This window comes from Pseudomonas sp. Van50, assembly GCF_055390755.1.
On record NZ_AP024343.1, the window covers coordinates 5,840,012 to 5,952,094 of the forward strand.

Annotated in this window: 107 protein-coding genes and 4 pseudogenes (2 of these 111 only partly in view); 56 read left to right on the plus strand and 55 right to left on the minus strand. The window is 61.2% G+C overall.

The window, feature by feature from the left end:
- From zapE to ACZ5M5_RS25135, 3 genes are all read right to left on the minus strand, one after another.
- Nucleotides 1-972: the 5' portion of a cell division protein ZapE gene (zapE, locus tag ACZ5M5_RS25125; RefSeq protein ID WP_060740742.1), read on the minus strand. Its footprint begins 123 nt before the window's first position; the window shows 972 of its 1,095 coding nt (coding positions 1-972); its start codon is at nt 970-972; its stop codon lies off the left edge, out of view.
- Nucleotides 973-1,074: 102 nt separating this feature from the next.
- A complete protein-coding gene (locus ACZ5M5_RS25130) occupies nt 1,075-2,430 on the minus strand; it encodes a tryptophan--tRNA ligase (protein ID WP_060740741.1) in 1,356 nt (451 codons plus the stop codon).
- A 24-nt stretch (nt 2,431-2,454) separates the two neighbouring features.
- Complete coding sequence (locus tag ACZ5M5_RS25135) at nt 2,455-3,084, minus strand: alpha/beta hydrolase (protein ID WP_060740740.1); 630 nt, start codon at nt 3,082-3,084, stop codon at nt 2,455-2,457.
- Between the two features lie 147 nt (nt 3,085-3,231).
- Between ACZ5M5_RS25135 and ACZ5M5_RS25140 the strand changes: the two genes are divergently transcribed.
- Entirely contained in the window at nt 3,232-3,669 is a 438-nt protein-coding gene (locus ACZ5M5_RS25140; RefSeq protein WP_003205372.1) for a Z-ring associated ZapG family protein, read from the plus strand.
- 230 nt (nt 3,670-3,899) lie between these two features.
- Here the strand turns inward: ACZ5M5_RS25140 and ACZ5M5_RS25145 are convergent, their stop codons facing one another.
- Nucleotides 3,900-4,637, minus strand: a complete 738-nt coding sequence (locus ACZ5M5_RS25145) for a YiaD family glycine zipper/OmpA-like lipoprotein (protein WP_063324469.1) — start codon at nt 4,635-4,637, stop codon at nt 3,900-3,902.
- Between the two features lie 150 nt (nt 4,638-4,787).
- The gene (locus ACZ5M5_RS25150) at nt 4,788-5,963 is read right to left on the minus strand and encodes an aspartate aminotransferase family protein (RefSeq protein ID WP_103308317.1); all 1,176 of its coding nucleotides are present in this window, start codon (nt 5,961-5,963) and stop codon (nt 4,788-4,790) included.
- Nucleotides 5,964-6,061: 98 nt separating this feature from the next.
- On the opposite strand from ACZ5M5_RS25150, the gene ACZ5M5_RS25155 reads away from it, so the two are divergent.
- The 4 genes from ACZ5M5_RS25155 (at nt 6,062) to ACZ5M5_RS25170 (ending at nt 9,119) form a co-directional block, all read left to right on the plus strand.
- Nucleotides 6,062-6,979, plus strand: a complete 918-nt coding sequence (locus ACZ5M5_RS25155) for a LysR family transcriptional regulator (protein ID WP_464738127.1) — start codon at nt 6,062-6,064, stop codon at nt 6,977-6,979.
- 193 nt (nt 6,980-7,172) lie between these two features.
- On the plus strand, nt 7,173-8,186 hold the full coding sequence (locus tag ACZ5M5_RS25160; protein ID WP_060740736.1) for a sensor domain-containing diguanylate cyclase: 1,014 nt from the start codon (nt 7,173-7,175) through the stop codon (nt 8,184-8,186).
- On the plus strand, nt 8,183-8,326 hold the full coding sequence (locus ACZ5M5_RS25165; protein ID WP_146042603.1) for a DUF72 domain-containing protein: 144 nt from the start codon (nt 8,183-8,185) through the stop codon (nt 8,324-8,326). Before ACZ5M5_RS25160 ends, ACZ5M5_RS25165 begins: the two co-directional genes overlap by 4 nt.
- A gap of 91 nt (nt 8,327-8,417) precedes the next feature.
- Complete coding sequence (locus tag ACZ5M5_RS25170; protein ID WP_060740735.1) at nt 8,418-9,119, plus strand: hypothetical protein; 702 nt, start codon at nt 8,418-8,420, stop codon at nt 9,117-9,119.
- A 193-nt stretch (nt 9,120-9,312) separates the two neighbouring features.
- On the opposite strand, the gene ACZ5M5_RS25175 is transcribed toward ACZ5M5_RS25170, so the two are convergent.
- From ACZ5M5_RS25175 to hmpA, 8 genes are all read right to left on the minus strand, one after another.
- Nucleotides 9,313-9,627, minus strand: a complete 315-nt coding sequence (locus tag ACZ5M5_RS25175; protein ID WP_060740734.1) for a helix-turn-helix domain-containing protein — start codon at nt 9,625-9,627, stop codon at nt 9,313-9,315.
- Between the two features lie 330 nt (nt 9,628-9,957).
- The gene (cyoE, locus tag ACZ5M5_RS25180) at nt 9,958-10,845 is read right to left on the minus strand and encodes a heme o synthase (RefSeq protein ID WP_003178131.1); all 888 of its coding nucleotides are present in this window, start codon (nt 10,843-10,845) and stop codon (nt 9,958-9,960) included.
- A gap of 11 nt (nt 10,846-10,856) precedes the next feature.
- Nucleotides 10,857-11,192: a cytochrome o ubiquinol oxidase subunit IV gene (cyoD, locus tag ACZ5M5_RS25185; protein WP_014340102.1), complete on the minus strand. Its 336-nt coding sequence runs from the start codon at nt 11,190-11,192 to the stop codon at nt 10,857-10,859.
- Nucleotides 11,193-11,819: a cytochrome o ubiquinol oxidase subunit III gene (locus ACZ5M5_RS25190; protein WP_060740733.1), complete on the minus strand. Its 627-nt coding sequence runs from the start codon at nt 11,817-11,819 to the stop codon at nt 11,193-11,195. It lies immediately after the preceding gene.
- Between the two features lie 3 nt (nt 11,820-11,822).
- Nucleotides 11,823-13,853, minus strand: coding sequence for a cytochrome o ubiquinol oxidase subunit I (cyoB, locus tag ACZ5M5_RS25195; protein WP_060740732.1), 2,031 nt, complete (start codon nt 13,851-13,853; stop codon nt 11,823-11,825).
- A gap of 3 nt (nt 13,854-13,856) precedes the next feature.
- On the minus strand, nt 13,857-14,804 hold the full coding sequence (gene cyoA, locus ACZ5M5_RS25200) for a ubiquinol oxidase subunit II (protein ID WP_060740731.1): 948 nt from the start codon (nt 14,802-14,804) through the stop codon (nt 13,857-13,859).
- Nucleotides 14,805-15,578: 774 nt separating this feature from the next.
- On the minus strand, nt 15,579-16,088 hold the full coding sequence (locus tag ACZ5M5_RS25205; protein WP_060740730.1) for a disulfide bond formation protein B: 510 nt from the start codon (nt 16,086-16,088) through the stop codon (nt 15,579-15,581).
- Nucleotides 16,089-16,807: 719 nt separating this feature from the next.
- Complete coding sequence (hmpA, locus tag ACZ5M5_RS25210) at nt 16,808-17,989, minus strand: NO-inducible flavohemoprotein (RefSeq protein ID WP_464738128.1); 1,182 nt, start codon at nt 17,987-17,989, stop codon at nt 16,808-16,810.
- Nucleotides 17,990-18,142: 153 nt separating this feature from the next.
- Here hmpA and norR point away from each other — a divergent pair, with 153 nt between their 5' ends.
- The 5 genes from norR to ACZ5M5_RS25235 all read left to right on the plus strand — a co-directional run bounded on the left by norR (nt 18,143) and on the right by ACZ5M5_RS25235 (nt 23,347).
- On the plus strand, nt 18,143-19,699 hold the full coding sequence (gene norR, locus ACZ5M5_RS25215; protein ID WP_464738129.1) for a nitric oxide reductase transcriptional regulator NorR: 1,557 nt from the start codon (nt 18,143-18,145) through the stop codon (nt 19,697-19,699).
- Between the two features lie 280 nt (nt 19,700-19,979).
- Nucleotides 19,980-20,882 carry a chemotaxis protein CheV gene (locus tag ACZ5M5_RS25220; RefSeq protein WP_103308311.1) on the plus strand — a complete coding sequence of 301 codons (903 nt, stop codon included), beginning with the start codon at nt 19,980-19,982 and terminating at the stop codon, nt 20,880-20,882.
- 133 nt (nt 20,883-21,015) lie between these two features.
- Complete coding sequence (locus ACZ5M5_RS25225) at nt 21,016-21,345, plus strand: hypothetical protein (protein ID WP_464738130.1); 330 nt, start codon at nt 21,016-21,018, stop codon at nt 21,343-21,345.
- A 79-nt stretch (nt 21,346-21,424) separates the two neighbouring features.
- On the plus strand, nt 21,425-22,174 hold the full coding sequence (locus ACZ5M5_RS25230) for a YkgJ family cysteine cluster protein (RefSeq protein ID WP_464738131.1): 750 nt from the start codon (nt 21,425-21,427) through the stop codon (nt 22,172-22,174).
- A gap of 201 nt (nt 22,175-22,375) precedes the next feature.
- Nucleotides 22,376-23,347, plus strand: coding sequence for a 2-hydroxyacid dehydrogenase (locus ACZ5M5_RS25235; RefSeq protein WP_103308312.1), 972 nt, complete (start codon nt 22,376-22,378; stop codon nt 23,345-23,347).
- A 180-nt stretch (nt 23,348-23,527) separates the two neighbouring features.
- Here the strand turns inward: ACZ5M5_RS25235 and ACZ5M5_RS25240 are convergent, their stop codons facing one another.
- Nucleotides 23,528-24,430, minus strand: coding sequence for a DMT family transporter (locus ACZ5M5_RS25240; protein ID WP_464738132.1), 903 nt, complete (start codon nt 24,428-24,430; stop codon nt 23,528-23,530).
- A gap of 139 nt (nt 24,431-24,569) precedes the next feature.
- On the opposite strand from ACZ5M5_RS25240, the gene ACZ5M5_RS25245 reads away from it, so the two are divergent.
- From ACZ5M5_RS25245 to fecA, 4 genes are all read left to right on the plus strand, one after another.
- Nucleotides 24,570-25,445: a helix-turn-helix domain-containing protein gene (locus tag ACZ5M5_RS25245; protein ID WP_464738133.1), complete on the plus strand. Its 876-nt coding sequence runs from the start codon at nt 24,570-24,572 to the stop codon at nt 25,443-25,445.
- 129 nt (nt 25,446-25,574) lie between these two features.
- Complete coding sequence (locus ACZ5M5_RS25250; RefSeq protein ID WP_103308313.1) at nt 25,575-26,063, plus strand: sigma-70 family RNA polymerase sigma factor; 489 nt, start codon at nt 25,575-25,577, stop codon at nt 26,061-26,063.
- Nucleotides 26,060-27,019, plus strand: coding sequence for a FecR domain-containing protein (locus tag ACZ5M5_RS25255; protein ID WP_464738134.1), 960 nt, complete (start codon nt 26,060-26,062; stop codon nt 27,017-27,019). Before ACZ5M5_RS25250 ends, ACZ5M5_RS25255 begins: the two co-directional genes overlap by 4 nt.
- A gap of 110 nt (nt 27,020-27,129) precedes the next feature.
- Nucleotides 27,130-29,469, plus strand: coding sequence for a TonB-dependent Fe(3+) dicitrate receptor FecA (gene fecA / locus ACZ5M5_RS25260; RefSeq protein WP_464738135.1), 2,340 nt, complete (start codon nt 27,130-27,132; stop codon nt 29,467-29,469).
- A gap of 81 nt (nt 29,470-29,550) precedes the next feature.
- Here the strand turns inward: fecA and ACZ5M5_RS25265 are convergent, their stop codons facing one another.
- The gene (locus tag ACZ5M5_RS25265) at nt 29,551-29,961 is read right to left on the minus strand and encodes an HPF/RaiA family ribosome-associated protein (RefSeq protein WP_103308316.1); all 411 of its coding nucleotides are present in this window, start codon (nt 29,959-29,961) and stop codon (nt 29,551-29,553) included.
- A 496-nt stretch (nt 29,962-30,457) separates the two neighbouring features.
- Between ACZ5M5_RS25265 and ACZ5M5_RS25270 the strand changes: the two genes are divergently transcribed.
- Nucleotides 30,458-30,775, plus strand: a complete 318-nt coding sequence (locus tag ACZ5M5_RS25270) for a DUF3509 domain-containing protein (protein ID WP_103309553.1) — start codon at nt 30,458-30,460, stop codon at nt 30,773-30,775.
- Here ACZ5M5_RS25270 and ACZ5M5_RS25275 read toward each other — a convergent pair.
- Nucleotides 30,772-31,272 (minus strand): phosphate-starvation-inducible protein PsiE, encoded by a 501-nt coding sequence (locus ACZ5M5_RS25275; protein WP_053125067.1) that lies wholly within the window; start codon nt 31,270-31,272, stop codon nt 30,772-30,774. The genes ACZ5M5_RS25270 and ACZ5M5_RS25275 overlap by 4 nt on opposite strands.
- Before the next feature lie 322 nt (nt 31,273-31,594).
- Between ACZ5M5_RS25275 and ACZ5M5_RS25280 the strand changes: the two genes are divergently transcribed.
- The gene (locus ACZ5M5_RS25280) at nt 31,595-31,855 is read left to right on the plus strand and encodes a YebG family protein (protein ID WP_003205410.1); all 261 of its coding nucleotides are present in this window, start codon (nt 31,595-31,597) and stop codon (nt 31,853-31,855) included.
- A gap of 74 nt (nt 31,856-31,929) precedes the next feature.
- Here the strand turns inward: ACZ5M5_RS25280 and ACZ5M5_RS25285 are convergent, their stop codons facing one another.
- A complete protein-coding gene (locus ACZ5M5_RS25285) occupies nt 31,930-33,321 on the minus strand; it encodes an aminotransferase-like domain-containing protein (protein WP_060740717.1) in 1,392 nt (463 codons plus the stop codon).
- 342 nt (nt 33,322-33,663) lie between these two features.
- On the opposite strand from ACZ5M5_RS25285, the gene ACZ5M5_RS25290 reads away from it, so the two are divergent.
- The 5 genes from ACZ5M5_RS25290 (at nt 33,664) to glyA (ending at nt 39,096) form a co-directional block, all read left to right on the plus strand.
- Nucleotides 33,664-34,869 (plus strand): benzoate/H(+) symporter BenE family transporter, encoded by a 1,206-nt coding sequence (locus tag ACZ5M5_RS25290; RefSeq protein WP_060740716.1) that lies wholly within the window; start codon nt 33,664-33,666, stop codon nt 34,867-34,869.
- Complete coding sequence (locus tag ACZ5M5_RS25295; RefSeq protein ID WP_464738136.1) at nt 34,866-36,038, plus strand: NAD(P)/FAD-dependent oxidoreductase; 1,173 nt, start codon at nt 34,866-34,868, stop codon at nt 36,036-36,038. The genes ACZ5M5_RS25290 and ACZ5M5_RS25295 overlap by 4 nt, the downstream gene beginning before the upstream one ends.
- Before the next feature lie 27 nt (nt 36,039-36,065).
- Nucleotides 36,066-36,497, plus strand: a complete 432-nt coding sequence (locus tag ACZ5M5_RS25300) for a Rid family detoxifying hydrolase (RefSeq protein WP_060740714.1) — start codon at nt 36,066-36,068, stop codon at nt 36,495-36,497.
- Nucleotides 36,498-36,591: 94 nt separating this feature from the next.
- Nucleotides 36,592-37,845 carry a threonine synthase gene (thrC, locus tag ACZ5M5_RS25305; protein WP_060740713.1) on the plus strand — a complete coding sequence of 418 codons (1,254 nt, stop codon included), beginning with the start codon at nt 36,592-36,594 and terminating at the stop codon, nt 37,843-37,845.
- Nucleotides 37,846-37,857: 12 nt separating this feature from the next.
- Nucleotides 37,858-39,096 (plus strand): serine hydroxymethyltransferase, encoded by a 1,239-nt coding sequence (gene glyA / locus ACZ5M5_RS25310; protein ID WP_060740712.1) that lies wholly within the window; start codon nt 37,858-37,860, stop codon nt 39,094-39,096.
- A gap of 138 nt (nt 39,097-39,234) precedes the next feature.
- Here glyA and ACZ5M5_RS25315 read toward each other — a convergent pair whose 3' ends face one another.
- Nucleotides 39,235-40,254, minus strand: a complete 1,020-nt coding sequence (locus tag ACZ5M5_RS25315; RefSeq protein ID WP_060740711.1) for a Glu/Leu/Phe/Val dehydrogenase family protein — start codon at nt 40,252-40,254, stop codon at nt 39,235-39,237.
- Between the two features lie 187 nt (nt 40,255-40,441).
- Between ACZ5M5_RS25315 and ACZ5M5_RS25320 the strand changes: the two genes are divergently transcribed.
- The gene (locus ACZ5M5_RS25320) at nt 40,442-41,245 is read left to right on the plus strand and encodes a SirB1 family protein (RefSeq protein WP_060740710.1); all 804 of its coding nucleotides are present in this window, start codon (nt 40,442-40,444) and stop codon (nt 41,243-41,245) included.
- Nucleotides 41,246-41,407: 162 nt separating this feature from the next.
- On the opposite strand, the gene maiA is transcribed toward ACZ5M5_RS25320, so the two are convergent.
- The 3 genes from maiA to hmgA are packed head-to-tail and all read right to left on the minus strand — an operon-like array spanning nt 41,408 to nt 44,667.
- Nucleotides 41,408-42,043, minus strand: a complete 636-nt coding sequence (gene maiA, locus ACZ5M5_RS25325) for a maleylacetoacetate isomerase (RefSeq protein ID WP_103309548.1) — start codon at nt 42,041-42,043, stop codon at nt 41,408-41,410.
- A gap of 12 nt (nt 42,044-42,055) precedes the next feature.
- Nucleotides 42,056-43,360, minus strand: coding sequence for a fumarylacetoacetase (gene fahA / locus ACZ5M5_RS25330; RefSeq protein WP_103309547.1), 1,305 nt, complete (start codon nt 43,358-43,360; stop codon nt 42,056-42,058).
- A 2-nt stretch (nt 43,361-43,362) separates the two neighbouring features.
- Nucleotides 43,363-44,667: a homogentisate 1,2-dioxygenase gene (hmgA, locus tag ACZ5M5_RS25335; protein ID WP_060740707.1), complete on the minus strand. Its 1,305-nt coding sequence runs from the start codon at nt 44,665-44,667 to the stop codon at nt 43,363-43,365.
- Nucleotides 44,668-44,819: 152 nt separating this feature from the next.
- Here hmgA and ACZ5M5_RS25340 point away from each other — a divergent pair, with 152 nt between their 5' ends.
- Nucleotides 44,820-45,641 (plus strand): IclR family transcriptional regulator, encoded by an 822-nt coding sequence (locus ACZ5M5_RS25340; RefSeq protein ID WP_060740706.1) that lies wholly within the window; start codon nt 44,820-44,822, stop codon nt 45,639-45,641.
- Here the strand turns inward: ACZ5M5_RS25340 and ACZ5M5_RS25345 are convergent.
- Complete coding sequence (locus tag ACZ5M5_RS25345; RefSeq protein ID WP_464738137.1) at nt 45,606-46,307, minus strand: hypothetical protein; 702 nt, start codon at nt 46,305-46,307, stop codon at nt 45,606-45,608. The genes ACZ5M5_RS25340 and ACZ5M5_RS25345 overlap by 36 nt on opposite strands.
- 558 nt (nt 46,308-46,865) lie before the next feature.
- On the opposite strand from ACZ5M5_RS25345, the gene ACZ5M5_RS25350 reads away from it, so the two are divergent.
- Both ACZ5M5_RS25350 and ACZ5M5_RS25355 read left to right on the plus strand, forming a co-directional pair.
- Complete coding sequence (locus ACZ5M5_RS25350) at nt 46,866-47,618, plus strand: hypothetical protein (RefSeq protein WP_060740704.1); 753 nt, start codon at nt 46,866-46,868, stop codon at nt 47,616-47,618.
- 5 nt (nt 47,619-47,623) lie between these two features.
- Complete coding sequence (locus ACZ5M5_RS25355; RefSeq protein WP_060740703.1) at nt 47,624-48,628, plus strand: hypothetical protein; 1,005 nt, start codon at nt 47,624-47,626, stop codon at nt 48,626-48,628.
- 332 nt (nt 48,629-48,960) lie between these two features.
- Here the strand turns inward: ACZ5M5_RS25355 and ACZ5M5_RS25360 are convergent, their stop codons facing one another.
- The 7 genes from ACZ5M5_RS25360 to ACZ5M5_RS25390 all read right to left on the minus strand — a co-directional run bounded on the left by ACZ5M5_RS25360 (nt 48,961) and on the right by ACZ5M5_RS25390 (nt 59,112).
- Nucleotides 48,961-51,510: a helix-turn-helix transcriptional regulator gene (locus ACZ5M5_RS25360; RefSeq protein WP_464738138.1), complete on the minus strand. Its 2,550-nt coding sequence runs from the start codon at nt 51,508-51,510 to the stop codon at nt 48,961-48,963.
- Nucleotides 51,511-51,810: 300 nt separating this feature from the next.
- A complete protein-coding gene (locus ACZ5M5_RS25365; protein WP_464738139.1) occupies nt 51,811-53,178 on the minus strand; it encodes a DUF1329 domain-containing protein in 1,368 nt (455 codons plus the stop codon).
- Nucleotides 53,179-53,200: 22 nt separating this feature from the next.
- On the minus strand, nt 53,201-54,994 hold the full coding sequence (locus ACZ5M5_RS25370) for a DUF1302 domain-containing protein (protein WP_103309538.1): 1,794 nt from the start codon (nt 54,992-54,994) through the stop codon (nt 53,201-53,203).
- 639 nt (nt 54,995-55,633) lie between these two features.
- Nucleotides 55,634-56,545 (minus strand): SDR family oxidoreductase, encoded by a 912-nt coding sequence (locus ACZ5M5_RS25375; RefSeq protein WP_103309536.1) that lies wholly within the window; start codon nt 56,543-56,545, stop codon nt 55,634-55,636.
- 286 nt (nt 56,546-56,831) lie between these two features.
- Nucleotides 56,832-57,734, minus strand: coding sequence for an alpha/beta fold hydrolase (locus ACZ5M5_RS25380; RefSeq protein WP_464738140.1), 903 nt, complete (start codon nt 57,732-57,734; stop codon nt 56,832-56,834).
- Nucleotides 57,734-58,516, minus strand: coding sequence for a class II aldolase/adducin family protein (locus tag ACZ5M5_RS25385; protein ID WP_103309532.1), 783 nt, complete (start codon nt 58,514-58,516; stop codon nt 57,734-57,736). The genes ACZ5M5_RS25380 and ACZ5M5_RS25385 overlap by 1 nt, the downstream gene beginning before the upstream one ends.
- A gap of 140 nt (nt 58,517-58,656) precedes the next feature.
- On the minus strand, nt 58,657-59,112 hold the full coding sequence (locus ACZ5M5_RS25390; protein ID WP_060740696.1) for a flavodoxin: 456 nt from the start codon (nt 59,110-59,112) through the stop codon (nt 58,657-58,659).
- Between the two features lie 155 nt (nt 59,113-59,267).
- Here ACZ5M5_RS25390 and ACZ5M5_RS25395 point away from each other — a divergent pair, with 155 nt between their 5' ends.
- Both ACZ5M5_RS25395 and ACZ5M5_RS25400 read left to right on the plus strand, forming a co-directional pair.
- Complete coding sequence (locus tag ACZ5M5_RS25395) at nt 59,268-59,741, plus strand: PAS domain-containing protein (RefSeq protein ID WP_060740695.1); 474 nt, start codon at nt 59,268-59,270, stop codon at nt 59,739-59,741.
- A 54-nt stretch (nt 59,742-59,795) separates the two neighbouring features.
- Nucleotides 59,796-60,401, plus strand: a complete 606-nt coding sequence (locus tag ACZ5M5_RS25400; protein WP_060740694.1) for a hypothetical protein — start codon at nt 59,796-59,798, stop codon at nt 60,399-60,401.
- On the opposite strand, the gene ACZ5M5_RS25405 is transcribed toward ACZ5M5_RS25400, so the two are convergent.
- Nucleotides 60,398-61,354: a MerR family transcriptional regulator gene (locus tag ACZ5M5_RS25405; RefSeq protein ID WP_464738141.1), complete on the minus strand. Its 957-nt coding sequence runs from the start codon at nt 61,352-61,354 to the stop codon at nt 60,398-60,400. The two genes, ACZ5M5_RS25400 and ACZ5M5_RS25405, sit on opposite strands and share 4 nt — an antisense overlap.
- A gap of 219 nt (nt 61,355-61,573) precedes the next feature.
- Between ACZ5M5_RS25405 and ACZ5M5_RS25410 the strand changes: the two genes are divergently transcribed.
- The 7 genes and pseudogenes from ACZ5M5_RS25410 (at nt 61,574) to ACZ5M5_RS25440 (ending at nt 66,289) form a co-directional block, all read left to right on the plus strand.
- Nucleotides 61,574-62,134 carry an antibiotic biosynthesis monooxygenase gene (locus tag ACZ5M5_RS25410; RefSeq protein WP_060740692.1) on the plus strand — a complete coding sequence of 187 codons (561 nt, stop codon included), beginning with the start codon at nt 61,574-61,576 and terminating at the stop codon, nt 62,132-62,134.
- Nucleotides 62,135-62,343: 209 nt separating this feature from the next.
- Nucleotides 62,344-63,054: a dihydromonapterin reductase gene (gene folM / locus ACZ5M5_RS25415; RefSeq protein WP_060740691.1), complete on the plus strand. Its 711-nt coding sequence runs from the start codon at nt 62,344-62,346 to the stop codon at nt 63,052-63,054.
- Between the two features lie 20 nt (nt 63,055-63,074).
- On the plus strand, nt 63,075-63,635 hold the full coding sequence (folE, locus tag ACZ5M5_RS25420; protein WP_060740690.1) for a GTP cyclohydrolase I FolE: 561 nt from the start codon (nt 63,075-63,077) through the stop codon (nt 63,633-63,635).
- A complete protein-coding gene (folX, locus tag ACZ5M5_RS25425; protein WP_014340149.1) occupies nt 63,636-64,016 on the plus strand; it encodes a dihydroneopterin triphosphate 2'-epimerase in 381 nt (126 codons plus the stop codon).
- A 98-nt stretch (nt 64,017-64,114) separates the two neighbouring features.
- Nucleotides 64,115-64,411, plus strand: a complete 297-nt coding sequence (locus ACZ5M5_RS25430) for a DUF1244 domain-containing protein (protein ID WP_003205454.1) — start codon at nt 64,115-64,117, stop codon at nt 64,409-64,411.
- Nucleotides 64,404-64,742: a HopJ type III effector protein gene (locus ACZ5M5_RS25435; RefSeq protein WP_060740689.1), complete on the plus strand. Its 339-nt coding sequence runs from the start codon at nt 64,404-64,406 to the stop codon at nt 64,740-64,742. Before ACZ5M5_RS25430 ends, ACZ5M5_RS25435 begins: the two co-directional genes overlap by 8 nt.
- Nucleotides 64,743-65,039: 297 nt before the next feature.
- Nucleotides 65,040-66,289 (plus strand): annotated as a pseudogene (locus tag ACZ5M5_RS25440) (2-aminoadipate transaminase).
- A gap of 186 nt (nt 66,290-66,475) precedes the next feature.
- Here ACZ5M5_RS25440 and trxB read toward each other — a convergent pair.
- A complete protein-coding gene (gene trxB / locus ACZ5M5_RS25445) occupies nt 66,476-67,438 on the minus strand; it encodes a thioredoxin-disulfide reductase (RefSeq protein ID WP_003205459.1) in 963 nt (320 codons plus the stop codon).
- Nucleotides 67,439-67,749: 311 nt separating this feature from the next.
- On the opposite strand from trxB, the gene cysZ reads away from it, so the two are divergent.
- Together cysZ and ACZ5M5_RS25455 are read left to right on the plus strand one after the other, a co-directional pair.
- On the plus strand, nt 67,750-68,505 hold the full coding sequence (cysZ, locus tag ACZ5M5_RS25450; RefSeq protein ID WP_464738142.1) for a sulfate transporter CysZ: 756 nt from the start codon (nt 67,750-67,752) through the stop codon (nt 68,503-68,505).
- A 39-nt stretch (nt 68,506-68,544) separates the two neighbouring features.
- Nucleotides 68,545-69,744 (plus strand): glycosyltransferase family 4 protein, encoded by a 1,200-nt coding sequence (locus ACZ5M5_RS25455; RefSeq protein WP_060740687.1) that lies wholly within the window; start codon nt 68,545-68,547, stop codon nt 69,742-69,744.
- An 88-nt stretch (nt 69,745-69,832) separates the two neighbouring features.
- Here the strand turns inward: ACZ5M5_RS25455 and ACZ5M5_RS25460 are convergent, their stop codons facing one another.
- The 3 genes from ACZ5M5_RS25460 to ACZ5M5_RS25470 form a co-directional block, all read right to left on the minus strand.
- Entirely contained in the window at nt 69,833-70,936 is a 1,104-nt protein-coding gene (locus ACZ5M5_RS25460; RefSeq protein ID WP_060740686.1) for an NADH:flavin oxidoreductase, read from the minus strand.
- A gap of 331 nt (nt 70,937-71,267) precedes the next feature.
- Nucleotides 71,268-71,750 (minus strand): glutathione peroxidase, encoded by a 483-nt coding sequence (locus ACZ5M5_RS25465; protein WP_060740685.1) that lies wholly within the window; start codon nt 71,748-71,750, stop codon nt 71,268-71,270.
- 115 nt (nt 71,751-71,865) lie between these two features.
- A complete protein-coding gene (locus ACZ5M5_RS25470) occupies nt 71,866-72,351 on the minus strand; it encodes an FKBP-type peptidyl-prolyl cis-trans isomerase (RefSeq protein WP_060740684.1) in 486 nt (161 codons plus the stop codon).
- Between ACZ5M5_RS25470 and ACZ5M5_RS25475 the strand changes: the two genes are divergently transcribed.
- Genes ACZ5M5_RS25475 through ACZ5M5_RS25485 form a run of 3 tightly spaced genes read left to right on the plus strand, consistent with a single transcriptional unit; the run spans nt 72,320 to nt 75,727 of the window.
- On the plus strand, nt 72,320-72,658 hold the full coding sequence (locus tag ACZ5M5_RS25475) for a DUF3565 domain-containing protein (protein ID WP_060740683.1): 339 nt from the start codon (nt 72,320-72,322) through the stop codon (nt 72,656-72,658). The genes ACZ5M5_RS25470 and ACZ5M5_RS25475 overlap by 32 nt on opposite strands.
- A 60-nt stretch (nt 72,659-72,718) precedes the next feature.
- A complete protein-coding gene (gene pta / locus ACZ5M5_RS25480; protein WP_060740682.1) occupies nt 72,719-74,818 on the plus strand; it encodes a phosphate acetyltransferase in 2,100 nt (699 codons plus the stop codon).
- A complete protein-coding gene (locus ACZ5M5_RS25485) occupies nt 74,819-75,727 on the plus strand; it encodes an acyltransferase (RefSeq protein ID WP_060740681.1) in 909 nt (302 codons plus the stop codon).
- A gap of 168 nt (nt 75,728-75,895) precedes the next feature.
- On the opposite strand, the gene cysN is transcribed toward ACZ5M5_RS25485, so the two are convergent.
- The 3 genes from cysN to ACZ5M5_RS25500 form a co-directional block, all read right to left on the minus strand.
- Nucleotides 75,896-77,794 carry a sulfate adenylyltransferase subunit CysN gene (cysN, locus tag ACZ5M5_RS25490; protein ID WP_060740680.1) on the minus strand — a complete coding sequence of 633 codons (1,899 nt, stop codon included), beginning with the start codon at nt 77,792-77,794 and terminating at the stop codon, nt 75,896-75,898.
- 9 nt (nt 77,795-77,803) lie between these two features.
- The gene (gene cysD / locus ACZ5M5_RS25495; RefSeq protein WP_003178041.1) at nt 77,804-78,721 is read right to left on the minus strand and encodes a sulfate adenylyltransferase subunit CysD; all 918 of its coding nucleotides are present in this window, start codon (nt 78,719-78,721) and stop codon (nt 77,804-77,806) included.
- Nucleotides 78,722-78,973: 252 nt separating this feature from the next.
- Nucleotides 78,974-79,732, minus strand: coding sequence for a Nif3-like dinuclear metal center hexameric protein (locus ACZ5M5_RS25500; protein ID WP_060740679.1), 759 nt, complete (start codon nt 79,730-79,732; stop codon nt 78,974-78,976).
- Between the two features lie 103 nt (nt 79,733-79,835).
- Here ACZ5M5_RS25500 and algW point away from each other — a divergent pair, with 103 nt between their 5' ends.
- The 3 genes from algW to ACZ5M5_RS25515 all read left to right on the plus strand — a co-directional run bounded on the left by algW (nt 79,836) and on the right by ACZ5M5_RS25515 (nt 83,977).
- Nucleotides 79,836-80,996: a Do family serine endopeptidase AlgW gene (gene algW / locus ACZ5M5_RS25505; RefSeq protein ID WP_060740678.1), complete on the plus strand. Its 1,161-nt coding sequence runs from the start codon at nt 79,836-79,838 to the stop codon at nt 80,994-80,996.
- Nucleotides 80,997-81,141: 145 nt separating this feature from the next.
- Nucleotides 81,142-83,244 (plus strand): TonB-dependent siderophore receptor, encoded by a 2,103-nt coding sequence (locus ACZ5M5_RS25510; protein WP_464738143.1) that lies wholly within the window; start codon nt 81,142-81,144, stop codon nt 83,242-83,244.
- Between the two features lie 13 nt (nt 83,245-83,257).
- Nucleotides 83,258-83,977 carry a DUF4198 domain-containing protein gene (locus tag ACZ5M5_RS25515; RefSeq protein ID WP_464738144.1) on the plus strand — a complete coding sequence of 240 codons (720 nt, stop codon included), beginning with the start codon at nt 83,258-83,260 and terminating at the stop codon, nt 83,975-83,977.
- Nucleotides 83,978-84,107: 130 nt separating this feature from the next.
- On the opposite strand, the pseudogene ACZ5M5_RS25520 reads toward ACZ5M5_RS25515, so the two are convergent.
- The 3 genes and pseudogenes from ACZ5M5_RS25520 to ACZ5M5_RS25530 all read right to left on the minus strand — a co-directional run bounded on the left by ACZ5M5_RS25520 (nt 84,108) and on the right by ACZ5M5_RS25530 (nt 85,227).
- Nucleotides 84,108-84,730: pseudogene (locus ACZ5M5_RS25520) on the minus strand (SOS response-associated peptidase).
- Nucleotides 84,731-84,773: 43 nt separating this feature from the next.
- The gene (locus ACZ5M5_RS25525) at nt 84,774-85,034 is read right to left on the minus strand and encodes a putative signal transducing protein (protein ID WP_024619861.1); all 261 of its coding nucleotides are present in this window, start codon (nt 85,032-85,034) and stop codon (nt 84,774-84,776) included.
- Between the two features lie 10 nt (nt 85,035-85,044).
- Nucleotides 85,045-85,227, minus strand: a complete 183-nt coding sequence (locus ACZ5M5_RS25530; RefSeq protein WP_060740674.1) for a CPXCG motif-containing cysteine-rich protein — start codon at nt 85,225-85,227, stop codon at nt 85,045-85,047.
- Nucleotides 85,228-85,366: 139 nt separating this feature from the next.
- Between ACZ5M5_RS25530 and ACZ5M5_RS25535 the strand changes: the two genes are divergently transcribed.
- Nucleotides 85,367-86,533 carry a 1-acyl-sn-glycerol-3-phosphate acyltransferase gene (locus tag ACZ5M5_RS25535; protein ID WP_464738145.1) on the plus strand — a complete coding sequence of 389 codons (1,167 nt, stop codon included), beginning with the start codon at nt 85,367-85,369 and terminating at the stop codon, nt 86,531-86,533.
- 222 nt (nt 86,534-86,755) lie between these two features.
- Here the strand turns inward: ACZ5M5_RS25535 and ACZ5M5_RS25540 are convergent, their stop codons facing one another.
- Nucleotides 86,756-87,037 carry a hypothetical protein gene (locus ACZ5M5_RS25540; RefSeq protein WP_060740672.1) on the minus strand — a complete coding sequence of 94 codons (282 nt, stop codon included), beginning with the start codon at nt 87,035-87,037 and terminating at the stop codon, nt 86,756-86,758.
- Nucleotides 87,038-87,404: 367 nt separating this feature from the next.
- Between ACZ5M5_RS25540 and ACZ5M5_RS25545 the strand changes: the two genes are divergently transcribed.
- On the plus strand, nt 87,405-87,611 hold the full coding sequence (locus ACZ5M5_RS25545; protein ID WP_003185312.1) for a hypothetical protein: 207 nt from the start codon (nt 87,405-87,407) through the stop codon (nt 87,609-87,611).
- A 115-nt stretch (nt 87,612-87,726) separates the two neighbouring features.
- On the opposite strand, the gene ACZ5M5_RS25550 is transcribed toward ACZ5M5_RS25545, so the two are convergent.
- A complete protein-coding gene (locus tag ACZ5M5_RS25550; RefSeq protein ID WP_003205489.1) occupies nt 87,727-88,311 on the minus strand; it encodes a YajG family lipoprotein in 585 nt (194 codons plus the stop codon).
- A gap of 205 nt (nt 88,312-88,516) precedes the next feature.
- On the opposite strand from ACZ5M5_RS25550, the gene ACZ5M5_RS25555 reads away from it, so the two are divergent.
- Nucleotides 88,517-88,750 carry a hypothetical protein gene (locus tag ACZ5M5_RS25555; protein ID WP_014340171.1) on the plus strand — a complete coding sequence of 78 codons (234 nt, stop codon included), beginning with the start codon at nt 88,517-88,519 and terminating at the stop codon, nt 88,748-88,750.
- 736 nt (nt 88,751-89,486) lie between these two features.
- Nucleotides 89,487-90,992, plus strand: coding sequence for a malate dehydrogenase (quinone) (gene mqo / locus ACZ5M5_RS25560; protein WP_060740671.1), 1,506 nt, complete (start codon nt 89,487-89,489; stop codon nt 90,990-90,992).
- 63 nt (nt 90,993-91,055) lie between these two features.
- Here mqo and ACZ5M5_RS25565 read toward each other — a convergent pair whose 3' ends face one another.
- From ACZ5M5_RS25565 to ACZ5M5_RS25575, 3 genes are all read right to left on the minus strand, one after another.
- A complete protein-coding gene (locus tag ACZ5M5_RS25565) occupies nt 91,056-91,517 on the minus strand; it encodes a hypothetical protein (RefSeq protein ID WP_464738146.1) in 462 nt (153 codons plus the stop codon).
- Nucleotides 91,518-91,707: 190 nt separating this feature from the next.
- Complete coding sequence (locus tag ACZ5M5_RS25570; protein WP_060740669.1) at nt 91,708-91,995, minus strand: PA4642 family protein; 288 nt, start codon at nt 91,993-91,995, stop codon at nt 91,708-91,710.
- Nucleotides 91,996-92,057: 62 nt separating this feature from the next.
- Nucleotides 92,058-92,543, minus strand: a complete 486-nt coding sequence (locus tag ACZ5M5_RS25575; RefSeq protein WP_060740668.1) for a hypothetical protein — start codon at nt 92,541-92,543, stop codon at nt 92,058-92,060.
- Between the two features lie 337 nt (nt 92,544-92,880).
- Here ACZ5M5_RS25575 and dauA point away from each other — a divergent pair.
- A pseudogene (gene dauA, locus ACZ5M5_RS25580) lies at nt 92,881-94,622 on the plus strand (C4-dicarboxylic acid transporter DauA).
- A gap of 126 nt (nt 94,623-94,748) precedes the next feature.
- Here the strand turns inward: dauA and ACZ5M5_RS25585 are convergent.
- Together ACZ5M5_RS25585 and ACZ5M5_RS25590 are read right to left on the minus strand one after the other, a co-directional pair.
- On the minus strand, nt 94,749-95,222 hold the full coding sequence (locus tag ACZ5M5_RS25585; RefSeq protein WP_060740666.1) for a WbuC family cupin fold metalloprotein: 474 nt from the start codon (nt 95,220-95,222) through the stop codon (nt 94,749-94,751).
- Nucleotides 95,223-95,225: 3 nt separating this feature from the next.
- On the minus strand, nt 95,226-95,783 hold the full coding sequence (locus ACZ5M5_RS25590) for a hypoxanthine-guanine phosphoribosyltransferase (protein WP_057451825.1): 558 nt from the start codon (nt 95,781-95,783) through the stop codon (nt 95,226-95,228).
- Between the two features lie 163 nt (nt 95,784-95,946).
- Between ACZ5M5_RS25590 and upp the strand changes: the two genes are divergently transcribed.
- Together upp and ACZ5M5_RS25600 are read left to right on the plus strand one after the other, a co-directional pair.
- Complete coding sequence (upp, locus tag ACZ5M5_RS25595) at nt 95,947-96,585, plus strand: uracil phosphoribosyltransferase (RefSeq protein ID WP_060740665.1); 639 nt, start codon at nt 95,947-95,949, stop codon at nt 96,583-96,585.
- Between the two features lie 2 nt (nt 96,586-96,587).
- Nucleotides 96,588-97,862 carry a uracil-xanthine permease family protein gene (locus ACZ5M5_RS25600; RefSeq protein WP_464738147.1) on the plus strand — a complete coding sequence of 425 codons (1,275 nt, stop codon included), beginning with the start codon at nt 96,588-96,590 and terminating at the stop codon, nt 97,860-97,862.
- Nucleotides 97,863-98,005: 143 nt separating this feature from the next.
- Here ACZ5M5_RS25600 and hemH read toward each other — a convergent pair.
- A pseudogene (hemH, locus tag ACZ5M5_RS25605) lies at nt 98,006-99,030 on the minus strand (ferrochelatase).
- 13 nt (nt 99,031-99,043) lie between these two features.
- Complete coding sequence (locus tag ACZ5M5_RS25610; protein ID WP_060740662.1) at nt 99,044-99,943, minus strand: TIGR01777 family oxidoreductase; 900 nt, start codon at nt 99,941-99,943, stop codon at nt 99,044-99,046.
- 196 nt (nt 99,944-100,139) lie between these two features.
- Here ACZ5M5_RS25610 and ACZ5M5_RS25615 point away from each other — a divergent pair, with 196 nt between their 5' ends.
- The 6 genes from ACZ5M5_RS25615 (at nt 100,140) to ACZ5M5_RS25640 (ending at nt 105,904) form a co-directional block, all read left to right on the plus strand.
- A complete protein-coding gene (locus ACZ5M5_RS25615) occupies nt 100,140-101,126 on the plus strand; it encodes an NAD(P)/FAD-dependent oxidoreductase (RefSeq protein WP_060740661.1) in 987 nt (328 codons plus the stop codon).
- A gap of 177 nt (nt 101,127-101,303) precedes the next feature.
- Nucleotides 101,304-102,266: a YbgA family protein gene (locus ACZ5M5_RS25620; RefSeq protein WP_060740660.1), complete on the plus strand. Its 963-nt coding sequence runs from the start codon at nt 101,304-101,306 to the stop codon at nt 102,264-102,266.
- Entirely contained in the window at nt 102,266-103,213 is a 948-nt protein-coding gene (locus ACZ5M5_RS25625) for a MerR family transcriptional regulator (RefSeq protein WP_060740659.1), read from the plus strand. The genes ACZ5M5_RS25620 and ACZ5M5_RS25625 overlap by 1 nt, the downstream gene beginning before the upstream one ends.
- Before the next feature lie 12 nt (nt 103,214-103,225).
- Nucleotides 103,226-104,677: a deoxyribodipyrimidine photo-lyase gene (gene phrB / locus ACZ5M5_RS25630; protein ID WP_464738148.1), complete on the plus strand. Its 1,452-nt coding sequence runs from the start codon at nt 103,226-103,228 to the stop codon at nt 104,675-104,677.
- A gap of 120 nt (nt 104,678-104,797) precedes the next feature.
- Nucleotides 104,798-105,571: an SDR family NAD(P)-dependent oxidoreductase gene (locus tag ACZ5M5_RS25635; protein WP_464738149.1), complete on the plus strand. Its 774-nt coding sequence runs from the start codon at nt 104,798-104,800 to the stop codon at nt 105,569-105,571.
- 27 nt (nt 105,572-105,598) lie between these two features.
- Nucleotides 105,599-105,904, plus strand: a complete 306-nt coding sequence (locus ACZ5M5_RS25640; RefSeq protein ID WP_060740657.1) for a YkgJ family cysteine cluster protein — start codon at nt 105,599-105,601, stop codon at nt 105,902-105,904.
- Between the two features lie 111 nt (nt 105,905-106,015).
- On the opposite strand, the gene ACZ5M5_RS25645 is transcribed toward ACZ5M5_RS25640, so the two are convergent.
- The 6 genes from ACZ5M5_RS25645 to hemA form a co-directional block, all read right to left on the minus strand.
- Nucleotides 106,016-106,534 (minus strand): acyloxyacyl hydrolase, encoded by a 519-nt coding sequence (locus ACZ5M5_RS25645; protein WP_060740656.1) that lies wholly within the window; start codon nt 106,532-106,534, stop codon nt 106,016-106,018.
- 112 nt (nt 106,535-106,646) lie between these two features.
- Nucleotides 106,647-107,438: a glutamate racemase gene (gene murI, locus ACZ5M5_RS25650; RefSeq protein WP_103309093.1), complete on the minus strand. Its 792-nt coding sequence runs from the start codon at nt 107,436-107,438 to the stop codon at nt 106,647-106,649.
- The gene (locus ACZ5M5_RS25655; RefSeq protein WP_060743134.1) at nt 107,431-108,186 is read right to left on the minus strand and encodes a molybdopterin-synthase adenylyltransferase MoeB; all 756 of its coding nucleotides are present in this window, start codon (nt 108,184-108,186) and stop codon (nt 107,431-107,433) included. The genes murI and ACZ5M5_RS25655 overlap by 8 nt, the downstream gene beginning before the upstream one ends.
- Complete coding sequence (prmC, locus tag ACZ5M5_RS25660; RefSeq protein WP_103309091.1) at nt 108,180-109,010, minus strand: peptide chain release factor N(5)-glutamine methyltransferase; 831 nt, start codon at nt 109,008-109,010, stop codon at nt 108,180-108,182. The genes ACZ5M5_RS25655 and prmC overlap by 7 nt, the downstream gene beginning before the upstream one ends.
- Before the next feature lie 14 nt (nt 109,011-109,024).
- The gene (gene prfA / locus ACZ5M5_RS25665; protein ID WP_060740653.1) at nt 109,025-110,107 is read right to left on the minus strand and encodes a peptide chain release factor 1; all 1,083 of its coding nucleotides are present in this window, start codon (nt 110,105-110,107) and stop codon (nt 109,025-109,027) included.
- Entirely contained in the window at nt 110,104-111,393 is a 1,290-nt protein-coding gene (gene hemA / locus ACZ5M5_RS25670; protein ID WP_060740652.1) for a glutamyl-tRNA reductase, read from the minus strand. Before hemA ends, prfA begins: the two co-directional genes overlap by 4 nt.
- A gap of 172 nt (nt 111,394-111,565) precedes the next feature.
- On the opposite strand from hemA, the gene ACZ5M5_RS25675 reads away from it, so the two are divergent.
- On the plus strand, nt 111,566-112,083 hold the beginning of the coding sequence (locus tag ACZ5M5_RS25675) for a tetratricopeptide repeat protein (RefSeq protein WP_060740651.1). 1,207 nt of this gene lie beyond the right edge of the window; the window shows 518 of its 1,725 coding nt (coding positions 1-518); its start codon is at nt 111,566-111,568; the stop codon falls past the right edge of the window.

A 112,083-nucleotide genomic window follows, 5' to 3' on the forward strand; every position in this document is an offset into this window, starting at 1 on the left:
CGAAATGATCAGCTTCACGTTACGGTCGTAGAACTCGTCGACCATATTGATGAAGCGACGGGCGATGTCGTCGGTGGTGACGCTCATCTGCTCGACGCCGCTGAGCAACACGGCGTGGAAGATCTTGCCCAGCTCGATGTAGTCGTTCTGGCTGCGCGGGCCGTCGCACAGTTCGCGGAAGTCGAACCAGGCCACGTCGTCACAGGTGCGGATGGCGCGGATCTCGCGGTTTTCGATGATCAGCACATCGTTTTCCACCGCCTGGGTGCATTCCGGCGTCAGGGCGCGGAAGCTCTTGCGCAGGCTTTCTTCGGCGGCGGCATCCAACGGAAAGTGGAACAACTCCGCTTGTTCGAGGTGACGCAGGCGGTAGTCGACGCCGCTGTCGACGTTGACGATTTCGGTGTGTTCCTTGATCAGCGCGATGGCCGGCAGGAACCGCGCCCGCTGCAGGCCGTCCTTGTACAGGCCGTCCGGCACGATGTTCGAGGTGGCGACCAGGGTCACGCCATTCTTGAACAGCTCTTCCATCAAGGTGCCCAGGATCATGGCGTCGGTGATGTCGGAAACGAAGAACTCATCGAAGCAGATCACCCGGGTCTCGTCGGCAAAACGCTTGGCGATGATGGTCAGCGGGTTCTTCTCGCCCCCCAGGGTCTTCATTTCCTCGTGCACGCGCTTCATGAAGCGGTGGAAGTGCGTGCGTGTCTTTTCCTTGAACGGCAGCGCTTCGAAGAAGGTGTCCACCAGGTAGGTCTTGCCACGGCCAACGCCGCCCCAGAAATACAGGCCCTTGACCGGTGCCTGGTCTTTTTTGCCGAACAGTTTGCCCAACAGGCCCGGCTTGTTGTTCGAGGCCGCGACCAGGTCGTCGTACAGGCGCTGCAAATGCCGCACCGCCGTTTCCTGGGCTGCGTCGTGGAAGAACTCCGGGCGTTTCAGATCAGCTTGATATCGTTCTAGGGGCGTCATATTCGTTAGCAAGGCAACAAAAACGGGCCGTCACTGTAGCGATGGCCCAGAGGAATGGCAATCGGCCCTTATTCGGGCCGATGGTCGGGTGACGCGCAGCGATCAGTCCTGGGCAGGTGTCAGGGCAACGCGCAGCGCATCGATGGCCGCATCCCGGGCGGCGCTGTCGGCGAAGGCCGGGCTGTTCGCCACGCACTCACCGTCGAGCCAGACGCTGAAACCCAGGTCGTCGCTGCGCACGTCCAAGGGTTGGCCGGATTGCAATTGCTTGGTCACCTGCCCTGCAGTCTTGCCATCGGCAAAATTGTTCGAGAGCAACAGTTGCTCGCCATCGGCAGAAAGCAGGCGGAAACGGAAACTGCCGTCATCCTCGCGGAAGCTGACGAAACGAGCCGCCTTGGCCGCTTTCTTTTTGACCTGGGTTGCCACCTGGACCTGGCTGACGAACGAACGCAGGCCAACGGCCTCGCGCAGTTCGTTGAGGAACGGCGTTGCCACGGCCCGGGCCTTGCTCGCGCCCAGTTGCAGGATGTCTTCAAGGTCCGACGGACGTTCGATGAACTGGTGATAACGCTCGCGCGCTTCACCCAGCTCGTTGTCGAGCAACTGGAACAGGCGGTTCTTGGCTTCGCCCCAACCCAGGCCTTGCAGCAGTTCGCTGCGGAACTCGGCGGACTGTTCGGCAGTGGCGAAGGCCTGGAACAGGGTGAACAGGTGCGAATTGTCCGGATCCTTGGCTTCGCCCGGGGCACGGGAGTCGGTGACGATCCGCGAGATCGCGTCCTTCATGTCCTTGGCGCTGCTGAACAACGGGATGGTGTTGTCGTAGCTCTTGGACATCTTGCGGCCATCGAGGCCCGGCAGCGTGGCCACGCTTTCTTCGATCAGCGCCTCGGGCATGGTGAAGAACTCCTTGCCCTGGCCGAACAGGTGATTGAAGCGCTGGCCGATGTCGCGGGCCATTTCCACGTGCTGGATCTGGTCGCGACCGACCGGGACCTTGTGGGCGTTGAACATCAGAATGTCGGCGGCCATGAGGATCGGGTAGCTGTAGAGGCCCATGGTGACACCGGCGTCCGGGTCTTCGCCGGCCTCGACATTCTTGTCCACCGAGGCCTTGTAGGCGTGGGCACGGTTGAGCAGGCCCTTGGCCGCGACGCAGGTCAGCAGCCAGGTCAGTTCCGGGATCTCGGGAATATCGGACTGGCGATAGAACGTCACGCGGTCCACATCCAGGCCGCCGGCCAGCCAAGTGGCGGCGATCTCCAGGCGCGAACGCTGGATACGCAGCGGGTCATCGCACTTGATCAGGGCGTGGTAGTCGGCCAGGAAGTAGAACGAATCGGCGTTGCTGTCGCGGCTGGCGAGGATCGCCGGACGGATGGCGCCGGCATAGTTGCCCAGGTGCGGGGTGCCGGTGGTGGTGATGCCGGTCAGGATACGGGTACGCGTCGTCATGGGTTATCGCTTGTCAGACTGCTATCAATTCGAGAGGCGCGGCAGAATCAGATCCTTGAGATCGGTCAGCTTGCCATGAAAAAAGTGTCCGCATTCTGCCACTTTCAGCAGCTCATGGGGGCGTTGGAGCGTGTCGGACCATTCGTAAACCAGCTGCGGATCGACCACTTCGTCGGTTTCCGGCTGGATCACGGTCAATTCGCCACCGGTCGGCAAGGGCGATCGCTCGTCCAGGCGCATCACCGCCGGGGCCACCATGAACAGGTGCTTGACCGGTTGCCCCTGGGCTTCCAGGCGCCCGCCAAGGCTGGCGGCGACAAAGCCGCCAAAGGAAAAACCGAACAGGGTCAGGGGCAATTGCGGGTATTTTTCACGCAACCATTGGGCAACAGCCTGGGCGTCATCCACTTCGCCAGTGCCCATGTCATGGGTGCCGGCGCTGGCACCCACGCCACGATAATTGAAACGCAACGTAACCAGCCCAGCATCGCGGGCAGTGCGTTGCAGGGTCGAGACCACTTTGTTGAGCATGGTCCCGCCCTGCACCGGGTTCGGGTGGCAGATCAGCGCCAGGCCACGGGGGGCCTCGCTGTCCAGGTACAAGGCTTCCAGTTGGCCCACGGGGCCATCGATGACGACAGGGGTTTCGCGCATAAGCAAGGTAAAGAACTCCGTGACCCCGAATTGGGTCGACTCGTCTAGCTAAAGTCTGTGCCTGGCATGATTGCGATGTTCTTCGCGGTATACAGCGCAGGTCCGAGCCGTTAACGTAAAGCAAAGCCGTTTATAGAGGAAGGACTCGTGGAACACTCGCTCTTAGTTTGGTTGTTGCCGACTCTTGCCCTGGTTGCCGGTGTCGCCATTGGATTCCTGCTTGCCCGACTGCTGCCCAATGCGGTGCCCAACAGCACGCAACGTCAGCTGGACGACATTCAGGAACGTTTCGACAGTTATCAGAATGAAGTGGTCACCCACTTCAACAGCACCGCTTCTCTGGTGAAAAAACTCACCCAGAGCTACCAGGATGTCCAGGATCATTTGTCCGAGGGTGCCAATCGCCTGGCCCTGGACGAGCAGACTCGCCAGCGCCTGCTGGCCGCCCTGCAAGCCGATGCGGCACAGACTCCACGGGAACGCCTGACCCCACCAAAAGGGATCCAGGAACCGCCGCGGGACTACGCCCCCAAGGCCCCGAATTCGCCCGGCATGCTCGATGAGCATTACGGTTTGAAGAAGTAATTTGCGAGCGACACCAAAAGCCCGCCCGATCACATGATCGGGCGGGCTTTTTTTTAGTCCAGGAAAATCCCCTGTGGGAGCGAGCTTGCTCGCGATGATGGCGGCACATCCCACATCACCGGCTCAGGCAGACCGCTATCGCGAGCAAGCTCGCTCCCACAGGGGTGGCGCCAGCCACAAAAAACGGGGGCCCTGTTTCCAGAGCCCCCGTTTCATTTACCGCCCAGCGATCATGGGTACTGCTGGTAAGTCTGCCCCTGCTGCTGCGGCGCCTCCTGATATTGCTGGCCAGGAATGGCCTTGAGGTTGACCTCGACACGACGGTTTTGCGCGCGGCCATTGACGTCGGCGTTGCTGGCCACCGGATTGTCCGGGCCGGCGCCACGGGCCGAGAGGTTGGCACCGCTCACGCCCTGGGACGTCAGGTAGGTCGCCACGCTCTGGGCACGGCGCTGGGACAGGTCCATGTTGTGCTGGCGGCTGCCGGTGCTGTCGGTGTAACCGACGATCTCGATCTGGTTCTGGTTGAACTCCTTGAGGGAATTGGCCAGGTTGTTCAGCGGCTGGTAGAAGCTGGACGCGATGTTCGCCGAGTCGGTGGCGAAGGTGATGTTGCCCGGCATGATCAACTTGATCTGGTCGCCCTGGCGCTGCACTTCAACGCCGGTATTGGCCATGCTGGCGCGCAGTTTCTTTTCCTGCTGGTCGGCGTAGTAACCGTAGCCGGCCGCGGAAGCCCCCACCACCGCCGCACCGATCAACGCACCCTTGCCCCGGTTATCGTGACCGATGGCCGCACCGGCCAACGCCCCCGCCAGCGCACCGAGGCCGCCGTACTTGGCGGTTTTGCTCATGCCCGACGATTCGGTAGAGGCCTGGCCCTGGTTGTCATAGGGGTTAGGCGACGCACAGCCGGACAACAAGGCCACAGCAGTAGCGACAACGATCAAGCGACGCGAGGTGAACATGGAATGCTCCTGGTTTTCAGTCTGAAGTGCCAGGGCGTAGGCAATCGACTCTGGCAGGCGTTGGAACGCGGCAATCGTTAAAAATTCCGTCCCGCTGCGTTGCGCTTCGCCCGGCTGCTTCAGAAAAAACCGTCGTCTGGGCGGGTTGCCTCAGCCTTGCGCCAGACAGCGGCTCACACCCCTGACAATCATCTCCACTTCCCGCCCATCGATCGTCAGCGGCGGCAGCAGGCGGATGGTCTGGCCCCGGGTGACATTGATCAGCAGGCCGTGGTCCCGGGCGGCGCGAAGGGTCAGGTCGCGGACCGGTTGCTTGAGTTCGATGCCGATCATCAAGCCCTGCCCGCGAATCGCCAAGACATTCGGGTTGTCCGCCAGCTCGGTCCGCAGCCGGCTCAGCAATTGTTCGCCCTGGTGCCTGGCGTTACCCACCAGCGCTTGCTCCTCGATGATGTCCAACACTGTGCAACCGACCCGACAGGCCAGCGGATTGCCGCCGAACGTACTGCCATGGCTGCCAGGGGTAAACAGCTCGGCAGCCTTGCCCCGTGCCAGGCAGGCACCGATAGGCACACCGTTGCCCAGGCCCTTGGCCAGGGTCATGACATCCGGCACGATGCCCTCGTGCTGGAACGCGAACCATTGGCCGGTGCGCCCGATGCCGGTCTGGATCTCGTCGAGCATCAACAGCCAGGCGCGCCGACTGCATAACTGCCGCAAGGCCTTGAGGTACCCTGGTGGTGCGAGTTGCACACCGCTCTCACCCTGGATCGGCTCCACCAGCACCGCGACGATGCGTTCGGCGTGAGCCTGTTGAATCTGTTCCAGCGCCGCGAGATCGCCGAACGGCACCTTGATGAAATCCCCCGGCAACCGGTTGTAACCCAGCCGCACGGACGGACCGTCACTGGCGGACATGGTGCCCAAGGTGCGTCCATGGAATGCGTTGTCCATGACCACCACCAAGGGCTGCTCGATACCCTTGTGCCAGCCGTAGAGGCGCGCCAGCTTCAGCGCGGTTTCGTTGGCCTCGGCGCCGGAGTTATTGAAAAACGCCCGCTCCATCCCCGACAGCTGGGTGAGCTTTTGCGCCAGGCGTTGCTGCCAATCGATGCTGTACAGGTTGGAGGTGTGCAACAGCAGGCCGGCCTGCTCGCTGATGGCGGCCACCAGCCGCGGGTGGGAATGGCCGACATTGGTCACCGCCACGCCCGCCACCGCATCGAGGTATTCACGACCGTCCTGATCCCACAGGCGCGTCCCCAAACCATGGGTGAAATTCAGCGCCAGGGGTTGGTAAGTGGTCATCAGGCAGGCAGCGGTCATGGCATCAAGCTCCATCGGGTGGTTTTTTCCAGTATGGTTAGCCACCAAGGCTGGATAAACGCTGCTTTACTTCAATCATTTATAAGCTGAGCTTTATAATGGACCTGTTCCAGGCGATGACCGTTTACGTGAAGGTGGTAGAAACCGGGAGCCTGACGGCGGCGGCCCAGGCGTGCGAAATGTCCACCACCATGGTGGGCAATCATCTTCGTGCCCTGGAGCAACGCCTCGGCGTGCGCCTGATCAACCGTACGACGCGGCGCCAGCGCCTGACCGAATTCGGCTCGGCCTACTACCAGCGCTGTCTGGAAGTACTGGGGCTGGTGGCCGACTCCGAACGCCTGGCCGAACAGACCCAAGGCGAGCCCACCGGCACCCTGCGCATCACCGCACCACTGACCTTCGGTACCGAACGCCTTTCACCGGCGCTGGCCGAATTCAGCCAGCGCTTCGCCCAGGTCAAGCTCGACGTGGTGCTGACCAACCAGCGCCTGGACCTGCTCGACCATGGCTTCGACGTCGCCATCCGCCTCGGCCATCCCGACCCGAAGCTGATTGCCCGTCCGTTGCTGGACTACACCCTGACCATCTGCGCCTCCCCCGCTTACCTGGCCCGGCGCGGCACGCCGGAACAACCGGCGGACCTGCAACGACACGACTGCCTGTCGTTTGCCTATTCGGCAGCAGACGAATGGCGCTTCGCCCAGGATCACTGGCCCATCAACGGGCCGGACGGCGAGATCAAAGTCCCGGTGAACGGACCGATGCTGATCAACAGTTCCTCGGGCCTGCATCGCGCCGCCCTGGCCGGGATGGGCGTGGTGATGCTGCCCGATGCCCTGGTGGCCCAGGACCTGAAGGAGGGGCACTTGGTGGCGTTGCTGCAGGGCTACCAATTGCCCCATCGGCCGATGAGCCTGATGTACGCGCAGGATCGCTACCGCTTGCCGAAACTGCGCAGTTTTGTCGAGTTCGCGCTGGAGAAATGGGGTAAACCCCCAGCCCAACCCGAATGACGACGCAGGAGCTGACGAGTGCAACGAGGCTGCGATCTTTCCCCAGACGCTTGAGTCCCGAGCGAAAGCCCGAAAGATCGCAGCCTTCGGCAGCTCCTACAGGACATCGCCCCCGCTAGTGACCCCGCGCCCCATCAGCTACTCTTCCTCCTTGGACGAGCATTTTGATATCAAGGGTGATGAGGAAACGACGATGGGAGATGCCTCGAACATCGACATGCTGCGGTTCGACCTGTCCGATCTGGACGAAGGCGTACTGCACACCATCCTGGAACTGGTCAGCGATGGCATCTGGGACTGGAATGCCAACACCGGCTTCGTCTACCGCAACCCCGGCTGGTACACGATGCTTGGCTACCTGCCTCATTCACTGGACAACACCGTGCTGACCTGGGAAAGCGTGATCCACCCGGAGGATTACCCACGGGTCATGGCGTTGTTCGACGACTACCTGGAACAACGATCCCACCGCTACCAAGCCGAGTACCGTTGCCGCACGTGCGACGGGTCCTACATCTGGATCGAGGATCGCGGCTACGTGATCGCCCGCAACCCGGACGGCACGGTGGCCCGCATGATCGGCGCCCATCGCAGTATCGACGACAAGAAGCGCCTGTTCGAACAATTGGAACGGCGTAACAAATCCTTGGAAGCCATCATTGAAGAACGCACCCGCGAACTGTCCCGGGTCAACCATCAGTTGCAGCTCCAACTCGACGAAAACCGCAGGCTTGCCGAAACCGATGCCCTGACGCGGGTCGCCAACCGTTATCGCCTGGACCAGGCACTGCCGCTGGCCTGTGAGCGCGCACAGCGTTTCCGCGAGCCGTTGTCGCTGATCGCCATGGACGTCGATGACTTCAAGGACATCAACGATCGCTACGGCCACGCCTTCGGTGACGCAGCGCTGGTGCAAGTGGTACAGAGCGTCAAGCGCTGCGAGCGCGGCAGTGACCTGCTGGTGCGCTGGGGCGGCGACGAATTCATCATGATCTTGCCCAACACCACCCTGGCCGACGCCCGCCTGCTGGCGGAAAGCATTCGTCGTGGCCTGTCCGACCTGCTGCCGGTGGGCGACTTCCAGATCACCATGAGTTTTGGCGTGGTGCAGCGCTTGGAGGATGAACAGCACTCGGCGTTGCTGCACCGGGCAGACCAGGCGCTGTATCGCTCCAAGATGGCGGGCAAGAATGTGATTTGCGAATGAACGGTACCCCGACATGGTGCATCTTCGACAACACCGCCAGTGGCGCTGCGACCGCCGACGCGTTGCGCTTGATGGGCCTGATGCAAGACGCAAAGCCGTCACCGGCAACAAATGGTCAGTTGCTGCCGGTCCGACCGTGACAACACCGCTCGGGTCCAATAGATTAGGCGACCGGAAAAAAGCTCAATGCCTTTCTCGCCTCATCCCGCTAACAGAAGTAGTGAAATTTCAATGTCCGATTCCAACACCGCTGAATCCGTAGTCACCCTGTCGTCCAAAGCGGAATACGAAAACTCCATCAATCTTTCACAGCATCTGCCCCAGGCCAAAACCATCAGCGAAATGGTCCTCGATGCGTTCCAGTCGAACCGCGAAAGCGACCAGATCCGCGAACTGCGCAACGCCATCCGTCAGGCCCACGATGCCTTCGACGACGACAAGGCCTACGAACTGATGGGCCAGCTCAAACAGCTCAAGGACGCCGAAGCCGCCGACTTCGCGGCCCTGGAAGACCTGAGCAGCCGCTTCCCGATCAGCCGCATCCTCTCCAGCTACAAGGACGACCCATCGTTCCAGGAACTGGTCTACGGCCTGGCCCTGAAAGTACTGAACCAGACCCATCAGGCCATCAGCAACCCAAGCGGCAGCAAGGGCAAGGCCTCGCGCAAGAAGGAAGCCGAAGTGTTTGTCATCAGCAAGGACGGCATCAGCGTCACCCTGCCCCTGCGCACACCACGCTCCAAGCCGAACGTCGACCGCGAAGCCTTCGAGTTCCTGGGCTTCAACTTCGTAGGCGAAGGCGACGAAGCCGAGTTGGAAAGCGAAACCTTCCTGGACAACGACGGCACCGAACAACCGGCCACCCGCAAAGGCATCGTCACTGCGTTGCAACAGCAGAAAGCCTTCGACGGCTACAGCATCGCCCAGCAATAAGCCTCACCCGAGGCCACTGTGGGAGCGAGCTTGTTCGCGATGAAGCCGGCACATTCAGCACTCATGCAGGCTGAACCACCGCCATCGCGAGCAAGCTCGCTCCCACAGGAACATCGGCAGCCCGCAACCCCCATGAAAAAGCCCCGCGCTTCTCTCGAAGGCGGGGCTTTTTCATGGGAGAGATATGAGTTCCTCAAACAGCGCCGAGCCGCTCGACCATGTCTGGAAACTTCTCGACCAACCTGATCAGAAGAGCCGCCTGGGCGTTGGGTTTGGACTTCTCCTGCTCCCAGTTCCTAAGGGTGCCAGGACTGGTCCTGATGCTCTTGGCGAAAACGGCCTGAGACATATGGAGCTTGTCGCGCAACGCCACGATTTCCCGAGCCGACACCTCGGGAACCGGTTTATCCTCGATCGACAGCTGACGAAGGGTGATCTTGCCCTCCCGGTGAGCGGCCATCTCCTCGACGCCTTGTATCATCTCGGCAAACAGATCACGTTTTTTCATAAGGTACCTCGCACTTTCAACTCAGCTTCTATGGCGCGCTTGAGCATCTTCTCTTGCTCGGAGGTCAGGTTTTCCAACTCGTCCTTGCTTATCAGAGATAGCGAACATCCAAAACCGACCAGCATTCATAAGGCAATAACAGATACTCCGCAACCCTTGTGGGAGCGAGCTTGCTCGCGATGAGGCCGTCATATTCAACACTCATGCAGGCTGAACCACCGCTATCGCGAGCAAGCTCGCTCCCACAGGAACATCGGCAGCCAGGGCAACGTCCATGAAAAAGCCCCGCGCTTCTCTCGAAGGCGGGGCTTTTTTTGCAGCATCTGAAGCTTAAGGCGCGTACGTCAGCAGCAGCTCACTCGGCACTTTGAAGTCCAGGGACATCATGACGCTCAGGGCGGTGATGGTGAAGATCGAGAACACGAACAGCTTGCGTGCCCAGACCGTGTCATCCACCGCCTTGTAGCCGGTCCAGGCCATGTACAGCCAGTACATGCCCATGGCGGCGGCGACGGCGAGGTAGCTCATGCCGGCGTAGCCGCTGAAGGTCAGCATCAAGGTCGCCACCAGGAAGGCCAGGATGTAGAGCAGGATGTGCTTCTTGGCCACGCGGATACCGCGCTTGACCGGCAGCACCGGAATCGAGGCCGCCAGGTAGTCGTTGAAGCGGAAGATCGCGATGGCGTAGGAATGCGGCATCTGCCACAGGCTGAACATCACCAGCAGCGTCAGCGCTGCCATGTCGAAGCTGTTGCTTACCGCGACGTAACCGATCACCGGCGGCATCGCCCCCGACAGGCTGCCCACCAGCGTGCCGTGGACCGACTTGCGCTTGAGGTACAGGCTGTAGAGGCCGACGTAGATGACAAAACCGATCACCGCGAACAACGCCGCCAACGGGTTGGCGACCCAGTACAGCAGCGCCACCCCGGCAACGCCCAGCACCGTGGCGAATGCCAGGGCCAGTTGCACCGGAATCAGGCCTTGGACCAGCGCCCGATTCTTGGTGCGTTCCATCTTGATGTCGATGTCGCGGTCGATGCAGTTGTTGAACACGCAACCGGACGCCACCACCAGGGAAGTGCCGATCATCGCCGCCAGGAAGATGGCCAGATCGACATGCCCTTTCGAGGCCAGGAAAAACCCGCCTGCCACAGAAAGCACGTTACCGAAAATGATCCCCGGCTTGGTGATTTGGATAAAGTGCTTCAGGGACATCCGGACTTTCCTCAGTGCGCCATCATGTTGGTGTGGATGCTGAACATGATCCACAACGACAGGCCAACCAGCAGGACAATCACGATCGCGGCAAAGACAAACGCGACCACGTTGTTACGTTGGGCGGCGGAGCGGTCCAGGTGCAGGAAGTACACCAGGTGCACCAATACCTGGACCACGGCGAAGATCAGGATGATCCACAGGGTCAGGCTCTTGGGCAGCGACGGGTACATCACCAGGCCGAACGGGATGACGGTCAGGATCACCGACAGGATGAAACCGATGGCGTAGGACTTGACGCTGCCGTGGCCGGCGTCATGGCCATCATGGGAATGTGCGTTAGCCATTTACAGGGTCCCCATCAGATAAACAACGGTGAATACGCAGATCCACACCACGTCCAGGAAGTGCCAGAACAGGCTCAGGCAGCTCAGGCGCGTCTTGTTGGTGGCAGTCAGGCCGTTTTTCTGGACCTGATACATCATGATCGCCATCCAGATCAGGCCGCTGGTCACGTGCAGGCCGTGGGTGCCGACCAGGGTGAAGAACCCGGACAGGAAGCCACTGCGGCTAGGACCGTAGCCTTCGGAGATCAATACGTGGAACTCATTGATCTCCATGCCGATGAAGCCGGCACCGAACAGGAAGGTCATGGCCAACCAGCCCAGGACCTGGTTTTTCTTGCCCTTGAACAACGCCAGCATGGCGAAGCCGTAGGTGATCGAGCTGAACAGCAGCAGCGCGGTTTCGCCCAGCACGTACGGCAGTTCGAAAATGTCGTGGCCCGACGGGCCACCGGCGACGTTGTTAACCAGCACCGCGTACGCCGCGAAAATCGACGCAAACAGAATGCAGTCGGTCATCAGGTAGAGCCAGAAACCGAATACGGTCATCTCGCCCGAGTCGTGGTGATGGTCATCGTGCCCATGGTCATGACCATGGGCGTGTCCAACATTGGTCACTAAGTTCGACATGGTTTAAGCCTGTTCCAACGAGGTTTCAACACGGGTGGCGGTGGCGGGGACTTTCCCGGCCGCTACCAGGCGCTTGTGCTGCTCGGCTTCGATGCGTTCGATGACATCCACCGGCACCATGTAGCCCTGATCGTCACGGGCGGCATGGATCACGAAATACACCACGGTGCCGACCAGGCTGGCGATGGCCAGCCACCAGATGTGCCAGATCATCGCGAAACCGAACACGGTCAACAGCGCGCCCATGACCACACCGGTGGCGGTGTTGTTAGGCATGTGGATCGGCTCGTACTTGGTCGGAGCCTGGTACGCGGTGCCGGCTTCCTTGGCTTCGGTGAACGGGTCGATGACGTCTGCTTTTGGCAGCACGGCAAAGTTGTAGAACGGCGGTGGCGAAGAGGTCGACCATTCCAGGGTATGGGCATTCCACGGGTCGCCGTGTTCGCACATGTTCTCTGGCTTGTTGCGGTCGCGCACGCTGACATACAACTGGATCAACTGGCAGGCGATGCCGACAGCGATCATCACCGCACCGAACATGGCGACGTACAGGTACGGCACCCACTCAGGGTTGGTGGTGGTGTTCAGGCGACGGGTCATGCCCATGAAGCCCAGTACATAGAGCGGCATGAACGCGACGAAGAAGCCGGTAATCCAGAACCAGAACGCTGCCTTGCCCCAGCCTTCGTGCAGCTTGAAGCCGAACGCTTTCGGGAAGTAGAAGGCAAAGCCGGCGATGTAGCCGAACACGGCGCCGCCGATGATCACGTTGTGGAAGTGCGCGATCACGAACAGGCTGTTGTGCAACACGAAGTCAGCACCCGGGATGGCCAGCAGTACGCCGGTCATGCCGCCGATGGCGAAGGTCACCATGAAGCCCAGGGTCCACATCACGTGGCTGGTGAAACGCAGGCGGCCCTGATAAATGGTGAACAGCCAGTTGAACAGCTTCACCCCCGTCGGGATCGAAATCAGCATCGTCGCCAGGCCGAAGAAGGCGTTGACGCTGGCACCCGAGCCCATGGTGAAGAAGTGGTGCAGCCAGACCATGAAGCCCAGTACCGAGATCGCGCCGGAAGCGTAGATCATCGAGTGGTGGCCGAACAGTTTCTTGCCGGAGAAGGTCGAGATGACTTCGGAGAAAATCCCGAACGCCGGCAGGATCAGGATGTACACCTCGGGGTGACCCCAGGCCCAGAACAGGTTGACGTACATCATCGGATTTCCACCCAGTTCATTGGTGAAAATGTGGAAATCCATGTAGCGGTCAAGCGTCAGCAAAGCCAGGGTAGCGGTCAGGATCGGGAAGGACGCGACGATCAGGACGTTGGCCCAGGTGCAGGTCCAGGTGAAGATCGGCATGTCCATCAGCTTCATGCCCGGGGTACGCATCTTCAGCACGGTGGCCAGGAAGTTGACCCCCGTCAGCGTTGTCCCCAACCCGGATAGCTGTAGCGCCCAGATGTAGTAATCCATCCCCACGCCCGGACTGTATTGCAAGCCCGACAGCGGCGGATAGGCCACCCAGCCGGTCTTGGCGAATTCGCCAACGCCCAGGGACAGGTTGATCAGCACCACGCCGGACACCAGCAGCCAGAAGCTCAGGGAGTTCAGGAACGGGAAGGCCACGTCACGGGCACCGATCTGCAGCGGCACTGCAAGGTTCATCAGGCCAGTGAAGAAAGGCATCGCCATGAAGATGATCATGATCACACCGTGGGCGGTGAAGATCTGGTCATAGTGTTCAGGCGGCAGGTAGCCGGGCGAACCCTCGGTGGCCATGGCCAGTTGGGTACGCATCATGATGGCGTCGGCAAAGCCGCGCAGCAGCATGACCATGGCGACGATGATGTACATCACGCCGATTTTCTTGTGGTCGACCGAGGTCAGCCATTCGGTCCACAGGTAGGTCCACTTCTTGAAATAAGTGATGCCTGCAAACAATGCCAGACCACCGAGCGCGATGATGGCGAGGGTCACCATGACAATCGGCTCGTGGAACGGGATCGCTTCCCAACTTAATTTACCAAACATCGTTTACTCCTCTGCCCCGGCAGCTGAATGCGAGCTCATGTCCATCCCTTCCATGTTGTGAGCCACTTCCTTCTCGTTCTTCTCGTGGTGCATCGGCTTGCCCGGATTCATCCCTTCATACTTGTCGATGATGGTCTGGAACAGGTTCGGCGTAACCGACGAGTAGAGTTCGACTGGGTTGTTCTGGCTCGGCTTGGAAAGGGCTTCGTATTCAGCTTTTTCAAGCTGTTTAGGTGCCTTCTTCACATCGTTGACCCAGGCGTCGAAATCTTCCTGGGTCGTGGCGATTGCTTTGAACTTCATGCCGGTGAAACCCGCGCCACTGTAGTTGGCGGAGATACCGTCGAGTTCGGCGTTCTGGTTGGCGATCAGGTGCAGCTTGGTCTGCATGCCCGCCATCGCGTAGATCTGGCCGCCCAGGCCCGGGATGAAGAACGAGTTCATCACGGTGTCGGAGGTGACCTTGAAGTTGATCGGCGTGTGGGCCGGGAACACGATCTTGTTGACGGTGGCGATGCCTTGTTCCGGATAGATGAACAGCCATTTCCAGTCCATCGAAACCACTTCAATGGTGATCGGCTTGACGTCCGAATCCAGTGGACGATACGGGTCCAGGGCGTGGGTCGACTTGTAGGTGATGTAACCCAGGGCAATGATGATCAGCACTGGAATCGTCCACACCGCCACTTCGATCTTGGTCGAATGCGACCATTTCGGCGTGTACGTGGCCTTGGTGTTGGTTGCGCGGTACTTCCAGGCGAACAGGAAGGTCATGACGATGACCGGCACGACGACCAGCAACATCAGCAGTGTGGCGGTGATGATCAGGTTTCGTTCATCCAGGCCGACCTGGCCCTTGGGATCGAGCAAGGTCATGTTGCAGCCTCCCAGCAGCAACGTGCCAAGCAGCGGCAACAAGCCTAGTAATCGGGGGTACCTGTTTTTACTCATCTCACGACCTCTAAAGCAGCTTGCGCAATGCAGTTGGGTTTTGATCGCCAACACTTCACCCTGCCAAGGGTTGGCATTTCTTGGATTGAATAAGGGCTGCCCATCGAACGTCAGCGGCTGTTCGACACATCCCGGGCCAGCAGTGAGTTCTTATTCGTTGGTCAAAAGGCCTAGTTCAAGCCCAATTCCATTTGGTGCGGGTAGTTGGAGGCACCGACACCTGGGGTCGCATGGGGCGCTGGCGCCCTTCGACCACTCTCATGCTCAAGCCTGAGCCGGGTCGGAAAATCGGTGCGGGCGATTGTAGTGAGGTGACGCGCTGTAGACCATGTCTCATCCCGAAATAATTTTTATCCGATCCGGCAACAATCTCTTGCCGATATTGCAACGGGCCAGCATGTTATCGAAATTCATTCTCAACAAGAACCCCAAAAAACATAGGTCTACTACGCCCGATTTAGACAGCTCGAGAGGATCATCACGAGGTTTTTTGCCCGACAAGCGCCCAGTTTTCGGGGCCTTCGGCGTCTGACGCGTCGCTGTTAAAAATGCCTGCTACAAGCGATACGCCGATTGCGAAACCAGACATTTTTTTGTTACAGGAAAGCGTGCTTTATCGCCCTCGCCAAGGCTGAGCACCGCAAGATATGTGACAACGTGTCGCACATTGCCGCAGGTCATTCTTGCCTCGGATCAAGGACGCTCCGTCTTGAGCGTGAAACGTAAAACGCCCCGGCTCTCCTGGAGAGAACCGGGGCGTTTCATCGAGGCGTTTCAGCGAAGCGGTTTGCGGTTACGCGACACCAGCAACGGCACCAGCACCACCGTCAACACGAAGGCCACCAGCGCCCATTGCGCCAGGGACAGGCCCAGGATCGGTGGGTAGGGCGTGGAGCAAAAGCCATCGACCTGGAAACCCAGCGGGAAGATCTTCGCCAGCGGCAGGTCATCGACAATCGGTTGCAATACGTCGATGCCGCAACTGACCGCGGGGAAGAACTGGGTGTACACGTGATGCCCTGCCACACCGGCACCGGCCAGGGCACAGAGCACCACCAGGCCTTCGAAGATCGTCAGGCTGCGGCGGGTGCGCATGGCGGCGCCGATGAAGGCGAAGATCGCGATCAGCAACAGCGCATAGCGTTGCAAGATACACAGCGGGCACGGTGCCTCGCCGAGGGCCACCTGCATGTACAGCGCACCGCCGATCAGCGCCAGGCAGATCAGCCCCAGCAGCACCAGATAGCGCCGCTCACGGCCTAGCCGCATCATTTCCTCACTCATTGCGTTTCCCTTTGTCTGCATGGATCGACGCGCAGCCTCGCGACACCCGGCGCGCGATCGGATGTACCGAAGTCTACACGCTGACCATGACAGTGAACGAGCAGCGAGCGTCGACATTGGAGGGAATAGACCGCAAGAAGGTTAAGCGGGGATTAATTCTGGCGGTTGGACAGGGATGGGGCTGCTGCCGCTATCGCGAGCAAGCTCGCTCCCACAGTTTTTTGCGGTGTCCACAGGCGTCGTGTCCGCCGCTAATCCCTTGTGGGAGCGAGCTTGCTCGCGATAGCGGTGGGTCAGCTTGCATTGCTGTTGAATGTGCCAATGCCATCGCGAGCAAGCTCGCTCCCACAGTTTTTTGCGGTGCTCACAGGCGTCGTGTCCGCCGCTAATCCCTTGTGGGAGCGAGCTTGCTCGCGATAGCGGTGGGTCAGCTTGCATTGCTGTTGAATGTGACAATGCCATCGCGAGCAAGCTCGCTCCCACAGTTTTTTGCGGTGCTCACAGGCGTCGTGTCCGCCGCTAATCCCTTGTGGGAGCGAGCTTGCTCGCGATAGCGGTGGGTCAGCTTGCATTGCTGTTGAATGTGACAATGCCATCGCGAGCAGGCTCGCTCCCACAGTTTTTTGCGGTGTCCACAGGAATTGTGTCCAGCGCTAATCCCTTGTGGGAGCGAGCCTGCTCGCGATGAAGGCAACCCGGTCTCCCGGTTCGCCGCGACCTTACTCCAGCGCCGCCGCCGGACCGAAGAATTCGTAGCGGCTCTGCCGGTCCGGCACGCCCAGGGCCTTGAGGTGGCGTTTGACGGCGCCCATGAAACCCTTCGGCCCAAGGAAATAGGCGTCCAGGTCACGCTGCTCCGGCAGCCATTGCGCCAATTGCTCCTGGCTCAGCAGCCCCACCTTATCCGCCGCTGGGCTCAAGCCATCGTCTTCGTCGTAGCAGTAGAAGCGCTTGAGTTGCGGATGCCGCCTGGCCAAGTCGTCGATCCAGTCGCGAAAGGCATGGGCGCGGCCGTTGCGTGCACAGTGAATGAAATGCACCGGCCGCTCGGTTTGCAGTGCCGCCTGCAACATGGCCAGGGTCGGCGTGATGCCGACGCCGCCGCTGATCAGCACCAGCGGCTTGTCACTGGCGGTCAGGTAGAAATCCCCGGACGGCGGGAACAACTGGATACGGTTGCCGACTTCGAAATGATGATGCAGGTGGTTCGACACCCGCCCGCCCGGCTCGCGCTTGACGCTGATCCGATACCGACCATTGTCCGCCAGGGCCGACAGCGAATAGTTACGGCGCACTTCCTCGCCATCGAGGATGAGCTTCATGCCGATGTACTGGCCCGGCTCGGCCACCAGGATCGGGCCCTTGTCCGCCGGTTCGAAGTAGAACGAGGTGATCTCCGAGCTTTCCTGGACCTTGGCCGCCAGGATGAACTCACGCTCGCCACGCCAGCCGCCCGGCGCCTCGGCCTTCTTGTCGTACATGCCGGCTTCGGCACCGATCAGGATATCGGCCAACTGGTTGTAGGCAACGCCCCACGCCGCGATCACCTCGGGCGTGGCGATCTCTGCGCCCAACACCTCGGCAATGGCTCGCAGCAGGCACGCACCGACAATCGGGTAATGTTCCGGCAGGATCTGCAAGGCAACGTGCTTGTTGACGATTTTCGCCACCAGGTCGCCCAGCTGGTCGAGCTGGTCAATGTGCCGCGCATACATCAACACGCCGTTGGCCAGCGCACGGGGTTGATCGCCACTGGCTTGGTGAGCCTGGTTGAACAGGGGGCGCACTTGCGGGTATTCGGACAGCATCATGCGATAGAAGTGAGTAATGAGCGCTTCACCACCGCTTTCCAACAAGGGAACAGTGGAACGAATGATGGCGCGTTCTTCTTGGCTGAGCATAAGGTGACTCCATGCAAGGACTTGAATAACAACTACGGCTCTACTATCAGTTTCCGTGCCATAATTTATTTATTTATTTTTCAATCAGTTAAATAAAAAGTAGTCATAAAGACACGGAACGATTTAGAGTCTTTTGGACTACATGGAGTCCTTATGACTGCAACCTCTCTACTCACAGCCTTACTGCCCCTGGTAGCAGACCTGTCCCGCGAACTGCCTGAAGGCGAGCGCTATCGCCGCTTGCTGGGCGCCCTGCGCGCGCTGCTGCCCTGTGACGCAGCCGCGCTGCTACGCCTGGACGGGGACTGCCTCGTGCCCCTGGCGGTGGACGGTTTGAGCACCGATACACTGGGCCGGCGATTCCGGGTCAGCGAACACCCACGCTTCGAAGCGCTGCTGGCGAACCCGCAGCCCACCCGCTTCGCCGCCGACAGCGGCCTGCCCGATCCGTACGACGGGTTGGTCGACGGGCTGGCCGAGCACTTGGAAGTCCATGACTGCATGGGGTGTCCGCTGTTTGTCGACGAGCGGCCCTGGGGCCTGCTAACCCTGGATTCCCTGGACCCGGAACGCTTCGAACCCATCGACCTGAGCGCTTTGCAAGCCTTCGCCAGCCTCGCCGCCGCCACGGTCAGCGCCGCCGAACGCATCGAGCGCCTGGCCTTGAAGGCCGAGGATGAGCACCGTCGCGCCGAGGTCTATCGCCAGGCCAGCGGCCAGCAACATCGCGACATGGTCGGCCAGAGCAAGGCCCACAAGCGCCTGGTGGAAGAGATCACGCTGGTGGGCGGCAGCGACCTGACCGTATTGATCACGGGCGAAACCGGTGTGGGCAAGGAGCTGGTCGCCCAGGCCATCCATGCCGCGTCGAAACGCGCCGGGCAGCCGCTCATCAGCCTCAACTGCGCCGCCCTGCCGGATACGCTGGTGGAAAGTGAACTCTTCGGCCACGTACAGGGCGCCTTCACCGGGGCGACGAACGACCGGCGCGGCAAATTCGAACTGGCCGACGGCGGCACCCTGTTCCTCGATGAGGTGGGTGAGTTGTCCCTGACTGTCCAGGCCAAGTTGCTGCGGGTGTTGCAAAGCGGCCAACTGCAGCGCCTGGGTTCGGACAAGGAGCACCGGGTCGATGTGCGCCTGATCGCGGCCACCAATCGCGACCTCGCCGAAGAAGTGCGCAACGGCCGTTATCGGGCCGATTTCTACCATCGCTTGAGCGTGTATCCATTGCAGGTACCGGCGCTGCGTGAGCGCGGACGGGACGTATTGCTGCTCAGCGGCTTCTTCCTGGAACAGAATCGTTCACGCATGGGCCTGGGCAGCCTGCGCCTGACCAACGACGCCCAGGCCGCACTGGTGGCCTACGACTGGCCGGGCAACGTACGCGAACTGGAACACCTGATTGGCCGCAGTGCCCTGAAGGCCTTGGGCCGCTGCCCGACACGCCCGAAGATCCTCAGCCTCAGCGCCCAGGACCTGGGTTTGCCCCAAGCCCCTGTGGATAACCCTGCCCCATCGTCCACCGGCCCGGCACCGACCCTGTTGGGCGTGACGGGAGACATGCGCGAAGCGGTGGACGAATTCCAACGCAATCTGATCGCCGCCAGCCTGGAGCGGCACCAGCACAACTGGGCCAGCGCCGCCCGGGAGCTGGGGCTGGATCGGGCGAACCTGGGGCGGATGGCCCGGCGGTTGGGGCTGAAGTGATCGACCGTGCGCTTCCCGTGGCGAGGGAGCTTGCTCCCGCTGGAGTGCGACGCACTCCCTATCGGCTGCGGCGCGATGTTGATCGGGCGACCGCTGCGCGCTCGAGCGGGAGCAAGCTCCCTCGCCACAAAAACGCCCCACCACAGGGATCTTGTTACAACGATCCCTGTTGTCGACCGCTTTCGTCCTAAAGCCTGCCCCCGACAAGTCGATAACCCAATATCAAAAGCTGTTTTGGCGACCTTCAGGCTCGCCCCACCTTTTTCCACAGAAGGTTTTTATGTCTTCCAACAAAGCCCGCGCAGATTCACTTTCGCTTCTGCTGTTTACCTTGCGCAGCGGCAAGCTGATGGCGATCAACCTGCTCAAGGTCAGTGAAATCATTCCCTGCCCACCGTTGACCAAACTGCCGGAGTCCCATCCGCACGTCAAAGGCATCGCCACCCTGCGCGGGACGTCGTTGTCGGTGATCGACCTGAGCCGCGCCATTGGCGAGCGGCCGCTGGAAGATCCGGACGGCGGCTGCCTGATCGTCACCGACGTGAGCCGCTCCAAACAGGGCCTGCATGTGCAGGCGGTGAGCAAGATCGTGCATTGCCTGACCACCGACATCAAACCGCCGCCCTACGGCTCCGGCGGCGTACGTGCGTTCATCACCGGCGTGACCTCGGTGGACGGCACGCTGGTGCAAGTGCTGGACATCGAAAAGGTGATCCACGGCATCGCACCCGCGCAGATCGAAACCGCGCCGACCGAACTGAGCATGGAAGACGCCGAGGTCCTGGGCAACGCCCGGATCCTGGTGGTCGATGACAGCCAGGTGGCGTTGCAGCAATCGGTGCATACCCTGCGCAACCTGGGCCTGCAATGCCACACCGCCCGCAGCGCCAAGGAGGCCATCGACTGCCTGCTGGAACTGCAGGGCACTGCGCAGGAGATCAACCTGATCGTTTCCGATATCGAAATGTCGGAAATGGACGGCTACGCCCTCACCCGGACCCTGCGCGAAACGCCGGACTTCGCGCACCTCTACGTGTTGCTGCACACGTCGCTCGACAGCGCCATGAACAGTGAGAAGGCGCGACTGGCCGGCGCAAACGGGGTGCTCACCAAGTTCTCGTCGCCGGAATTGACCAAGTGCCTGATCACCGCGGCCAAGGCCGTCACCGAACAAGGGCGCTGACACTCACCCGCGGCAAGGCAGGCCGAATGCCAGGAGGCTGCGATCCTCGCGGCCTCTGAACACTGCTCCAACTTCAGACAGCTCCGACCTCAGGCATACTCCTGTCCTGGTTCCCTGAACAAGGACATTGTTGATGAAAACCCCTGCGCTGATGCTCCTCGGCCTCACTGCCGCCATGGCCTTTCAGGCTCAGGCTTCCAGCCCCGACGCCTGGGCCGCCTACGACAAAAAAGTGCTCGCCAGTTGCCTGAAGGCCAGCGGCCTTAAAGACCCCGAACCCGTCGGCACCGCCGCGCAATTCGACGATCGGGTGGGCTACACCGCTGTGTTGCTGCAAGGCCAATACCCACAGAAACACATGAAAGGCACAACCGGCACCGAGTTGTGCCTCTACCGCAAGAAAACCAGGACCGCCTTCGTCACCGAATGGGACTCGATCCGCTCGACCGGTGCCCCTCGATGAATGGCGCATAACTTGCTTCGCAGGGCTTATCGCGGCGTTTTTCCGGCGCTGCTTTCAGCCTATTGCCTTCGGTCGATCAATGAACACCACGTTTTCCTGTGTAGGGTGCGGTAAATGCTGTACCGGCCATCACGTTCCCCTGACCCTCGACGAAGCCAGGATGTGGGCCAATGACGGCGGCCAGGTGATTGTCCTGGTCGAGGCCTTCCTGCCCAATGGCCTCGGCCTTCCGGTGGCGCAACGTGAACATGCCGAACGACGCTCGGCAGTGGTCCGTAGCGGCACGAGCGACGCGCTGGTGGCGATCACGTTCGCCGCTTATAACGTGGGTCGTTGCCATAATCTGGACGACGAAAACCTGTGCCGCATCTATGAGCGCAGACCCTTGGTGTGCCGCATTTATCCCATGGAAATCAATCCACACATCCCGCTCAATCCCGCCGCCAAGGATTGCCCACCGGAGTCGTGGGAAACGGGGCCGCAGTTGATACTGGGCGGTGAATTGGTGGACCAGGAACTGGCCCGCTTGATCGAGCGTTCACGCCAGGCCGATCGTGAGGAAATCGCGCTCAAGGAACGCATCTGCATGTCGCTGGGCATCCACACGACGGCGTTGAAGGGCGACGGATTCACGGCCTACCTGCCGAACATGGCTGCGTTTGCCGCCGCTATCGATCAAGCCCGCTCGCAGCCGTTGGACCAGGCGGCTGGCGAATGGCAGTTCCACCTGTCCGGCGAGGACGTGGCCAACCAGGTCTCGGCCAGCGGCGCGCGGGTGGTCACTGAAACACCGGTCACCTACGCCTTCATTTCCCTGCGAGCCGCCTGAGTTTGTAAAGATCCCCTGTGGGAGCGAGCTTGCTCGCGATGGCGCCAGCCCAGGCCCTCGCAATGGACTGACAGACCGCTATCGCGAGCAAGCTCGCTCCCACAGAGGACTGGCGGCGCTGCGATTACACCCTCCCCTCTCGCCTAACCCGCGCCAGGAATGTTAGCGTGCTTGGTATTCCCTGCAGATGAGCCTTGCACGATGAAAAAAACCGTACTTGCCTTCAGCCGTATCACGCCCCCGATGATCGAACGCCTGCGCCAGGACTTCGAAGTGATCGTCCCCAACCCGTCGAACGGCGACATCAACGCGCAGTTCAACGAAGCCTTGCCTCACGTCCACGGGCTGATCGGTGTCGGTCGCAAGCTCGGCCGCGAGCAACTGCAGAGCGCCACGAACCTGCAAGTGGTCTCCAGCGTGTCGGTGGGCTACGACAACTATGACCTGGCCTACTTCAATGAACGTGGGATCATGCTCACCAACACCCCCGACGTGCTCACCGAAAGCACCGCCGACCTGGCCTTCGCCCTGCTGATGAGCAGCGCCCGGCGCGTGGCCGAACTGGACGCCTGGACCAAGGCCGGGCAATGGCAAGCGACGGTCGGCCCGCAGTTGTTCGGCAGCGACGTACATGGCAAGACCCTGGGCATCGTCGGCATGGGCAACATCGGCGCAGCCATTGCCCGGCGTGGCCGACTGGGGTTCAACATGCCGATTATCTACAGCGGCAACAGTCGCAAGACCGAGCTGGAAAACCAGTTGGGCGCACAATTTCGCGAACTGGACCAATTGCTGGCCGAAGCCGATTTCGTTTGCCTCGTGGTGCCGTTGAGCGAGAAAACCCGCCATCTGATCGGCCAGCGTGAACTGGGCCTGATGAAGCCGAGTGCCATCCTGGTCAACATTTCCCGCGGCCCTGTGGTAGACGAACCCGCGCTGATCGAAGCGTTGCAGAACAACCGCATCCGCGGTGCCGGGCTGGATGTCTACGAGAAAGAGCCATTGGCCGAATCGCCGCTGTTCCAGCTGAAAAACGCCGTGACCCTGCCCCACATTGGCTCGGCGACTCACGAAACCCGTGAGGCCATGGCCAATCTGGCTGTGGATAACTTGCGCAGTGCCTTGTTGGGTGAGCGACCGCAGAACCTGGTCAACCCGCAAGTCTGGAAATAAATCCTCCGCAAAAGCCCCCGGGGGAACACACCGTGGCGAGGGAGCTTGCTCCCGCTGGGCTGCGCAGCAGCCCCCTACGGTTTATCTGACACATTGCGGTGGCAGATAGACCTTGGGGTTGCTTCGCAACCCAGCGGGAGCAAGCTCCCTCGCCACAGGTTTATCTCTGGACGTTATATGTCAGCGTGCGCCCAAGGCGACATTCGTCGCCACCGGCCGTGGCTTGCGGAACACCAGCACGTTCCCCAGCATCACCAGCACCAACCCCACCAATGCCGGCACTGTCCACTGGTAGCCCTCGACAAACGCCGAGACATTCAACGCCACCACCGGGAACAGCACGGTGCAATACGCCGCCCGTTCCGGCCCCATGCGCCCGACCAGTGTCAGGTAGGCGGTAAAGCCGATCACCGACCCCGGGATGACCAGGTACAACAACGAGCCGATGTAGCGCGTGTTCCATTCCATATCGAACGGAATGCCTTTGAACCCACACCACACCGCCAGCATCGCTGCGCCATAGGCCATGCCCCAGGCATTGGTGGTCAATGGCTTGAGGCCAGCCTTCTGTTGCAGGCTCGACAACATGTTGCCCGCCGAGAAACACAACGTCCCCAGCAGCGCCAGTGCCAATCCGAGCAACGTTTGCGGGCTTGCGCTGTGGCCGGCCAGTTCCGGCCAGAACAACAAGGCCAGCCCCGAAAGCCCCAGGGCGCCCCCCAACAGCACGTTACGGGCAATCCGCTGACCGAAGAAAACCCGGGCATTGAGGGCGTTCCAGAGGGTGGCCGTGGAAAACACCACGGCGACCAAGCCACTGGGGATCCACTGGCTGGCAGTCAGGAAGCACATGAAGTTGATGCAGAACAGGCACAGGCCCTGGGCAACGCAAATCAAATGGCCGCGCCGGTTCATCACCTGCAAGCGGCGGCTGAGCAGGAGCATGGCAAACAGGATCAGCGCCGCGAGACCGAAGCGATAGACAATCGACACCGGGATGGCGACCACGCCCAACTGCAGTTTCAGGGCGATCCAGGTCGTGCCCCAGATGAGCACGGTAAGCAGGTACAACGAGAGGTTCATGGTGACGACTCCTGACAATGACCTTCAGTGTCACGCCGCCGCAGCTGCGGCACTTGCATAAACTTGCGGTTTTGTCGGCTGGCGGGCTGGCAGGAACGGGGCGAGGGAGTAGGATGCAAGGCGTTGGAGAGAACCGATCATGCCCACATTGCAAAGCCTGCAAGTCTTCCAAGCCCTCAACAGCTCGCCCAATGCTCGCCTGGAGCACAGCGCCGAGCTCGGAGACGGCATGGCGGCCGCTTTGTGGAGCAACCATCACGATGCCCAGGACTACGAGGCGCCGACCCACCATACGTTGTCCTGCTACATCGCCGGTGGCACCGGTACGTTTCGCCGCGAACGACCCGATACCACAGGGGCGCCGGGCAAACTCTGCGTACTGCCCGCCGGCCATGAATCGGCCTGGGTCATCAACGGCGACATTCGCCTCGCCCATCTGTATTTCAGCGCTGAACAATTCGCCCTTGGGTGCATCACGCTACTGGACCGCGAACCGCGGCAGGTGCAGTTGCACGAGGAGACATTCCTCGACGACCCGCAGCAGGCGCGTCGCTTCCGCCAGTTGATCGCGCTGAACTGGGACGAACCCGGGGAACGCCTGTTGACCACCAGCCTGGCCCATGACCTGCTCAACCACCTGCTGCTCAGCCAGGTCGGCCAGCGCCAGGGGCTTCGCCTCAAGGGCGGCCTGGCGGCTCACCAGCGGCGGTTGCTGGTGGATTACGTCGACAGCCACCTGGCCGACCCCATCAGCCTCGGGCAATTGGCGACGTTGTGCGCGTTATCCGAATACCACTTCGCGCGGATGTTCCGCGAAAGCTTCGGACTGCCGCCCCATCAGTATGTACTGGCCCGGCGCCTGGCTTGCGCGCAACACTTGCTGCGCACCACCTCACAACCGTTGGGCGAGGTGGCACTGGCCTGCGGATTCGCCAGCGCCAGCCACTTCACCAACCGTTTTCGCCAGACCTTGGGGGCGAGCCCCGGGGAATATCGACAGGCATTCTTGCGCTAGGCGCCACCGCGCTCCGGCCAAATGAAACAACCCGGCACTGATCCCGATTGCCGTAGCCACTGCCGCGCCCCTACAATGCGAACAATTCTTGTTCTCTAGCACAGCTCAGCGCTGTCGGGATGTTCCTCGTTGCCGCCTGCACACACCGTCGAAGTGCTCTACAACGCCCATCACAGTTGGCTCAACAGCTGGTTGCGAAGAAAACTCGGGTGCCCCGACAGCGCCGCCGACCTGGCGCAGGACACCTTCATGCGCGTACTGACGACGCGCAATCCGCAGCCTGTCCTGGAACCCCGCGCGTTCCTTACGACCATTGCCAAGCGCGTACTGTTCAACCATTACCGCCGCCAGGACCTCGAGCGCGCCTACCTCGACACCCTCGCCCAACTGCCGGAGCAGGTGGCGCCGTCGGAGGAAGAACGGGCAATCATCCTGCAAACCCTGACGGAACTGGACCAACTGCTCGATGGGTTGCCGCGAGCGGTCAAGCAGGCGTTTCTGCTGGCCCAGGTCGATGGCCTGACCTACAACGAAATCGCCCGTGAACTGGGGATTTCCCTGGCAACGGTCAAGCGCCATCTGAACAAGGCAGCGATGCGCTGCTACTTCGCCTTATGACCCCGTCGATCAACGGCGCACCTGACGTCAGCGCCCAAGTCGCCGAGCAGGCCGTGCACTGGCTCCTGGAAATGCAGCAAGGCCCACTCGACACCCGCCAACAGCAAGCCTGGGAGCAATGGCTCGATGCTCATAGCGAGCATCGCCGTGCCTGGGAACATATCCAACGGGTCAATCAACGGCTGCGCAGCGTATCCCCTGCGTTAGCCCATGCGACCCTCAATGCACCGAAGTCCGCCATGCGGCGGCGGGCGCTCAAAACGTTACTGGTACTGGGGGCCGGCTCAACGTTGACCTGGGGCCTGCGTGAACGCCAGTGGCTGCCACCCTTGATGGCCGATTTCCGCAGCCCGGTGGGCGAACGGCGTCGCCTGATGCTGGATGACGGCAGCCAGTTGCAACTCAACAGCGGCAGCGCGGTCGACGTTCGCTTCGACGCTCAACGCCGCTTGATCCGCCTGCTGGAGGGTGAACTGTTGTTGACGGCGGCCCGGGACCCCAGGCCCCTGCACGTACTGACCGCCCATGGCCGGCTGGAAAGCCGCAACGCCCGGTTCAACGTACGCGAATATCCGGAACACACCCAGGTGGCGGTGTTTGAAGGCGAGGTGGACATTCACAGCCGACACGGCCCGTCTTCGTTGCTGGGTGCATCACGGCAACTGAGCCTTGGCATCAACGGCGCCGGGCCCGCCACGGCGCTGGATGCCAACAGCGGCGCCTGGACGGAAGGCATGCTGATAGCCGCGCACATGCGCCTGGCGGACTTTCTCGACGAGCTCGGCCGGTACCGCCGCGGCCAATTGCACTGCGACGAGGCGGTCGCCAACCTTCTGATCTCCGGAACTTATCCACTGGACAACAGCGAACGAATCCTCGATCTGCTGGAGGTCAGCCTGCCGGTCAAAGTACGCCGCTTTACCCGCTATTGGGTCTCGGTCGAGGCTCGTGCTTGAACCATGACCGTCCTGCTGGAAAAAAAACACGCAACCGTGAGCCGTTTTCCCCGCCTCGGGTGACAGAGAAGGAAAGCCACTTCGATACAACCTTCTCGGGATCCTCATCCATGCCGCAGCAACCTACCCGTCTCACCCCACTGGCCCGTACCATGCGTCAATGGCTCCTGGGGGCCAGCTTGAGTTTCGTCGCACTGCCTTGCGTACAGGCTGCCGATGCCAAGGCCTATCACATCGCGCCGTCGTCACTGGAAAATGCCCTCAATCAGTTCGGACGCGAGGCCGGGGTGTTGATTTCCTTCGGCTCGCAGACAACCGCTGGCCTGCAGAGTCGCGGCCTGGAAGGCAGCTACAGCCCGGAGCAAGGGCTGAGCGCGCTGCTCGAAGGCACAGGCCTGCAAGCCCGGCCCGAGGGAGATAACGCCTTCAGCCTGCAACCGGCCACCACCACCGCGCTGGACATCGGCACCACCACCGTGGTCGGCGACTGGCTCGGCGACGCCGCGCAAGCCAATGTCTTCGAACACCCCGGCGCCCGTGACGTCATCCGCCGTGAAGCGTTCGAACGCCAAGGTGCGACGCAGGCGCGGGATGTGCTCAATCGCATTCCCGGCGTCAATGCACCGGAAAACAACGGCACCGGTAGCCATGACATGGCGCTGAACTTTGGTATTCGCGGGCTCAACCCACGCCTGGCCTCACGCTCCACGGTGCTGATGGACGGCATCCCGGTGCCTTTCGCACCTTACGGCCAACCGCAGCTATCGTTCGCGCCGGTCAGCATGGGCAACATGGACGCGGTGGATGTCGTGCGCGGCGGCGGCGCAGTGCGCTACGGCCCGCAAAACGTCGGCGGCGTGGTCAACTTCGTGACGCGGGCGATTCCCGATGCTCCCACGGTAAAGGGGGGCTTCCAGACCGAGACGAGCCCATCCTCCAGCCATGACGGTTTCAAAACGTCCTCCAATCTGCTGGCGGGCGGCACCGCCGACAACGGCTTGGGCGGTGCCCTGCTGTATTCCGGCACCCGCGGCGGCGACTGGCGCGAACACAGCGACACACAAATCGATGACCTGATCCTCAAGGGTAACTACCAGTTGGACGAGGCCAACAGTTTCAATGCCATGGCCCAATATTACGAAGGCGAGGCCGATATGCCCGGCGGCCTGAATGTGGCCGACTACGATGCCAACCCGTATCAATCCACACGCCCGAACGACCGTTTCTGGGGCCGTCGCACCCTGGTCAATTTCGGCTACCGCTACCAACAGGACCGCCGGGAATTCACCGCCAGCACGTTCTTCACCAAGACTTTGCGCAGCGGCTACCTGGACCAGGGCACCTTCCTGTCCCTGTCGCCTCGCGAATATTGGGTCCGCGGCCTGGAAACCCGTTTCGCCCAAGGCTTCGACCTCGGCCCCACCAGCCATGAGGTCGGCGTCGGCTATCGCTACATCAACGAGGCGGGCCATGAGCTGCGTTATCGCACGCCCATCGCCAGCAACGAATTGCCGACCACCTCCAGTCGCAACGACCGTGATACGCGTGGGGGCACCGAGGCCAATGCGTTTTTCATCGATGACCGGATCGACATCGGGAAATGGACCATCACGCCGGGTGTTCGCTACGAAATGATCGAATCCCAGCAGACCAACAACCTGACGAATGTGAAGTACAAGGGCGACTACAACACGGCCTTGCCGGCATTGAACGTGCTGTATCACCTGACCGATGAGTGGAATCTGTATGCCAATACCGAAGGCTCGTTCGGCAGTGTGCAGTACAGCCAGATGCCCAACCGTGTCAGCAGCGGTGAAGTGAAACCGGAAAAGGCCCGCACCTGGGAGCTTGGTACCCGCTATGACGATGGCAACCTGCGGGCGGAGATCGGCGCATTCCTGATCAACTTCGACAACCAGTATGAAAGCAACCAGACCAACGATTCAGTGATTGCCCGCGGCGAGACTCGCCACCAAGGCATCGAAACCAGCATCAATTACGCCCTTGATGGCCTGAGCCCCGCGCTGACCGGTTTCGACGTGTACGCCACGTATGCCTTCGTCGATGCCACCATTCGTGAAGACGGGCCGAACAAAGGCAACCGCGTGCCATTCTCTTCGAAGCACAAAGGCACCCTGGGCGTGGGTTATACGGACGGGCCGTGGAAGCTGAACCTGGACAGCACCTATCAGAGCGCGCAGTTTGCCGACAACGCCAACACCCGGGCTGAAAGCGCCGACGGCAGTACCGGCAATATCCCCGGCTACATGCTGTTCAGCAGCCGCGCTGCCTATGATTTCGGCCCGCAACTGTCGGACCTGAACGTGGCGGTGGGTGTGAAGAACATCTTCAATACCCAATACTTCACCCGCTCGTTCGACGACAACAACCGAGGCAAGTATGTGGGGGAGCCGCGCACGCTGTATGTTCAAACCTCCGTGGCGTTTTGATTCGGGGCTACGGTGAACCGCTGAAACAAGACGGGCCTGCGATTGCAGGCCCGTTCGGTGAGTGACTTTAAGCGATCGGGCTCAGCCGTTGAGTGCGGCCCGTTCGTTCTCCAGGAATTCTTCTTCCAATAGCGCATCGGCCAAGGCAACGGATTCGGTCGGCGTCGCAATGGTTGCGCGCTTGCCGCGCAGTTTGCCGAACAAGTGCTCCAAGGCGTTTTCAAGCTTGGTGGCCGCCCCCTCGATCGCCAGTTCCAGCGTATCGGCCTTGTGCGTCACGGAAATCGGCTGGTGGCCTTTAGGCCGCGCTTCAAGCTGGCAACGCAGGTCATGGGGACCGGGCTTGTCGCCGTTCTCGTCCCGCAAATGAACCTCGACCCGTGTCAGGTCTTCTTCATAACGTTCGAGCGTGCTTTCGATGGTAGTACGTACCCACTCCTCCAGTCGGATGCTGCTTTGAATATGGTTATCGCTGTTGACTTGGATTTGCATAGTTCATCCCTTATTTCAGCTAGCTCGCCGGGGGCCATCGACGTGAATGCAACGGCCCCTTGAATACAGAGTCGGGCTGGCGGAAGAACAATTCAACCCCTGGGAAAATATAAATATCCATTTGCAAATAAAGCCGGACAACGGGCAAAGGCACTGTTAAGGTCGGGAGTTGCCCCGCCCTGCCCACCCGCCGCAAATCGCCTCCCCTGCTGCACCGTCAACGAACATCCGCACGTTATTGCCCCGAAACGGGCAGCCCCATTCCAGACCGTTCGGCGCTTGGGCGCCGGGATCATTGTCCGACGGTTTTTCCGGCATGCCACTTGCTAACTCCCTGTAGGCGCTGCCGCAGACTGCGACTTTCGGTTTGAAGCCTGCCCAGCCCTGGAAAATTCGAGATGAACACGATCATGGAATGGCCGATGGTCCAGTGTTGCGAACTAATCCCGATCACGGCCGGTCAACAACTGCACGTTCAATCAGGCGGTGACGCATCATGGACAACCCTTTTCAGATCATTACCGACGCTTTTGCGCCGCACTATCAAATCAACCTGAGTATCCAGGGCCTGGATGGCAGCATCATGCTGACCCTGTCCAAGAGCGGGCGCATCGTCGCCAAACGCATGATCAGCGCCCAGCAACGCAACGACCCGGAGCGGCTCAAGCGCCTGGTGCAAAGCATTCAGTTCGGCATTGCCATCGAGCAGGGCCACAGCGCCGTGGCCATCCTCGAAGCCATGACCGGCGGCGACAACATCAAGCTGCCACCACCGCATGCACAGGGTCCGGCACCTTCTGCCGCCGGCCTTTAAATCTCACCCTTCTCCACTTCGGCATGTTCGCTGGAACCCGCGCCGACCTTGCGGTGCGGGTGCTCGATCTTCACCGAAGGGAACTGCGACGACGCGTAGCGCACCACCAGGATCGAAAACGCCAGCAGCAGGATGCCACCGCACAGGTAGATGATCCCCAGGTCGGGCGGGCTGTGGTGGGAAACGTTGGAAATCAGCAACCGCGTCAGCGCGGTGATCGCCACGTAGATCAGAAACCGTACCGGCATATGGTTGGTCTTGAAGTAGATCCCGACCATCGCCCCCAATTCCAGGTAGATGAACAGCAGCAGGATGTCGTCGATCTTGATGTGCCCCGCCTCGAGCATCTGCAAGAACTCCATCACCGCCGCCCACGCGGTGACCGCACCGATGGCGAACAGCGCCAGGTAGTGGAAGGTCTCGACGAACAGGTTTCCCAGGGACTCGGCCAGTTGATGGACGTTCTGGCGCAGGTTCTCGGCCCAGTTTATTTTCACGATGTAGTTTCCTTAGGTCGGTTCGACCGGATGATGCGGATTGGACGTGACGGTTGTTCTGCATGCAGAAAAAAGGCCAGCGACTGAGGGTGAGATGGCGATAGGCTGGTATCCGGCACTTTTGGGCGCTTCATTCGGCCTTGTCGCGAGCAAGCTTTGCTCCCACACAAGCTTTGCTCACATACGCTTCGCTCTCACATGCCGAAATCGGTCTACATTAAAAAGCCACTATCCAAAGCAACAGGATTCGCTTATTCTTTTGCCTGTATATAAATACAGTAGTCGCAAAGACAAACCAATGTGAAGGCATGTGAGGTGGTGAATGGCCGTCGAAGTGGTATACCGCAGCAGCCGAGATCTGGAGCGCTTGTTCATGGATAAAGCCGAAGCTGACCGTCATGACAAAATGCTGGAGCTCGCCGAATTGCTGGCCGAAGTGTTGCAGAAAGCCGTTCCATCACTGAGCGAGCAACAGGTCGAAGAAGCCGGGATCTACATGGCGAAGAATCGGGATGTGTTCGCCAAGGCTTTCAAGAGCCAGCCGGACGCCTTGTCCGAACTGCTCAACCCGTCGGACGAGTAACCCAAAAAGATCGCAGCCTTCGGCAGCTCCCACATGGAACAACCGTGTAGGAGCTGCCGAAGGCTGCGATCTTTTTAGTAATAACGACGCGGATCCGAATCGATCAGGCTCGCCAGCTTCGTCAAGGCGAAGCGCAGTTCGTCCTGACTGGTGGGCGACATCAACACCAACCGCACGCACCGGGTGGTACCTGAACGCTCAGCCTGGAACTGGGTGCCGCTGAGCACCAATACACCGTTGGCCCGGGCAAGCATGGTGAACTCGTCGCTGGTCCATGGCTCGGGCAGTGTCAACCAGACGTGATAGGAGTACGGCTGGGTCTTGAGCTCGAAATTGGCAAAGATTTCCCGGGCGATCGCTTGCCGCCCCGCCGCCTCGTTGCGTTGGATGCGGATCAGTTTCTTGTCCAGGCCTTCGGTAATCACATTGCTGGCCAACTGCGCCGTCAACGGCGACGGCATCCAGACACTGCTGCGGACCATCGAAGTCAGGCGCGACAGCAATTTCGGCGGGCTGTAGATGTAACCGATGCGAAGCGCCGGCATGACCGATTTCGACAGGCTGGTCAGGTACACCGAACGATCCGGCGCAAAGGCCGACAACGGCTTGATCGACGGATCGGTAGCCAGGAAGCCATAGATGTCATCGTCCAGGATGATGAAATCGAATTCCTCGGCCAGCGCGGCAATCTGGGCCCGACGTTTCTGCGACATGATCGCCGCCGTCGGGTTCTGGCAGGTCGCCACGCACACCAGCATCGCCGGCTTCTCTCGCAGGCACAGTTCGCGCAAGGCTTCGGGGATGATGCCTTCGTCATCCATCGGCACGCCACGCAGGCGACGCTCGAGGCCGTGGGCCAGGGAAATGATGCCGGGATAGCACAGCGCCTCGCAGAGCACCAGGTCACCGGCGTTGGTCAGGGCGCTCATCGCAACCATCAAGCCATGCTGGGCCCCGGCGGTAATCACCACTTGTTGCCATTGCGCGTCGGGCAATGAATGACGCAACCATTGAGCCCCCGCCTCACGATGCGCCGGGTGACCGCCGTCCGGCGCGTAATCCAGCGCGCGCGCGAAATCGGTACTTTTGGCCATGCCCACCAGCGCGCCGCGCAACCAGTACTCCAGGGTCTCGCTGTAGGGCTTGATGATCGAAAGATCAAGCAGTTCGGATTGCCCCAGGTTCAACGGCGCGGCAGCGCTGTTGCTGGCCGGCAGTTCCAGCTGCTTCTGGTTGAGCACATAAGTGCCACGCCCCACTTCCCCCTGCACCAGCCGACGCCGATGGGCTTCGCTATAGGCCCGGCTGATGGTGCCCGGCGTGACATTCAAGGTAGTCGCCAGCTCCCGCAAGGTCGGCAAGCGATCACCCTCGTTCAGCACGCCGTTGTTGATATCGCGCGCCAACGCATCGGCAATCGACAAATACATCGGCTGGCTGAACTCGCTTAGCTGGGGAACCCACATGAATGATCACTGCCCATCGTAGAAATGATGAATATCCGAGCATATCACATGGAGGTTAGGCAACTAATAATTCGACACATCCGGCGAATTGAGTCGATTGATACGATTATTGAATCGTTAATCAATGGAATACTAATAAATTTTTAAAGAGAATAATATTCATACAAATCAAATAATTAACCACAAAAACCACTAAAAAAACCCCGTCATGACAGAAAAATATCTCGTAACAATCCCGCCACCTATTGAATCAACTCAATTCATTCAAATACACTGATCTCGAATCGAAGCAATCGACTCAATCATCCACTGCGGGCTCCTGCCGCGCCAAGTCGAGACATCATGGACACATTCAGAAAGGATCTATCCCTGTCAGCGATCATCGCGGGTTTCATCGCCGTGATCATTTCCTACGCCGGCCCGCTCATCATCGTGTTCCAGGCAGCCAAGGAAGCCCACCTGCCCGATGACGTGGTGTCTTCCTGGATCTGGGCCATTTCCATCGGCAGCGGAATTACCGGCCTGCTCCTGAGCTGGCGCCTGCGTGTCCCCGTCATCACCGCGTGGTCGACACCGGGGGCGGCATTGCTGGTATCGATGCTGCCCACCGTGACCCTGCCCCAGGCCATCGGTGCCTATGTGGTGGCGTCGGTGATCATTGCCGTGGTCGGTTTGTCCGGGGCATTCGACAAACTGATGAGCCGCCTGCCCAAGGCCATTGCCGCCGCCATGCTCGCCGGCATCCTGTTCCGCTTCGGTGCCGAGCTGTTCACGTCGATCAAGCTGCAACCGGCGATGGTGCTGGCGATGATCGCGGCCTACCTGGTCTTCAAGCGTTTTTCACCACGCTACGCCATTCTGTCGGTGCTGATCATCGGCTGCGCGGTGGCTGCCTCGTTCGGTGAACTCAACAGCAACTCGATCACCATCGCCGTGGCCCATCCGGTCTTCATCGCACCGCAATGGAACTGGCACGCGATCATCAACATCGGCCTGCCACTGGCGCTGGTGACCTTGACCGGCCAGTACGTGCCCGGCATGGCTGTATTGCGCACCTCGGGCTACAACACGCCAGCTCGCTCGATCATTTCGGTCACCGCGATCGGCTCTGCCCTGATGGCCCCGTTCGGGTCCCACGGCCTTAACCTGGCGGCCATTACCGCAGCGATCTGCACCGGTCGAGAAGCCCACGAGGACCGCGACAAACGCTACATCGCCGGGATTGCCTGCGGAGTGTTCTACATCCTGATGGGCACCTTCGGCGCGACCCTGGCCTCGGTGTTTTCCGCACTGCCAAAGGAATTGATCGCCTCCCTCGCCGGCCTCGCCTTGTTTGGCGCGATCAGTGCCGGGCTGACCGGGGCCATGGCCGATGAGAAGCAGCGGGAAGCTGCGCTGATCACCTTCCTGGTGACGGCCTCGGGCATGAGCTTCCTCGGCCTGGCCGCCGCGTTCTGGGGGCTGATCTTTGGTCTCGTGGCGCACTTCGTGCTGACCTACACCCGGGAAAGCAAAGCCGCCGCTATCGCCGAGGGCAGCCGACCATGATCGCTCGTTACGACTTCATCGTGGTCGGTGGCGGCATCGCCGGCGTCTCAGCCGCTTATGAACTGGCGGGCCATGGCAGCGTCTGCCTGCTCGAACAGGAACAGCAACTGGCTTATCACACCACGGGGCGGTCGGCCGCGATCTCGATGGAAAGCTACGGCAACCAGCAGATCCGTTCGCTGACCTGTGCGTCCCGACGCTTTTTCGAGAACCCGCCCGAGGGTTTGGCCGAGCATCCGCTATGGGCGCCGCGGGGCGCACTGATCGTGGCCCAGGCGGCACGGGTGGACAAACTCAAAGCGCGTTTCAACGCCGTGCTGGAGCAAGTGCCCACGGCCGAGCTGCTCGACAACAAGCACGTGCAAGAGCTGGTCCCCTACCTCGCCGAAGGTGCCTGGAGCGCAGGGATCTACGAGCCCAGCGCCTTCGACCTGGATGTGCATGGCATTCATGGGGCTTACCTGAGTGGCCTGCGTGCCCGTGGTGGCGTGGTCAAGCGCGAGACCGAAGTGCTGCGTGGCGAATATCGTGACGGGCACTGGCGCTTGCACACCCGGGACGGCCAGTCCCTGCAAGCCGCCATCGTGGTCAACGCCGCGGGGGCCTGGGCCGATGAAATCGCTGAGCGCTGCGGCGTGCCCAAGGTCGGTGTCCGGCCGTTGCGGCGCACCGTGCTGGCGGTCGACCCGCAGTGCGACGTGCACCACACGCCCTACCTGGGCACGGTGGACGAGGACATTTTCATCAAGCCTGAAGCCGGGCGCCTGATCGTCTCCCCCTGCGATGAAAGCCCGTCGTTGCCCTGCGATGCATTGCCGGAAGAGCTTGACCTTGCCATCACCATGGATCGCCTGCAGAACACCACGCGCCTGCGCCCCCGCTCGATCATCAATAAATGGGCGGGCCTGCGCACCTTCGTCGCCGACCGCTCGCCGGTGCTTGGCCAGGACCCGCAGCAAGAGCGCTTTATCTGGCTCGCCGCCCTTGGTGGCTACGGCATCCAGGCCGCGCCCGCCATTGCACGCCTGTGCAGTCATGCGGCGCTGGGCATCGCCATGCCGGCCGACCTGGCGGCACTGCAACTCAACTACCAGCACTTTTCCCCGGCCCGCTGCCGCGACGAGGAATTTTCCAGCCTGGCCGTCAAGCAGGTTGCCGATTTGCACTAACCCATCCACTTAACAAGGAACGTCACCATGCAAACCACCGCTCAAATCCAGTCCGCCACCAAACCTTTCCTGGGCGAAGAGAACGTCATTTTCACCGACAAGGCGCCACTGCCACTGGGCACCTACTCCCAGGGCATCAAGGTCAGCCACGGGCAGACCATCTACCTGTCGGCACAGACCCCGGTCTCGGCGCTGAACAACGAAGTACTGGCCAAGGATTTCGAAGGCCAACTGCGCCAGACCCTCGACAACCTGGTGCAAATGGCCGAAGCGGCGGGCGGCACCCTGGCGAACGTGGTCAAGGTCACGGCGTTCATCACTGACTTGAGTGAGTTCCCGACCCTCAACCGCGTCATGGAAGAGTACTTCACCAAGCCCTATCCGGCCCGCACCACCGCCGGCGCCAGCGCGCTGGCCCGCAATACCCTGGTTGCCATCGACGCCATCATGGTGATCTGAAACACCTTCTGTCAGCAGAGTGCCCGTCGGTCCGGTGAGCCGGATCGACGCTGGCAAGGAAAGCACCAGCACAGCGTACTTTCAGAGGGTGACCATGAAAAATTCGTACAGAGAGTATGTATTGCAGTGCCTGGTTTGCGATCGAAGCTACCAGCCCCATGAGGTCAGCTACTACTGCCCTCATTGCAACATCGACGGTGCCCTGGACGCGCTTTACGATTACCCGACGCTCAAGCGCGAATGGTCCCGGGACAGCCTGGCCCATGACCACGCCCGTGGCATGTGGCGCTATGACCGCTTGATGCCGTTGAGCTCGACGCAGTTCATTCCACCGTTACTGGTGGGCAATACGCCGCTGTACTCGCGCCCGGAACTGCTCGGCAAAGGTGCCCGGATCAAAGTCTTCGTAAAAGACGAATCGCGGCAACCGACCGGGTCATTGAAGGATCGCGCCAGCGCCCTGGCCGTGGCCCACGCCATGCAGTCCGGTGCACGCACCGTGGCGGTGGCCAGCACCGGCAATGCCGCTTCGGCATTGGCCGGAATGAGCGCCAGCCTGGGCTTGCACAACGTCATTTACCTGCCCAAGAGCGCACCCCGCGAAAAGCTCGCGCAGATGCAAGGCTACGGCGCGGAGATCGTGCTGGTCGACGGGCAATACGACGAAGCCTTCGAACAATGCCTCAACGCTTGCGAAAAACATGGTTGGTACAACCGCACCACCGGGATCAACTCGTACATGAGCGAAGGCAAGAAGACCGTCGCCTTCGAGATGTGCGAACAACTCAACTGGCAGGTGCCGGACCTGGTGTTCGTGCCCGTCGGCAACGGCTGCATCCTGGGCTCGGTCTACAAAGGCTTTTTCGACTTGCTGCAATTGGGCTGGATCGAACGTATCCCACGCCTGATCGGCGTGCAGGCCGAGCACAGCAACTTCATGTACCGCGCCTGGCGCCACGACCGCTCGATGCAGCAAACCGAACGCCTGCCGCCCACCAGCCTGGCCAGCAGCATCAACGTGGCGCTGCCGCGTGATCGTCTCAAGGCCATGCGCGCGGTGACCGCCAGCGACGGCGAGTTCATTTGCGTCAGCGACCCGAGCATTGTCGCCGCCGCTTCCCGATTGGCCGCCAGCACCGGTGTGTTTCCGGAAGCCGGCGCCGCCAGCGCCTTCGCCGGCCTGCTCAAGTACGCAGAAACGCACCCCGACACACCGCAAACCGCCGTGATCCTGATCACCGGCAGCGGTTTGAAAGACACCTCCATTTTTCTATCCGATTCGTCCAAAAGCCAGCCACGGGTGTTGCCACATCACGTGACTGCGCCACCGGCCGAAGCGCTTATCTAAGGAATCCACACCATGAGCCTGCAAAATTTCGATCCCGCCATTGCCCGCCTGATCGACCGCGAGCGCAATCGCCAGGAAACCCACCTGGAGCTGATCGCTTCGGAAAACTACGTCAGCGAAGAAGTGCTCCAGGCCCAAGGCTCCGTGCTCACCAACAAGTACGCCGAAGGCTATCCCGGCAAGCGTTACTACGGCGGCTGCAAGGTCGTCGATGAGATCGAGAACCTGGCCATCGAACGCGCTCGCAAGTTGTTCAACTGCGAATACGTCAATGTGCAGCCGCACTCCGGCTCCCAGGCCAACCAGGCGGTTTTCCTGGCGGTACTTGAACCCGGCGACACGATCCTGGGCATGTCCCTGGCCCACGGCGGCCACCTGACCCACGGCGCCTCGGTCAATTTTTCCGGCAAGCTCTACCGAGCCTTTTCCTATGGCCTGGACACGGAAACCGAAACCCTCGACTACGAAGAAATGGAAGCCCTGGCCCGGGAACACCGGCCGAAAATGATCATCGCCGGGGCCTCGGCCTATTCGCGGACCCTCGACTTCCAGCGCTTTCGCAAGATCTGCGATGAAGTCGGCGCCTACCTGATGGTGGACATGGCGCACTACGCCGGGTTGATCGCTGCCGGCGTGTACCCCTCGCCGGTGGGCATCGCCGACTTCATCACCTCCACCACCCACAAAACCCTGCGCGGCCCCCGCGGCGGCTTGATCCTGGCCAAGGCGCAATACGCCGCCCTGCTCGACAAGACGATTTTCCCGGTGTACCAGGGCGGCCCGCTGATGCATGTCATTGCCGCCAAGGCCGTGGCCTTCAACGAAGCCCTGGGCGACGGGTTCAAGCATTACCAGCAGCGGGTGATCGACAACGCCCGGGTCATGGCCGATGTGCTGACCCGGCGCGGGTTGCGGGTGGTGTCCGGCGGTACCGACTGCCATATGTTCCTGCTCGATCTGCGCTCGATGAACATCACCGGCAAAGACGCCGAGGCGTTGCTGGAAAGCGCCCACATCACCTTGAACAAAAACGCGATCCCCAATGATCCGCAAAAACCGGCGGTCACCAGTGGCATTCGCATCGGCACCCCAGCGCTGACCACTCGTGGCTTTGGTGAAGCGGAATGTGCCGAAGTGGCGAATCTGATCGCCGACCTGCTGGAACAACCGGACAACGCCGCACGCCTGGATAACACCCGACGCCGGGTGATGCATTTGTGTGAATGCTTTCCGGTGTACCTGCTGAGGTAATTGTAGCTGTGGGAGCAAAGCTTGCTCGCGATGAACGATGACTCGATTAGCCTGAACAATCGCGGCGTCTGCATCGCGGGCAAGCCTTGCTCCCACAGCTAGGCTGCTTCACTGCTACCCATTGCTTCCTTTTGATTTTCAGCGGTACAGCAGGCGCTCTGCCAACTCATCGGCCACCCGCGCCGGTGAGCGCTTCTCCGCCTGGGCGTGGGCGAAGACTTCCGTGAGCCGGGCGCCGATCTTCGACAAATGTGCGGTGATCGTCGACAGTTCTTCGCCGCGATGCTTCAGCGCGACATAGATCAACCCGCCGGAGTTGATCACGTAGTCCGGCGCATAAAGAATCCCGCGCCTTTCCAACTGGTCGGCCACCTGCAGGCTGCTCAACTGATTGTGGGCCGAGCCGGCAACGGCCGAGCAGCGCAGTTGCGCCACGCTGTGGCTGTTGAGCACCCCACCCAGGCCGCAGGGGGCGAGGATGTCGCAGGGGGTGCTGAGCAGGGCGTCGTTGGCGATCGGATGGGCGCCCAGTTGCTCCATGGCCAGTTGCACCTTGCCAGGGTCAATGTCGCTGACCAGCAGTTCGGCACCCGCCGCGTGCAGTTGTTCGGCCAGGGCATAACCGACATTGCCCAGGCCCTGGATCGCCACCCGCAGGCTTTCGAGGTTATCGCTCCCCAGGCGGGCCATGGCGGTGGCACGAATGCCGGCAAAAACGCCCATTGCCGCGTGGGGCGCGGGGTCTCCCGAGGCCGTGGTGCTGGTGACATGGCGGGTCTGCTGGGCGATGCAATCCATGTCGGCCACCGATGTGCCGCTGTCGATGGCCGTGATGTAGCGTCCGTCCAATTGCTCGATGCAACGACCAAAGGCTTCGAACAGCGCCGCCCGACTCTCGACATGGGCCGGACGCATGATCACCGCAACCCCGCCGCCCACGGGCAAGCCGGCCAGCGCCGCCTTGTAGCTCATGCCTTGAGCCAGGCGCACGGCGTCTGCCACGGCACTTTCGTCGTCGGGGTAGGCAAGATAACGACAGCCCCCCAGGGCTGGCCCGGGACGGCTGCAATGAATAGCAATCACCGCCTTCAACCCGGTCGTCGGGTCTACGCTTAGGTGCAGCGATTCAAGGCGGGAGCTTTGCATGAGAGCAAACATCGTAAGGCTCCCGAATCACTTTTGTTTGTTTCGCCAGTATAGGCGTGCAGTCGAAAATTGCTGGAGCACGCCGGAATAAGTCGCCAGGGCGGTCAGTCTTTTTCGGCATAACCTGTGACAGCGGCTGTTCGAGACTGGACGAAAATCCATGGCAGGGCTAAAACGGGAGCATAGCCCGGAGAGTTCGATGAAACCGCGCCAAGCCTTTTTTGACTGTCTGCACCGCTCACCACCGGCGCTGTTCGAAGCGGCGTTGTGGATCGCTGCCGAACATGATCGCGACGTCGACGTCCCGGCCTTGCTGAAGGATTTCAAGGAGCTGCAACAGCGGGTCAGCCATGGCCTGCCGATGCTGCCTGTCAGCGAGCTGGGCCAGCCCTTGTTGCGACGGCTCAATGACCTGGGTTTCGCCCAAGACGACTTCACTCCCCTGCGACCACGCGCGGCGTTGCTGGACCAAGTCCTGGCACGCAAGCGCGGGCAGCCCCTGGCCCTCGGGTTGATTGCCCTGGAACTGGCCCGTGGCCTGGAAATTCCGATGGTCGGTGTCAATTTCCCCGGGCATTTCCTGTTGAAGGTGCCCGGCGCCGATCACCTGCTCGATCCGTGCGGTGGGCGCCGGTTGTACCCCAATGACTGCCGGGAACTGCTACAGCGCCAATACGGAGCGAACATGCTGCTCAAGGCGGAACACCTGGTCAACGCCGAGCCGATGCAGATGCTGCAGCGCCTGTCGCGCAACCTGCGCCAACTGCATCTGGCGAACGACGATTACATCGCGGCCCTGATCGACGCCGAACGGGTGCTGGAACTGGGCAACGCCAGCGCCGCCGATTACCTGGCCCGCGCCAGCCTGTATCAGCGACTCGATTGCCCCAACGCCGAACGCTTCGACCTGGAGCATGCCCTGATGCTCAGCGACGATCCGATCCAGCGAATCCGACTGACTGAGCGGCTGGGGCATTTGCCGCCGAATTCGGTGGTGCATTGAGCCGGTGGACTTTGTTCCGGAGCGATGACAGCCCTGTGGCGAGGGAGCTTGCTCCCGCTCGGTTGCGCAGCAACCGCCAAAAAGCTTGGGGCCGCTTCGCGTCCCAGCGGGAGCAAGCTCCCTCGCCACAAGATCACTTGGTCGTCAGACCCGTGTGAGCCCTCAGGGGGTATCCGGCTGCTTCGCCGGATGCGCCTGTTGGAACGCTGGATGCCCAGCCGCCAACGCCGAGACCCGACGAATTCGTGGATACGCTTGCAAAGACACATTGAACCGCTCGGCCGCGTACAACTGCGGGATCAAGAACACATCCGCCAACCCCGGCAGCGCGCCGAAGCAGTAGCCGTCGTCGCCAATCAACTGCTCCACCGCCGCCAGGCCCTGGCTGATCCAATGCCCGATCCACTCTGTCACCTGCGCTTCATCGTGGCCCCACTGCCGCAGCTGGTTGAGCACGCTGACGTTGTGCAGGGGATGAATGTCGCAACCGATCAATGCGGCGACCCCACGCTCGTGGGCGCGCACCGCCAGGTCGGCGCTGAGCAGCGGCACCTGGGGATAACGCTCCTCCAGGTATTCGATGATGGCCGGCGATTGCACCAGCAACGCGCCCTCATCGGTACGCAGCGCCGGCACCCGGCCCTGGGGGTTGATCGCCAGGTAGGCCGGCTGGCGATGCTCGCCCCCAGGCGCAGCGATCAGGTTGACGGGCAAGGCCTGGTAATCCAGGCCCTTGAGCGCCAACGCAATGCGCACCCGATAGGACGAGGTGGAGCGGTAGTAGGTATAGAGTTCCATGCACTCCCCCCCTCAACGCGCCGGCAGGATCTTGCCCCGGCACTCGCCAAAACCGATAGAGGCGAAACCCTCGCGGCGGCAACGGGCCCGCAAGATGATTTCGTCACCGTCCTCGAGGAATCGGCGCACTTCGCCAGACGCCAGTTCGATCGGTTTCTTACCGCCCTCGGTGATTTCCAGCAGGCTGCCGAATTGATGGTTTTCAGGCCCCGACAAGGTGCCCGAGCCAAACAGGTCGCCGGCCTGCAACTGGCAGCCGTTGACGCTGTGGTGCGCGACCATTTGCGCCACGGTCCAGTACATGTACCGGGTGTTGCTCAGGGTCAGGCGCTGGGCCGGCAGGTTCTGCTCGACCATGGCCTCGGTCAGCAACAGGACCTCCAGCTCGATGTCGAAGGCACCGCCGGCCTGGTCCCGCGTGTCCAGCAGATACGGCAGCGGTTGCGGATCGCCTTCCGGACGGGCCGGTTGCGGGCGGCGGAACGGCTCCAGGGCCTCAGCCGTGACCACCCATGGCGAAATGCTGGTCAGGAAACTCTTCGACAGAAACGGCCCCAGGGGCTGGTATTCCCAGGCCTGGATATCCCGGGCCGACCAGTCGTTGAGCAGGCAGAACCCGCCAATGTGCTCGGCGGCATCGCCAATGGGGATCGGTTCGCCCAGCGCATTGCCCTTGCCGATCCAGATGCCCAGCTCCAGCTCATAGTCCAGCCGCGCACACGGGCCGAAGGTCGGCTCGGTCTGGCCGGCCGGCAGGGTCTGGCCCTTGGGACGGCGCACGTCGGTGCCGGACGGGCGAATGGTCGAAGCGCGACCGTGGTAACCGATGGGCACGTATTTGTAGTTGGGCAGCAATGGATTGTCGGGGCGAAACAGCTTGCCGACATTCTGCGCGTGTTCGATACCCACGTAGAAATCGGTGTAATCGTTGATCCTGGCCGGCAGGTGCATCTGGCAGTCGGCGGCGAGGAGCAGCAACTTCGCCTCCAGCGCTTCGACCTTGCCGCGCAACGGACTGTCTTCGCGCAACAGTTCCAGCAGTCGTTCACGCAGGGCAACCCGGGCGCTGCGGCCCAGGTCGAAAAAACCATTCAACTGGCCGCCGGCCATGGCTTCGACGGCTTGTTGCGCCGCGCCATCAAACAAGCCCGCTTGCAGCGCCACCTGCAGATCGAAAATCCGCTCGCCAATCGCCACGCCGCAGCGCAAGGCACCGCCATCGACGCTGAAGACACCCAATGGCAGGTTCTGCAACGGGAAGTCGGCGTGGCCGTTGGCACTGGCGACCCAGCTACGGGCAGGGGAACTTTGAGTCATGGTTATCTCCGGGTCGGGTCGAACGTGACAGGCAGCGAGGCCCAACAAGCATCGTAGTCGGTTTGCAGTTGCGGACAGTCCAGGGCGAAACGGCTTGGGCGCAAGACCTGGCTGGTCTCGAACATGAAGGCCATGGTGTTGTCGATTTTCGCCGGCTGAAGATCAGCGTTGATCGCCTTGGTGCAGGTCTCGCCGTCCGGGCCATGGGCGCTCATGCAACTGTGCAAGGACGTACCGCCCGGCAGGAAACCTTCGGCCTTGGCATCGTAGGCGCCCTGGATCAGGCCCATGAATTCGTTCATCAGGTTGCGGTGGAACCACGGCGGACGGAAGGTGTTTTCCGCCACCATCCAACGGGGCGGGAAAATCACGAAATCGAGGTTGGCCAAGCCGTGGACGCTGGTGGGCGAGGTCAGCACGGTGAAAATCGACGGATCCGGGTGATCGAAGCTGACCGTGCCAATCGTGTTGAAACGGCGCAGGTCATACTTGTACGGCACGTTGTTGCCGTGCCAGGCCACCACGTCAAGAGGCGAATGATCCAGCTCGCAACCCCACAGCTCACCGAGGAATTTCTGCACCAGGGTGGTCGGTTGCGCGAGGTTTTCGTAACGGGCGACCGGCGTCAGGAAGTCCCGCGGGTTCGCCAAACCGTTGCTGCCGATGGGCCCCAGGTCCGGCAGGCGCAGCGGCGCGCCATGGTTTTCGGCGAGGTAACCCCGGGCCTGCGGGTCGAGCAGTTCAACGCGAAATTTCAGGCCCCGGGGCAGCACGGCGATTTCCAGCGGGGCCAGTTCCAGTACGCCCAGTTCGGTGGCGATCCGCAGCCGTCCCAGTTGCGGCACGATCAACCACTCACCGTCGGCATTGAAAAACACCCGCTCCATGGAGCGGTTGGCCCGGTAGTGATAAAGGCTGACGCCGGCTGGCTTGTCCGCGCCGGCATTGGCCGCCATGCACACCAGCCCGTCGAGGAAATCGGTGGGCTCGGCGGGAATGTCCAGCGGGTTCCAGCGCAGGCGATTGGGCGTGACCTCACCCAGCGGGCCACCCGCCAATTGCCGTTCGAGCCTGGTGAAGGCCGGGTGATTGGCCGACGGCCGGATGCGATACATCCAGGTACGCCGCGCTTCGCTGCGGGCCATGGTGAACGCCGTGCCAGAAAACAACTCGGCGTAGAGACCGTACGGGGCTTTCTGCGGGGAGTTCTGGCCGATGGGCAAGGCGCCGGGCAAGGCTTCGCTGGCAAATTCGTTGCCCAAGCCTGACTGGTAAGCCAGGTCCGACATGGTGGAATCGAGGTTCATGGAGCCTCCTGGGACTGCGGCCTGTCACTCAATGGAGTGGTTGAGGCGCACCGGGTTATTTTTATCGTAATTCAATTACGCATAACGTAATTTGCTCGACAGCGACCGTCAAGCTATAAAGACGCCCATTCGCCTCTGGACCCTGCGCCTCCATGGAAACCCCGCTCAGCAACGGTAAACAGAAAGTCCGCTCGGCCGAAGTCGGCACCGACATTCTCAAGGCCCTGGCCGAACTCTCCCCCTCCACGTCCCTGTCGCGCCTGGCCGAGCACGTGCAGATGCCGGCGAGCAAGGTCCATCGCTACTTGCAGGCCTTGATCGCCAGCGGGTTCGCCGAGCAGAACACCGCCACCAACCACTACGGCCTGGGCCGCGAGGCCCTGCGCGTGGGCCTGGCCGCGTTGAACGGCATGGACGTGCTGCAAGTGGCCGCCCTGCCCCTGGCCGAGTTGCGCGATGACTTGAACGAAACCTGCTTCCTGGCGGTGTGGGGCAACCATGGCGCGACCGTGGTGCGTATCGAACCCGCCGTGCGGGCCGTGACCGTGGTGACGCAACTGGGCTCGGTGTTGCCGCTGCTCAGCTCGTCCACGGGGCTGGTGTTCAGCGCCTATCTGCCAGCGCGCGAGACGATCGGCCTGCGCGAGCAGGAAGTGCGAGACACCGAGCACCACGCCCTGGCCGATGATCGCGCCTATGCCACCCTGTGCGAGCAGATTCGCCGCCGTGGCCTGCACCATGTGCACGGTTTGCTGATGCCGGGCGTGGACGCCTTGTCCGCCCCGGTCTTCAATGCGGTCGGCGAAGTAAAGGCTGTGATGACCGTCGTCGGCCCGACCTCGCTGTTCCACGCCGACGAAAACGGCCCGGCGGCGCAACGACTGTTGGCGGCGACCCGGGCCGTGAGTTGGCGGATGGGGTATGAGGCGGGTCCAGGATCAGCCCAGGAAATCCGGGACAATCCTGATCACTAGATCATTGAGATGCGGGATGATCAGTTGCGGATGGAGGTGGCGCTCTTCGCCGCTGAAGCCGACGGTATAAATGCCTTGCTGGCTGCCCTTCGAATGGAAGGGAATCACATCGTTCTTGAAATGACCCAGTAGATACTCAACCAGCCTCTCGGAAGACAACACCATGCGCCTGCCGAGGCCATGGTCAATAAAACTGGTCACATACACGCCCTCTGGATAGATGTTGGGTGCATGAACTTTCAAAGCCCCATGAACATCCTCGGCGGTCAATGGCCTGAGGGGGTGCGGGGATAAATCGATTGCAGGTTTTTCCGTCAAACTTGCAACGATGTCTATGACGATTTTTTCAAAGGCGATCAAGTCCAGGGTCTTTAGCCGATCTTCGGCAGCAAAGGAATAACGCCTGCTGAACACATTACTGATTCCTTGTGTATAGGTTGGCAGACTTTGCTTTTCAACCCAGGCCAGCGTTTCCTCGAATAACGTTCGAGAAATTCCTGTTTCGAGTTTGGGGAAGTCCATCAACGTGTTCACATAGGCCGTGAATGGGTTGACGTCCAATGGCTCCAGGTAATGATCCAATAGCACCTGCACGGCAAAATCCACGCGCGTGTTTTTCAGTGCTAGCAGTCTTTCGGAGTGAGAAGAAAACAACGGGGTATTCATAAGACATCCTTGTCATTTCATGGGCTCGAACTTCCTGTTCAAGCCGTTATGGGGGGTGCGCGATGCAACAACATGGCATCCGGTCAACTGAAGCGGCAACTTGAGAGTTGAACTTCAGTCAGGCCGTTATACACAGACCAGCGCCCGACTGTAAAAAAGGCAAGTGTAAGCGTGCGTTAGGGATGGTCTGAAGTAGCCATGTATTCTGGCTGCCTTCAGCCTCCGCCGATTTAAAAAATGGTGAGTCGATCAAAAACTACTGTTGGTCGAGTTGTGCGCATTGATCAGCCTAGCGAACTGACGCAGAATCGTGGTCTCGTACAGCGCCTCTTCCATCGCTGGGTCTGGCTCATCGGAAAACTCGGCGGGTGGCGTCAGGCTATTCTGCCAAATGCAGGACGCCTTCTTCAGAGTTTTCTAAAGGATTTTTTGTTCCACTTAAAAATTGGCGTAACTATGAAGAGCGGAGTAGGATTCACCCATACAGCGTCAACTGCACAAAATCAATAAATCAAACAACACTAATAGCAAAGATTAAAACATAGCCAAAAGGAACCCATGAATAAAATATTTCTGACATCAACGCTACTATTTTCACTAAGCGCACTTGGCCAAGAGCTCCCTCTAGACACGTCAATCAAAGACCTCCCCCCCTCCTTGGCAATTAAAGTCAACAAGGAAATACAGCTAGAAGTTTTTCGCGATAAATATAATGTGTATCGCCACACAATAGAAAGCTCATCCACAGACCCCAGAGGCTTTATTATTAGCTGCGACCACCTGCAGCGCCTCAAAGAAAATACAACCTTACTGCACATCTCAAACGTACAACAATCAGTACTACCCATGCTAAATAATGCCAACGAAAGATGGAATGAATACTACCTTGATTTTTACTTCTCTTCTGACGAAATCCCCAAGAGTGATAATTGCGTTTTACAAATCTCTTCCAAAAGGGAACTACCGCCCTCTACCGTAGGCGAGGCGCTGAATTATACCGATGGTTATTTTTCTTTTATCGACAGCGATCCATATGCCGACCTTGATGATGAAACCGCACAACAAATCATCTTGAAGAAAATTGCCAATCTAATCGAAAACAACTCATACAAAGAGTCACTCCTGTATTTTTCCATGCTTGAGCGCCGTCAACAGGATCTGCCCGAGGACTTTTACTATTACTATGCCAAATCACTGAAAATGTCTGGCGAGTCAAAAAAAGCAATGATCTACCTTAAGAAATACCTCGCAAAATACGGCAAGACAGGAAAGTATTATGAACGGACCACTCAACTAATATCCGAGATGTAGCAACTATGTTGATGCATAAATATTCCACTTCACTTTTAGCGGCTATCGTGCTGACCACACACGTTCAGATAGCCAGCGCCGCAACCCCTGTGTATGGAGAGGCTCAGATAGTTGGAGAAAAAGATCTCAACTTAGCGAGAAGGAATGCCGCATACCCTAGCCAAAGCGCCATCGAGAACGCCATAAGCTCATACGGATGTGTGAAAATCGCCACTGAAAAACAGGCCCCAGACTGCAAACAGAACCGCAGAGGCTATTGGTTCTGTAAAGGTGTCACATACGCTTGGTGCGCAACAAATGAATCAACAAAAGAACTAAAGCAACCCGCCACTAAAGTTTCTTTAGCAGATCAAATCAAGGAAGCAGATGAAAACTCCGAAGAGACCACTGCGAAATCCGCACAGAAAAAAAGCTTAGCCGAACATTTCAAAGAAGTGGAACAGAGCGATGCTGACCGCTCAGCAGCTTTAGAACGTAAGTTTGAAAAGCTAGACGCCGCAACCTCTGAAGAGACACCTCAACCGAGCTTCACCAAACTCAATAAACTTAACCCTAGCGAGATCGGCACGAAACCAGAGTCCAGAGAATGGAACAGCATAGGGGAAGCAATTGTTCAGGGAGAGATTCAAAAAAAAGAGAACGAACAATTGGCCAAAGATAAACAAACAAAATCCGAACATGACAAAGCCAAAACAACCGAAGCCCGAAACGACTGCATTAACTTAAAATCTCAACAAGATCAATGCATTATCAACTTGTGCGGCCAAGAAATCACAACAAAAAAAATATGCACTGAATTCAGCAAAAAATACAACCCATCCAACAACACTCCAAAAAAAGGAGAGGCGAGCATAATCATCCCACAAATAAGCACCTGTATAAAATATGAAGAAAACCCAAATTTTCAAGAGCGCGAAAAGTGCCTATCAACAATAAAAAACACTTCAAGCTGTGGCATTGACAAAATCACCGACATTGACAGTTGCATCTCCAAACGCATCAAAAACTAACTTAGACCTATAACAACCTCCTATACAAAAAAGAGCAAGGCGAGAGCAGCTATTATCCTAGCCAACGCTTACAACCCAACCCTAAACAATGTTTTGCACACCAACTTCAACCCAAAATCCTTCAAGTTAGCTTTAGGCAATCCTTCTATTATAGAACCAAATAAAAAGCCCATAGTCCAACTTGAAACATGAATTACGCCTTCACTAAGGATGGCCGAAAAAAGCTCCCCTCCAAAAGATAAAGCCCAGTAACCTAGCAGGTTACAGACCTTTCACTTCTTAACATGCGGTTTTTTTCAGAGCTTCCTTAGGTTTCAAATCACTCATTGCCGCTACCCCATCACCCCCATGCCCTTGGCTTTTGCCACCGCCTGGGTACGTCGTTGCACACCCAACTTGCTGTGGATGCGACGCGCATGGGTTTTCACCGTGTGCAACGAGATGAACAACTGTTCGGCAATCTGCTGGTTTGAATGCCCTTGGGCAATCAGCTCCAGGACCTCCAGCTCGCGATGACTGAGCAAGGTGTCCTCGGCGGTGACAGGCGACTCGGCCTGTTCTGCCGATTGGCCCCAGCGCAACAGTTCGGGCTGGCGCAAGCGCAGTTCGCACAACGCTTGCTGGGCCCGCCAGCACGTGACTCGCTTGAGCCCCTCTTGCAGCAGTGCGCGGGCCTGGGCACGATCGCCGGACAACCAGACGACCTCCGTCAGCACCAGGTGCAGTTCGGCTTCCAGGCTGTGCATTTCACCGTGCTGCGCCTGGGCGATCATGGCCTGCAGGCGCGCCTGTGGCGCCTGCGCCCGCTGCAAGTAGACTTCGGCCAGCACCAGCAGGTATTCAAGTCGCGCAATCAGTTCCAGGGTCGCGGGAGGCGCGTGCTTGGCCTGGGGTCCGCGAAAATGCCGCAAGACGCGGGTCAAGGCTTCATGGGCCAGTTCCGCCCGCCCCTGTTGCAACCAGAACTGGCAGCTGGTTTGCAACAACACGCCACGGTAAACGGTGTCGGGAATGTGGCGCTGCTGCATGACCCGCTCGGCATCGCGCAGGTGCATGAAGGCCTCGCCGTAGTCGCCCTGGTTGGCAGCCAGGCAGGCCTTGCCGAGAAAGCCATAGAGCACCTGTTTGTCCTGGCTGTGCAGGCCCGTTTCCAAGCCTGTTTGAAAGTGCTCGGCGGCCCGTTCCTCAAACCCCATGCGCAACGCCAGGCGCCCGCGCCGCAAGGCAATCCGTCCCAACAGCGCAGAAAAGTCCTGGCCCGGTTTATCCAGCAGTGCCTGGACAGCGGCCAGCAAATGATCGGCCCGATGCGGCGCGCCGCGTTGCTCCAGGACCTGGGCGTGGTCCAGTTCCAGCAATCCTTCAAAGACCAGCGAACCCTGCGCACGCGCCAGGCATAACGCCTGGCGGTTGATCCATTGGGCCGAGGCCAGTTCGCCGGCCAGCAGCGCCTGCTGCGTCAGCCCACCCAGGCACAGCACCCGTTGGGACCAGGCCTCGGGGTCCAGGCTGGCCTGGGCCTGGAGGAAATGTTCACGCGCCGGTTCGCCATCGCCCGAGAGGTGCAGCAACCAGCCGCGCAAAACCAGCCACCTGGCCAGCACCTGTCGCTGCCGACAGGCCGAAGGCTGCGGCAGAAACCTGGCCAGTTGCTCGATGCATGTCGACGCCTCATCGAAGCGTCCGGCGAACAACAGCGCGGCGGTGACCAGCCCCACCGACTGCGGCGTATCAAGGGTCAGCGCTTCGCCTTGTTGATCGTGCAAGCTCAGCAACAGCACCACGTTACGGCGCTGCAAGACGTGCTCGAAACTCAAATGCTGCAAGAAACTGACCGCGGTCTCGAACTCCTCGGCCAACATGGCTTGCTCGAACGCCATTTGCCAGTCCTGCTCGGCGGCAAACCACTGGCAGGCCCGGCGATGCCAGGAGCGCCCCTGGGACCAGGGCTCTTCGCGCACCAACCGGGCCAGGGCCGGGAAGATTTGCAACCAATCCGAGGTCTGCTCCCACGGCTCGATGAAACACCCCAACTCCAGCAACAACGGCAGGCATTGGGCGCCCACCGTGTCGCCGAACAAGTGCTCGCACAGCCGGGCATTGAACCGCGGCAGATGCGCCAGCACGCGCCAGGCCTGTGCCAGGTCTGGGGTCAGCGTGCTGAACAGTTCGTACTCCAGGTAGTCGAGCAAGGTCCCCGGCCGCCCCGGTGTCGCATGACTGCGCGCCCATTCGCAGCGCTCGAGCAGGGTGATGCGCACACCGGCACACCAGCCACCATTGCGCTGAATCACCTCGCGAGCCGTGCGGGCAGCCTGGGGGCCGGGCAGATGACGAAGCAGTGGCTGGACATCATCAGGGGTGAAGAACAACGCCTGCGGATCAAACTCGTGCAGTTCGTCATCGAGCAACAGTCGCGGCCAGTTGCAGTGGGGGCGGCGGCGGCCATTCAACCACAGGTGCAATGCCGGGCTGCTGGTGTTCAACAAACGGTCGAGCAGTTGGTCCAGCTCGGGATTCGGCACCCGGCAATAGTCGTCCAGGAATAACCAGGTGGGGGTTTGCAAACGCGCCAGGTGGGCCAACAAACCCGCTTCGTCCAGCATCGGCAGCCCGAGGGTCTGCGCCAGGTGCTCGCACATTTGCACCGCGCTTAACGCCACGCCCCCCAAAGGCAACCAATGCAGCCGACAGTCGCTGGGCGCTTGCAGGAAGCACTCGGCGAACAACGCACTCTTGCCGCTGCCCGCCGGCGCACAGAGCAGTTTGACCCGCGCCTCGGAAGCCAGCAGCGGCTCGCTCAGGGACCGCCGCGGCAGATGTGTCGAGGACAGGCGAGGCAGCAATCCTGGACGGTCCGGACACGGAGTCATGGCGGTCATGTGGGTGATCCTGTTTATTGTTATCTCACCACCCTAGTCCTGTGTCGCCGACCTTTGGAGAAGTATTCAGCGCGCTGATTGTCGCCCATAAAAAAACGACCGGCAGAGGGGCTGCCGGTCGATCACGATTATCAAGTCAGGCACAACCTTGTGGGGAAAGGATTCACCGTGGGAGCAAGGCTTGCCCGCGATGAACGATAACGCGGTTCAGCTTTCAGACTGCGGTGCGGCCATCGCGGGCAAGCCTTGCTCCCACAGATAAATCCCCTCGCCACCGTTCTCTTTCCAACAGTCGGCCCCTTACCGAACCCCGGTTGAACGCAGCGCCGCCGGCGTGTAGTCGGCTGCCCGGGCTTCGAAGCCGTATTCGTAGCTGTGTTTCTCTTCGTTCTTCATCCCCAGCGCGATGTAGCGGCCGGCGATGATGTCGTAGAGCGCCTCCAGGGTGTAGCCCGGGTTCTGATGGTCGTAGTAGTACTGGGCATGACCTTCGGCCACCCGCCACAGTTGACCGCGACCGTCGTAGTGGTCCACCAGCGCCGCCTGCCAGCTGTCTTCGTCGAAGTACATGTGGCGTTTGGCGTAGATATGCCGCTCGCTGGGCTTGACCGTCCCGACCACTTCCCAGACCCGGTGCAGTTCATAGCGGGTCAGGTCCTGGTTGATATGACCGGCCTTGATCACGTCATCGTACTTGAGGCTGGGCGAATCAAGCTTGTAGCTGTTGTACGGGATGTACATTTCCTTCTTGCCGATCAGCTTCCAGTCGTAGCGGTCCGGCGCGCCGGAAAACAGGTCGAAGTTGTCGGAGGTGCGCAACCCGTCGGCGGCGGTGCCCGGGCCGTCGTAGGCCACTTGCGGGGCACGACGCACACGGCGTTGGCCGGCGTTGTAGATCCAGGCCAGGCGAGGTTCCTTCACTTGGTCGAGGGTTTCATGCACCAGCAGCACGTTACCGGCCAGGCGTGCCGGGGCGGTGACCTCCTGCTTGAAATAGGTCAGTACGTTACTGGCCTTTTCCGGGTCGGCATCCTTGATCAGGAACGGCACGGCGATTTCTTCTTCGAAGCGGATCGGCGTGAAGCCGCCATTGGTCTGTGGCGTAGCCTGGGTAATGATGCGTCGCAGGTTGCCGCCGTGATAACGGGTGATGTGGTTCCATATGACTTCCACGCCGTTCTTGGGAATCGGGAAGGCGTAGTAACGGTTGCCGGTGAAGTTGGACAAGCCGTTACCGTCGTTGATGGACGTCACGTTGAGGGCGCTGCGCTTGGCCGACTCGTAGATTTCCGGCGGCAACGCGACACTTCGATGGGTCGGGTAGACCGGGATCTTGTAGGTCTCCGGGTAGCGTTTGAACATCGCCACCTGCCCTTCGGAGAGCTTGTCCTTGTACTTGTCCACGGTCGCGGCGGTGATGGTGAACAACGGTTTTTCATTGGCGAACGGGTCGGCCAAAAAGCCCTTGCTGTCCACCGCCCCGGCGTTTTTCGCGATGCCACCGGTCCAGGCCGGGATCGAGCCATCGGCATTGCCGGCTTTTTCCGCGCCCAACGGCGTGAGGCTGGTGCCCAGTTTGTTCGCTTCCTCCGGCGAAACCGCCGCCATCACGTTCGCGGCCAGCAGGCTCAAGGCCAGGGCACCGCATTGCAGGATCATCTTGCGCATTGGGTTTTCCTTGTCAGCCAGATCAGAAGTTCACGCCGAAGCTCAGCGCGAGGAAATCGCGGTCTTCGAGAACGTTGTAATCGCCGCCAAAAAAGTCGGTGTAGCTCAAGCTGGCGGTGTAGGTGTTGCGGTAATCGGCATCGACACCAACGCTGATGGCCTTGGCGCCTTCATTGAACAAACCGTTGGGGCCATAGCCGGCCACGTCGTGGGACCAGGACACGTTGGGCTTGAAGTTCACTCCGCCGATCACGTTGGAGTAATCGAGAATCGCCCGGGCGCGGTAGCCCCAGGACGTCGAGGTGACGAAACCATCGGTGTCGCCCTGAAAGCCGTATTGGCCATAGACCGAGTCACGGCCATAACGCAGCTTGTCCTTGGACTCCAGGCCACCGACATGCACCACCGCCGCTTCGCCAACCAGCGTCAGGCGATCAGCCCCCAGCACCTGATCGAAGAAGTGCGTCAGGGTGCTCTGGACCTGGGTCACTTCCTTGCGCCGGTAACCGGTGTTGTCGGCACCCGGTGCGGTTGCGATAGGCGATGCCGCGCCACCGGCAATCGGGTTGACCAGGGCCAGGGTCAGGTCGTTGGTATTGACCTGCACCGGCGCGTTGGGACGGTAGCTGATTTCCCCGGTCCAGGCGGTGCCGGTGGGCAACGTCGTGGAGAAACTGGCGCCGTACAGACGGATGTCTTCCGGGTATTCAAGGTAGTACCCACCACGGCCCAGCATCACGCTTTGCGCCAGGCCCGCACCGCTGCCCGGGGCCAGGCCGTTGGCGATCGCGACCATTCCCGGCAACGCCGCCAGCGTCGACAGCCCCGCCGTGGTGGTCCCGACGGTAGGCGTACGGCTGTGGTAATTCATGAAGTACAGGCCGTACTCGGTGTCATCGCCGAGCCAGCGCAACGCCGTGCCCCATTGGCCGGAATCGCGGGCGTCGCGGTCGCCGCCACGGGGAATGATCACCCCCTCCCTGGACACCTGGATCTCCTGGCCGAATGCCTGGGTCAAGGGCACGAACGGCGCAATCGCCGGACTGCCCACGGTGTAGCCACTGGTGCAACCATCGGCCACCACGTCGTTGCCGAAGAACGTGCCGCAGTTATCCACCACGGTCTGATCCCACTCCAACTGGTAGAAACCTTCGATGGTGAGCTTGTCGGTCAGGCCCTGGGAGGCGAACAGCATGTTCACCGGGATCAGGCCTTCCTTGATCTCCGCACCGGGGCGACGGAACGCGGACACGTCCACCGGGTTGATGCTGTTGATGGAGTTGCCGATGAAGGTGCTTTCCCCCCAGCTGACCACCTGCTTGCCGGCGCGCACGGTGCCTGGCAAATCGGCGATGGAATAGTTGTGATAGACGAAGGCATCGAGAATCTGTGCCCCCGAGGACTTGGCGCCTTCCTTGCGATTGCTGTCGCTGATGTCCTTGAACTCGCGGCCCTCATCCTTGAGCTCGAAGTCATACCAGTACTTGCCACGCACGAACACACCGGTATCGCCGTACTTGAGCTCGAGGTCGTGCAGGCCCTTGAAGATTTTGGAAAAGGTCTCGCCTTTCTTGAAATTCAGCCGTCCGTCATCACCGGTGGAGGATTGGCCTCGCCCGCCGTTGACCGTGCCGACCAGGTCTTTGTCGGCATCGCGCATGCCCCAGCTCGCGCCCACGGACAGCGACGAATCGAACTGACCCTCGATCTCGCCAATGTTGAATGAAACGGCCTGCGCCTGGGCAGAGCAACCCAAGGCCACCGCGACGGCCAGCGCCTGCGGCTTGAAGATGGCGCGCATTGTTATTGTTGTCATGCGTCTTCCCCGGTGAGTGACAGAGGCTTCACTCTACTGCCGCACGCCATGGGCGATAAGCGCACCAAGGAGGTATTCGCGCTGTACCTCAAAAGGATTACAGCCCCTGCGGGACGGGCGTTTGCGCGCCCCATGGACGGACTGGATGATGGGCCATCAGCGCCACGCATATTCCTGCCCCGCCTGCGACTGTTACGCGCCCTGCAACGGTGCATGTCCGGATCCGGGCTGTTTCCCGCCGGGCTCGTTCCCTATGCTGGCCGGGCTTGCAGGGCAACGGGCCTGCAAGCGCAAGTCGCCATGGCTTTCCCTCCAGCCTGGCGCACCGTCATTCGGATGGATTGGTGTATCGGTCCATCATCCCGTGTTTATCGACGTTGGTTTGTAGCTCCTTTGCAACGTCACGCTTAGGCCGCTGCTTTTTGCAGCGGCCTTTTTTATGTGCGGTGATTTCCGAGTTAAAACTTCTTGTTTCCTACGTTGCTGTAGGAAATCCCCGGCGCGCGCTTTGCCTGGATGTTGAGCCGTGTGGGATAGGGCCCTATCGAGACCACCGCGAACCTGGCGGCCCGGGTGAACAAAGAATTGTCCATCAGCACGCTTGCCGCGCCTGGCGGCAAGCGGCACGGGCGGTGAGGTTTAGATAGCGTGGCGTTGCAGATTCGCCATCATTTCTTTCAAGGCTTCCAGGTTGTCGTTCGGGTGTACCGCATCCTCGAAGTCGCAGATCTGCTGCCAATGGGCGGCGACGTCTTCGGGCGAAAAGCCTTTGCGCGGGTCGAAGCCCGCACCCAGGCTGCGCTCCCAGCGCACCTTGCCCATCCAGCCGCCGCCCACTTCGAACAAGCCGGAGGTTTCCTGGCAGGTCTCACTGGCCAGGTACACCACCAGCGGGCTGACGAGTTCGGGCTTGAGTTGTTCGAACACCTGCGGCGGGATCAGGCCTTCGGTCATGCGGGTGCCGCCAGTGGGGGCGATGGCATTGACCAGGATGTTGTTCTTGCGGCCTTCGATGGCCAGGGTCCGCGTCAGGCCATAAAGGCCGAGCTTGGCCATGCCGTAGTTGGATTGGCCGAAGTTGCCGTAGATGCCCGAGGTGGACGCGGTGAAGATCACCCGCCCGTAGTTTTGCTCACGCAGGTGCGGCCATGCGGCCCGGGTCACCTTGTAGGCACCCTCGACGTGGACGCGGTAGACCAGGTCCCAATCGGCGTCGTCCATTTTGTGGAACGTCTTGTCCCGCAGGATCCCGGCATTGTTGACCACCACGTCGACGCGACCGAACGCATCGAGCGCGTTTTGTACCAGCTTGTCGCCATCGGTGACCGAGTCGTGGTTGGCCTCGGCGATGCCGCCCGCCTCGCGGATTTCGGCGACCACCCGATCCGCTGCCGAGGCATTGGCCCCTTCCCCCTGCGCCGAGCCGCCAAGATCGTTGACCAGCACTCTCGCGCCTTGTCTGGCGAACAGCAACGCATGGGCGCGTCCCAGGCCTCCGCCGGCTCCCGTGACGATCACGACTTTATCTTCGAAGCGCACAGACTCACTCATGGCAGAACTCCAGCAGGCGGACAGGACAATGACCACGAGTGTCCGGCACCTCTCGGCCGGTCACAATCAACACGACTGCCAGTGAATGGTGGCCGATAAGGCGGGGGGATGATGCAGGCCCAAACGACGGCAGCGCATTCGATTTTCCTGCTGGCCGGGGGACCGCTATCGCGAGCAAGCTCGCTCCCACAAGGGGTTTTGTTGTTCACAAATTCCGTATTTACAATCGACCCACTGTGGGAGCGAGCTTGCTCGCGATAGCGGTCTTTCAGTCAGAAGAGATGCGTCAGGAACAGGCCATTTGTCTGTGCGGCGCGGCGATGGTTTCGCGAAACGCCAGGTAATGCTTGAGCACCTGCACCGGTGCCTCGGTGTGCGGGTAATGCCCGATGTCGGGCAGCAACACCGTGTCCGGGTTTGGGATCAGGGCCTCGTAGCGCGCCACCATGTGTTCACCGGAAATCGGATCGACCGCACCGTCGATCACCCGCAACGGCACTTCGCCGCGCTGCATCGCCAGCACCCAGCGATCACGCTGCACACGGCGTTCGGGAATATAGCCGATGAGTTTGTGCATGATCCGCGGACCGTGATGAGCCTCCACCAGGCTCCAGAAGTCATCCAGCTCGCTTTCGGTAGGGCCGGTCCCGGGGCCGAAAATCTGCCGAAAGTTGCTGGCCAGGCTTTCCCGGGAGAACATCCGCCCCAGCAGCCAGCCCAGGGGGCTCAACAAGAGTTTCTGAGCCCATACCGGCCGGTGTGTTTCGGGGAACAGTCCGCCATTGAGAAAGACACAACTCTCAAGGTGGATGCGTGCTTCGTAATGCCGGGCGAGCAGTTCCTGGGCCACGCTGTCACCGTAATCGTGGGCCAGCACATGCACCGCGCCCTTCACATTCAAGTGCGCCAGCAAGGCTTGCTGCAGATCGGCTTGCTCCAGCAGGCTGTAAGCGTGATCCATCGGTTTGGCGGAATCGCCGAAACCGAGCATGTCGCACGCGATCACCCGGTAGCGTTGCGCCAAGGGTTGCCACAGGTAATGCCAATCCCAACTGGCGGTGGGAAAACCATGGATCAACAGCAGCGGCTCACCCTGGCCCGCCACCCAGTAACGGATGGCGTGGCCACGGAACAGGAAAGTCTGGCCGCGCTGGCGCCAAATACGCAGGGGAATCTGGGCCAGGGGCATCAGCTTCTATACCCGGTGTCTTGTTGATCAAGCTTGCGCAGCAACGCCGGCCAGGCCAAGGCGCCGCCCATGCCTTGGGCGCTTTTGGTCACCCCGGCGATCATCGCCCGGGCGCCAGCCAGAATCTGCGGTTCGATGGCAATCAATTCGGCCCCGCCGTTCTGGGCCAGGACCTGGATGTCACAGGCCCGTTGAAAGGTGAACATCATCAGGAAGGTGTCGGCGATGGTGCCGCCGCATGTCAGCAAGCCATGGTTGTGCAGCATCAGGAAATTGCTGTCGCCCAGATCGGCCTGCAGGCGCGCCTTTTCTTCGTGATTCAAGGCCACCCCTTCGTAAGCGTGATAGGCCAGGCTCGACAGCACGAACAACGCTTGCTGGCTGATCGGCAACACGCCTTGCTTCTGCGCCGACACCGCGACACCGGCGGCGGTGTGGGTGTGCAGCACACAAGCCACGTCATGGCGCACCTCATGCACCGCGCTGTGGATGGTGTAGCCAGCCGGGTTGATCTCGTAGGGGCTGTCCATCAACTTGTTGCCGGCCTGGTCAACCTTGACCAGGCTCGAGGCGGTGATTTCATGGAACATCAGCCCGAACGGGTTGATCAAAAAATCCTCGGTGCCGGGGACCTTCGCAGAGATATGGGTGAAGATCAGGTCATCCCAGCCATGTAGCGCGACAAGTCGATAACAGGCGGCAAGGTCCACCCGGGTTTGCCATTCGGCCGCACTGACCTGTTCCTTGATACTGAGTGTCGTTTGGACGGGCGCTACGCTCACGGCTATGGCCTCTGGTTTCTTGTTATAGGAGTTTTGTCATCAAAACGTCGTACTCAAGAAAGTCAGTCTAGTCAGGTCTTTCAGAGGCGGTAGTTGCATTGGCAGCCAGCTTACTGGCCAAACGAGTCAGCGCATCCGCTTCAAGACCGCAACGTGTCGATCAACTCAGCCAGCCACGGCTCGGCGTCAGTTTCCGGCGTGACGCTTTCGCTGGCATCCAGACGCAGCATCGGCAGCAGCTCGCGAACGCCCAGTTCGGCGAACAGTTCGCACATCTGCTCGCCGCCGGCGCAGAAGGTATCCCCGTAACTGGCATCGCCCAGGCCAATCACCGCGCCGGGCAAGCCGCGAAAGAACCCTGGCAATTGGTCGCGGATGGTCGAATACAACGGCATCAGACTGTCTGGCAGCTCGCCCATGCCGGTCGTAGACGTCACCGCCAGCAAAGCTTCTGGCGCGAATGCCTGGACATCCGCCAGGGTCGCACGAGGGTCGTGCCAGGCATCGAAGCCCGCGTCGCGCAGCAGTTTGGCGGCGTGCCGGGCGACTTCTTCGGCGGTGCCATACACTGAGCCGGAAAGAATGGCGACTTTCATCAATCTGATCCTGATCCTGAAAAAAGAGCCGGGATAGTAACAGTTGCACCCACAAGGCTGCGAATGGCTCTCAACGGCAGTAATGGCCAGTGGACAGCCCTTCGATTTCTTCTAAAATGCTGATTCAACAGGGATGTTCAAAAGGGATCTTTCAAATGATCAACGCTCAACTGATGCAATTGGTCATCAATGCTTCCAACGACGGGATTGTCATCGCTGAAAAAGAAGGCGAAGACAATATCCTGATCTATGTGAACCCGGCCTTCGAACGCCTGACCGGCTATCACCGCGACGAAATCCTTTACCAGGATTGCCGGTTCCTGCAGTCGGGTGATCGGGACCAATCGGCCTTGGAGCCGATTCGCCAGGCCTTGCGAGAGGGCGGTGCCTGTCGAGAGGTGCTGCGCAACTACCGCAAGGACGGCACGCCGTTCTGGAATGAGCTGTCATTGTCCACGGTAAAAAACCAGGCTGACGGGTACACCTATTTCGTCGGTGTGCAAAAAGACGTCACGACCCAGGTCAAGGCTCAACAACGCGTCGCCCAGCTGGAAAAGGAGCTGGCCGAAGCCCGGGAAACGATTGCCCGGCTTGAGGCGACGAACGGTGCAAACAAAACCCCGAATTAACGGTCAGTCACTACAATCACCAGTGAAAATGTAAATTATCCTTTCGAGCCGACCATGCAGCGCGATGCCCTTCTGACGCAGGATGAACTGGATTTCATCCGGACCATGCAACACAACCCGCAGTTGAACGAGCGGGATGTCACGTCGAGCTTGCTGGTCAACGGTGGGTCGCAGATCCGTGATCTGTTGACGCGCCTGGCGGCGAATGAGCAGGTCACCCTGCAAGCCAATTTCGAAAATCAGCAAATGACGTTTCCGTTGCACCTGGTAGAAGACGAATTCCATGCGATGCACCTGCGCCTGGGGGTGCCCAGCATCTACGAAGACGGACCGAAGATACGCCCGTGGCGCCTGACGCTCGACGAGCCGGTGGCGCTGGAAAATATCAAGGGCCAGCCGGGACCGCTCTGGGTCCACGAAGTGTCCTGCAAGGGTGTATTGCTGGAGAACCGCAGCCGGACCAAGCCACCGAAGCAGTTTGCCTTGTGGTTCAGCCCCTCAGGCTACGAAAGAATTTCGTTGCGTGGTGCCTTCGAACGGGAAACCGATCGAGGTTTGCTGGCCTACCACCTGAACCAGAATGACCAGGACGAGACTGAGCGCCTACGCCAGTACATCCTGCAGCAACATCGCCTGACCCATCCCTCCATGCATCTCTAGGTGTCGAGGGTGCCTGCCAGAAATTGACGCAGGCGCTGGCGCATCACTATGCCTTCGTTACCCAGGCAACCGATCGACGAGCCAGCCAGGCTTTCCTGCGCCAGGTCAGATGCTTCACCGGCCAGCATCAACGGACAATCCAGGCTCATCGCCAATTTGCCCAGGCGCTTGGACAAGTCCGGGACCGGCGCATGATTGGAAACCAGCACCAAGGCCAGCGGCTGGATCTTCTGGCACACCAAGGTCAGTTCGTTGAATGGCAGGCCGATCGACAGCGCCCTGACGCCCACGTCCGCGCTGGACAGGAACAGCGCCGTGACCAGCAACTCCAGCTCACGGCACTGGCCGGCCAGGGCACAGACCAGGACCCGCGGCGAATGACCTTCGCGCTTGAACAACAGCCGTTGGATGATGCGCGAACGCAGGAACCCGTCGAAAAACACCCATTCACTGATTTGCCCGAACTCTGGCTGGCGATACAGCATTTGTCGCCAAAGCGGCATCAGGATGTCCTGGAATACGACCGGCACGGTGTAGGTGGAAAAGACCTGGCCGTAGACGCGATCCAGTTCCACATCGTCAAAGTTGCCAACCGCGTCCGCCACCTGTTGTTGCCAGCGGGCGTGATCAGCCTTGACCAGGTCGGATGAAAGCAGCGTGGACACCGGTTGCACCGCCTCGGTCTTGGCCAGGATCTTGCCCACTTTGCTGACTGCCACGCCGCGCTCGATCCATGCCAGGATGCTGCGAACCTTTTCGATATCGCTCAACGAGTACAGGCGATGCCCACTTTCGGTGCGAGTAGGCTGGATCAAACCGTAGCGCCGCTCCCATGCGCGTAGGGTCACGGGGTTCACGCCGGTCATGCGGGCGACTTCGCGAATGGGAAACAGATCTTCCCTTTTCAAGGCTGATGCCTGGAAAATAAAGCTATCCTCTGTGATTACGCTCATTTTGGCAGACAATTCCGGCTGGCAATTGGATCCTATCTTCCTCCTCCAAGACATGTCATGACAAGGGCAAACGTATTCAGGTGTGCGATTTTGTTGTTTTACGCACAATCGGGAATAATCCTTGCCTGTTTTTTGACGACCAGACGCTACCCACCACCCCGGGGCGTCCCCCGCAAACCTCCTACCCGGAGCACTGCGCCTGTCTTACGGAGATACATAATGTCGACCTCACCCGTCACTTTGATGGTGGCCCGCCGCGTCGCCAATGGACGTTATCAGGATCTGATTGCCTGGTTGCGCGAAGGCGAACAATTGGCCACCGACTTCCCTGGTTACCTGGGGTCCGGCGTGCTTGCGCCTCCGCCCCAGGACGATGAATTCCAGATCATTTTCCGTTTTGCCGACGAGCAGACACTGCACGCCTGGGAACACTCCGCCTCGCGCACGGCCTGGCTGGGACGGGGCAGCGATCTGTTTGCCCATCCCTCCGAACATCGGGTGCGTGGCATCGATGGCTGGTTCGGCACGGTCGGCCAGCGTCCGCCACGTTGGAAACAGGCCGTGGCCATCTGGCTGGCGTTCTTTCCCGTGTCGCTGTTGTTCAATTTCCTGTTGGGACCGCTGCTGGGCGAACTGGGCCTGTTGAGCCGCGTGCTCATCAGCACCGTCATCCTGACACCGCTGATGGTCTACCTGTTTATCCCGATGTCGACCCATCTGCTGGCGAACTGGCTCAACGGCGCGCCGCAGCGGGCATTGCCGGCTACGCAGAATCATTGAGGCCACCTGCCTCGATAGTCCTCCTGTGGGAGCGAGCCTGCTCGCGATAGCGGTGTGACAGTCAATGAGGATATTGAAGGTCAGGCCGTCATCGCGAGCAAGCTCGCGCCCACAATGGGCAACTGGTCACGACCGGATTGACCTTTGTGCATAGGACGCGCCCCGCGTCGCTGTTATAGTTTTGCTCTTGCCGTGAACCGAGCCGTCCCATGTCCAGCGCCACCGCTCCGATCCTGATCACTGGTGCAGCCCAGCGCGTCGGCCTGCATTGCGCCCGGCGCTTGCTGGAGGACGGGCATCCGGTGATCGCGACCTATCGCACCGAGCGCCCCGGCGTGCAAACGTTGCGGGACCTGGGGGCAGTGGTGCTGTTCGCCGACTTCTCCAGCGAAACGGGGATCCTGGCCTTTATCGAGCAACTCAAGCAACACACCGACCGGCTGCGGGCCATCGTGCACAACGCCTCGGCCTGGCTGGCCGAAGGCCCGGGCAGCGAAGCGGCGGCCTTCAACGCCATGTTCGGCGTGCACATGCTTGCGCCTTACCTGATCAACCTGCATTGCGCCGAGTTGCTGCTGCGTTCAACGCCGGCGGATATCGTGCACATCAGCGATGACGTGACCCGCAAGGGCAGCGCCCGACATATCGCCTATTGCGCCACCAAGGCCGGCCTGGAAAGCCTGACCCTGTCGTTCGCGGCCAAGTTCGCCCCGGCGATCAAGGTCAACGGCATCGCCCCGGCCCTGCTACTGTTCAACCCCGAAGACGACGCGGCTTACCGCGCCAAGGCACTGGCCAAATCCGCACTGGGTATCGAACCCGGCAGCGAAGTGATCTACCAGAGCCTGCGTTATCTGCTGGACAACCCTTATGTCACCGGCACGACCCTGACCGTCAACGGCGGGCGGCACGTCAAATAGCCTTGTTTCGAGGATGCACCATGACGCTATCCCTGCCCCAGAACTACCGCGAGATCCTCATCGGCCTGGGGGAAAACCCCGAGCGCGAAGGTTTGCTCGACACCCCGGTGCGTGCCGCCAAGGCCATGCAGTACCTTTGCCACGGCTATGAACAAAGCGTCGAGCAGATCGTCAACGGCGCGCTGTTCGCCTCTGACAACGATGAAATGGTGATCGTCGCCGACATCGAACTTTATTCCCTGTGCGAACATCACCTGTTGCCCTTCATCGGCAAGGCCCATGTGGCTTATATTCCTACCGGCAAGGTCCTGGGGCTGTCGAAGGTCGCCCGGCTGGTCGACATGTTCGCCCGCCGCCTGCAGATCCAGGAGAACCTGACCCGGCAAATCGCCGACGCGGTGCAGCAGGTCACCCAGGCCGCTGGCGTGGCGGTGGTGATCGAGGCCCAGCACATGTGCATGATGATGCGCGGTGTCGAAAAACAGAACTCGACCATGAACACCTCGGTGATGCTCGGCGCCTTTCGCGATTCCAGCACCACGCGCCAGGAGTTCCTGCAATTGATTCGACGGAGCAAGTAAATGCCACAACTTCAGCCAGCCATGGCACGCATCAAGGTCAAGGACCTGCGCCTGCGCACCTTCATCGGCATCAACGAGGATGAAATCCTCAACAAGCAGGATGTGTTGATCAACCTGACCATCCTCTATGCCGCCCAGGAGGCGGTGCGCGACAACGACATCGACCACGCGCTGAACTACCGCACCATCACCAAGGCGATCATCGCCCACGTGGAAGGCAACCGCTTCGCCCTGCTCGAACGCCTGACCCAGGAATTGCTCGACCTGGTCATGGCCAACGAGTCGGTGCTGTACGCCGAAGTCGAAGTCGACAAGCCCCACGCCTTGCGATTCGCCGAATCAGTGTCGATTACGCTCGCAGCAAGCCGGGCTGCTTCATAGCCGCTACAGGCTTCAGGCTGTAAGCTTCGAGCCTGACCACCGTAATCCAAACTTGCAGCTTGAAGCGCGCCGCTTGAAGCTGTTTCGCAGAGATCCCCATGAACGACCAACAACGCCTCGAACTCGAAGCCGCCGCTTTCCGTCGGCTGGTTGCCCACCTGGACAGCCGCAAGGATGTGCAGAACATCGACCTGATGAACCTCGCCGGCTTCTGCCGCAACTGCCTGTCCAAGTGGTACAAGGCCGCCGCCGATGAGCGCCAGGTCGAGGTCAGCCTCGACGACGCCCGCGAAGTGGTCTACGGCATGCCGTACGCCGAATGGAAAGCCCAATACCAGAAAGAAGCCAGCGCCGAACAACAGGCGGCGTTCGCCAAAGGAAAACCCGATGCCTGACCTCAATACCCTGCGTACCCGCCTCAAGAGCGGCGAACATGCCTTCGCCGACACCCTGGCCTTTATCGCCGCCGGTTACGACTACCAGCCCCAGGCCTTCAATAACGGCGGCGTGCAAAACGCCGCCGGGCAGAACGAAGGTTCGTGCAAGACCCTGGGCCTGGCACTGCTCGAAGGCTTGAGCGATGAAGAAGCTCTGCTGGCATTCGGCGAACATTACCGTTCGGTACTGGCCACGCCCGAAGGCAGTGATCATGGCAATATTCGCGCGCTGATGGTGCATGGGCTGGCAGGCGTGAAGTTCGACGAGCAGCCGCTGCAACGGCGCTGATCGATCCTGCCTGTGTGGTGAGGATCCGCTTTTGTGGCGAGGGAGCTTGCTCCCGCTGGGCTGCGCAGCAGACCCAAGCAGTCAAACTCAATTTGCCTGGCACACCAGGTCGCCAGGTTTCGGGCCGCTTCGCGCCCCAGCGGGAGCAAGCTCCCTCGCCACAGGTTCAGTCCAAGTGAGCGGCGCCTCACCACATCCCGACTTTTAAGATTGACCCGGCAACTTTATTTCGTTTGCCGGGCCCCTCTGCTCGCGGCTTAGATAACGGAAATTTCTCCTTCGTCCGGGCCGTCATCCATGAGCAGCGAAACCATCAGCCAATCGATCTCCATCGTGCATCCCGTCAGCCTCAGCCACGGCAGGAATGCCGAGGTCTGGGACACCGACGGCAAACGCTACATCGACTTTGTCGGGGCATTGGTGTGCTGAACCTCGGCCATTGTCATCCGCGCATTGTCGAGGCGATCCGCGAACAGGCTACGCGGCTGACTCACTACGCATTCAACGCCGCCCCTCACGCTCCCTATATCGAATTGATGGAACGCCTGGCGGCGTTTGTCCCGGTGGATTACCCGGTCAGCGGCATGCTCACCAACAGCGGCGCCGAGGCGGCGGAGAACGCCTTGAAGATCGTGCGAGGCGCCACGGGCCGTACCGCCGTGATCGCGTTTGACGGTGCCTTTCACGGCCGCACCCTGGCGACCCTCAACCTCAACGGCAAGGTCGCGCCTTACAAACAGAAAGTCGGTGTCCTGCCCGGGCCGGTGTATCACCTGCCGTACCCCAGCCAGGACAACGGCGTCACCTGCGCAGAGGCCTTGAAAGCCATGGAGCGGCTGTTCAGCGTCGAGATCGATGTGAATGACGTGGCCTGTTTCATTGTCGAACCGGTGCAGGGCGAAGCCGGCTTCCTGGCGATGGACGTGCCCTTCGCCCAGGCTCTGCGGCAGTTCTGTGATGACAAGGGCATTGTGCTGATTATCGATGAGATCCAGTCCGGCTTCGGCCGCACCGGCCAGCGCTTTGCCTTCTCCCGATTGGGCATCGAACCAGACCTGATCCTGTTGGGCAAAAGCATTGCCGGCGGCGTGCCCCTCGGTGCGGTGGTGGGACGCAAGGCGCTGCTGGACAACCTGCCCAAGGGTGGCCTGGGCGGCACCTACTCGGGTAACCCCATCGCCTGCGCCGCCGCACTGGCGACCCTGGACGAAATGACCGACGCCAACCTGCACGCCTGGGGCGTGCAACAGCAAGAGGCGATCGTCAGTCGCTACGAATCCTGGCGCAGCCGCGGGCTAAGCCCTTACCTGGGCCGCCTGACCGGCATCGGCGCCATGCGCGGCATCGAGCTGAGCCAGGCCGACGGCACCCCGGCGTCGGCACAATTGACGCAACTGCTGGCCCTGGCACGGGAATCGGGCCTGCTGCTGATGCCCAGTGGCAAGTCGCGACACATCGTGCGGCTGCTGGCGCCGTTGACGACCGAGCCGGCAGTGCTGGAAGAGGGCTTGGATATTCTGGAGGCGTGCCTGGCGAAGCTGGCCTGAATGCAGTGCTTCTGAGCACACAAAAACCCTGTGGGAGCGAGCTTGCTCGCGATAGCGTCAAGTCTGCCGACATCGATGTTGAGTGATACACCGCCATCGCGAGCAAGCTCGCTCCCACAAGGGTTCACCGCCAGGTATTCGGGTATTAAAAAACCGGCCGAAGCCGGTTTTTTTATGCCCGATGGATCAGAACGAAGCGTTCTGCAGGCCATCCAGGTAACGCTCGGTGTCCAGGGCTGCCATGCAACCGGCACCGGCCGAGGTGATCGCCTGGCGGTAGACGTGGTCGGCCACGTCGCCGGCCGCGAAGATCCCTTCGACGCTGGTGGCGGTGGCGTTGCCGTCGCGGCCGCCCTTGACCACCAGGTAGCCGTCCTTGAGTTCCAGCTGGCCTTCGAACAGCGAGGTGTTCGGCGTATGGCCGATGGCGATGAAGACACCGTCGACCTTGATCTCGTCAAAGCTGCCGTCGTTGTTCTTCAGGCGGGCACCGGTCACACCCATGTTGTCGCCCAGCACTTCGTCCAGGGTCGCGTTGAGCTTGAGGATGATCTTGCCTTCGGCGACGCGGGCATTGAGCTTGTCGATCAGGATCTTCTCGGCGCGGAAGGTTTCGCGACGGTGGATCAGGGTGACCGTGCTGGCGATGTTGGCCAGGTAGAGCGCTTCCTCGACCGCGGTGTTGCCGCCGCCGACCACAGCCACTGGCTTGTTGCGGTAGAAGAAACCGTCGCAGGTGGCGCAAGCCGACACACCTTTGCCCATGAAGGCTTCTTCCGACGGCAGGCCCAGGTAACGAGCGCTGGCGCCGGTGGCGATGATCAGGGCATCGCAGGTGTAGGTCGCGCTGTCGCCGGTCAGGGTGTACGGCTTGGCGGCGAAATCCACGGCGTTGATGTGGTCGAAAACGATCTCGGTCTCGAAGCGCTCGGCGTGTTCCTTCATGCGCTCCATCAAGGCCGGGCCGGTCAGGCCATGGACATCGCCCGGCCAGTTGTCGACTTCGGTGGTGGTGGTCAATTGACCGCCGGCCTGCATGCCGGTGATCAGCAGCGGCTTGAGGTTGGCACGGGCCGCATAGACCGCAGCGCTGTAACCGGCAGGGCCGGAACCAAGGATAATCACTCGCGAATGACGCACTTCAGACATGACCTGCTCCTGTTGACCGGACCTTGCGGGCCGGAACGCCGGGTGAGCGGCGTGAATAAAAAAGGACCGTTGACGCACTTGGGGAAGGCTTGGGTTCGACAGTCCTGCAAAAGAATGGGTGCAGCGTATCGAGGGAGCGAAGATTAAGGAAATACGGTTTAACAATCCAGCTCATAGGTGAGCTCTATTCCCAGCGGCCCTTTTAATAGGCGCCCTCGCCTCAAGAAACGTTGTTACACGCCATGTCGCCGCTTTCCCGCGCTGGGCAAAGCCGGTAAGGTCGGCGCGTTCACCTTCGCTCGGAGTCACCTATGCCCGCCCCCGTCCTGTCCGGCCCGCAATATTTGCGAGAAGGCCTCAAGCTGGTCCTGAGCCCGAGCCTGCGCCTGTTCGTACTCTTGCCCCTGGCGATCAACCTGGTGCTGTTCGTCGGATTGATCTACCTGGCCGGCCATCAGTTCAGCCTGTGGGTCGATACGCTGATGCCGTCGCTGCCAGAGTGGCTGAGTTTCCTCAGCTATGTGCTCTGGCCACTGTTCGTGGTGCTCGTCGTGCTGATGGTGTTCTTTACCTTCACCATGCTCGCCAACATCATCGCCGCGCCGTTCAACGGTTTTCTCGCGGAAAAAGTCGAAGTGGTCATCCGTGGCACCGACGACTTCCCGGCCTTCAGCTGGGCCGAATTGATTGCCATGATCCCCCGGACCCTCGGTCGGGAAGCGCGCAAACTCGGCTATTTCCTGCCCCGCGCCCTGGGGTTGTTCGTGCTGTCGTTCATCCCCGTGGTCAATCTGGTGGCCGCGCCGCTGTGGCTGCTGTTCGGCGTGTGGATGATGGCGATCCAGTACATCGACTACCCGGCGGACAACCACAAGCTGGGCTGGAACGAAATGCTCGCCTGGCTGCGGGAAAAGCGTTGGCAGAGCCTGGGTTTTGGCGGCAGCGTGTACCTGGTGCTGCTGATCCCGGTGGTGAACATCCTGATGATGCCAGCGGCGGTGGCCGGGGCGACCTTGTTCTGGGTGCGCGAGCAAGGCGCCGAGACCGCCCTGGCCCGTCAGGGCTGAGCCGTCACAAATCCATCATCCTGGCGTCACAATGACGAAATGGCCCCGGTCGACACTGGGGTCATGACCACACCCCTGCACATTACCCTGATCACCGAAACCTTCCCGCCGGAAATCAATGGCGTGGCCAATACCTTGGGCCGCCTGTACGACGGCTTGCGCGCCCGCGGGCATCAGGTCGAGTTGATACGGCCTCGCCAGGCCGACGACTTACGCCAAGCCAGTGACGAGCAGTTGCTGCTGTGCCGGGGCTGGCCGTTACCAGGCTATCCGGGCTTGCAGTGGGGCCAGGCGTCGATGCACAAGCTGCTCAGGCGCTGGAAACGTCATCGTCCGGACGTGCTCTACATCGCCACGGAAGGGCCGCTGGGTTTGTCGGCACTGCGGGCGGCACGACGCCTGGGTATTTCGGTGGTCAGTGGTTTCCACACCAATTTCCAGCAATACACCCAACAGTACGGCCTCGGGCTGTTGAGTCGCGTGCTCACCCATTACCTGCGCTGGTTTCACAACCGCTCCAGCCTGACCCTGGTGCCCAGTCTCAGCCAGCGCCTGGAACTGGAACGACGGCATTTCGAGCGCGTGGCGTTGTTGTCCCGCGGCGTGGATAGCCAACTGTTCCACCCGGTCAAGCGCTCGTCGAGCCTGCGCGAAGCGTGGGGCCTGGGCGACGACGACATCGCCGTGCTCCATGTCGGACGCCTGGCGCCGGAAAAAAACCTGGGGCTGCTCAAGCGCAGTTTCGAGACGCTGTGCAGCGCTTTTGCGGGGCGACGGATGAAGCTGGTGATAGTCGGCGACGGCCCGCAACGATCCGAGCTGGAGCAGGAATTGCCCGAGGCGATCTTTTGCGGCTCGCAACGCGGCGAGGCGCTGGCCAGCCACTATGCGTCCGGGGATGTGTTTGTCTTTCCGAGCCTGACCGAAACCTTCGGCAACGTGGTGTTGGAGGCGCTGGCGTCCGGGCTGGGTGTGGTGGCCTACGATCAGGCCGCGGCTGCGCAACACATTCGCCACGGCTATAACGGCGTGCTGGCGATGCCAGGGGATGAAGAGGCGTTCTGCGATGCCGCCCGTTGGCTGCTGGAGGAGCGCGAGACCTTGCGTTGTGTGCGGCTCAATGCGCGCCAGCATGCCAGTCGCCAGGGTTGGGCGGCGGTGATCGAGCAATTTGAAGCGCAGCTGCGAGGGGTTTGTCAGGTCGAATCGTCGCTGCCTCAGGCCGTGTCGCAACGCTGAAAAGCATCGCGGGCAAGCCTTGCTCCCACACGACTGACAACTCTGTGGGAGCAAGGCTTGCCCGCGATGAGGCCCTACAAGGCGCCGCTTAAACCAAGGTCATCAAGGCTTCGCGACTGAACGGCAAGATCTCCTGCTCCCGCCCTTCTCGGACTTTTTGCGCCCAGTCCGGATCCACCAGCAGCGCACGCCCCACCGCCACCAGGTCGAACTCATCGTTGTTCAAGCGCTCCAGCAGCTTTTCCAGGCTGGCCGGTTGTGCGACTTTGTCGGTGTTGACCATGAACTGCAGGAACTCGCCATCCAGGCCGACGCTGCCGACGGTGATGGTGGGCTTGCCGGTGAGCTTGCGGGTCCAGCCGGCCAGGTTCAGCTCGGAGCCTTCGAACTCTGGCTCCCAGAAACGCCGTGTCGAGCAATGGAAAATGTCCACGCCCGCCTCGGACAACGGCTTGAGGAATTCGCCCAAGGCTTCGGGGGTCTGCACCAGGCGCGCGGTGTAATCCTGCTGCTTCCATTGGGAGAAGCGGAAAATGATCGGGAAACCCTCGCCCACCGCCGCCCGCACGGCACGGATCAATTCGATCGCGAAGCGCGAGCGGTTGGCCAGGCTGCCACCATAACCGTCAGTGCGCTGGTTGCTGCCTTCCCAGAAGAACTGGTCCACCAGATAGCCGTGGGCGCCGTGGATTTCCACCCCGTCCATGCCGATGCTCTGGGCGTCTTTCGCCGCCTGGGCAAACGCAGCGATAACCTCGTCGATATCGGCCTGGGTCATGCCGTGGACCACCACCTGGCCGTCCTTGAGTTTTTCGCTCGGACCATAGCCGGGCACGCTGGCATCCGGCTCGGTGCCGATGCGTCGCACACTGCCCACGTGCCACAACTGTGGAACGATCTTGCCGCCTTCGGCATGCACCGCATCGACCACCTGCTTCCAACCGGCCAGCGCGGCGTCGCCGTAGAAATGCGGCACATTCGGATAACCGTTGGAGGCCTTGTGCCCGACCGTCGTGCCCTCGGTGATGATCAGGCCGACCCCGGCCGCCGCGCGGCGACGGTAGTACTCGACCACCTTGGCATTCGGCACGCCGCCCGGCGAAAAGGAACGGGTCATCGGCGCCATCACCACCCGGGTTGGCAATTCGAACGCGCCGAGGTGGAAGGGTTTGAACAGGGCTTTTGCAGGCATGGGGCACTCCACGGGACGAAGTCACAGATCGGATATGACGACGATAATATGGAGCACGGGGAGCGCTGGGTAGCACTATTGATTTGAATGATTAAGGATCAGAAGGAAGCGCTGAGGGGGCTCGACCAGAACCCTGTGGCGAGGGAGCTTGCTCCCGCCCGGTTGGTAGGAGCTGCCGAAGGCTGCGATCTTTTGATTTTCGCTTGAGACTCAAGTGATTGGGGAAAGATCGCAGCCTCGTTGCACTCGACAGCTCCTACGGGCGCAGCCCAGCGGGAGCAAGCTCCCTCGCCACAGGGGGACATCATCATGGCTGCAATGCCCTTGGGAATCAGCTCAGTGCTTTTTCGATCGCCTGGATCACCGTGGGATCATCCGGCGCCGTACGCGGCGAGAAGCGCGCCAGCACCCGGCCGTCCTTGCCGAGCAGGAATTTTTCGAAGTTCCAGGTAATGTCCCCGGGAAACTCGGCCCCCTCGCCCGCCAGCAGACGGTACAACTGGTGACGATCGTGACCGTTCACGTCCAGCTTGCTGGACAGCGGGAACGTCACGCCGTAGTTGAGGCTGCAGAATTCCTGGATTTCCTGCTCGGTCCCCGGCTCTTGCCCGGCGAACTGATTGCAGGGCAGGCCCAGGACGCTGAACCCCTTGTCCTTGTATTGCTGGTAAAGATTTTCCAGCGCCGCGTACTGAGGCGTCAGGCCACATTTGGAGGCGACGTTGACCACCAGCACGACTTGCCCCTTGAACGGCGCCAGAGCAAGCTCCTGACCATCCAGGGCTTTGAGTTTAAGGTCGTGGAAAGCACTCATGACGAACTCCAGGTTTGCGGATCTTTTCGAAAACAGCCATGGGTGATGCTAACAGCAAGCGACTAAAAAGGCGCCATAGGGCGCCTCTCCAGTCAACTTGAGCGTAGCGCACAAATCAGTGGTGATGACCACCTTCGCCATGGACGTGACCATGGGCGATCTCTTCCTGGCTGGCGTCACGGATGTCGACGATCTTGACCTTGAAGTTCAGGCGCTGGCCAGCCAACGGGTGGTTGCCGTCAACGGTGACGTCATCGCCTTCCAGGTCGCGGATGGTGACGATCTGCATCTGGCCATCGGGTGCCGAGGCGTGGAACTGCATGCCCACTTCCAGCTCATCCACGCCTTCGAACATGCTGCGGCTCAGGGTGCTGACCAGTTCGGCGGAGTATTCACCGTAAGCGTCTTCCGGCTCGACGGCAACGTTCAGGTCGTCACCGACCGCTTTACCTTCCAGGGCTTTTTCCAAGCCCGGGATGATGTTGCCTGCGCCATGCAGGTAGACCAGCGGAGCGCCGCCGGCAGAGCTGTCGATGACCTCACCAGCGTCGTTGGTCAGGGTATAGTCGATGGAGACAGCCTTATTGGCGGCGATCAGCATGGGGCGAGACCTTTTGCATAAGAATGAAGAACGGACAAGTCTAAACAAGGATTTGCCCGAAAGCGAACGGAACCCGGACAAACGGGCCTGCTCGAACAGACCGACGGTCACTGGTTTGCATCAGGATGAGGACGGGCACTGGGTGGCCGAGCTGTCCTGCGGCCATACCCAGCACCTGCGCCACCAGCCACCCTGGCAGTCCCGGGCCTGGGTACTGGACCCTGTGCAACGTATTGAAAAAATAGGCCAGCCCTTTGCTTGCGGCTGGTGCGCTCAAGGCCCGGTTAGCGATAACCTTGGCGACTGAATTGTGGGTAGACGGCCAGTCATAGGCCGCGCCATTGCCATGCTCCTTTAGAGAATCCGCATGCAAACTTTTTTTATCGCACCCACCGATTTTGGTGTGGGCCTGACCTCCATCAGCCTCGGGCTGGTGCGTACCCTCGAACGGGCCGGGCTGAAAGTCGGCTTTTTCAAACCCATTGCCCAGCCGCATCCCGGCGACACCGGGCCGGAGCGCTCCACCGAGCTGGTGGCCCGCACCCATGGCCTCAAGCCTCCGCAGCCCCTGGGCCTGGCGCACGTCGAGCGCATGCTCGGCGACGGCCAGCTCGATGAGCTGCTGGAAGAAATCATCACCCTTTACCAGCAAGCGGCCATCGGCAAGGACGTGCTGGTCGTCGAAGGCATGGTCCCGACCCGCAACGCCAGCTACGCCGCCCGGGTCAACCTGCACCTGGCCAAGAGCCTCGACGCCGAGGTCATCCTGGTGTCGGCACCGGAGAACGAAGTGCTGACCGAGCTTTCCGGGCGGGTAGAGTTGCAGGCGCAACTGTTCGGCGGGCCGAAGGACCCGAAAGTCCTCGGGGTGATCCTGAACAAGGTCCGCACCGAGGAAAGCATGGAGGCGTTTTCCGCACGGCTCAAGGAGCACTCGCCCTTGCTGCGCAGCGGCGATTTCCGCCTGCTCGGTTGCATCCCGTTTCGCCCCGAACTCAACGCCCCGCGCACCCGCGACGTGGCCGACCTGATGGGCGCCCAAGTGCTCAATGCCGGCGACTACGAAACCCGGCGCATGAGCAACATCATCATTTGCGCCCGCACCATGCGCAACACGGTGGAACTGCTCAAGCCCGGCGTGCTGGTGGTAACCCCCGGCGATCGCGACGACATCATCCTCGCCGTGAGCCTGGCCGCGATCAACGGCGTGCCACTGGCCGGCCTGCTGCTGACCAGCGACACCCTGCCCGACCCACGCATCATGGACCTGTGCCGCGGCGCCTTGCAGGCAGGGTTACCGGTGCTGTCGGTGAGCACCGGCTCCTATGACACCGCCAACCTGCTCAACGGCCTGAACAAGGAAATTCCCATCGATGACCGCGAACGTGCGGAGATCATCACCGATTTCGTCGCCAGCCACCTGGACGCCAAATGGCTGCACCAGCGCTGCGGCACACCGCGGGAAATGCGCTTGTCGCCGGCGGTGTTCCGCTATCAGTTGATCCAGCGCGCCCAAGCCGCCAACAAACGCATCGTGCTGCCCGAAGGCAGCGAACCGCTGACCGTCCAGGCCGCCGCCATTTGCCAGGCCCGGGGCATTGCCCGCTGCGTGTTGCTGGCCAAACCGGCCGACGTCGAAGCGGTGGCCCGCGCCCAAGGCATCGAGCTGCCGCCGGGGCTGGAGATTCTCGACCCGGATTCGATTCGCGAGCGTTATGTCGAACCGATGGTGAGGTTGCGCAAGAGCAAGAGCCTGAACGCGCCGATGGCCGAGCAGCAACTGGAAGACACCGTGGTCATCGGCACCATGATGCTGGCCCTGGATGAAGTGGACGGACTGGTATCCGGAGTCATCCACTCCACCGCCAACACCATCCGTCCGGCGTTGCAACTGATCAAGACCGCGCCGGGTTGCTCCCTGGTGTCCTCGGTGTTTTTCATGCTCTTCCCCGAAGAAGTGCTGGTCTACGGCGACTGCGTGATGAACCCGCACCCCAGCGCTGCGGAACTGGCGGAAATCGCCCTGCAAAGCGCCGACTCGGCCGCCGCGTTCGGCATCACGCCACGGGTGGCGATGCTCAGCTATTCCAGCGGCGAGTCGGCCAGTGGCGAAGAAGTGGAAAAAGTCCGTGAAGCCACCCTGCTGGCCCACGAAGCCCAGCAGGGCCTGCTGATCGACGGTCCGCTGCAATACGACGCCGCCGCCAATGAAACCGTGGCGCGGCAATTGGCGCCCAACAGCCAGGTGGCCGGCCGGGCGACGGTGTTCATCTTCCCCGACCTCAACACCGGCAACACCACCCACAAGGCCGTGCAGCGCAGCGCCGATTGCGTCAGCCTCGGGCCGATGCTGCAAGGCTTGCGCAAACCGGTGAATGACTTGCCCCGCGGCGCCCAGGTCGACGACATCGTGTACACCATCGCCCTGACCGCGATCCAAGCCGCCAACCGACCTCTGGATATTTAAATGCTGGACTTCCTGCCTCCCCCTTTGCGCGGCGTCATTGCCTCGCTGCTGTTGGCGCTGAACACCATCGCCTGCTGCACGCCGCTGTTCATCGTGGCGATTTTCAAGCTATTGCTGCCCTTCCCCACCGCCCAGCGCTTCACCGACTGGCTGATGGGCCACATCCACGAGGCCTGGATCAGCAACAACAAGGCCTGGATGAACCTGCTGCGCCGTACCCGCTGGCACCTCAGTGGCCTGGAGGGCCTGGACTACCAGCATTCGTACCTGATCACCAGCAACCACCAGAGCTGGGTCGACATCATGGTGTTGCAGTACGTGCTGAACCGGCGCATCCGGCCGTTGAAGTTCTTTCTCAAGCAGGAACTGATCTGGGTGCCGGTGATCGGCCTGGCCTGGTGGGCCCTGGGCTTCCCGTTCATGAAGCGTTACTCCAAGGCGTACCTGGAGAAACACCCGGAAAAGAAAGGCAAGGACCTGGAAACCACTCGCAAGACTTGCGCGAAGTTTCGCAACAACCCCGTGGGCATTTTCAACTTCGTCGAAGGCACGCGTTTCACCGACGGCAAGCATGCCCAGCAACAGTCACCGTTTCGCTACCTGCTCAAGCCCAAGGCTGGCGGCATCGCGTTTGTGCTCGATGCCATGGGTGAGCAACTGGAATCGATCATCAACGTGACCATCCATTACCCGGGCGGACGTCCGGGGTATTGGGATTTGCTCTGCGGCAACGTTGGGGAAGTGGTGGTGCACTTCCAGGAACTGAAGATTCCGCCGCAGTTCATCGGCAAGAACTACGACCAGGACGGCGTGTATCGCCTGGAGTTCCAGGGCTGGATCAACCAGCTGTGGCAGGACAAGGATGCGTTGCTTGCGCAGATGCACCGCGAGTATCCCGGTAAATCCTGAGGTGTCTGTACTGGCCTCATCGCGAGCAAGCTCGGCTCCCACAGGGATTGTTGGTGAACACGGACATCCCTGTGGGAGCCGAGCTTGCTCGCGATAGCGTCCTTCCAGACAACAAAAAGCCCGCAGACGATCACTCATCTGCGGGCTTTTTACTGACAGCGGCGTTCCTTAGATCGCCCCACGCTTGCGCAGCAGATCCAGCACCTGCTTGACGCTCTCTTCCAGTGTCAGCGCCTGGGTGTCGATGACCAGGTCGGCATCCAGCGGCACGTCATACGGGAAGGACTCGCCCGGGATGTTGTCGCCGGCGGCGGCATACAGCCCTTGCGGATCACGCTGGGCACACACTGCTGGCGAGGCCTGGACGTAGACCGTCAGCAGACGCTCACGGCCGATCAGGTCCTTGGCCTGCTCACGCCCTTCGGCACTCGGCGCGACGAACGCGGCGAGGGTCAGCAGGCCGGCTTCGTTGAACTGACGAGCGACATGCGCCGCACGGCGCCAGTTCTCGGTCCGCCCGGCACGATCCTGGGGCAGGCCCTTGTTCAGGTCATGGCGCAGGTTCTGGCCATCGAGGACAAAGACCGCACGACCCGAATCGAACAACTTGCGCTCGACCGCATAGGCCAGGGTGCTTTTACCCGCGCCCGACAGACCACTGAACAACACCGTGGCCGGTTGCTGGCCGAAGCGCTGGGCGCGTTCTTCCACCGACACATGGGCCAGTTTGCCGTGGTGCGTGCTGCTGCCGTGGGTCAACGGCTGGGCGACGATCATACCGGCACCGACCGTGCCGTTGGTCAGGCGATCGATGACGATGAAGGCGCCGGTGGTGCGGTTGCTTTCGTAACCGTCCAGGGCGATCGGCGCATCCAGGGCGATCTTCACCTTGCCGATTTCGTTGAGCTGCAGCGCGCTGGCCGGGCCCTCTTCAAGGGTGTTCACATCCACCTTGTTGACGATGCTGGCAATGGAGCCCGGCACGTAGCTGGTGGCGCGCTTGATGTCGTATTTCTTGCCCGGCAGCATCGGCTCTTCGGCCATCCACACCAGCATCGCTTCGAAGCTGTCGGTGACCGGCGGAACGTTGTCGGCATGCACCAACAGGTCGCCACGGGAGATGTCGATCTCGTCTTCCATGGTCAGCGTGACCGCCTGGCCTGGACCGGCGTGCTCCAGCTCGCCTTCGAAGGTGACGATGGATTTCACGCGGCTGCTCTTGCCCGACGGCAGCACCACCACTTCGTCGCCCTTGTGCACGATGCCGCTGGCGAGGGTGCCGGCGAAACCGCGGAAGTTCAGGTTCGGACGGTTGACGTACTGCACCGGGAAACGCAGGTCGGTGAAGTTGCGGTCGCCCGCCACTTCCACGGTCTCGAGGATTTCCATCAGCGACTGGCCGGTGTACCACGGCGAACGCTCGGACTTGTTCACCACGTTGTCGCCCTTGAGGGCGGACATCGGCACGAAGTGCATGCTGGTGGGCTTCATCTTCAAGCCTTCGGCGAACTTCAGGTAGTCGGCCTTGATCGACTCGAACACGCCCTGGTCGAAGTCCTTGAGGTCCATCTTGTTGATGGCCACGACGATGTGCTTGATGCCCAGCAACGAGGCGATGAAGCTGTGGCGACGGGTCTGGGTCTGCACGCCGTAGCGGGCATCCACCAGGATGATCGCCAGGTCACAGGTGGAGGCACCGGTGGCCATGTTGCGGGTGTACTGCTCATGGCCGGGGGTATCGGCGATGATGAACTTGCGCTTGGCAGTGGAGAAATAGCGGTAGGCGACATCGATGGTGATGCCTTGCTCGCGCTCGGCCTGCAGGCCGTCGACCAGCAACGCCAGGTCGATATCGTCCCCGGTGGTGCCGACTTTCTTCGAATCGCGGGTGATGGCTTCCAGGTGATCTTCGTAGATCATCTTGGAGTCGTGCAGCAGGCGCCCGATCAGGGTGCTCTTGCCGTCGTCGACGTTACCGCAGGTCAAAAAGCGCAGCAGCTCTTTACGCTCGTGCTGGCCCAGGTAGGCGAGGATGTCCTCGCTGATCAAATCAGATTGATGCGACATGACAGCCCCTTAGAAATAACCTTGACGTTTTTTATCTTCCATCGAGCCTGCGCCATCGTGGTCGATGACCCGGCCCTGGCGCTCGGAAGTTCGCGTCAGGAGCATTTCCTGGATGATATCCGTCAGGCTTTCGGCCTCGGACTCCACCGCGCCCGTCAACGGGTAGCAGCCAAGGGTACGGAAACGCACTTTCTTCTTGACGATACGGGCTTTGTCTTCGTCGGACAGGTGCTCGAGGATGCGCTCGTCGTCGATCATGATCAGCGTGCCGTTCTTCTCGATCACTTCACGCTCGGCGGCGAAGTACAGCGGCACGATCGGGATACCTTCGAGGTAGATGTACTGCCAGATGTCCAGCTCGGTCCAGTTCGACAGCGGGAATACGCGGATCGACTCGCCTTTGTTGACCTTGCCGTTGTAGACGTTCCACAGTTCCGGACGCTGGTTCTTCGGGTCCCAGCGGTGCTTGCTGTCACGGAACGAGTACACGCGCTCCTTGGCGCGGGATTTCTCTTCATCGCGACGGGCACCGCCGAACGCGGCGTCGAAACCATATTTGTCCAAGGCCTGCTTGAGGCCTTCGGTCTTCATGATGTCGGTGTGCTTGGCACTGCCGTGGGTGAACGGGTTGATGCCCTGCGCCACGCCGTCCGGGTTCACATGGGTGATCAGGTCCAGGCCCAGTTCCTCGACCATGCGGTCGCGGAACTTGTACATTTCCTGGAATTTCCAGCGGGTGTCGACGTGCATCACCGGAAACGGCAGCTTGCCGGGGAAGAACGCCTTGCGTGCCAGGTGCAGCATCACGGCGGAGTCTTTACCGATGGAGTACAGCATCACCGGGTTATCGAACTCGGCGGCCACCTCGCGGATGATGTGGATGCTTTCCGCCTCCAGCTGTTTCAGATGCGTCAGTTTGTCGACCATGGCTACTCACGAAAACTTTCTTATGAACGGCCAGCGGGCCGTGTTCGAGCGGGGAATCCTAGCACAGCGACCTCTTCTAATCAGGGCGCCAACTAGATCGAAACAGCATATGGATATGCCTGGTGGTTCGGGCACTGCAACCGCTTTTTGTGGGAGCGAGCTTGCTCGCGATAGCAGTGTATCAGTCAGCACTGAGGTTGACTGACCCACCGCCATCGCGAGCAAGCTCGCTCCCACAATGGTTATAAGCAGTCAGATGGGATTCGGGCAATCGATGAAGATGTGCTCCAGGGCAAAGCGTCGCGCCAAGTAGTCACCCAGCGCCTGGACACCGTAGCGTTCAGTCGCATGATGCCCTGCGGCGATGAAGCTGATGCCGTTTTCCCGAGCACTGTGGAATGTCTGCTCCGACGCCTCGCCGCTGAGGTACAGGTCGACCCCGGCCAGCACCGCCTGATCGATATAACCTTGGCCACCACCGGTGCACCAGCCGACCCGGCGGATCATCTGCCCGCCTTCGATCAGCAGGGGCTCGCGCCCCAGGGCATCCTGGACCTTGCGCGCGAAATCCCGCGCCGTCATTGGTTCGGACAGGGAGCCGACCAGACCGACAACCTTGGGGTTATCCGGGTCCAGGGGGCCCTCGACGGTGATGTCCAACTGGCGGGCCAACTGCACGTTATTGCCCACCTCGGGGTGCAGGTCCAGGGGCAAGTGATAGGCCAACAGGCTGATGTCATGCTTGAGCAACGTCTTGAGGCGACGCTGTTTCATGCCGGTGATACAAGGGTTCTCGCCCTTCCAGAAATAACCGTGATGCACCAGCACCAGGTCGGCCTCGGCCTCGACGGCGGCATCGAGCAGCGCCTGGCTGGCGGTGACACCGCTGACGATGCGCATCACCTGGGGCGCGCCTTCGACCTGCAGGCCGTTGGGGCAATAATCGGCAATCCGGCTGCTTGCCAGGTAACGGTCCGCTTCTTCAACCAGGGTGTTCAGGGCTACGGCCATAAAAGACTCCTAAATATCCCGTTCAGAGGCGCGCGCGGCCTCGTATAATGCGCGACATTATGGGCGGTCTCATACCGCCTGCAACCTTTGTAGGACGTGCTTAATGCTCAAGGCGCTGCGTTTTTCCGGCTGGCCGCTGTTGGCCGGCGTGCTTGTCGCTCTACTGATTATCCAGCGCTACCCGGAATGGGTCGGCCTGCCGAGCCTCGACGTCAACCTGCAGCAAGCGCCGCAAACCAAGGCGGTGCAGCAGGGGCCGGTGTCCTATGCCGACGCCGTGACCACCGCCGCGCCGGCCGTGGTGAACCTGTACACCACCAAGGTCATCAACAAGCCCAGCCATCCGCTGTTCGAAGACCCACAGTTCCGGCGCTTCTTCGGCGACAACTCGCCCAAGCAGAAGCGCATGGAGTCGAGCCTGGGCTCGGGCGTGATCATGAGCCCGGAAGGCTACATCCTGACCAACAACCACGTCACCGCCGGTGCCGACCAGATCGTGGTGGCCCTCAAGGACGGCCGTGAAACCCTGGCCCGGGTGATCGGCAGCGACCCGGAAACCGACCTCGCGGTGCTGAAGATCGACCTCAAGAACCTGCCGGCCATCACCATCGGCCGCTCCGACAGCATTCGCATCGGCGACGTGACCCTGGCCATCGGCAACCCGTTCGGCGTCGGCCAGACCGTGACCATGGGCATCATCAGCGCCACCGGGCGCAATCAGTTGGGCCTCAACAACTACGAGGATTTCATCCAGACCGACGCCGCGATCAACCCCGGCAACTCCGGCGGCGCGCTGGTGGATGCCAACGGCAACCTCACCGGGATCAACACGGCGATCTTTTCCAAGTCGGGCGGCAGCCAGGGCATCGGTTTCGCCATTCCGGTGAAGCTGGCGATGGAGGTGATGAAGTCGATCATCGAACACGGCCAGGTGATCCGTGGCTGGCTGGGCATTGAAGTCCAGCCGCTGACCCAGGAACTGGCGGAGTCCTTCGGCTTGTCCGGACGGCCCGGTATCGTGGTGGCGGGGATTTTCCGCGACGGTCCGGCGCAGAAGGCCGGCCTGCAACTGGGCGATGTGATCCTGAGCATCGATGGCGAACCGGCCGGCGATGGCCGCCGCTCGATGAACCAGGTGGCGCGGATCAAGCCCACCGACAAGGTAACGATCCAGGTCATGCGCAACGGCAAGGAGCTCAAGCTCACCGCCGAAATCGGCCTGCGCCCACCGCCGGCACCGGTGGTGCTCAAGGAAGAACAGTAAACCTCTCAAATCCCCCTGGCGAGGGAGCAAGCTCCCTCGCCACAAAACCAGTGTCCGGTTCAGTTTTCTCTGAAAAATACAGATAGCATAAGTTCTCATTAGTAGTGTTATATTGTTTCAATAAAATAAATTGGAACAACATAACATGCCACCCCTAAAACGGATTTCAGCTGCCAGCCTCGCCTTGGGACTACTGGGCGATCCGGCCTACGCCGAGGAAATCCAGCCCCTGGAACTGGACGCCATCACCGTGACGTCCGACTACGAATCCCCCACCGGCCCTGTCACGGGCTATCGCGCCACCCGCTCGGCCAGCGCCACCAAAACCGACACCGCCCTGCGCGACATCCCGCAATCGATCAGCGTGATTCCCGCCAGCGTGCTCAAGGACCTGGGCAGCACCAGCGTCGAGCGAGCCTTGGAATATGCCGGCGGTGTGTCGAAGCAGAACAACTTCGGCGGCCTGACGCTCTACGAATACAGCGTGCGCGGCTTCACCACTTCGGAGTTCTACAAGGACGGCTTCAGCGCCAACCGCGGTTATCCGAGCACGCCGGACGCCGCGAACATCGAACGCATCGAAGTGCTCAAGGGCCCGGCTGCCAGCCTGTATGGCCGGGGCGATCCCGGCGGTACGGTGAACATTGTCACCAAGAAACCGCAACCGGAAGCCTTCACCACCCTGCAGACCAGCGCCGGCAGTTGGGACCGCTACCGCACCGCGCTGGACGTCAACACGCCACTGGACACCGAGGGCAACCTGCTGTCGCGGGTCAACCTGGCGGTCGAGGACAACCACAGCTTTCGCGATCACGTCGACAGCAAGCGCGTCTTCGTCGCGCCTTCCATCAGTTGGCAGTTGAACCCCGACACCCGGTTGCTGGTGGAAAGCGAAATCGTGCGCCACAGCTCGACATTCGACCGTGGCATTGTCGCCCCGAACAATCGCTGGAGCGGCGTTTCCCGTTCGACCTTTTTGGGCGAACCCAACGACGGCGACATCGACAACCACAACAACATGCTCCAGGCCGCCCTCGAGCATCAGCTCAATGACACCTGGCAATTGCGCCTGGCCAGCCACTACAAGCAAGGTGAGCTCTGGGGCTTCGCCTCTGAAGCGCGCCCGCTGAACGCCGACGGCCACACAGTGAATCGCCGCTACCGCGAGCGCGACAACAATTGGCACGACAGCATCACCCAACTTGAATTGCGTGGAATGTTCGACCTCGGCCCCTGGCAGCACGAACTGTTGATCGGCAGCGAATACGAGGACTACCGCAAGAACGAACGCGTGACCAACATCGCCGGCGCTTACCCCATCGACATCTATCAGCCAGTCTACGGCCAGCCAAAACCCACTGGCACGCCCTCCGGCACAGACTTCTTCGAACATGTGCAAAGCCGCGCACTGAACCTGCAGGACCAGATCATCTTCACTGACAAGCTGCGGGGCATGCTCGGCGTGCGGTATGAGCATTTCGAGCAGAGCATCGACGACCACACCCGCAATCGCACCAATCGCCAACGCCATGATGCCCTGACGCAGCGGGCCGGCCTGCTGTATCAACTGACACCCGAAGTCGGGCTGTTCGCCAACGCCTCCACCTCGTTCAAGCCCAACAACGGCCTGGATGCCAGTGGCAAGACTTTCGACCCCGAGGAAGGCGTCGGCTATGAAGTGGGGATCAAGAGCGAGTGGTTCGACGATCGCCTGAGCACCACCCTGGCGGCCTTCCATATAGAGAAGGAAAACGTCCTGAGCCCGGTCGCCGGGACCGACTTCAGCCGCGCCATCGGCAAGGCCCGCAGCCAGGGCATCGACCTGCAGGTGACCGGGCAGGTAACCGACGCCGTGCGGGTGATCGGCGCCTATGCCTACATCGATGCCGAAGTGACCAAGGGCGACGAAACCATTCCCACCGGCAGCCGGATCCTCGGCGTCGCCAAACACAGCGGCAGCGTGCTGGGGGTCTACGAATTCCAGGACGGGCACCTGCGCGGTTCGGATGTCGGCGCGGCGCTCACTTACGTCGGCGATCGCTCGGGCGAAGCCGGCAAGGATTTCGAACTGCCGGCCTATCACACCGTGGACCTGCTGGCCCATTACAAGGCCAGCGACGACGTCACCGTGGGCCTGAACCTGAACAACGTCTTCGACGAAAAATACTACGAGCGCGCCTACAGCAACTACTGGGTCACCCCCGGCGAACCACGCAATTTCACCGTCAGTCTTACCCTCGCTCTGTAAAAGGAAAAACGCCATGAAACACCCCAAGACCTTCGCCCTGCTCGGCCTGCTCCTGGCCACACAGGCCTCGGCCCATGGCTTGTGGACCGAACAGCGTCGCGGCAACATCGAAGTGATCTACGGCCACGGTGCCGAAGACAATGCCTTCAAGGCGCAGAAAATCAGCGGTGCCTGGGCCTATGACCTGGGCGGCAAGATGATTCCGGTCACCGTAGAGCGCCTGCCGGACCACGCCCGCCTGCAACCGCTCAAGCCACCGGCCGTGCTGGCGGTGGCGCTGGACAATGGCATGTGGTCCCAGACGGCGGACAAGAAGTGGATCAACGAAGGCCGCAGCAAAGTGCCCGGGGCGATCGAGTCGACCCAGACGTTCAAGTACAGCCTGGCGATCTATGAGCCGGGGGCGAAACTGCCGGCGCTTGCACCGATCAAGTTCGTGATCCTGCCGGAAGTCGACCCGCTGACCGTAGGCCCGGGCCAGTCATTGCCGGTACGGGTGCTGCTGGATGGCAAACCGGCGGCCGGTGTGAAACTGGTGGGCGACTACCGCAGCGCGCCGAACACCGTCTCGACCGAAACCGATGCAGAAGGCCGGGCCAAGGTGCTGGTGCGCAACGAAGGCCTGAATGTGATCGCGGCGCAGATGGAAACTGCGCTCAAGGACAACAAGGACGTGGCCACCCGCGGCGTGTTCACCTCGCTGACCTTCCTGGGCGAACCGCACCACGAGTAGGTTGACTGACACGACGCCATCGCGAGCAAGCTCGCTCCCACAGGGGGTAGGCGGTGAACACATTTTTTGTGAACACCCCACTGTGGGAGCGAGCTTGCTCGCGATGAGGCCGGCACAATCCCCGCAAAGCTCAAGCCGGGGTCAAGCACTCCGGCCCATTGAGCTTCGGATCATTGACCATATTGGCCAATACCCGCTCGCGCAGTGGCGCCGGCTCGCTTGCCAGCAACCCTTGCAAGGCATGCAGCGGTGTCTGCGGGTCGAGCCACAGGCGCTGGCCTTCTTCGTCCAGGATCAACGGCCGGCGCTGACCCGCCGCCGGCTGGGTGATGACCGCTGTGCTCAGCCATACCTGCTCCTGCACCGGATACGCTTCCCAGATCGCGGCAAAAAACAGCGACGAGCCCTCCCCGGCGTCAGCCAGTACGGACGCTTGCGTGTGCCGCCGCGCCACTCATAAAAGCCGTTGGCCGGCAGCAGGCAGCGGCGCAGGCGCAAGGCCTCGCGAAACATCGGCTGCTCGGCCACGGTTTCGGCCCGGGCATGGGCCGGGGTGCGGGACAAGTCGGTCAGCCACGGCGGCGTCAGGCCCCAACGCGCCCGAGCCAGCTCGCGCTGGCCCTCGGCGCCGGCCCGCAGTATCAGCACCGAATCGTTGGGCGAAATATTCCACTGGGCCTTCTGATCGGCGGGAAAACCGGGCAGGCCCGCAAAGGTGGGGTTCCAGCGAAACAGGGCATAACGTCCACACATGGGGCAACACGACTCTTGATAGAACGAACGAACGACCGCCAGCCTAACAGACCAGCGTGCCGGGGTAGCTGTCCGGTTCATCGCCGGGCAGCGGCAGCGCGACATTGTACGCGGCGATCAACTCACGGGCGTATTGCGCCTGCTCGTCCTCCACCGCCAGCCCCAGCAGGCCCTGCATGGGCAACTCCCCCGCGCCGCCGAGCAAATCACGCCCCACCAGATGCGCCGTGATGCCTTCGCTCGCAAGCATCCCTTGCAACAACTCGCCTTCCATCAGGTTTTCCAGCTCGTAGATTCGCTGCATGGGCGCCCCATCATTCGTTTTCGCTGAAGACTTCGAGATGCCATTCCTCGCCATGGACCTGCAGCACAAAGGTGATCGGTCGACAGCACACCTGACAGTCCTCGATGTAGGTCTGGTCGCCGCCGGACAAGTCCACGGTTGTCTCCACATCCTCCCCGCAATAGGGACAATCATAATGAGCCTGCTCCAGCATCGCGGTCTCCCAAGTGACTTGTGCGTATAATCGCCGGTCTATTTGCAGGGCTATTTTCGTCTGGCTTATCTTCCAGGCCGTGCCCCGTCGTTTTTTCGATCGAACCTTTACTTACCCTAGCCGTTTCCAACAAGAGAGCATGATGGGCGAATTCGATGCCATCCGACCTTACGACGACAGCGAAGTCCCAGCGGTGCTGGCACGGCTGCTCGGCGACAAGGCGTTTCTAGATATCCTCACCCACTTCCGCTTCCCACGCCTGGCCGGCGCCTTCGGCTGGATGCTCAAACCCCTTATAGCGCAAAGATTGCGCCGTGAGTTCGCCGGTGTGACGTCGGTCGCCACTTTGCAGGACAAGGTGGAGTTCTACGTCGACCACACCATCGAGCGCGCCACCGATGGCGTGACCTACACCGGCGTGGAGCAATTCAAGTCCGGCAGCGCGTACCTGTTCATCGCCAACCACCGCGATATCGTGATGGACCCGGCCTTCGTCAACTACGCCGTATACCACGCCGGCCTGCCGACGCCGCGCATCGCCATTGGCGACAACCTGCTGCAGAAACCTTTTGTCAGCGACCTGATGCGCCTGAACAAGAGCTTCATCGTGCACCGCTCCATCACCGGACGGCGGGAAAAAATGGCGGCGTACCAGTTGCTGTCGGCGTACATCAACCATTCGATCCGCAACGACTGCGCCTCGATCTGGATCGCCCAGGCCGAAGGGCGGGCCAAGGACGGCGACGACCGGACCGAATCGGCGATCCTCAAGATGTTCCACATGAGCCGCAAGGACGAGCCGTTCGGCGAGGTGATCCAGTCGCTGAACCTCACGCCGGTGTCGATCAGCTACGAATACGACCCGTGCGACCAGGCCAAGGCCCGCGAGTTGTACATCCGCGCCACCACCGGCACCTACACCAAGGCACCGGGCGAGGACGACGTGAGCATCGCCAAGGGCATCACCGGCTACAAGGGCCGGGTCCACGTGAACTTCGCCGCGCCCATCACCGAGCTGTTCGAGGACACCAAGCAATTGGCCCTGGAAATGGACCGGCAGATTCTCGGCGGCTACCGCCTGTTCCCGGTGCATTACCTGGCTTACACCCAATGGGCCGACGCCGACCCGCAGTTGCAGGTGCCGACGGCGGCCGAAGTGTTTGGTGCCGATGAACTGGCCAAGGCCCAGGAAGAATGGCAGCGCCGGCTGGACGCTTGCCCGCCGGAACACCGGCCGTTCCTGGTGCTGCAATATGCGACGCCGGTGCGTAATCAGTATCGGGTCAAGGCCGGGTTGGCGCTTTAAGCGACAGGTCTGGGGACACAGGGTCTCTGTGGCGAGGGAGCTTGCTCCCGCTCGATTGCGCAGCAATCGCAAAACGGGCTTGCGGTTAGTCAGAGCCTTGGGGCTGACCGTTCAAGAGGGGGCTGCTTCGCAGCCCAGCGGGAGCAAGCTCCCTCGCCACAAAAGCACCTTTGCCTGGCGGCCCTCGCTTGCGCTGCAAGCGCCCTCGCCACAGCTACGCAGTCAGAACTGCGTACTGATCCACGACACCAGCAACGCCAGCGCCAGGCAGCCAAAGCCGAACCGATAGAAAAACCGGTTCATGCGCTGGGTGGCCAGGTCCAGCAGTGCTTCGAAGCGCTCCTCGCCATTGCCATTGCGTGCTTGCAGGCAGGCTCGCGCCCGTTGTTCACGGCGACGCGTCGCGTGCAATACCCAGCCGCCCGGGCAGGCAAACAGCAACGCGAGCAGGTTGATCAGTTTGGCGGGGTGGGCGGCGAACAACGAAAACAGATGCAGCGACATCACGAACCTCAAGCGAAAAACGGACAGGACAGACACGCCCGGTAGCCTACGAACAGGGCGCGGATTCTACCGAAAGCCTGCCGTCCTGCACCGTTTTTTCCGACCAGTAACGACCGGCTGGGATAATGGCCTGGTGACTTCGTGGCGAGGGAGCTAGCTCCCGCTGGACTGCGCAGCAGTCCCAAAAAAAGCTTGCACGATTAACCTGACACACCGAGACGCTAGTCGGGGGCTGCTACGCAGCCCAGCGGGAGCAAGCTCCCTCGCCACAGGCTCCGCAATCAATCCTCGGGTTAATTTCCCCCGTCACGGTTTCGTCATCTGAATAGGCCACTCTGTCGCCCTTCAAACCCGCACGGAACCCGTCATGCTGCACGCCGAAAACCAGGATCGCCTCTATCTCATCAGCCCAAGCGACGAACAACAGAACCTCGTCGACAGCCTGTCCTTCAATGTGCAGGACCGCCATTGGCTGGTGTACTGCGCCCTCGGCGGCCATCAACATGCCGACCTGCCTGAAACAGACCTGCTGACCGGGATCAGCGTGCTGGAATTCTATTCCCAGGCCGCCTGAAAAAACTGTGGGAGCGAGCTTGCTCGCGATAGCGGTGGATCAGCCGACATCAAGATGGCTGACACGCTGCTATCGCGAGCAAGCTCGCTCCCACAGGGGTTACAGGACTTAATGCTTACTCAGCCAGCACCTGGCCAATGGTCGGGTCCTTGAACAGCCGGGTCAGGGCATCGCTCAATACGTCACTGACCAGCTTGGTGTTGGTGTCCTGGTTAGGCGCCATGCCGAAGCGCTGATCCAGGGACGCACCGTAACGACCACTGTAGCGGCGGTTGGCGTTCTGCACGTCGGAGCGGAAGGTCGCGCCGATGGTGGCTTCGGTCACATACATGCCTTCCTTGGGCGACTGATACTTGAGCTCAGCCAGGGTCACGGTCAGTTGCGGTGCATTCAAGGCATTGGCGGTCGGCGTGAAGCCCAGCAAACGCACCGCGGCTTCAGCCTGGGCCTGCAGCTTGGGCAGGATCTGCGCACCCTGCACCGTGATCACGCTGGTTTCCGGGTACAGCCCGCCACGGGTGCCGAGCGTCGGCGACGGACGACCGTCCACGACCCGCACCACCACCGGCTGGCCACGACCCACAGGCGCCAGTTGGGCATTGAGCTTGGGCTCCGGGTTAAGTTGTTGCGGGCTGTGGGCGCAGCCGACGAGGGTCAGACTGGTCACAGCGATCAAACCGAACAACAGGCGTTGCAACATGCTCTTCTCTCCAGAATCGGGCACAAACAGGCCGGCAGTATAGCGGTGCGCCATCGCCGTGAACTAGCGTCGCACGATGAATACTGAAATGTCTGACACGGGCCGTGATTGCCGGTTCCTGTCACCCCATTGTCACGGTCCTTACACCGGCATGTCATGGCCCGCTGTCAGGCTTGCTCCAAGCTCCCTGACCCGGTATCCGCTCATGCGCTTCCTCATTTCCCTGTTCACCCCGCGTCCCCATCACCGCAGCTTCGCCCTGCTCGATCGCAACGGCCGTTGCCAGGCCTTCAAGCAGTGCAGCCTGCAACCCATGGGCGAGGGCTGGGTGGAAATCGACGAAATCCGCCTCAACTGGTTGCACCAGCCATTGCCCGCCAGCGCCCGCGTGCAACCGCTTCGTGCCCGCGCACGCAACCGGCAACTGTTGACCATCTGACCGGACGGCTAATAAAAGTCATTAAACACGACCATTTCCCTGCGTTTCTTCGATACAATCTCCCCCGATTATAAGGACGTCTCCTGATCGGGCCTCGCAACACCGCTGATGCGCTGGTATTGGCACCCCGCACCGCCCACAGAGAGCCGCCCACACAGATCGAGTGAAGCTGGCGCGCTTGCTGTTCTCCAGGCAAATCACCACTTTTCGCGAATCTGCAGAGCTGTCATTACGCTCGGTCACTGAGCTGTCTGCCTGTTTTGCCTGTCATGTACTCCATGGGGGCAACCAAACCGGGCACGGTGCCAGGCTGGGACAGCCCTTTTTTGAGGTTCACGTCTTCAAAAGAGCGTGAAAAAACGGGTTTTCACAACTTCACGAGAGTGTGGCGAGCAAATGAAGAGTTTTGCGTCTGAACAAGCACCATTAGCGTCTGAAACAGCCCAACGACACAGGACCGGATATCGCTCAAGAACCGGCGCCTGAAGCCTGTCCGCTACGGATTTGGTTGCACGAACGGATGTCTCGGCCATAAGTCGAATTGCCTGCCCGGCGCTTAAATGAGTTCATGTGACTCTTGAGGCCAGGCTGCATGCATCCGCAGTAGGTGCGAAAAATTGCGAAGATTCGGACATGGCGATCCTGGCCATGGATAACTGGGGCGCAACTGACCTGCCCCGCCACTCCTGGCCGCTATGCCGACAATTTGGTGCTGCAGATTTTGGAGACGCGTTAAATGGCGCATAACGAAGCAGTCGATGTAGTTCTGGTAGGGGCCGGCATCATGAGTGCCACCCTGGCCGTGCTGCTCAAGGAGCTCGACCCCGCGATCTCGCTGGAAGTCGTCGAGCTGATGGACTCCGGTGCCGCGGAGAGTTCCAACCCGTGGAACAACGCCGGTACCGGCCACGCCGGGCTGTGTGAGCTCAACTACACGCCCCAGGCGGCCGACGGTACGGTCGACATCAAGAAAGCCGTGCACATCAACACCCAGTTCGAAGTGTCGAAGCAGTTCTGGACGTACCTGACCCAGAAAGGCACGTTCGGCTCCTCCAAGTCCTTCATCGCCCCGGTGCCACACCTGAGTTTCGTACAGGGTGACAAAGGCGTGGCGTTCCTGAAGAAGCGCTTCGAGCTGATGCGCCAGCATCACGCCTTCGCCGACATGGAATACACCGAAGATAAAGGCCAGATGGCCGAGTGGATGCCGTTGATGATGCCTGGCCGGCCGGACGATGAAGTCATCGCCGCCACCCGCGTCATGAACGGGACCGACGTCAACTTCGGCGCCCTGACCAATCAGTTGCTCAAGCACCTGACCAGCGCCCCGGACACCCAGGTCAAATACTGCAAGCGCGTCACCGGCCTCAAGCGCAACGGCAGCGGCTGGACCGTGAGCATCAAGGACGTCAATTCCGGCAGCACCCGCGAAGTCGACGCCAAGTTCGTGTTCCTCGGTGCCGGCGGCGCGGCCTTGCCGCTGCTGCAAGCCTCGGGCATCGAGGAAAGCAAGGGCTTCGGTGGCTTCCCGGTCAGCGGCCAGTGGCTGCGTTGCGACAACCCGGAAGTGGTCAAGCACCATCAGGCCAAGGTCTACAGCCAGGCCGCCGTGGGCTCGCCGCCAATGTCGGTGCCGCACCTGGACACCCGCGTGGTCGACGGCAAGAAATCCCTGCTGTTCGGACCATACGCCGGTTTCACCACCAAGTTCCTCAAGCACGGTTCGATCATGGACCTGCCGCTGTCGGTACGCGCCGGCAACATCGGCCCGATGCTGGCCGTGGCCCGGGACAACATGGACCTGACCAAGTACCTGATCAGCGAAGTGATGCAGTCCATGGAGCAGCGCCTGGAATCCCTGCGTCGCTTCTACCCCGAGGCGAAAGCCGAAGACTGGCGCCTGGAAGTGGCCGGCCAACGGGTGCAGATCATCAAGAAAGACCCGAAGAAAGGTGGCGTCCTGCAGTTCGGCACCGAACTGGTGGCGGCCAAGGACGGCAGCCTCGCCGCCCTGCTCGGCGCATCGCCGGGTGCTTCGGTGACCGTATCGATCATGCTGGAGCTGATCGAGCGCTGCTTCCCGGACAAGGCCAAGGGCGAGTGGGCTGGCAAGCTCGCAGAGATTTTCCCGGCCCGGGAAAAAGTGCTGGAAACCGACGCGGCGCTGTATCGCAAGATCAACGCGCAGAACAACATTGCGTTGGAGTTGGTTGAAGACAGCAAGGCTCAAAGTTACGCCTGACACCTTGCCGCTAATATAAAAAAGCCTCCCGTGCAGACGGGAGGCTTTTTTATTTCCTCGGTGTTAGTTCATGCTGAATTTGACGCGTGTTCCACCGTGACTCACATAGTCGTCATCATCTTCAACATAAAACAATTCAGCGACACAGGAACCCGCCGGCTCCGCCTTGACCCAGCGATGATAAGGCATTGCCTCTTTATCACTGCCCGGTGCCCTTGCGACATGTCCAAAGCTAAAATGACAGGTTCGGCTGCCTTGCGTATAGCTGAAGGCCTCTCGCTCGGCGCGTGACTGGGGCAGGTAGTAGGTTAATTCCTGGCTCTCGCCCGGGTTTATCGAAAAGCTGTGGCCTGCATTGGCCGGATTCTGCGTCCAGGTAAAATCTCTGCCGGGAACGATGACGGCGGCGGTTGCGTTATAGACTTCGACATTGACAATTTCATCCCGCGCACAGGAAGCGGAACTTGCCAGACACGCCGCCAGGGACAACAACACCCCGGCGACAAACTTCTTTTGATCTTCCATGATGAATAAAGCTCCATTTAAACGATGACGTCAAAGCCACTTGGCTTCGGCGCAAAAGTAATGGAAATTCAAATAAAACAAAACAGCCCGAATGGTGACATAACCTTTCGGAGCAACTTGCAGAAGAAGAGATTAGTTGCGATCAGCCCAAACGAGTCAACGCTCCGAAGAGCGTTGACAGGGGTTCAACTCAGCGGCGCGCCTTGTTGATCAATTCGATGTATTCCTCGGCATTGCGCTGGTCCTGGATCAGCGCAACGAAATCGTTGCCGTGCTCATCCTTGCCGTCGAGGTCATGGCCGGCCTCGACGAAGAACGTCAAGAAACGCTCGAAATCGTCGACCCGCAGGCCACGGTAGGCCTTGATCAGTTTGTGCAATGAAGGCGAAGTGGCATCGACCGGCTCGAAATTGAGGAACAGCTTGATCTGCTCATCGCCAATCTCGTCGCCAATCACTTGTTTCTTGTCTTTACGCATTGCCGGCTCCAACTCGCACAATTCACGGGGGCGGGCAGTTTACCCCCGGCAGGCCTCGGGGCTCAACGCGGGCGTTCGATGCCGGTGTGCAGGTCGGCCCAGATATGGCCGTTGGCGTAGGTGAGGAACTGCACGTAGACCGTATTGTTGCGCAACAGGTCGATAACCACCCGGTACTGGGCCTGTGGATAAGACAGTGTCAGGGTCTTGCTCGCCTCGTCGAAGGCCGGTTTCTTCAAGCTTTTGCTTTCGCCGTCGAAGTTGAGGATCACCTGGCTGATGGTCGCCCCCTTGTTCAAGGACTTGCCCTTGAGACGGACCAGCAAGGGCGAAGTGACCGGGATCGGTTGCTGGTTGGACTGGCGCTGGTTACCCAGCACCACCGAATACTCGGTCACTTGCAGCAACTGCTGCTGTTCGGGCTGTTCCTGGCGCACCACCAGGTCATCCGGCGGCAGGAACTGGCTGTGCATCGGCGCGGCCACGGCCGTCAAAGGCAGGCTGGCGATCAACAGTGAAGTGGCGCAGCGGCGGATCGATACACGCATGACAACCTCCAGAATCTTGGCCGGGCACTCTAGCATGAGCACGGACAGTAAAAATAAGCGATCCGGATCAATACATCCGGACAGCGGGCACGGCATACTCAAAGAGGCCATCAGCATCGATATCACTGATGCATGCCTTTGTGGCGAGGGCGCTTGCTCCCGCTGGGTTTGGTAGGAGCTGCCGAAGGCTGCGATCTTTTGATCTTTCGCTTGAGACTCAAGTGACAGGGGAAAGATCGCAGCCTCGTTGCACTCGACAGCTCCTACGGGCGCAGCCCAACGGGAGCAAGCTCCCTCGCCACGGGGCCAGTGCCAGCCCCCCTTGCGAGGAGTATTCATGGCTTTCTCCGCACCACCGTTATTCGCCGCCTGGCGCCAGACCTGGCGTGCCGGCTACACCCTGGAACGCCTGCGCGGCGATCTGGTGGCCGGGCTGACCGTCGGCATTATCGCCATCCCCTGGCCATGGCCCTGGCGATTGCCGTCGGCGTGCCGCCGCAGCACGGTCTGTACACGGTGTTGGTGGCGGCACCGCTGATCGCCCTCACCGGCGGCTCGCGCTTCAACGTGAGCGGGCCGACAGCGGCGTTCGTGGTGATCCTGCTGCCCATCACCCAACAATACGGCCTGGGCGGCCTGCTGCTGTGTACCATGCTCGCCGGCCTGATCTTGATCGCCCTGGGCCTGATACGCGCCGGCCGCCTGATCCAGTACATTCCCTATCCGGTCATCCTCGGCTTCACCGCGGGCATCGGCGTGGTCATCGCCACGTTGCAACTGAAGGATCTGCTGGGGCTGACCACTGCCGGCCAAGCCAAACACTACATCGAACAGCTGGGCGAATTGATCGTGGCGCTGCCCGGTGCCCGTCTGGGTGATGGGGTCATCGGGGCCGTGTGCCTGGCGGTGCTGATTGTCTGGCCGCGCTGGGTGCCACGGGTGCCCGGGCATCTGGTGGCGCTGCTGGTGGGCACGTTGCTGGGGCTGGCGATGGAGCGCGGCGGATGGCCGATCGCGACGCTGGGCGAACGTTTCAGCTACGTCGTCGATGGCATCGCTCACCCGGGCATCCCACCCTTCCTACCCAGCTTCGACTGGCCCTGGAACCTGCCGGACAGCCAGGGACGTCCGTTGATCCTGTCCTATGACCTGATCCGCCAATTGCTGGCGCCCGCCTTTGCCATCGCCATGCTCGGTGCCATCGAATCACTGTTGTGCGCGGTGGTGGCGGACGGCATGACCGGCAGCAAGCACGATCCCAATGCCGAACTGATGGGCCAGGGCCTGGGCAACCTGGTGGCGCCGCTGTTCGGTGGCATCACCGCCACCGCCGCCATTGCCCGCAGCGCCACCAATGTGCGCAGTGGCGCCTTTTCACCGCTGGCCGCAATCATCCACAGCCTCGTGGTGCTGGTGGCGATTGTGCTGCTGGCGCCGCTGTTCAGTTACTTGCCCATGGCCGCACTGGCCGCACTGCTGGTGATGGTCGCCTGGAACATGAGCGAAGCCGGGCATGTGCTGCACACCCTGCGCATCGCCCCGCGCAGCGACGTGCTGGTGCTGCTGACCTGCCTGGGCCTGACGGTGCTGTTCGACATGGTCCTGGCTGTCGCCGTCGGCCTGCTGCTGGCCGCCGGGCTGTTCATCAAGCGCATGAGCGAACTGACCGACAGCGCCGAGTTGCCGCGCCATTTTCACCAGGCCCTGCTGGACATGCCCGAGCACGTTCGCTGCTACGCCATTCGTGGACCGTTGTTCTTTGGCGCGGCGGAAAAAGCCCTGGATGTGCTGCGCCGGTTCGACCCGGGCGTTCGGGTGGTGGTCGTGGAAATGAGCGCCGTGCCCATGCTGGACATGACCGCGCTGGCTGCGCTGGAAAATATCCTGAAGGATTACCGCAAGCACGGCATCGGCCTGATCCTGGTGGCGACCGCGCCCAGGGTGCGCCTGAAACTGCGCCGCGCCGGCATTCATCGCGAACAGCGGCAATTGGCCTATGTGCAGACCCTGGAGCAGGCGCGGGTCAAGAGTGAGCAGTGGTTGGCCGGCGGCAGCACCGCTCATCCAAAACTTGCTTGAACGGTGGCGAGGGAGCTTGCTCCCGCTGGGCTGCGCAGCAGCCCCAATTGCAGGTGGGTGCCAAGCACCCAAGCGGGAGCAAGCTCCCTCGCCACAAAATCTCCGCTGCCCTGCCTGATTCGGTGCTCAGTCGAACTGAGCACGCATCCAGGCCTGGTACTCGGCCACGCCTGGCTCGCCTTCGCGGGGCGCCCAGTGGGCCAGTTCGCCCTCGCCCACGGGCCGGTAGGGACCGGCCTTGCATTCGAACATCAGGCTGTCGGCTTCCAGCACCACCAACCCGTGATACACGCCAGAGGGCAGGTCGACGCCGAGGCAATCGCCACCGGCCTGCAGGATCCGCTTGTCCACCACCGCACCGGCCTCGTCGAAAATCAACACCCCCAGCCGCCCCTTGAGCACCAGCAAGGTTTCCGCCTTATCGGCGCTCAGGTGGCGGTGCGGCGGGACGTAGGTGCAAGGCTGCAAGCCAACCGCCATGCGGTGGCACGGTTCATCCATCTCATGGAAGTTATGGTGCTGGCGTCCGCGAGGACTGGCCGCGGCTTTCTCGGCCAATTCATCGAACAACGCTTGTTCCAGGAAACTTGGCCGAGTCATCGATTACATCCCCTTGACGGCGAAAATGCCATTGGCGTTGCGCCAGTAACCTTTGTAGTCCATGCCGTAGCCGAAGATGTAGCGGTCGATACACGGCAGGCCGACGAAATCGGCTTTCAAGTCCGGCCGCGCCTTGCGGTCGTGGTCCTTGTCGATCAGCACGGCGGTGTGCACGGCGCGGGCGCCGGCGTGTTTGCAGAAGTCGATGATCGCGCCCAGGGTGTGACCTTCGTCGAGGATGTCGTCGATGATCAGCACGTCGCGGTCGATGAACGAGACTTCCGGCTTGGCTTTCCAGAACAGGTCGCCACCGCTGGTTTCGTTGCGATAACGCGTCGCGTGCAGGTAGGACGCTTCCAGGGGGAAGTTCAGACAGGTCAGCAGCTTGCCGGAGAAAATCAGCCCGCCGTTCATGACGCAGAACACCACCGGATTGGCATCGGCCAGTTGCTCGTTGATTTGCGCACCGACACGGGCGATGGCCGCTTCGACTTCGGCTTCGGTGTACAGGCAGTCAGCCTCTCGCATGATTTGACGGATATGCTCGAGATCAGCGGACATGGCGCTCTCCAGGGGGGCAGGGTTCGGAAAAGCCGGCAAAGGTACGCATCCCGCCCGGCCAGATCAAGCGTTTGTGGACTAACGTTCTGTATTGTCTATAGGACAACACCCTCGGATAGATTAATCTAGGCCGGTTTTTTTGCCCGCCGCCGGAGCCTTCCCCATGCCCATCCTCGAGATCCGCCATCCGCTGATCAGACACAAACTCGGCCTGATGCGCCGCGCCGATATCAGCACGAAGAACTTCCGTGAACTGGCCCAGGAAGTCGGTGCCCTGCTCACCTACGAAGCCACCAAGGACCTGCCGCTGGAGTCCTACGAAATCGACGGCTGGGCCGGTACGGTCCAGGTCGAGAAAATCGCCGGCAAGAAGATCACCGTGGTGCCGATCCTACGCGCCGGCATCGGCATGCTCGAAGGCGTACTGAGCCTGATCCCGGGGGCCAAGGTCAGCGCCGTGGGCGTGGCTCGCAACGAGCAGACCCTGCAAGCCCACACCTACCTGGAAAAACTGGTGCCGGAAATCGACGAGCGCCTGGCGATGATCATCGACCCGATGCTTGCCACCGGCAGCTCCATGGTCGCCACCATCGACCTGTTGAAAAAGGCCGGTTGCCGGGAGATCCGCGCCATGGTGCTGGTCGCCGCTCCCGAAGGCATCAAGGCCGTGCAGGACGCCCACCCGGACGTGACCATCTACACCGCCTCCATCGACCAGAAACTCAACGAGCATGGCTACATCATCCCGGGCCTGGGCGATGCCGGCGACAAGATCTTCGGCACCAAGCAGAAGGACGCTTGAGCATGCAGGATGAGTTCAACGATCCGCTCTGGCGCCAGGTCCTGTCCGGCGCGCAGATGCTGTTCGTCGCCTTCGGCGCGCTGGTATTGATGCCGCTGATCACCGGGCTGGACCCTAACGTGGCGCTGTTCACCGCCGGCCTGGGAACGATCCTGTTCCAACTCGTCACCGGGCGCCAGGTACCGGTATTCCTGGCCTCGAGCTTTGCCTTCATCACCCCGATCATCCTCGCCAAGGGCCAGTTCGGCCTGGCCGCGACCATGGGTGGGGTGATGGCGGCGGGTTTCGTCTACACCTTCCTGGGCCTGGCGGTGAAGATCAAGGGCACCGGGTTCATCGACCGGCTGCTGCCGCCAGTGGTCATCGGTCCGGTGATCATTTCCATCGGCCTGGCCATGGCGCCGATTGCCGCCAACATGGCAATGGGCAAGGCCGGTGACGGCACCGAGCTGATTCATTATCAGACCGCGATGATGATCTCGATGCCGGCCCTGCTCACCACCCTGATCGTGGCGGTGTTCGGCAAGGGCATTTTCCGCCTGGTGCCGATCATTTCCGGCGTGCTGGTGGGCTTTGCCATGGCGTTTTTCTTCGGGGTCGTGGACACCGCGAAAATCGCCGCCGCTCCCTGGTTCGCCCTGCCAGCCTTCACCGCGCCGGAGTTCAATTGGCAGGCGATCCTGTTCATCGTGCCGGTCGCCCTGGCACCGGCCATCGAGCACATCGGCGGCGTGATTGCCGTGGGCAGCGTGACCGGTCGCGACTACCTGAAGAAACCCGGCCTGCACCGCACCCTGCTCGGTGACGGCATTGCCACCACCGCCGCCGGCCTGTTCGGTGGCCCGCCCAACACCACCTACGCCGAAGTGACCGGCGCGGTGATGCTGACCAAGAACTACAACCCGAAGATCATGACCTGGGCGGCGATCTTTGCCATCAGCCTGGCGTTCATCGGCAAGTTCGGCGCGCTGCTGCAAAGCATCCCGGTGCCGGTGATGGGCGGAATCCTGTGCCTGTTGTTCGGTTCGATTGCGGCGGTGGGCATGAACACGCTGATCCGCCACAAGATCGACCTGGGCGAGGCGCGCAACCTGGTGATCGTTTCGGTGACGCTGGTGTTCGGCATCGGCGGCGTGCTGGTGGGCACCGGCACCGGCCCGGACGACTTCGGCCTCAAAGGCATCGCGTTGTGCGCGGTGGTGGCGATCGCGCTGAACCTGCTGCTGCCGGGCAATGACGGCTGGAAGCAGAAGAAGGCGGATGAGCCGCTGCTGTGACTCAAGCTTGAAGGCTTTGTTGTCGGCCTGATAGCCATCGCGAGCGAGCTCGCTCCCACAGAGGGTCTCGAGTGGTCACAACATTTGTGTCCACCGCAGATTCCATGTGGGAGCGAGCTTGCTCGCGATGAGGCCCTTGAACCTTACAACGCGATCGGAGCCCGTTCGCAGAGAGTACTCAACGCCTGCGCCCACTGCGGCTCATCATTGAGGCAAGGCACCAGCACCAACTCCTCCCCCCTGCCGCGCGGAACTGTTCACGGCCGCGATCGCCGATTTCCTCCAGGGTTTCAATGCAGTCGGCCACGAACGCCGGGCACATCACCAGCACTTTCTTCACGCCGCTTTGGGCCAGTTCCTCCAGGCGCGCCTCGGTGTAGGGTTCGATCCACTTGGCACGCCCCAAGCGCGACTGGAACGACACCGACCATTTGCCATCCGCCAGCCCCATGCGTTGGGCAAACAGTTCGGCAGTGCGGATGCATTGCGCGCGGTAACAGGTCGCCATGACCTCCGGCGGCGCGTTCTTGCAGCAGTCGGCATCCTTGAAGCAATGAAATCCCGTCGGGTCGAGCTTGGTCAGGTGCCGTTCCGGCAAGCCGTGGAAACTCAACAACAGATGATCGTGTTCCTGCATCAGGTACGGCTTGGCGCTGGTCACCAGGGCATCGAGGTATTCGGGCTGATCGTAGAACGGTTGGAGGATCGAAAACTGCACATTGAGTTTCTTTTCCCGCACGACCCGCTTGGCCTCCTCGATCACCGTGGTCACGGTGCTGTCGGCGAACTGCGGATACAACGGCGCCAACGTGATCTTCTTGTGACCCTGACTCGCCAGCCGTACCAGCGCCGACTCAATGGACGGCTCGCCATAACGCATCGCCAGCTCCACCGGCCCCTGGGTCCACTGCGCGATCATGGCCTGTTGCAGCCGGCGACTGAGCACCACCAACGGCGACCCCTCTTCCCACCAGATCGAGGCGTAGGCGTGGGCCGACTGCTCGGGACGCCGAATCAGGATCAGCGACACCAGCAAACGCCGCACCGGCCATGGCAGGTCGATGACATACGGGTCCATCAGGAATTGATTGAGGTAGCGGCGCACATCGGCCACCGAGGTGGAGGCAGGCGAACCCAGATTCACCAGAAGCAACGCGTGATCGGTCATGCAACGTCCTATTTCAAAGGCGGCTGGACAAGTCTTCCAGGGCCGCAGGCAAATCAGTGAATCGGAATGTGAAACCCGCCGCCTGCAATCGGGCCGGCGTGGCGCGCTGGCCGCCGAGCAACAGCAAGGACAATTCCCCCAGCGTGACCTTCAGCGCAAGCTCCGGCATCGGCACCACGGCCGGCCGGTGCAATACTCGCCCCAGGGCCTTGGCAAAATCGCGGTTGCGCACCGGGTTCGGCGCGCACGCATTATAAGGACCGCTGGCATCGGTGCGGTGCAGAAGAAAATCAATCAGGGCGATTTGATCGTCAATGTGAACCCACGGCATCCACTGCCGACCATTGCCGATACGCCCGCCCAGCGCCAGCTTGAATGGCAACAGCAGCCGCGACAAAAAGCCGCCCTCGGCGGACAGGACCAGACCGGTACGCACCAACACCACGCGCAGGCCCAAGGCCTCGGCCCGTTGCGCGGTTTCTTCCCAGGCGATGCACAACTGGCTGGCGAAATCTTCGCTCACCGGTCCCGATTCCTCGGTCAATTCACGCTCGCCACCGTCGCCGTACCAGCCCACCGCGGAACCGGAAATCAGCACCTGCGGTTTCTGCTCGCAACGCTCCAGCCACGCCAGCAGAACTTCCGTCAACGTGATACGACTGCTCCACAACAACATCTTGCGTTTATGGCTCCAGGGACGGTCGGCGATGGGGGCGCCGGCGAGGTTGACCACCGCGTCCACCGGCTCGTGGATTTCGTCGAGCTTGGCCACGCCCCGCACCGATGTCCCGCAGATTTTCGCCACCTCTTCGGGTCGGCGACTCCATACCGTCAGGCGATGCCCCTGCTGCAACCAGAGACGGCAGAGCTGACGTCCGATCAAACCAGTACCGCCGGTCAGCAATATGTGCATGAGATGTTCCTCGAATCGCGTTTTACCCGGCCCATTAGTCTATTTTTATAAGCAGGGATTTTTCGTATCGGACGGGGTCTGTGTTTAACAATAGGACAACCTGTCCAAACGCGAACGGTAAAACTTATACCAAAAACCCGAATTGTACAGGTTTAAACGACGGCGTAGTCTGTACAGAAAGGTAAACGAGGCCCTCATGACTGTACCTATCGCGATCATCGGCACCGGCATCGCCGGACTTTCAGCCGCCCAGGCCCTGACGGAGGCCGGGCATATCGTTCAACTCTTCGATAAAAGCCACGGCAGTGGCGGACGCATGTCGAGCAAGCGCAGCGACGCTGGCGCACTGGACATGGGCGCGCAGTACTTCACTGCCCGCGATCGCCGCTTCGTCACCGAGGTCCAGCGCTGGCAAGCCAACGGCTGGGCCGCGGAATGGAACCCGCAGCTCTACAACTTCCAGAATGGGCAACTGAGCCCATCGCCGGACGAACAGACTCGCTGGGTCGGCACCCCGCGCATGAGCGCCATCACCCGCGCCTTGCTCGACAAGCTGCAGGTGCAGTTTTCCTGCCGGATCACCGAGGTGTACCGCGGCCAGGAGCATTGGCATCTGCAGGACGCGGAAGGTTTCACCCACGGCCCCTTCGGCCACGTGGTGATCGCCACGCCCGCGCCCCAGGCCACCGCATTGCTGGCGGCCGTACCGAAGCTGGCCGCCGTGGCGGCCGGCGTGAAGATGGACCCGACCTGGGCTGTGGCCCTGGCCTTCGAAGCCCCGCTGGATACGCCCATGGAGGGCTGCTTCGTACAAGACAGTCCTCTGGACTGGCTGGCGCGCAACCGCAGCAAACCGGGACGCGACAGCAAGCTCGACACCTGGGTACTGCACGCCACCAGCGACTGGAGCCGGCAGCACATCGACCTGTCCAAGGAAGCGGTGATCGAACACCTGCACGGTGCGTTCGCCGAACTGCTGCACAGCGCGATGCCCGCACCGAGCTTCAGCGTGGCCCATCGCTGGCTCTATGCCCGCCCCGCCGGCAGCCATGAATGGGGCGCCCTGGCCGATGCCGACCTGGGGCTGTACGTGTGCGGTGACTGGTGCCTGTCCGGCCGGGTCGAAGGCGCATGGCTCAGCGGCCAGGAGGCTGCACGCCGCCTGCACGCAAGCCTGCAATAGATCGCGCCCCCCATCGCTCTTCGCTGCTGTCGAAAGAGACAGCAGCCTGCCCGCGGCACCCACTGACGTCGCCCAGCCCCTCGATGAATCCGGTTGACTTGTGTGCATTCGGACCTATGATGAAAATATTGTACATAAATATAAATTTGTACAAGATTAACCCATCAGAGGTCGCCCATGCCCAGCGCAGCCATCGCCAAACCCAGAATCGCCATCAGCGCCTGCCTGATGGGTGCCGAAGTTCGCTTCAACGGCGGGCACAAGCAATCGTCGTTGTGCAGCCGCACCCTCATCGATTACTTCGATTTCGTGCCGGTGTGCCCCGAAGTCGCCATCGGCCTGGGCATTCCCCGGGAGCCGATTCGCCTGGTGGGCAATCCTGAACACCCCGAGGCGCTCGGTACGGTGAATCGCGACCTCAACGTGACCCGGCCATTGGCCGACTATGGGCAGCAGATGGCCGGGGAACTGGATGACCTCTGCGGCTACATCTTCATGCAGAAATCGCCGTCCTGCGGACTGGAGCGGGTCAAGGTCTATGACCACAACGGTGTCCCCCAGGAAGGCGGCGGACGCGGTATCTATGCCCAGGCCTTTTGCGAACGCCATCCCGATCTGCCGGTGGAGGAAGACGGTCGCCTCAACGACCCGGTACTGCGGGAGAACTTCCTGACCCGGGTGTTTGCCTATGCCGCCTGGCAACCCTTGCGCCGCCAGGGCCTGACCCGGCGCGACCTGATCGAATTCCACTCACGCTACAAATACCTGCTCATGGCTCACAACCCCGAACAGTACAAGGCCCTGGGCAAACTGCTGGGTGACATGGGCAAGGCCGACCCCAATGAACTGGGTCCACGCTACTTCAGTGCATTGATGGCCGCCTTGAAGAAATGCGCCACTCGCCGCACCCACACCAATGTGCTGCAACACCTGAGCGGTTACCTCAAGCGTGCCATCGACGCCGACGACAAGCAGGAGGTACAGCATCTCATCGGGCAGTACCGCCTCGGCATCGTGCCCTTGGTGGTGCCGCTGACATTGCTCAAGCATCACCTGCGCCAGCACCCCGATCCTTACCTGGCACAGCAGGTCTACCTGCAGCCGCACCCGGAAAACCTCAGTTTGCGAAACGCCATTTGATGAACAACGACCCCGATTCCAGCGCCCGCGAAGACCTGGGGGCCGACTTTGCCAAGGCCTTGGCGCAAGGCTGGTTACCCATACGCGAAGTCGCCCGGCAGACCGGTGTCAACGCTGTCACGCTGCGGGCCTGGGAGCGCCGTTACGGCCTGATCGTGCCGCACCGCACGCCCAAGGGGCATCGCCTGTTCAATGCCGACCATGTGCAACGGATCCGCAGCATCCTCACTTGGATCGACCGTGGCGTCGCGGTGAGCAAGATCAAGCCGTTGCTGGACACACCGCCGCTGCCGACAGCCCCCACGCCGCCACCGGAGAACGATTGGCAGCGTCAGCGCCACGCCCTGGCGCTGGCGGTGACGCAACTGGCCGAGCGTCAGATCGATGACCTGGTCAACCAGGCGATGGCGCTGTATCCGCCCTGGACCGTGTGCGAGCAATTGCTCTTGCCGTTACTGGCCGAGCTGCACGTGCGCTGGCAAGGCCAGTTCGGCGCGCAGCTGGAACGGGTCTTCCTGTACTCGTGGCTGCGCAGCAAGTTTGGCAGCCGGATCTACCACAACAACCGTCAGTTGCGCGGTGCGCCACTGTTGCTGGTCAATCATTCGGACTTGCCCCAGGAGCCGCACCTGTGGCTCACCGCCTGGCTGGCCAGCAGCGCCGATTGCCCGGTGGAGGTGCTCGACAGCCCGCTACCGGCGGGGGAGTTGGCCCTGGCGGTCGAACGTCTCAAGGCTCGCGGCGTCCTGTTGTATTCCAGTCACGCCATCAACCTGTCCCAACTGCCCAGGCTGCTGGGTGGCATCGATTGCCCGATCATCATTGCCGGCCCGGCCGCGTCGATCCACCACGCCCGGTTATCCACAGGCGTTTCGATGATTGACCTGTCCTGGGCCGAAGACCCGCTATCGGCTCACCGCGAACTGAGCCGCAGAGAACTCCTTTAGATGGAAAACAGCATGCAACTGATCTGGCTGCGCAGCGACTTGCGCCTGCACGACAACACCGCCCTCGCGGCGGCCGCAGCCCAAGGGCCATGCGTGGCGGTGTACCTGACCAGCCCCGAACAATGGCGTGCCCATGACGACGCACCGTGCAAGATCGATTTCTGGCTGCGCAACCTCGGCGCATTGAGCGTGGCCCTGGACGAATTGAACATCCCGCTCTTGATTCGCGAGGCAACACATTGGCACCAGGCGCCACGCGTGCTGCTCAAGCTATGTCGCGAACTGAACGTTGCCGCCGTGCATGTCAACGAAGAGTACGGCCTGGATGAAACGCAGCGCGACACCGAAGTCGCCCGTGCGTTGAATGATCAGGGCATCGAGTTTCACCGTCACCTCGACCAACTGCTGTTCAGGCCCGGCAGCGTGCTGACCAAGACCGGCAATTATTTCCAGGTGTTCAGTCAGTTCCGCAAGGTCTGCTACAACCGTCTGCATTTTTCGCTGCCGAGCCTGGTCGCCACACCGCGCCAGCAGGCCTCCACCGGCATTGCCCGCGATCCGGTGCCGACGCACGTCGATGGGTTCGCCCCGCCCAGCGAAACACTGCGCGCCTTCTGGCCCGCCGGTGAAACCGAAGCCCGACGGCGCCTGGACAGTTTTGTCGACCAGCACCTCGACGATTACCAGCACGAGCGGGACTTCCCGGCCCGGCCCGGCACCAGCCAGCTCTCGGCCTACCTGGTAGCCGGGGTGGTGTCGCCACGTCAGTGCCTGCATGCCGCGCTGCAAGCCAACCGGGGCGAGTTCGAGAGTGGAAGTGCCGGCGCCGTGACCTGGATTAATGAATTGCTCTGGCGCGAGTTCTACAAGCACATTCTCGTGGGCTATCCACGTGTGTCGCGCCACCGCGCGTTTCGCCCGGAAACCGAGGCGCTGGCGTGGCGCAAGGCCCCCGGCGAACTGGAGGCCTGGAAACAGGCACGCACCGGCCTGCCGATTATCGATGCGGCCATGCGCCAATTGCTGGAAACCGGCTGGATGCACAACCGCTTGCGGATGGTGGTCGCCATGTTCCTGACCAAGAACCTGCTGATCGATTGGCGTGAAGGCGAGCGTTTTTTCATGCAGCACCTGATCGACGGCGACCTGGCTGCCAATAATGGCGGCTGGCAGTGGAGCGCCTCCACCGGCACCGACTCGGCACCGTGGTTCCGCATCTTCAACCCTTTGAGCCAGTCGGAAAAATTTGACCGCGAGGGCCTGTTCATCAAGTACTGGTTACCTGAACTGAACGACCTGGACAGACAACAGGTCCATAACCCAAATACCCAGGGCGGCTTGTTTGGCGCAGTGGACTATCCGGCACCGATCGTCGATTTGCGCGAATCCAGAGCGCGTGCACTGGCAGCGTTCAGAAACCTGCCGACGCGACAGGACGCAGCCGTTGAAGGGGTGGGCGATTAGCGGACATGAAATTGCCGGGCCGCGGGATGCAATCTTTACCCGATAACTTATAGTCGTACTAATCGTACGAACTCTACTGAAAGTCGTGTATCAGCGTTATGCAATCGAAAGGAGTACGGAATGGGTTCAAGACTGCCCCGGCGCTATTGGCTCACCGGGGCCGGCAACGGAATCGGCGCTTCGTTGGCTGAAGCGATACTCGAGACAGGTGCATACCTGGCCGTCAGCTCGCACTCGCCCCGCTCGGGCGAAAACCTTTCGGTACGTTATCCAGGACAAGTGCTGACCGTGCCCGGTAATTTGACCGACAGCCAGGCCGTGCGCGAGATCGGTGAACAGATCACCCGGCAATGGGGTGCCCTGGATCAGGTGATCCTCAATGCTGGAACGACTGAGTACGTTGACGAACAGCATACTGACCACAGATTGATCGAGCATATCGTGCGCAGTAACCTGCTGGCCGCCAGTTTCTGCATCGAAGTGGCGATGCCCTTGTTGCGCGCCGGAACCCAACCGCATCTGGTGGGTATTGCCAGCCCGGCAACGTATCTGCCGCCCTCGAACATCGAAGCGGGTGGAAGCGGGATGCGCCATCTGTTCGAATCGACTCGGGCAGAGCTGGCGGCTGCGGGCGTGGATGTGACCTGGGTGCACCCAGGCTACGACGACCCATCGCTGGGGCCCGACGATTGTTTCCCATTCCCGGTCCACTGGTCGCCAGAAGAAGCGGCGCGGCATGTGCTGAAGCACTTGGTCGAACGCCCCCGGGAAGTCGCACTTCCCATCGCGTCCATGAGCGCACTGTGGCCCTTGCCTTCATCCAGCGAAACCCTGCCGGCCGACATCGACTCATGCCAGGCCAAAAGCGGCGATCCGATCAAGGGACGCCCCTGAGCCGCCGATTGCCTTACACTGCGCGCCATGAAAACCATCCCCCTCCATGAAATCCCGGCACCGGCCGTCACCTGCTCGACGTGCGCGGCGTGCTGCTGCCAATTGGAAGTGATGCTGATCACCGACACCGGGGTCCCGGAGCGTTTTATCGATACGGACGATTGGGGTGGGGAAGTGATGCTGCGGCTCGACGACGGCTGGTGCGCGGCCCTGGATCGCGACAGCATGATGTGCACCATCTACGAAAAGCGCCCGCTGATCTGCCGCGAGTTCGAGATGGGCGCGCCGGAATGCCTGGAAGAACGCCAGGGCATTGCGACGGCGTATCGGTAAGCGAAAAAACCTGTGGGAGCGAGCTTGCTCGCGATAGCGGTAGGTCAGACAACTCAAGGTGGCTGGTCTATCGCTATCGCGAGCAAGCTCGCTCCCACAATTGTTCAGGTGTTACAGCGGCATCGTGTAGTGCAGCGCGTAGCTTTCCACACCATCGTTGGTCGACTTGATACCAGCGTTGGAGTAATGAGTGGCGCGAATGCCCACTTCATGTCCGCCATTGAAGCGCAGGCCGAACCCGATGCGATCCTCGAACTGGAAGGCCGTCCCCAACTTGTTGCTTTCCACTTCGGTGTTGGCGAAGAGTGCAACGCCAACACCCGCCTCGATGTAAGGCTTCACGTTCTGGCCGGAAAATTCATACACAAACACGGGCGAGAACGACAGGCTATGGTTGCTGGACGTTTCGTCCCCTTCCCAATAGGTATAGGCGCCGCTCCAATAGCCAGTCAGGCGACCGACGTCACTTTGCAGCCAACTCTTGTCCCAGTCGAACTGCATGCCCAGGCGATAGGTCATGGTCGAGTCGCTAGTTTGTCCAACCCCAAACTCCACACCCGCCGCCTGAGCGGTGTAAGTGTGCCCCAGCAATGCAGCCGCAAACGCGGCAAAGCAGAATAAGCGCTTCATTAGAAACATCCTTTGCGAACGACTTAGTTAGTTTAGTTACAAACAGACAAAGCTATAGAAATCCGCGGTAAAACAGAAGTTCAGCCCGTTTCACACAATTTTCACGTTTTTCTTACAGTTCGAAGCTTCGCACAACGCCAGACGAATGCCATAGCAGCGGTAGGATTTTTCTCAAATGTATCGGGTCTGCACTAGTCCAGAATTGCGTTTCATGGGGCGCCCCCTCTGCCAGCCACCCACGTTCGGCCAACAGGCGCTGAAGTTGCCGGGCCACGGCGGCGCCGGTGTCGATCAGGCTGATGTGCCTTGGGATCATGTCCTTGAGCAAAGGCTTGAGGAATGGATAGTGGGTGCAGCCCAGGATCAGCGTATCGCAGCCGGCTGCAAGCAACGGCTCGACGTAGTGTTGCAACAGTTGATGCAGGGCCTGGCTGTGCAGGTCCCCCGCTTCGATCAACTCGACCAGGCCCGGGCACGGCTGGGTGATGACGCGCACATCGGTGGCGAAACGGTCGAGCAAGGCGGCGAATTTGGCGCTTTGCAAGGTGCCGGTGGTCGCCAGCACCCCGACGATACCGCTGCGGGTTGCGGCGGCCGCCGGTTTGACCGCCGGCTCCATGCCGACGATCGGCCAGCGAGGAAAATCGCGTCGCAGATCGGCGACCGCGGCCACCGTTGCGGTGTTGCAGGCGACCACCAACGCCTTGGCGCCCTGACTGAAGAGAAAGTCGGCAATGATCGTGCTGCGCTGTCGGATGTATTCCGGGCTCTTCTCGCCGTAGGGAATGTGCCCACAGTCAGCCACGTACAGCAGCGACTCATTGGGCAGCAACTGACGGATCTCGCCCAGCACCGACAGCCCGCCGACGCCCGAGTCCAGCACGCCCACCGGTGCGTCATTCATGCGAGCCACCACAGACACTGCACCCCGGGTCGCGCTTGACCCGCAATTCGCGGAAACGCGTGCCCAGGGCGTCGATCAGCAATAGTCGTCCCACCAGCGGCTCGCCGAAACCGACCAACAACTTCAAGGCCTCAAGGGCTTGCAGACTGCCCACCAACCCCACCAGCGGCCCGATCACACCGGCTTCGCTGCAGGTCAGCTCGGCTTCGCTACCGTGGCCGTAGAGGCAGTGGTAGCAAGGGCTTTCAGGGCGGCGCGGATCGAACACCGACAACTGCCCTTCCAGGCGAATCGCCGCGCCGCTGACCAGCGGTTTACCCGCCGCGACACAGGCTGCGTTCACCGCTTCGCGGGTCGAGAAATTGTCCGAGCAGTCGAGCACCACATCCACCGCCGCGACTGCTGCGGCCAGGCTGTCTTCGTCCATGGCGGCCCGGTGAGGCACCAACCGAACCTCGGGGTTGATCGCTCCCAGGCGCCGCATCGCCGAATCGACCTTGCTCAGGCCGACGCTGTCGGTGTCGTGAATGACCTGGCGTTGCAGGTTGGTCAGATCGACGCTGTCGAAATCCGCCAGGTGCATCTCGCCCACGCCAGCCGCGGCCAGGTACAACGCCACCGGAGCGCCGAGCCCGCCGAGGCCGATGATCAACACGCGGCTTTGCTTGAGACGCAATTGGCCGTCGATGTCGACATGCTGCAACAGTATCTGCCGGCTGTAGCGCAACAGCTCCTGATCGTTCAGCACGGCAGGCACCCCAGGCTGATACGCTCATGGCCGCCCAGGTCCTTGCGGCTGTGGACGTCAACAAACCCTTGGGCGCTCAGCAAGTCGCGCACTGCCTCGGCCTGGTCGTAACCATGCTCGAGCATCAGCCAGCCGCCCGGTTCGAGGTGCACCGGCGCCTGGGCCACGATCTGGCGCAGATCATCCAGCCCGTCCGGCCCGGCCACCAAGGCACTGGCCGGTTCGAAACGCACGTCGCCCTCGGCCAGGTGCGGATCGCTGGCCGCGATGTACGGCGGGTTGCTGATGATCAACTGGAAACGCTCGCCCTCCAAGGCGCTGAACCAGTGGCTGCTCAACACCGTGACATTACGCAGGTCCAGGCGCTGGCGATTGCGTTCGGCCAGGGCCACGGCCTCCAGCACCCGGTCGACCGCCGTGACGTTCCAGGCCGCACGCTCACTGGCCAATGCCAGGGCAATCGCGCCGCTGCCGGTGCCCAGGTCCAGGACCCGGGCCGGTGTCGCGGGCAGCAAGGCCAGTGCGGTTTCCACCAGCAGTTCGGTGTCGGGACGCGGGATCAGCGTATGGGGAGCGACTTCCAGGTCGAGTTTCCAGAAACCCTGTTGCCCAAGGATGTAGGCCACCGGCTCGCCGGAGCGACGGCGACGCAGGTATTCGGAGAACAGCAACGCCGCCTCGCTGGGCACGATCCGCTCGGGCCAGGTGTGCAGGAAGCTGCGGGACTTGCCCAGGGCAGCGGCCAGCAACAACTCGACATCCAGCCGTGGCGTGGGCGAATCCGGCAGCTCGGCGGCGCGTAACAGACTGGCGATGATGGTCATTTATTCACCTGTGCTTACTCGCCAATCGCCGCCAACTGGTCGGCCTGGTATTCGGCCAGCAACGGCTCGATGACCGCATCGACACCACCGGCCAGGATCTCGTCCAGGGAATACAGGGTCAGGTTGACGCGATGGTCGGTGACCCGGCCCTGGGCGAAGTTGTAGGTGCGGATCCGTTCGGAACGATCGCCCGAACCCACCAGCAATTTGCGTTCGCTGGCGATGGCATTGGCAGCGGCGCTGGTCTGCTGGTCGTTGAGCTTGGCCGACAACCAGGCCATGGCCCGCGCACGGTTCTTGTGCTGGGAACGCTCTTCCTGGCACTCGACCACGATGCCCGAGGGCAAGTGCGTGATGCGGATCGCCGAGTCGGTCTTGTTGACGTGCTGGCCGCCCGCGCCGGAGGAACGGTACGTGTCGACCCGCAGGTCCGCCGGGTTGATCTCGATGGCTTCCTGCTCGTCCGGCTCGGGCAATACCGCCACGGTGCAGGCCGAGGTGTGGATGCGCCCCTGGGACTCGGTGGCCGGCACGCGCTGCACGCGGTGGGCGCCGGATTCGAACTTCAGCTTGCCGTAGACATTGTCGCCTTCGACCCGGGCGATGACTTCTTTATAGCCGCCGTGCTCGCCTTCGTTCTCCGACAGGATCTCCACCCGCCAACCGCGACGCTCGGCATAACGCGAATACATGCGGAACAGGTCGCCGGAAAAAATCGCCGCTTCGTCGCCGCCGGTGCCGGCACGGATCTCGAGGAACACGTTGCGCCCGTCGTTCGGGTCCTTGGGCAGCAGCATGCGCTGCAGGTTGCTTTCCAGTTCGAGCAACTGTTCCTTGGCTTCGCGCACTTCCTCCACGGCCATTTCGCGCATGTCCGGGTCGCTGTCCTTGAGCAGCGCCTGGGCGCCTTCGAGGTCGCCCTGCACTTTAAGCAGCTGTTTATAGGTGGCGACAATCGGCTCGACTTCCGCGTATTCCTTGGAATAGGTGCGGAATTTGTTCTGGTCGGCAATGACTTCGCCATCGCCCAGCAAGGCGGTCAATTCTTCGAAACGGTCCTGGAGGATGTCCAGTTTGTTGAGCAGTGACGCTTTCATTGCGTTTTTTTATCCGAAAAGCTATCCGGTGAGCCCTCACCGAGGGCAAAGAGTTCCTGGGCCATGGCCAGCGCATCGAGGCGGCCTTCGGCTGTCAGCTTCTTGAGCTGGACACTGGGGGCGTGGAGCAGCTTGTTGGTCAGGCCGCGGGCCAGTTGCACCAGCACCTCTTCGGCACTGCCGCCGTTGGCCAGCAGGCGCTGGGCCTTTTGCAGCTCCTCGTCGCGCAGGCGTTCGCTCTGTTGACGATAGGCCTTGAGCACATCCACCGCCGCCAGCTCGCGCAGGCGCACCATGAAGTCCTCGGCGCCGACGCCGATCATCTCTTCCGCCGCCTGGGCTGCGCCCTGCCGGCTCTTGAGGTTCTCGGCCACCACCTCGTGCAGGTCGTCGACGCTATAGAGGTAAACGTCGTCCAGCTCGCCGACTTCTGGCTCGATGTCCCGGGGAACGGCGATGTCCACCATGAAAATCGGCTTGTGCTTGCGCAGCTTCAGGGCACTTTCCACGGCGCCCTTGCCGAGGATCGGCAACTGGCTGGCGGTGGAACTGATGACGATGTCGCTGTGCACCAGCTCAGCGGGAATGTCCGACAGCAGCACCGCATGGGCACCGAACTGTTCGGCCAGGGTGCTGGCCCGTTCCAGGGTCCGGTTGGCAACGACGATGCGTTTCACACCCAGGTCGTGGAGATGGCGAGCGACCAAGGTGATGGTCTCGCCGGCGCCGATCAGCAGCGCCTGGCTGCGTTGCAAATCACTGAAAATCTGTTTCGCCAGGCTGACGGCGGCGAACGCCACCGACACCGGGTTCTCGCCGATGGCGGTGTCGGTGCGCACCTGCTTGGCGGCATTGAAGGTGGCCTGGAACAAGCGCCCCAGCAGCGGGCCGACGGTGCCAGCCTCGCGGGCCACGGCGTAGGCCGACTTCATCTGGCCGAGAATCTGCGGCTCGCCCAGCACCAGCGAGTCGAGCCCCGAGGCGACGCGCATCATGTGACGAACGGCCGCATCGTCTTCGTGCACATAAGCACTGGCGCGCAGCTCTTCAAGGCTCAGGTTGTGATATTCGGCCAGCCAGCGCAGCACTGAATCGGCCGAAACGTGATCCTGTTCTATATAAAGCTCACTGCGATTGCAGGTGGAGAGGATCGCAGCTTCGCGGCTGTCGGTGAGTCGGCAGAGCTGCTGCAGGGCCTCAACCAGCTGCTCAGGCGTAAAGGCCACGCGCTCGCGGACGTCTACTGAAGCAGTCTTGTGGTTAATACCGAGTGCAAGGAAGGCCATTCAAGGTCGCTGATGGTGACGTGAAGCCGGCAATTGTCCTACTTCGTCAGATTCAGAACAACCACTCGATCTCTATCGCCCTGCCCTGGGTTGTAAATCGACGGGGCGGTTATGTTTGACCCAACGCTTGTGTCATGATGATCCGACCGCAGGTTAGTCGTCCTCTTCCTATATGAATAGATCTTCCGCGTTGCTCCTCGCCCTTGCCTTGCTCAGCGGCTGCCAGTCCATGGCCCCCGTTTCGACAGACGGTACGCCGCCAGTCGAAGACAGTGTGCAGGCCCCTGAAAAACCCAAGGTCTATGGCTCGTTCAGCGAAGAAACCATCTTCAGCCTGTTGAGCGCCGAACTGGCAGGCCAACGCAATCGCTTCGACATTGCGCTGGACAACTACGTGACCCAGGCCATCAATACCCAGGACCCGGGCATCTCCGAACGGGCATTTCGCATTGCCGAATACCTGGGCGCCGACCAGCCCGCGCTGGATACCGCGCTGATCTGGGCCAGGAATGCCCCCGATGACCTGGAAGCACAGCGCGCCGCCGCCGTGCAACTGGCCCGGGCCGGGCGCTACGACGACTCCATGGTCTATATGGAGAAAGTCCTGCTGGGCAAGGGCGACACCCATTTCGACTTCCTGGCGCTGTCCGCCGCCGATACCGACCAGGAAACCCGCAACGGCCTGATGAA

Coding starts and splice junctions, on each gene's coding strand:
- ACZ5M5_RS25130 (WP_060740741.1), bottom strand. CDS start 2,430: ATGACGACGCGTACCCGTATCCTGACCGGCATCACCACCACCGGCACC.
- ACZ5M5_RS25135 (WP_060740740.1), bottom strand. CDS start 3,084: ATGCGCGAAACCCCTGTCGTCATCGATGGCCCCGTGGGCCAACTGGAA.
- ACZ5M5_RS25145 (WP_063324469.1), bottom strand. CDS start 4,637: ATGTTCACCTCGCGTCGCTTGATCGTTGTCGCTACTGCTGTGGCCTTG.
- ACZ5M5_RS25150 (WP_103308317.1), bottom strand. CDS start 5,963: ATGACCGCTGCCTGCCTGATGACCACTTACCAACCCCTGGCGCTGAAT.
- ACZ5M5_RS25155 (WP_464738127.1), top strand. CDS start 6,062: ATGGACCTGTTCCAGGCGATGACCGTTTACGTGAAGGTGGTAGAAACC.
- ACZ5M5_RS25160 (WP_060740736.1), top strand. CDS start 7,173: ATGGGAGATGCCTCGAACATCGACATGCTGCGGTTCGACCTGTCCGAT.
- ACZ5M5_RS25165 (WP_146042603.1), top strand. CDS start 8,183: ATGAACGGTACCCCGACATGGTGCATCTTCGACAACACCGCCAGTGGC.
- ACZ5M5_RS25170 (WP_060740735.1), top strand. CDS start 8,418: ATGTCCGATTCCAACACCGCTGAATCCGTAGTCACCCTGTCGTCCAAA.
- ACZ5M5_RS25175 (WP_060740734.1), bottom strand. CDS start 9,627: ATGAAAAAACGTGATCTGTTTGCCGAGATGATACAAGGCGTCGAGGAG.
- cyoE (WP_003178131.1), bottom strand. CDS start 10,845: ATGTCCCTGAAGCACTTTATCCAAATCACCAAGCCGGGGATCATTTTC.
- cyoD (WP_014340102.1), bottom strand. CDS start 11,192: ATGGCTAACGCACATTCCCATGATGGCCATGACGCCGGCCACGGCAGC.
- ACZ5M5_RS25190 (WP_060740733.1), bottom strand. CDS start 11,819: ATGTCGAACTTAGTGACCAATGTTGGACACGCCCATGGTCATGACCAT.
- cyoB (WP_060740732.1), bottom strand. CDS start 13,853: ATGTTTGGTAAATTAAGTTGGGAAGCGATCCCGTTCCACGAGCCGATT.
- cyoA (WP_060740731.1), bottom strand. CDS start 14,804: ATGAGTAAAAACAGGTACCCCCGATTACTAGGCTTGTTGCCGCTGCTT.
- ACZ5M5_RS25205 (WP_060740730.1), bottom strand. CDS start 16,088: ATGAGTGAGGAAATGATGCGGCTAGGCCGTGAGCGGCGCTATCTGGTG.
- hmpA (WP_464738128.1), bottom strand. CDS start 17,989: ATGCTCAGCCAAGAAGAACGCGCCATCATTCGTTCCACTGTTCCCTTG.
- norR (WP_464738129.1), top strand. CDS start 18,143: ATGACTGCAACCTCTCTACTCACAGCCTTACTGCCCCTGGTAGCAGAC.
- ACZ5M5_RS25220 (WP_103308311.1), top strand. CDS start 19,980: ATGTCTTCCAACAAAGCCCGCGCAGATTCACTTTCGCTTCTGCTGTTT.
- ACZ5M5_RS25225 (WP_464738130.1), top strand. CDS start 21,016: ATGAAAACCCCTGCGCTGATGCTCCTCGGCCTCACTGCCGCCATGGCC.
- ACZ5M5_RS25230 (WP_464738131.1), top strand. CDS start 21,425: ATGAACACCACGTTTTCCTGTGTAGGGTGCGGTAAATGCTGTACCGGC.
- ACZ5M5_RS25235 (WP_103308312.1), top strand. CDS start 22,376: ATGAAAAAAACCGTACTTGCCTTCAGCCGTATCACGCCCCCGATGATC.
- ACZ5M5_RS25240 (WP_464738132.1), bottom strand. CDS start 24,430: ATGAACCTCTCGTTGTACCTGCTTACCGTGCTCATCTGGGGCACGACC.
- ACZ5M5_RS25245 (WP_464738133.1), top strand. CDS start 24,570: ATGCCCACATTGCAAAGCCTGCAAGTCTTCCAAGCCCTCAACAGCTCG.
- ACZ5M5_RS25255 (WP_464738134.1), top strand. CDS start 26,060: ATGACCCCGTCGATCAACGGCGCACCTGACGTCAGCGCCCAAGTCGCC.
- fecA (WP_464738135.1), top strand. CDS start 27,130: ATGCCGCAGCAACCTACCCGTCTCACCCCACTGGCCCGTACCATGCGT.
- ACZ5M5_RS25265 (WP_103308316.1), bottom strand. CDS start 29,961: ATGCAAATCCAAGTCAACAGCGATAACCATATTCAAAGCAGCATCCGA.
- ACZ5M5_RS25270 (WP_103309553.1), top strand. CDS start 30,458: ATGGACAACCCTTTTCAGATCATTACCGACGCTTTTGCGCCGCACTAT.
- ACZ5M5_RS25280 (WP_003205410.1), top strand. CDS start 31,595: ATGGCCGTCGAAGTGGTATACCGCAGCAGCCGAGATCTGGAGCGCTTG.
- ACZ5M5_RS25285 (WP_060740717.1), bottom strand. CDS start 33,321: ATGTGGGTTCCCCAGCTAAGCGAGTTCAGCCAGCCGATGTATTTGTCG.
- ACZ5M5_RS25290 (WP_060740716.1), top strand. CDS start 33,664: ATGGACACATTCAGAAAGGATCTATCCCTGTCAGCGATCATCGCGGGT.
- ACZ5M5_RS25295 (WP_464738136.1), top strand. CDS start 34,866: ATGATCGCTCGTTACGACTTCATCGTGGTCGGTGGCGGCATCGCCGGC.
- ACZ5M5_RS25300 (WP_060740714.1), top strand. CDS start 36,066: ATGCAAACCACCGCTCAAATCCAGTCCGCCACCAAACCTTTCCTGGGC.
- thrC (WP_060740713.1), top strand. CDS start 36,592: ATGAAAAATTCGTACAGAGAGTATGTATTGCAGTGCCTGGTTTGCGAT.
- glyA (WP_060740712.1), top strand. CDS start 37,858: ATGAGCCTGCAAAATTTCGATCCCGCCATTGCCCGCCTGATCGACCGC.
- ACZ5M5_RS25315 (WP_060740711.1), bottom strand. CDS start 40,254: ATGTTTGCTCTCATGCAAAGCTCCCGCCTTGAATCGCTGCACCTAAGC.
- ACZ5M5_RS25320 (WP_060740710.1), top strand. CDS start 40,442: ATGAAACCGCGCCAAGCCTTTTTTGACTGTCTGCACCGCTCACCACCG.
- maiA (WP_103309548.1), bottom strand. CDS start 42,043: ATGGAACTCTATACCTACTACCGCTCCACCTCGTCCTATCGGGTGCGC.
- fahA (WP_103309547.1), bottom strand. CDS start 43,360: ATGACTCAAAGTTCCCCTGCCCGTAGCTGGGTCGCCAGTGCCAACGGC.
- hmgA (WP_060740707.1), bottom strand. CDS start 44,667: ATGAACCTCGATTCCACCATGTCGGACCTGGCTTACCAGTCAGGCTTG.
- ACZ5M5_RS25340 (WP_060740706.1), top strand. CDS start 44,820: ATGGAAACCCCGCTCAGCAACGGTAAACAGAAAGTCCGCTCGGCCGAA.
- ACZ5M5_RS25345 (WP_464738137.1), bottom strand. CDS start 46,307: ATGAATACCCCGTTGTTTTCTTCTCACTCCGAAAGACTGCTAGCACTG.
- ACZ5M5_RS25350 (WP_060740704.1), top strand. CDS start 46,866: ATGAATAAAATATTTCTGACATCAACGCTACTATTTTCACTAAGCGCA.
- ACZ5M5_RS25355 (WP_060740703.1), top strand. CDS start 47,624: ATGTTGATGCATAAATATTCCACTTCACTTTTAGCGGCTATCGTGCTG.
- ACZ5M5_RS25360 (WP_464738138.1), bottom strand. CDS start 51,510: ATGACCGCCATGACTCCGTGTCCGGACCGTCCAGGATTGCTGCCTCGC.
- ACZ5M5_RS25365 (WP_464738139.1), bottom strand. CDS start 53,178: ATGCGCAAGATGATCCTGCAATGCGGTGCCCTGGCCTTGAGCCTGCTG.
- ACZ5M5_RS25370 (WP_103309538.1), bottom strand. CDS start 54,994: ATGACAACAATAACAATGCGCGCCATCTTCAAGCCGCAGGCGCTGGCC.
- ACZ5M5_RS25375 (WP_103309536.1), bottom strand. CDS start 56,545: ATGAGTGAGTCTGTGCGCTTCGAAGATAAAGTCGTGATCGTCACGGGA.
- ACZ5M5_RS25380 (WP_464738140.1), bottom strand. CDS start 57,734: ATGCCCCTGGCCCAGATTCCCCTGCGTATTTGGCGCCAGCGCGGCCAG.
- ACZ5M5_RS25390 (WP_060740696.1), bottom strand. CDS start 59,112: ATGAAAGTCGCCATTCTTTCCGGCTCAGTGTATGGCACCGCCGAAGAA.
- ACZ5M5_RS25395 (WP_060740695.1), top strand. CDS start 59,268: ATGATCAACGCTCAACTGATGCAATTGGTCATCAATGCTTCCAACGAC.
- ACZ5M5_RS25400 (WP_060740694.1), top strand. CDS start 59,796: ATGCAGCGCGATGCCCTTCTGACGCAGGATGAACTGGATTTCATCCGG.
- ACZ5M5_RS25405 (WP_464738141.1), bottom strand. CDS start 61,354: ATGAGCGTAATCACAGAGGATAGCTTTATTTTCCAGGCATCAGCCTTG.
- ACZ5M5_RS25410 (WP_060740692.1), top strand. CDS start 61,574: ATGTCGACCTCACCCGTCACTTTGATGGTGGCCCGCCGCGTCGCCAAT.
- folM (WP_060740691.1), top strand. CDS start 62,344: ATGTCCAGCGCCACCGCTCCGATCCTGATCACTGGTGCAGCCCAGCGC.
- folE (WP_060740690.1), top strand. CDS start 63,075: ATGACGCTATCCCTGCCCCAGAACTACCGCGAGATCCTCATCGGCCTG.
- folX (WP_014340149.1), top strand. CDS start 63,636: ATGCCACAACTTCAGCCAGCCATGGCACGCATCAAGGTCAAGGACCTG.
- ACZ5M5_RS25430 (WP_003205454.1), top strand. CDS start 64,115: ATGAACGACCAACAACGCCTCGAACTCGAAGCCGCCGCTTTCCGTCGG.
- ACZ5M5_RS25435 (WP_060740689.1), top strand. CDS start 64,404: ATGCCTGACCTCAATACCCTGCGTACCCGCCTCAAGAGCGGCGAACAT.
- trxB (WP_003205459.1), bottom strand. CDS start 67,438: ATGTCTGAAGTGCGTCATTCGCGAGTGATTATCCTTGGTTCCGGCCCT.
- cysZ (WP_464738142.1), top strand. CDS start 67,750: ATGCCCGCCCCCGTCCTGTCCGGCCCGCAATATTTGCGAGAAGGCCTC.
- ACZ5M5_RS25455 (WP_060740687.1), top strand. CDS start 68,545: ATGGCCCCGGTCGACACTGGGGTCATGACCACACCCCTGCACATTACC.
- ACZ5M5_RS25460 (WP_060740686.1), bottom strand. CDS start 70,936: ATGCCTGCAAAAGCCCTGTTCAAACCCTTCCACCTCGGCGCGTTCGAA.
- ACZ5M5_RS25465 (WP_060740685.1), bottom strand. CDS start 71,750: ATGAGTGCTTTCCACGACCTTAAACTCAAAGCCCTGGATGGTCAGGAG.
- ACZ5M5_RS25475 (WP_060740683.1), top strand. CDS start 72,320: ATGGAGACAGCCTTATTGGCGGCGATCAGCATGGGGCGAGACCTTTTG.
- ACZ5M5_RS25470 (WP_060740684.1), bottom strand. CDS start 72,351: ATGCTGATCGCCGCCAATAAGGCTGTCTCCATCGACTATACCCTGACC.
- pta (WP_060740682.1), top strand. CDS start 72,719: ATGCAAACTTTTTTTATCGCACCCACCGATTTTGGTGTGGGCCTGACC.
- ACZ5M5_RS25485 (WP_060740681.1), top strand. CDS start 74,819: ATGCTGGACTTCCTGCCTCCCCCTTTGCGCGGCGTCATTGCCTCGCTG.
- cysN (WP_060740680.1), bottom strand. CDS start 77,794: ATGTCGCATCAATCTGATTTGATCAGCGAGGACATCCTCGCCTACCTG.
- cysD (WP_003178041.1), bottom strand. CDS start 78,721: ATGGTCGACAAACTGACGCATCTGAAACAGCTGGAGGCGGAAAGCATC.
- ACZ5M5_RS25500 (WP_060740679.1), bottom strand. CDS start 79,732: ATGGCCGTAGCCCTGAACACCCTGGTTGAAGAAGCGGACCGTTACCTG.
- algW (WP_060740678.1), top strand. CDS start 79,836: ATGCTCAAGGCGCTGCGTTTTTCCGGCTGGCCGCTGTTGGCCGGCGTG.
- ACZ5M5_RS25510 (WP_464738143.1), top strand. CDS start 81,142: ATGCCACCCCTAAAACGGATTTCAGCTGCCAGCCTCGCCTTGGGACTA.
- ACZ5M5_RS25515 (WP_464738144.1), top strand. CDS start 83,258: ATGAAACACCCCAAGACCTTCGCCCTGCTCGGCCTGCTCCTGGCCACA.
- ACZ5M5_RS25525 (WP_024619861.1), bottom strand. CDS start 85,034: ATGCAGCGAATCTACGAGCTGGAAAACCTGATGGAAGGCGAGTTGTTG.
- ACZ5M5_RS25530 (WP_060740674.1), bottom strand. CDS start 85,227: ATGCTGGAGCAGGCTCATTATGATTGTCCCTATTGCGGGGAGGATGTG.
- ACZ5M5_RS25535 (WP_464738145.1), top strand. CDS start 85,367: ATGATGGGCGAATTCGATGCCATCCGACCTTACGACGACAGCGAAGTC.
- ACZ5M5_RS25540 (WP_060740672.1), bottom strand. CDS start 87,037: ATGTCGCTGCATCTGTTTTCGTTGTTCGCCGCCCACCCCGCCAAACTG.
- ACZ5M5_RS25545 (WP_003185312.1), top strand. CDS start 87,405: ATGCTGCACGCCGAAAACCAGGATCGCCTCTATCTCATCAGCCCAAGC.
- ACZ5M5_RS25550 (WP_003205489.1), bottom strand. CDS start 88,311: ATGTTGCAACGCCTGTTGTTCGGTTTGATCGCTGTGACCAGTCTGACC.
- ACZ5M5_RS25555 (WP_014340171.1), top strand. CDS start 88,517: ATGCGCTTCCTCATTTCCCTGTTCACCCCGCGTCCCCATCACCGCAGC.
- mqo (WP_060740671.1), top strand. CDS start 89,487: ATGGCGCATAACGAAGCAGTCGATGTAGTTCTGGTAGGGGCCGGCATC.
- ACZ5M5_RS25565 (WP_464738146.1), bottom strand. CDS start 91,517: ATGGAAGATCAAAAGAAGTTTGTCGCCGGGGTGTTGTTGTCCCTGGCG.
- ACZ5M5_RS25570 (WP_060740669.1), bottom strand. CDS start 91,995: ATGCGTAAAGACAAGAAACAAGTGATTGGCGACGAGATTGGCGATGAG.
- ACZ5M5_RS25575 (WP_060740668.1), bottom strand. CDS start 92,543: ATGCGTGTATCGATCCGCCGCTGCGCCACTTCACTGTTGATCGCCAGC.
- ACZ5M5_RS25585 (WP_060740666.1), bottom strand. CDS start 95,222: ATGACTCGGCCAAGTTTCCTGGAACAAGCGTTGTTCGATGAATTGGCC.
- ACZ5M5_RS25590 (WP_057451825.1), bottom strand. CDS start 95,783: ATGTCCGCTGATCTCGAGCATATCCGTCAAATCATGCGAGAGGCTGAC.
- upp (WP_060740665.1), top strand. CDS start 95,947: ATGCCCATCCTCGAGATCCGCCATCCGCTGATCAGACACAAACTCGGC.
- ACZ5M5_RS25600 (WP_464738147.1), top strand. CDS start 96,588: ATGCAGGATGAGTTCAACGATCCGCTCTGGCGCCAGGTCCTGTCCGGC.
- ACZ5M5_RS25610 (WP_060740662.1), bottom strand. CDS start 99,943: ATGCACATATTGCTGACCGGCGGTACTGGTTTGATCGGACGTCAGCTC.
- ACZ5M5_RS25615 (WP_060740661.1), top strand. CDS start 100,140: ATGACTGTACCTATCGCGATCATCGGCACCGGCATCGCCGGACTTTCA.
- ACZ5M5_RS25620 (WP_060740660.1), top strand. CDS start 101,304: ATGCCCAGCGCAGCCATCGCCAAACCCAGAATCGCCATCAGCGCCTGC.
- ACZ5M5_RS25625 (WP_060740659.1), top strand. CDS start 102,266: ATGAACAACGACCCCGATTCCAGCGCCCGCGAAGACCTGGGGGCCGAC.
- phrB (WP_464738148.1), top strand. CDS start 103,226: ATGCAACTGATCTGGCTGCGCAGCGACTTGCGCCTGCACGACAACACC.
- ACZ5M5_RS25635 (WP_464738149.1), top strand. CDS start 104,798: ATGGGTTCAAGACTGCCCCGGCGCTATTGGCTCACCGGGGCCGGCAAC.
- ACZ5M5_RS25640 (WP_060740657.1), top strand. CDS start 105,599: ATGAAAACCATCCCCCTCCATGAAATCCCGGCACCGGCCGTCACCTGC.
- ACZ5M5_RS25645 (WP_060740656.1), bottom strand. CDS start 106,534: ATGAAGCGCTTATTCTGCTTTGCCGCGTTTGCGGCTGCATTGCTGGGG.
- murI (WP_103309093.1), bottom strand. CDS start 107,438: ATGAATGACGCACCGGTGGGCGTGCTGGACTCGGGCGTCGGCGGGCTG.
- prmC (WP_103309091.1), bottom strand. CDS start 109,010: ATGACCATCATCGCCAGTCTGTTACGCGCCGCCGAGCTGCCGGATTCG.
- prfA (WP_060740653.1), bottom strand. CDS start 110,107: ATGAAAGCGTCACTGCTCAACAAACTGGACATCCTCCAGGACCGTTTC.
- hemA (WP_060740652.1), bottom strand. CDS start 111,393: ATGGCCTTCCTTGCACTCGGTATTAACCACAAGACTGCTTCAGTAGAC.